Genomic DNA, 115,343 nt, shown 5'->3' with positions numbered 1-115,343 from the left:
TGGCGCGACAGGCGTGTGTAGTGGCGCACCGTTTCCTGTTCCGACAGGCCGGGCAGGCCAATGGCGTCGGTGCGGGCCAGCGTGCCGAGGCGGCTGGCGACCGTGGGAGCTTGCGCGAAATCGACGCCGGTGGTGTCGGTCGACCCGATCTCGAAGATCAGCGCTTCTTCCAGCATCAGCGCGCGATTGCCGGTGGCGGTTGCCGGGGCCATATGGGCGTCCTTGACGGGTTCGGGGGTGGTCGGGCGACCTTCCTTGAGCATGGTCATGCCAGTTCCTCCTCAAGCGCGTTGGCCAGGGCTTCGATATCCTCCGGCGTCACGGTTTCGGTGACGGCAACGACCAGGCCGTTGCCGATCTGCGGCGCCTTGGGGAACAGGCGGCCGAGCGAGACGCCCGCCAGCACGCCCCGGTCGGCAAGGGTTCGAACCACGTCTCGCGCATCCTTCGACAGGATCAGCGTGAATTCGTTGAAGAAACTGTCGTTGAGCAGCGTCACGCCCGGCACCTTGGCCAGGCGGTCGGCCGCCTGCACGGCAAGGCCATGGTTGAGCGTCGCCAATGTACGCAGCCCCTTTTCGCCCAGCAGGGTCATGTGGATGCTGAACGCCAGCGCACACAGGCCCGAATTGGTGCAGATGTTCGACGTGGCCTTCTCGCGCCGGATATGCTGTTCGCGGGTGGAGAGCGTCAGCACGAAGCCGCGCTTGCCCGCCGCATCGACCGTCTCACCGCACAGGCGGCCGGGCATCTGGCGGACATATTTCTGCTTGCACGCGAACAGGCCGAGATAGGGACCGCCAAATTGCAGGCCGACGCCGATCGACTGGCCTTCGCCCACGACGATGTCCGCGCCCATATGGCCAGGTGCCTTGATCGCTCCGAGGGCGACGGGTTCCGTCACCACCGCGACCAGCAGCGCGCCCACGGCATGGGCCGCGTCGGCGAGCGGGGTGAGGTCGGCGATGCGGCCCAAAATGTCGGGATATTGAACGACGACGCAGGAGGTGTCCCTGTCGATCGCTGCGATCAGGGCGTCGATATCGGTCGCGGCATCCAGCGTCGGGGCTTCATGCGCCAGCGCGTCGCCGGTGAACTTCGCCATGGTGCTGGCGACCGAGACATAATGGGGGTGAAGACCCGACGACAGGATCGCCTTGCCGCGCTTGGTGATGCGGCGGGCCATGACGATCGCCTCCCAGCAGGCGGTCGAGCCGTCATACATGGAGGCGTTGGCAACGTCGCAGCCCAGCAGGCGCGCCACCTGGGTCTGGAATTCGAACAGCACCTGAAGCGTGCCCTGCGCGATTTCCGGCTGATAGGGGGTGTAGGCGGTCAGGAACTCGCCACGCTGGATCAGATGATCGACGCTGGCGGGAACATGATGTTTATACGCGCCGGCGCCCAGGAAGAAGGGCGCTTCCCCCGCCGACAGATTCTGCCGCGCCAGCGCCGCCATGTGGCGTTCGACCGCCAGTTCGCTGGCATGGGTCGGCAGGCCCGCAATCTTGCCGGTCAGGCGGGCCTGCGCGGGAACGTCCACGAACAGATCGTCGATGGACGACGCGCCGATGACGGACAGCATCTCCGCCCGGTCAGTGTCGGTCAGGGGAAGGTAACGCATGTTTCAAAACTCCCCCCTCCCTTGAAAGGGAGGGATTTATTCTTGTCGCTTTAAAGCGCGGCCACGAATTTCTTGTAGGCCGCTTCGGTCATCAACCCTTCCAGCTCGCTGGCGTCGGTGATGCGCAGCTTGAAGAACCAGCCGTCCTCCTCCGCATCGCTGTTGACCAGCGCGGGTTCGTCCTCCAGCGCGCTGTTGCTTTCGACCACTTCGCCGGAGATCGGGGCATAGACATCCGACGCGGCCTTGACCGATTCCACGACGGCGGCGTCGTCGCCCTTGTCAAAGGTCGTGCCTTCGGCAGGCAGTTCGACGAACACGATGTCGCCAAGCTGTTCCTGCGCATAATCGGTGATGCCGACGGTGGCGATTTCGCCTTCGACATCGATCCATTCATGTTCGTCGGTGAAATAACGGCTCATGGATATACTCCCCGGAATGATTTGATCGACAATCATGACCCATAAAAAGGTCGGAAGGAACGCAGGCTCACGCCTTGCGGCGGTAACGATGCGGAACGAACGGCATTGGCGCAACCATTGCGGCGATTCGCTTGCCGCGCACTTCGATTTCCAGCGCCGTGCCTTGCGCGCTGTGCGGCAGGCTGACCCAGCCCATGGCGATCGGCGCGCCCACGGTCGGCGCGAAACCGCCGGAAGTCACTTCACCGACCTGCGTGGCCCCGACATGGATGGTCGCGCCTTCCCGCGCGGGCAGGCGGCCTTCGATTGTCAGGCCGACACGCTTGGCGCCGGGACCGTCGGCCAGTTCCTTCATCACGCGGGCATGGCCGATGAAGCCGCCTTCCTCGCGGCGGCGCTTCTGTATGGCAAAGCCCAGGTCCGCGCCGATGGTGCTGACGGCGGGCGAAAGGTCATGACCGTAGAGCGGCAGGCCCGCCTCCAGCCGCAGCGAGTCGCGCGCGCCAAGGCCGATGGGCTTGACCTGCGGCAGGTCGCACAGCGCATCGGCAAGCAGCGTCACGTCATCGGCGGGGATGCTGATTTCGAACCCGTCCTCCCCGGTATAGCCCGACCGGCTGATCCACAGCGATACGCCGCGCCAGGTGAAGAGGCCCGATTGCATGAAGATGAGGTCGGCGGTTCCGGGGATGAGCGCCGCCAGCGCTTCCCCCGCTTCCGGCCCTTGCAGCGCCAGCAGCGCCTGATCGGCCATGTGGTTCATCACGACTTCGTCGGGCAGATGTTCGATCATCCAGCCCATATCGTCATATTTGGTCGCGCCGTTGACGACCATGTAGATGGCAGCGCCATCGAAGGCGTCATCACCCAGGCGCGACACCATCAGGTCGTCGAGGATGCCGCCATCCTGATCGAGCAGCATCGAATAACGCTGGCGAAAGGGCTTCAGCCCCTTGATATCGCTGGGCAGCAGATATTCCAGCGCATCGTCCACACCCTCGCCCGAAAAGCTGATCTGGCCCATATGGCTGACATCGAACAGGCCTGCATGTTCGCGGGTCCAGCCATGTTCAGCCATGATGCCTTCATACTGGATCGGCATATGATAGCCGGCAAAGCCAACCATGCGCGCGCCACGGGCACGATGCCAGGCGTCGAGCGGCAGCGCCTCCAGCGGCAGGGCTTCTTCGATATGGGTGACGTCATCAGTGCCGGACATGGATCGGCCTTTCCGTGCAGGAGGTGGTAGCGACAGCGCCCGCGCCCGGAATCGGACCCGCAGCATCTGCCACCCCCTCTGTCACGGAACCTGAGAGCTTTGACCATGGGCTTTGCGGCCCGATGGCTTACCCCTTCGGTGGGACGGGCGAACCGTCCGCTTTCCAGAGTGCCTTGCGCGCGATGCGGTCCTTTGACCTGAGAGATTCCGGGGCGGTTGCTCCTTCGGTGACGGGGTGGCCTGAAAGGCTTCCCATACTCTCCCGCATCATGCCCGGCGAACGAATCCACCGGAGACGCTTTTGCATTGCGGCAAAGGACAGGGCGCGTCAATCCGCCCGCGCGAACAGCCCGTAAATTTCCGCATGGCGCTTTTCGGCGTAGCGGTCGGTCATGCCGGCGATGAAATCGGCGATGTGGCGGCTGCGGGCGGGTTCCTGGCTGACACAATCGTCGCGCCATTCGGGCGGCATCAGCGCGGGATCCTGCCTGTAGGCGCGGAACAGGTCGGTGACGATGATGCGCGCCCGGTCGGCGGCGGCGAGCTGTTCAGGGTGATGGTAGAGAGTGGCGTACATGAAGCGCTTGAGGTCGCGTTCCTGCGCCGCCAGCTCTGGCGAGAAGGCGACCAGGGTGCGGCCCAGGGCGCGGACATCCTCGACCGTCTCCACGCCCGACGCGGCGATATTGGCGCGGGTCGATTCGATCAGGTCATTGGCCATGACGCCGATCTGTTCGCGCACCAGTTCACGCAGCAGCCGGTCGGGCGCGACATCGGGATAGCGGGCGCGCACCCGGTCCCAGCAGCGGCGCACCAACGGCACGTCCAGCAACTGGTCCAGCGTCAGCAGGCCCGCGCGCAGGCCATCGTCAATGTCATGATTGTCATAGGCAATGTCGTCCGAGATCGCCGCCAGTTGCGCCTCCAGCGAGGCATGGCTGGTCAGGTCGAGCGGGAAAAGTGCATCCAGTTCACGCATCGCCCAGCCGGGGTTCGTGATCGGCCCATTATGCTTGGCCAGCCCCTCCAGCATTTCCCAACTGAGGTTGAGGCCGCGAAAGCGCGGATAGGGACTGTCCAGCAGCATCAGGGTGCGCAGCGTATGGGCGTTGTGATCGAAACCGCCATGATCTTCGAGCGCGACTTCCAGTGCATCCTCCCCGGCATGGCCGAAGGGCGGATGGCCGATGTCATGGGCAAGGCAGAGCGCTTCGGTCAGATCCTCGTTCAGCCCCAGCGTGCGCGCGGTGGTGCGGCCGATCTGCGCGACTTCCAGGCTGTGGGTCAGGCGGACGCGGAAATGATCGCCGTCGGGCGACACGAACACCTGCGTCTTGTGGCGCAGGCGGCGGAAGGCGATCGAGTGGATGATCCGGTCGCGGTCGCGCTGGAACATGTCGCGCGGCCCGCGCATTTCGCCGCCCGGCTCGGCATGGAGACGGCCACGGCTGGCGGCGGGATGGCAGGCATAGGAGGCGAGCGTCGTCATGGGACGCCCTCTTAGTCGCCCGCCAGCCGTTCGACCACCTCCCCGGCGTCGCTTTTCCATGCGAATACATCGGCCCCGGCGGCTTTCAGCTTGTCCTCCATCTCCTTCGCGCGGGCGAAGCTGGGGAAAGGACCGACCAGCAGGCGGTTGGTGCGGCTCCAGCCCGCGCTCCAGGCGGATTGCGGCGCGAGAGGGGCATATTTCTTGCGCAGCCCTTTCATGGTGAAGCCCAGGGCGGACTTGCTCTGGCCGACGCCGACCTGGAGCCAGTTGCGTGACGGGTTGGCGGCGAGGCGTTTCTTTTCCTCGGCTTCGGCTTTCGCCTTTGCGTCGGCCTCCGCCTTTGCCTTGGCGAGTGCGTCCTTCTTCGCCTTGTCAGCGGCGAGCTTCGCCGCGATTTTGGCGGCAGCCTGGCGTTCGGCGCGGCGCTGCGTCTGAAGCGCGGCGATCTCGTCCAGGTCGACGGCGGCGACGGTCGCCTGCTTTTCGGTGTCGGGCACGTCGATCGCCCGGATGATCTCGGCGAGGCTGCGGGTCGCTTCGGGATTGGGTTGCGGGGTGGTTGTCGGTGGCGGCGCCGGGGGCAATGCCTGCACCACAGGAGCGGCGACAGGCGGGGTCGACGCCTGCGCCAGGGTGATCGCGTTGATCTGCGACGCGGGCGAGGCAGCGGGCGGGGTCGGCTGGGCGGGCCGATCGATCGAATCGAAGCCCGGCGCGGGCGGCCCCTGCACCTGTGCGGACGGTGCCGCAGCCTGACGGACGGGTGGCGTCTGGGCGGGGGGTGGCGTTGTGGAGGGTGACGCAGGCAGCGACTGGACCTGTGGCGCAGGCTGGTTCGTCACCGGCTGCGTTGGCGCGGATTGGATGGCGGGCGGCGACGATGGCAGCGGCAGAGGCAGGGTCGGGGGCAGGGTCGGGGGCAAAGACTGGACCTGCGCCTGCGGCGGCGCGGGTTGACGCATGGGTTGCGGCACAGGCGCGGCGACCTGCGCCTGCGCCAGTTGCGGGGGTGGTTGCGGGGTCGGGACCGATTGCGCGGTCTGGACCGACCTTGGCTGGCGCGCCAGGCGGGCGGCTTCGGCGCGGGCCAGCCTGTCGGCCTCCCGCTGCTGGCGGCGCTGTTCGGACCGGCTGAGCGCTTTGGTGCGGGTGGTGGCGGGCGCTGCGGCCACCGTCACCGGGGGTTTGGACAGGGTGATGCCCGGCGCGGGCGGGGTCGGGACAATCGCCGCGATGGTCGTGCCGGTCTGTTGCGGGAAATGGCCGAAATGCACCGCCGCCGCCTTTTGCGCGGGGGTCAGATAGGGCATTTTCAGCATATAGGGGACGATCGCGATGGCCAGTTGCGCCGGCATCGTCTGGTCAGCGATCTTCTTCGCGTCCGCCTGCCTGTTGTTCATCGCCAGGATGAACGCCTTGTAACGCCATGCGGCCCGGTCGCTCTTGTAAAGCAGCGGGTCCAGTATCTTTTCCGCCGCCTCCACCTGCCCGGCTATGCCGAGCGAGGCGGCGTAGCGGCGCACCAGTTCATCGTCACCGGGCGTGCGCAGCAGCGCGGCCTGATAGTCGCGCTGGGCGCCCGCCTGATCGCCGGTCATGTCCCTGGCGAGCGCGCGGTCGGACAATATCGTCGCATCGGGATAGCCCAGACGCTGCGCCTGGTCGAACAGTCGTAAGGCTTCGCCGGGATTCTGCATCTGGAGCATCACGCGGGCGAGGCCGGCCTTGATCCGGCCGTTGCCGCTGGTGATCCCGTCCGCGCGGGCGAAGAAACCGGCGGCGGCGCGGGCATCGTCCAGCGCCAGTGCGGCCTCCCCCGCCCCGATCAGCGCGCTCACGTCGCGCGGATTGTCCGCAAGCCGGGCGAGATGGTTGTTGAGATCGGCCGCGCCGGACGGGCGCGCAAGCTGGGCCTGGTCGGATTGGGCCAGGACGATCGGGGTGGGCGCGATCCCTGCCAGAAGCAGGCCGCCGGGAATCCAGAAGGAAATGCGTTTCACCAGCGCGCTCTAGCCGATTTCAGGATGAATGGGGAATTGGCCCCATGAAAAAGCGCGCCGGATCGCCCCAGGGGACCGATGGCGCGCTTTTGCAGGGTCACGGCGCGGGCGCGCGCCGGACGATCACTGGTTGTTCTGGCGATTGAGGAAACGCGGAATATCCACGCCCGGCGCGCTGTCGTCGGCGCCCGGTCCCTTTTCATGGCCACGGGTCAGCCCTGCCATCCGTTCGAACAACGTGCCGCCGGTCGCGACCCGCGGCGCAGGCGCGGCCGGGGCCGGCGCGGCTGCGGCCGGGACAGGCGCTTCGGCGCTGTCGGCGCCCAGCACCAGTTCATCCTGATCCGGGTCTTCATCGGAAAAGATCGCGGCCGGCCGGGGCGGCGAAAAGGGCGCGGGCGCAGCCGTCGGCTGAACCGGAGCGGGTGCTTCGGGCACATCCAGTTCCAGCGTTGCAGGTTCGGGCGCCGGCTGTGGCGCGGCAACCGGGGCGGGTTGCGGCGCGACCGGCGCCGGCTTGGGCGCAGCAGCCTGGGGCACGGACACGGCGGGACGGCTGGCGAAGCTGAACGGCTGGGTCAACGGCGCGGCATGGTTGCCGATTTCGTTGTCGATGCCGGTGGCGACCACCGACACGCGAATCTTGCCATTGAGATTGTCGTTGAAGGCGCTGCCCCAGATGATGTTCGCGTCCGGGTCCACCAGTTCGCGGATATGGTTGGCGGCCTCGTCCACTTCCATCAGGCGCATGTCGTCGCCACCGACGATCGAGACGATGACGCCCTTCGCCCCGCGCATCGACACGCCATCGAGCAGCGGGTTGGCGATCGCCTTTTCCGCCGCCTGGAGCGCACGGCCGTCGCCTTCGGCTTCGCCGGTGCCCATCATCGCCTTGCCCATTTCGCCCATCACCGAACGCACGTCGGCAAAGTCGAGGTTGATGAGGCCCGGCATGATCATGAGGTCGGTGATCGACCGCACGCCCTGTTGCAGCACCTCGTCCGCCATCTGGAAGGCTTCCTTGAAGGTGGTGTTGGGGTTGGCGATCAGGAACAGATTCTGGTTCGGGATGACGATCAGCGTATCGACATGCTTTTGCAGTTCCTCGATCCCCGCTTCCGCCGACTTCATGCGACGATTGCCTTCGAAGGTGAAGGGCTTGGTCACGACGCCGACGGTCAGGATGCCGCGATCGCGCGCCGCCTTGGCAATGACGGGGGCCGCGCCGGTGCCGGTGCCGCCGCCCATGCCGGCGGTGATGAAGCACATATGCGCGCCTTCCAGCGCCTGCTCGACCGAAGCGATGGTTTCTTCCGCCGCCGCCTTGCCGATTTCGGGACGCGATCCCGCGCCCAGCCCTTCGGTGATCTGCGGGCCAAGCTGGATGCGCCGTTCGGCCGGCGAGCTGTTGAGCGCCTGCGCGTCGGTGTTGGCGACGATGAAGTCCACCCCCTCGACACTGGCGGCGATCATGTTGGCAATGGCATTGCCGCCCGCTCCGCCGACGCCGATGACCGCGATGCGCGGCTTCAGTTCGTCCACATGCGGCGGGCTGATTTCAATGCTCATATATTCTGCTCCCTCAGCTTCCTCGTCAGGAAGCGATACCGTCATCAATCGTTAACACCAGAAAATAGCGGATTCACCACCTAATTTCGTCTTCGTACAAATTCATTCAATAGTTGGTCTTCATCGCCCGCATCATCCGCTGCCACCAGAGCGGCGCGCCGATACGATGCACCGTCTGCGGCGCGGGCGCCATCGTGCGGAGATCAACCGGGTTGGAAGCGCCGTAAAGCGCCAGACCCGCCAATGTCGCGAAGGCGGGGCCACTATGCGCTTCGGGCATGGCGGACAAGCCCCTGGGCCGCCCGACCCGCACCGCGCGGCCCAGCGCGCCCTGCGCATAATCGGCAATCCCCTTCATTTCCGCGCCGCCGCCGGTCAGCACCACCTGCCGCCCGGTGGGCGTATTGAAGCCCATGCCGGCGAGCGCGCCATTCACTTCGGTCATGATCTGGTTCAGCCGTTCGCAGATGACCCCGACCAGGGCGGCGCGCGTGATCTTGCCCCCTTCCGCATTGGGACCGGCGACCTGCCCCGCCGTCGCGACCTCGCCATGGGGCGGCGCGATCTCGATCATCTCGCGGAAATCGCGCGGATTCTGCATCGCCGAACCGTAAAAGCATTTGATCCGTTCCGCCTGGCTGCGGCGGATGCCGAAGGCCGAAGCGATATCGTCGGTAATGTCCGACGCGCCAAAGGGGATCGAGTGAAGGCCGACCAGCATCCCCCCGGCATAAAGCGAGACATTGGTGACGCCCGCGCCCATCTCCACCAGGGCGACGCCCAGATCGCGTTCTTCCTCCGACAGGCAGGCAAGGCCCGTCGCGATCGGCGAGGCGACGATCGAGTTGACGTTGAGATAGGCGCCGCGCACGCACAGGTCGAGATTGGCGAGCGGCGCACCGTCGGCCAGCACGACATGAATGTCGACGCCCAGCAGATCGGCGTGCATGCCCAGCGGTTTCTTGACCGGCACCTTGCCATTGATGGTGAAACAGGTCGGCTGGGCATGGAGGACGACGCGGCCATCGGGGTCGATGCCCTGCTGGCCGGTGGTGAGCAGGTCGTCGATATCGGCCTGTTCGATGCGATAGCCGGCCATGTCACGTTCGACCGTGACGACATCGCTGACCAGGCTGCCGCCCGAAAAGCTGACCCACACATCCTCGATATTGGTGCCAGCGACCCGTTCGGCCTGTTCCACCGTTTCGCGCACGGCCAGTTCGGTGCGCTCCATGTCGGCGATGAAACCCCGGCGCACCCCCCGGCTTTCGCGCTGGCCGGTGCCCAGGATCGCGAGTTCGCCGGTGTCGGTGCGACCGGCGATCAGCGCCGACACTTTCCAGGAGCCAATGTCGATCGCGGTGATCAGCTTTTCGACCTTGGGCTGCGCCATGGACTTCAGCCTTCCTCGCCTTGCACCGGCGCACTGGCGCTGCCGGCCGCCGCGCCGGCCGACTTTTCTTCCACCTGCCCCTGCGGCAGGCGCAGGACGAAGCGGTCGGGATCGCGCATGTCGAACCTGACGATGCCCCGGCCCAGCAGCCGGTTCACCCCGTCCATCCGCGCGAAATTGACCAGCGCGGACGCCGAATCCTTGTCACCCTCCGGCAGGGACAGGGTTTCACCCGACTGAAAGCGCAAGTCCCAGCGGCGGTTCCCGACCCAGGTGGCGCCGGCCAGCATCGGCTTGAGAGCCGGGGCATTTTCCATCAGCCGGTTGAGGCCGGCGGTCTGGCGGTTGGCATTGGGACCGACGACCAGGGGCAGGTCGGGCATCGCGCTGGCGGACACCGACTGCAACACCACGCCGGCCACGTCGATCAGATGCAGCTTGCCGCCATGCTGCCACACCGCCACCGGATCGCGCTCGACAATGTCGACCACCAGCGTGTCGGGCAGGCGGCGGGAAATACGGGCATCCTTGACCCAGCCCAGTTGCAGCATTTCGGAACGCACCCTGGGCAGGTCGAGCGAGAGCATGGAACGATCCACCTGGCCCAGCGCGATATTATAGACAGGCAGTTCGTCCATGCGCTCGACGCCGCGCACCTCGACCTTCTCGACCTCGAAACCGGCGCGGGCGGCAAGATCGGCCACCTGTTGCCGGGCCATGCCAGGCAGCCCCATGAAGATCGCGATGGTGACGGCAACGCCGCCGACGATGGCGACGATCGCCCAACTGGCCATGCGCTGGAGCGTGGCTTCACTGACGGGCAGCCATTCGATCAGCCGGTCAAGGCTGCTCTGTCGCTTGAGGGTGCGGCCACGCCCGCGCGTCGCCCGCCCCTTCGCGCTGCTCAGTCGCGCGGTGCCGCCGCGCCTGATCCGTGCCTCAGCCATCCTGTTTACCCCCGGCGCGGTTCAGCGCTTCCTCGACAATAGTCTCCACCAGCGTGGCATAGTCAATGCCGAGCCTGGCCGCCTGTTCAGGAACCAGGCTCAAGGGGGTCATGCCCGGCTGGGTGTTGACCTCCAGCAGATACAGCCCCGCGATACCCTGTTCGTCATCCCAGCGAAAATCGGCCCGCGACGCACCCTTGCAGCCCAGCAACCGGTGCGACCGCAGCGCCAGCGCCTTGCAGGCTTTTGTGATCTCGTCCGGGATATCGGCCGGGCAGACATGTTCGGTCATGCCGTCGGTATATTTGGCGTCGAAATCGTAGAAGCCGCTCTTCGGGCGCAGTTCGGTGACGAGCAGCGCCTCGTCGCCCAGCACGGCCGTCGTCAGTTCGCGGCCACGAATATAGGGTTCGGCGAGCAATTCGGGGAAATCCTGCCACGGCCCCACGCTGTCGCGGGCGATGGGGTTGCCATAATTGCCCTCCGCCGTGACGATGGCGACCCCGACCGAACTGCCTTCATTGACGGGCTTGAGCACATAGGGGCGCGGCAGCGGATCGGCCGTGAACAGGCTTTCGCTTTGCACGATATGGCCGCCGGGCATGGGGATGCCGTGGGGGACAAGCGCCTGCTTGGTCAGTTGCTTGTCGATCGCGATGACCGATGTGGCAAGGCCGCTATGGGTGTAGGTCAGGCCCATCAGGTCCATCATGCCCTGCACCGTGCCATCCTCGCCGGGGACGCCATGGAGAGCGTTGAAGATCACGTCCGCCCTGGTTTCAGCCAGGCGCGCGGCGACATTGCGGTCCATGTCGATGCGGGTGACGGTGTGGCCGCGCGATTCCAGCGCCTTGGCCACGCCCTCCCCGCTCATAAGCGATACGGGCCGCTCCGCCGACCAGCCGCCCATCAGGACGGCGACATGCCAGGGGCCACGAGTCACTTGGCTTTTCCCACGCGCTGAATTTCCCATTCCAATTCGATTCCGCTCTTTTCCCTGACGCGGCGGCGGACTTCCTCGCCCAGCGCCTCGATGTCGGCGCTGGTGGCCTCTCCGGTGTTCAGCAGGAAATTGGTGTGCTTCTCGCTCACCTGTGCGCCGCCCAGTTGCAGCCCGCGACAGCCCGCCTCGTCCACCAAAGCCCAAGCCTTGTGACCATCCGGGTTCTTGAAGGTCGATCCGCCGGTCTTGCTGCGCAGCGGCTGGCTTTCCTCGCGCGCGGCGGCGATGCGGTCCATTTCCGCCTGGATTGCGGCCGGTTCGCCGGGATGGCCCCGAAAGGTCGCCGACACAACGACCGCGCCATCGGGCAGGGTCGAATGACGATAGGTGTAGCCAAGGTCCGCGTTGGACAGAGTCACCCGCGCGCCCGACCGCAGGACGATGTCGCATTCCACCAATATGTCGCACGTCTCGCGGCCATAGGCGCCGCCGTTCATCCGCACGAAGCCGCCGACCGTGCCGGGGATGGAGCGCAGGAACTCAAGCCCGGCAATGCCATTGTCGCGTGCCGTGGAGGAAACCAGGATGCCCGATGCGCCGCCGCCGCAGGTCAGCGTGGTGGCATCAAGCGCCGTCACCTTGGCGAAGGGCTTGCCCAGCCGCACGACCACGCCCGGCACGCCGCCGTCGCGGACGATGAGGTTGGAGCCGAGGCCCAATGCCATCACCGGCACCCCCGGATCGAGTGCGGCCAGAAAATCGGAGAGGTCGTCCGCATCCTTCGGCTCGAACAGCCATTGCGCCGCGCCGCCCGCCTTGAACCAGACGAGCGGGGCCAACGGGGCATCGGCCTTCAACGTGCCGCGCACCGGCGGAAGGGCGATGGTCGCCGTCAAGCGCGGATGCCCCACAGGTTCATCCAGCTTTTCACCGCCTTCATCCCCGCTTCATTTGCCTGCGTCGCGGCAAGGCTGGTTTCGACCTGATGCCGGGCCGCGTCCACCATGTCGCGCGCGGCCTCCACGCCCTGCATCTGGGCGTCGATCATGCGCTTCTGCATTTCCAGGCCAACGGCGAACAGTTCGAACATCAGACGGCTTCCTTGACCGTGGCGACGGCGGCGGCCAGGCCCGCCGCCCATTTGGTGATGTCCCCTGCCCCCAGGCAGATGACCATGTCGTCGGGCTGGATGTCGGCGGCGATCGCCTTCGCCAGATCGTCCGCGCCGGCGACGGTCGAGGCATGGCGATGCCCGCGCCGCTTCAATCCGGCCACCAGCGCGGCGCTGTCGACGCCCTCGATCGGCTGCTCGCCAGCGGTATAGACCGGGGCGGCATAGACGATGTCGGCATCGTTGAACGCCTGCTGGAATTCATCCATCAGGTCGCGCAGGCGGGTGAAGCGGTGCGGCTGGACCACGGCGATGACCCGGCCCCCATTAGCCGAACCAGACAGGCCTTCGCGCGCGGCGGCGAGCACCGCCTTTATCTCGACCGGGTGATGGCCATAATCGTCGATGACGGTGGCGGTGCCCCCGTCCACGGCGATTTCGCCGACCTTGGTGAAGCGGCGCTTCACGCCGCCAAACTTGGCAAAGCCGGTCTGGATCGTCGCGTCGTCGATACCCATTTGCAGCGCCACGCCGATCGCCGCCATGGCGTTCAGCACATTGTGGCGGCCGGGCATCGGCATCTCGATCCCCTCGATCCGGCGGATCGACCCGTCGCGCTCGCGAATCTGCACGTCGAAACGGTTGCCGCCGGGGATGGGCTGGACATTTTCGCCGCGAATGTCGGCCTGCGCCGAAAAGCCATAGGTGACGATCCGGCGGTCCTGCACGCGCGGCAGGATGGCCTGCACTTCGGGATGGTCGAGGCAGAGCATCGCCGCGCCGTAGAAGGGGACATTGCCCACAAATTCGACAAAGGCGTCCTTCACCCGGTCGAAGCTGCCATAATGGTCGAGATGTTCGGGATCGATATTGGTCACGACCGCGATCGTGCCGTCCAGCCGCAGGAAGCTGCCGTCGCTCTCGTCGGCCTCCACCACCATCCAGTCGCTATTGCCCAGCCGCGCGTTGGACCCATAGCTGTTGATGATGCCGCCGTTGATGACGGTCGGGTCCACCCCGCCCGCGTCCAGCAGCGCCGCGACCATCGAGGTGGTCGTCGTCTTGCCATGGGTGCCCGCCACCGCGACGGTCGATTTCAGGCGCATCAGTTCGGCCAGCATTTCGGCGCGGCGGATCACCGGGATACGGGTTTCCAGCGCCAGTTCGACCTCCGGGTTGCCGCGCTTGATCGCGGTGGAGGTGACGACCACGGCGGCGTCGCCCAGATTTTCGGCCTTGTGGCCGATCATCACCCTGATCCCCTTGGCGCGCAATCCCTCCACGACATAGCCTTCGGCCACGTCGGACCCCTGCACGCTATAGCCCAGATTATGCATCACTTCGGCGATGCCGGACATGCCGATGCCGCCGATGCCGATGAAATGGATCGTGCCGATGTCCGTGCCGACACCCTTCATGCGATAAACTCCGAAACACTGTCGTCATGCCAGCAAAGGCTGGCGTCTCTCTTTTCTTCGAGAGCGACGGAAAAAAGACAAGGGCGATCCCAGCCTTCGCTGGGATGCGTGTGGCGTGCGCACGTCAAGCCGGCACCCCCGCCAGATTGAGCGTGGTCGGCATCGGCCCGACCCGCACCGGATCGTTGACGATAGGCGCGTGGCCGATGCTTTCGAGCAGGTCGGCCATGTCGCGCGCGGCATCGGGGCGGCCGCAACTGCGCGCGCGCTTCGCCGCATTCTGGAGCGCGCCCGGCTCCATCGCCATCTTCTGCATCTGCTTGGCCAGTTCGACCGCGGTGAAGCGCGCCTGCGGGATGGTGCGCGCGCCGCCGGCCTCGGTCATTTCCTTCGCATTGGCGGTCTGATGATCGTCCATGGCGCTGGGCAACGGGATCAGGATCGCCGGGCGGCCGGCGCAGGTCAGTTCGGCCAGCGTCGACGCGCCCGCCCGCGCGATCACCAGATGCGCCCAGCCCAGCTTTTCGGGCACGTCGTTGAAATAGGTGGCGAGATCGGCGGGAATTTCCATCTCCGCATAGGTCTTGCGCACGCGCTCGATATCCTCGGCCCGGCATTGCTGCGTGACTTGCAGGCGGCGGCGCAGCGCGACGGGCAGCATCGACAGCCCTTCGGGCACGACGCTGGAGAGGATGGTCGCGCCCTGGCTGCCGCCGATCACCAGCACCCGGAACACGCTTTCGTCGGTCAGCGCGGGGAATTCCTCCTCGCGCAACTGCTTCACTTCCTCGCGCACCGGATTGCCGATCAGATGGACCTTGGCGGCATGACCGGGTTTCAGCCGCTCGACATCGGGATAGGCGGTCGCGATCGCATCGACCCGGCCCGCCAGCAGCCGGTTGACCCGGCCCAACACGGCATTCTGTTCATGGATGGCGGTCGGGATGCCATCGGCCAGCGCGCCCAGCAGCGCGGGCATGGCGGGATAGCCGCCAAAGCCGACCACGGCGGTCGGGCGAAAGGTTTCGTTGAGGCGACGGGCCATGGCGCGGCCGGCCCAGATCGCCTTCAGCGCGCCGGGCCAGCTTGCCGGATTCTTCGTCATGCGCCCCGCAGGCATGACATGGACCTGCGCCCTGTTATCCGGCGCATGATCGAAGATGCCGGGGATCTTCGCCCCGCGCTCATCGGTGACGAGCGCGACATGATGGCCGCGCGCCATCAGTTCCTCGGCCACGGCATGGGCTGGAATCATATGTCCACCCGTCCCGCCGGCGGCCAGGACGAAGTGACGGGAAATGCTCATCGACCACTCCATTTGACGACCGTGTGCCGACCCATGAAGGGGTTGCGCCGCGTGAATGCGAGCAGCAGGCCGACGCCGATACAAAGCGCGAGCATAGAGGAGCCACCGTAGCTGATAAAGGGCAGCGTCATGCCCTTGGACGGAAATATCTGCGCATTGACGCCCATGTTGATGATCGCCTGCAATCCGAACTGGGTGGTGAGGCCGGCGGCGGCCAGGATGGTGAAATTATCCTCCTCGTCCAGCAGGCGCAGCAGCACGCGCACCACGATCGCCAGATAGACACAGGCGATGGCGATGCAGGCAAGCAGGCCGAACTCCTCGCCAATGACCGAAAAGATATAGTCGGTATGCGCTTCGGGCAGGCGGAACTTGTTCTGGCCGCCGCCCGGCCCGACGCCGGTGAAGCCGCCATGGGTGATGGTGCGGAAGGCGAGGTCGGTCTGGTCCGGCCCGGTATCCATCTGTACCCCGATGCCCAGAAAGTCGTTGATCCGCTGCCGGCCATTTTCATAGAACATATAGACTGCGACCAGCCCCGCCAGCCCCGCGCCCGCCAGCATCGCGATCCAGCGCATTTCCAGCCCCGACAACAACAGCAGGCAGCCCCAGCAGGCCAGGAAGATCACCGTCTGGCCGAAATCGGGCTGTTTCATCAGGATGCCGGCGATCATCAGGGTCATGATGCCGGTCGCCTGAATGACGGGCAGGCTGGCGTCCTTGCCACGCAGCGACAGCAGCCAGGCGGTGGTCACGACATAGGCGGGTTTCAGAAACTCCGAAGGCTGGAGCCGGAAGCCGGGCAGGTCGATCCAGCGCTTGGCCCCGTTCACCACGCTGCCCAGGATCGGCACGCACAACAGCAGGACGAAGAAGAAGGCGCACAGGAAAATCGCCAGCCGCCGCGCCTGCGGCCGGGGCAGCATGGAGATGACCAGCATGATCGGCAGACCGAAGAACACCCACATCAACTGGCGATAGAAATAGATCAGCGGATTGACCGCGACCTGCGCCGTGGACCGATCGATTGCCGCGACGGGGGACGCGGCGGCAACGGCGACCAGCCCGATCGCCATCAGCGCCACGATCAGCGACAGCAGGACGCGGTCGATTTCCCAGAACCAGATGGCGAGCGCGGTGCGTTCGCGCGGCACGGTGCGGGTGCGGAACCCCTTCACCAGTTCGCCAGCCCTGAACATGCGTGTCGTCCCTTCCCTGCCCATCGCGTTGCCCCCCGGCCTTGCTGGCTATTCGCCGCCCTGTTCCAGCGCCGCGACGGCGGCGGCGAAAGCGTCGCCGCGCGCCTCGAAATCACGAAACTGGTCGAAACTGGCGCAGGCCGGCGACAACAGCACCACGTCGCCCGGCTGCGCGATGCGCGCGGCGCGGCGGACGGCGGCGCTTAGCATTTCACTGTCGTCCACCGCCATATGGGGCCGCAGCAGATCGGCGAACATATGCCCCGCTTCGCCGATGGTGTAGGCGTGCGCGACATTGGCGAAATGGGGAACGCACTCGTCCAGATTGTCGGACTTGGCGACGCCGCCCAGGATCCAGTGAATGCGGGGCTTGCCGTCGATCGCGGGCCATGCGGCGAGTGCCGGCGCGGTCGATGCGGCGTTCGTTGCCTTGCTGTCATTGACGTAAAGGACGCCGTTACGGGTGCCGACGGCCTGCATCCGGTGGGGGAGCGAGGCGTAGCTGGCGAGGGCCGCTTTTGTAGTGGCAGCATCAATGTCCAATACGGCGGCCGTCACCATCGCGACCGCCACATTCTGAGCATTGTGCGGCCCTTGGAGTGCGGGCCATGCAAGCTGCTCAGTGGCATCGACTTGGGTCGATGCTACCTCCACCACATCCTCCCCGCTTCCCTTGGCGGCACAGATCTGGTTCGATATAGACCGGCTCGGCTCATCGTCGATCGCGATCACCGCCTTATGTCCAGCCGACTGCATCGCAAACAACCGTGCTTTGGACGCGACATAGCCTTCGAACCCATCGTACCGATCGAGATGATCCGGCGTGATGTTGAGCAGCACCGCGACATCGCAGTCCAGACTATGCGTCAGGTCGATCTGGTAGCTGGACAGTTCCAGCACATAGATGCCCACGCCATGCAGGTTCGGTTCCAGCGGCGGCTGGCTGAGGATCGGCAGGCCGATATTGCCGCCCATCACCGTGGGATAACCCGCCTGTTCGATGATATGGTGGATCAGCGCGGTGGTGGTCGACTTGCCGTTGGTGCCGGTGATGCCGACGACCTTGTGCGGCGGCAGCGTCGGGCGGGCGAGCGCGAACAGTTCGATGTCGCCGATGATCGGCACGCCAGCGATTCTGGCGCGCATCGCGATCGGGTGGCGGTTCAAGGGCACGCCCGGCGACACGACGATGCCGTCGAAACCGCCAAGGTCGATCTCCATCGGATCGCCAAGCTCCGCCTTGCCCTCGACAAGGGCGCGCGCTTCTTCCCGGCTGTCCCAGGCGACGACGCGCGCGCCGCTGGTGACCAGCGTGGCGACAGTCGCGAGGCCGGACCGCGCCAGCCCCAGCACGGCATAGGTCTTGCCCTTGAAAGCCTCCGAAACGATCATCCGCTTACCTCAGCTTCAGCGTGGCGAGGCCGGCAAGCGCCAGCACGAAGGCGATGATCCAGAAACGGATCACCACGGTCGGTTCGGCCCAGCCCAGTTGCTCGAAATGATGGTGGATCGGCGCCATGCGGAACACCCGCTTGCCGGTGCGCTTGTAGAAAAAGACCTGGATGATGACCGACAGCGCCTCCACCACGAACAGGCCGCCGATGATGCCCAACACGATTTCATGATGGGCGGTGACGGCGATCACGCCGATCGTCCCGCCCAGCGCGAGGCTCCCGGTATCGCCCATGAACACGGCGGCGGGCGGCGCGTTGAACCAGAGGAAGGCAAGGCCGGAGCCTATGATCGCCCCGCACAGGATGGTGAGGTTGCCCGCGCCCGGCACATGGGGGATGCCCAGATATTGGGCGAAATCCGCGCGACCGACCAGATAGACGATCAGCAGGAAAGCCAAGCTGGCGATGATGACCGGCATGGTGGCCAGCCCGTCAAGGCCATCGGTCAAATTCACCGCATTGCCGAACGCCACGATCACGAAGGCGGCGAAGCAGAAGTAGAACGGCCCCAGTTCGATCGCCGGGCCGTTGTAAAAGGGTACGTACAGCGCGGTATTGCCATGCTGATGCACGATCATCCAGGCCGCGACACCCGCGATCAGGAATTCGAAGGCCAGGCGCATCTTGCCCGACAGCCCCTTGTGGCTGGCCTTTGTCACCTTGTCATAATCGTCCAGGAAGCCGATCGCGCCGAAGCCCAGCGTCACGAACAGGCAGGCCCAGACATAGGTGGAGGACAGGTCCATCCACAGCAGCACGGAAGCGACCATGGAGGTCAGGATCATCAGCCCGCCCATGGTCGGCGTGCCGCGCTTGGCGAGATGGCTTTGCGGGCCGTCGTCGCGGATCGGCTGTCCCTTGCCCTGGCGGACGCGCAGCCAGCCGATGAATTTCGGCCCGATGACCAGGCCAATGACCAGCGCGGTGAAGATCGCCGCGCCGGCCCGGAAGGACAGATAGCGGATCAGGTTGAAAACACCTGCGAAATCGAGGGTTTCGGCCAGCCAGTAGAGCATTATTCACTATCTCCGTCGCGGGCCGCCTGGCCAAGGGTGGCGACCAGGCGGGACAGGCCGACACCGTTGGAACCCTTGACCAGGATCGCGTCGCCCGCGCGCATTTCGGTTTGGATGAGGGGGATGGCCGCCGCCGTGTCGGGCACATGGACGTAGGGTATGAACCCATCGAGCATGGCAGCCAGCGGCGCCATTTCGGCACCCACCAGGATGGCGAAATCGACCTGACCCGCACGCAGCGGTTCGGCAAGGCCGGCATGCAGTTCCGCGCTGCGATCACCCAGTTCGCGCATGCCGCCCAGGATGGCGATGCGGCGCTCGGCCGTCTCGCGGCCCAATTGCGTGAGCGTTGCGGTCATGGACAGGGGATTGGCGTTGTAGCTTTCGTCGATCAGCAACGCCTGCCCGCCTGCGACCGGCAGGATATGCCGTTCACCCCGGCCCGGCAGGCCCGGCATTTCGGCAAGCGCCAGCCCAGCCGCCGCCAGATCGCCACCCAGCGCATCGACCGCCGCCAGCACGGCCAGCGCATTGGACACCCAATGATCCCCCGGCGCGGCGACGGTGAAACAGAGTTCAGCGTCGGGCAGCTTCGCCGTGACCAGGCTGCCGCCACCCGGCGCGGCCACGATTTCCAGCGCGTGGATGTCGGCCTCGCGGCTCATGCCGAAGGTCAGGATGCGCGCCGCATGGCGCTCCGCCTTGTTGTAGAGGGTCGCGACATGGGGGCTGTCATAGGGGATGATCGCGGTGCCGCCCGGCTCCAGCCCCTCGAAAATCTCCGCCTTGGCCTCCGCGATCTTCGCTTCGGTGCCGAAAAATTCGATATGGGCGGGCGCGATGGCGGTGACGATCGCGACATGGGGACGCACCTGCCGGGTCAGTGCCGCCAGTTCGCCGGCATGGTTCATGCCCATTTCGAACACGCCATAGGCGCTGTCCCGCGGCATCCGGGTGAGGCTGAGCGGCACCCCGACATGATTGTTGTAACTGTTGACCGACCGATGCACCTGCCCCGGTGCGGCGCGGTCGAGCGCCTGAAACAGGGCTTCCTTGGTGCCGGTCTTGCCGACCGATCCGGTGACGCCGATCAGCTTGCCACCCATGCGCTTGCGCGACGCCACTCCCAGCGCTTCGAGCGCGAGGGCGCTGTCGCGCACCAGGACATGGGGATGCGCGACGGGTTCGCTGACGATCGCCCCTGCCGCACCCTGACCGAATGCCTTGTCCACGAATTTGTGGCCGTCGGTCGTCTCGCCCTTCATCGCGACGAACAGATCGCCCGGCCCGACTTCGCGGCTGTCAAAGGCGACGCCCGAAACGGCGAACGGCGCCGACGCGGCGCCGCCTGTGGCTTCTGCGATTTGGGCGGAGGTCCAGAGGGGGGGCATCAGCACAAGCCCCCGTTCGGTGAATGCGTATGATGCATCAACCCGCGCACTCCCGCGCCACGGTCACATCATCGAACGGCAGCACCCGGTCGCCGATGATCTGGCCCTGTTCATGGCCCTTGCCCGCCAGCAGGACAATGTCATCCGCGCCCGCCTGCGCAATGGCGGCGGCGATGGCGGCGCGGCGGCCGCCGACTTCCTGCGCCCCCGGCGCACCGGCCAGCACGGCGGCCCGAATGGCGGATGGGTCTTCCGACCGGGGATTGTCGTCGGTGACGATGACATGGTCGGCCAGTTCGGCGGCGACCTTACCCATCAGGGGGCGCTTGCCCGCATCACGATCCCCGCCCGCGCCGAACAGCGCGATCAGCCGGCCGCGCGTATGGGGCCGCAATGCCTCGATCGCGGCGCGCAGGCCATCGGGCGTATGGGCATAGTCGACATAGACCGGCGCGCCGGCCCGGCTGATGACCGCACGTTCCAGCCGGCCGCGCACCGGCTGGACCCGGCCGAGCAGTTCCAGCACTTTGGCGGTATCGCCGCCCGTCGCGATGACCAGCCCGGCGGCGGTCAGGGCATTGGCGGCCTGATAGGCCCCGATCAGCGGCAGGTTCACCTTGCAGGTCTTGCCGTCCGCATCGATGTCCAGCGTCTGGCCGAGCTGGGTCGGGGTGCGCTTGACGAGGCGCAGCGCCTGCCCCTGCGCGCCCACGGTGAAAAGGCGCAGGCCGCGTGCCCGCACCCGGTCGATGACCTTCGCCGACCATGCATCATCGGCCCAGACCACCGCCGCGCCATCGGCCGACACCACTTCGTCGAACAGCCGCATCTTGGCGTCGAAATAGCGGTCCATGTCGCCATGATAGTCGAGATGATCGCGCGACAGGTTTGTGAAGGCGCCCGCCAGCACCGGCAGCCCTTCGGTGCGATACTGGTCCAGGCCATGGCTCGACGCCTCGAACGCGGCATGGGTGATGCCTTCGCGCTTCAACCCCGACATGTTGGCCAGGAAGGTGACGATGTCCGGCGTGGTGAGGCCGGTGGATACCTGATCGACCGCCGTGGTGACGCCCAGCGTGCCGATCGACGCGGATTTCTGCCCCAGCATCCGCCAGAGCTGCCGCGCGAGTTCGACCGTGCTGGTCTTGCCATTGGTGCCGGTGACGGCCACGGTCACGTCCGGGAAGGGCGCGAAATAGCGCGCGGCGAGCAGCGCGAAGAGGCGGCGGGGATTGGGATGGGCGATGTGGATCGCCCCCTCAACCCTTGCCTCCGGGCGTGCCACCACCGCGACCGCCCCGGCCTTCACCGCGTCGGGAATATATGCCTCGCCATTGACGCGCAGGCCCTGGAAGGCGCCGAATATGGTGCCCGGCGCGACCTTGCGATTGTCGATGGCAAAGCCTGTAACGGACATGTCGAGGCCGGCTTGTTCCCCGACCTCGACATCCAGTGCCTCGATTAGCGACCCGAGGCGCATCACTCTTTCTCCTTGTCGCCGTGCAGCAGCGGCATCAAATCGGATATGTCCACGTCCCGCCGTTCGTCCGGCATCACGCCCAGCATCGGCCCGGTACGCTCGATCACGCGCTTCACCACGGGCGCTGCGGTCCATGCGGCGGTGCGCAGGCCATATTGGCCCGTCGCCTCGTCCATGATCGCGACCACGACATAGCGGGGATTGTCCATCGGGAAGGCAGAAGCGAAAGTCGTCACCAGCGAAGTCTTGTTATAGCGCCCTTCCTGGGGCTTTTCGGCGGAACCCGTCTTGCCGCCCACCCGGAAACCCTTGGCGTCGGCACTTCGCCCTGTACCCGCCGACACGATCATCCGCAACAGTTGCCGCATCCGCGCGCTGGTGGCGGCGGAAAAGACGCGGCGCCCCTCCGGCACGTCGGCGGCATCCAGCTTGCGCACGGTCGCGGGCCGCCAGATGCCGCCATTGACCAAGGCGGCATAGGCCGCCGCCAGATGCAGCGGCGTGACCGCGATGCCATGGCCATAGGAGGTGGTCATGCTGGTGATGCGGCCCCAGCTCGACGGCCAGATGCCCTTGGCCCGTTCGTTGAACTCGATCGGGGCGCGCTGGTCGAAATCGACGCTGCGGAACATTTTTTGCAGCGGCGCCGCACCCATGGCGTCGGCGATGCGCGCGGTGCCGATATTGGAGCTGTGCACCAATATCTCCGGCACGTTGATCCAGCGGCCGAGCGGATGATCATCCTTGATGCGGAAGCCCGCGACAGCGAGCGGCGCCGTCGCGTCATAGCGCTTGCTCATCGACGTGACGACGCCGGCATCCATGGCCGCGGCGATCGACAGCGGCTTGAAGGCGGAACCCAGTTCGTAGCGCGCCTGCACCATATGGTTGCAGAGCGGCGATTCGGAGCACCGCTTGCCGGCGTAGTTTTGCAGCTTGTTGGGATCGAATACGGGGATGGAGGCCATGGCGATGATTTCGCCGGTGTTGGCGTCCATGATGATGCCGCCCGCGCCCTTCGCCCTGGTCTGCACCAGTTGGGCGTAGAGTTCGCTTTCCAGCGCGCCCTGGACCCGGCTGTCGATCGACAGGGCGAAGGGCTTGCCGCGCTGCGCCACGTCGGTCATCCGGTCGTTGAATGCCGCTTCCACGCCCATGCCACCCACGCCTTCGGCATTGGGGGCAAAGCCCAGCACATGCGCCGCGAGCGAGCGCTGCGGATAGAGGCGCTCCTTCTCGCGCGGGAATTCGATGCCGATCTCGCCCAGCGTATTCACCGCCGCTACCTCTTCGGGCAGCGCGCGGCGGCGCAGATAGGCCCAGCCACGCCCGGTCAGTTTCCTGTGAAAGGCGGCTTCGGATTCGTCGGGGAAAATCTCGTGCAGCTTGCGCGCCAGTTCAGCCGGATCGCCGATCAGCCTGGAAGGGCGGACAGCGACCGAATAGGCGTCCATGGTGCGGGCCAGCGGCACGCCGTTGCGATCGACAATGTCGGCGCGCGCGGGGACAAAGGCGGACAGCGCATCATCGCCCCCTGCCCCATGGGCAGAAATGCCGACCCACAGGAGCCGGCAGATCAGGATTCCGGTAATGCCCATGAACATCAGCAGCAGCAGCATCAGCCGGTTATGGGCGATGGCGGTCAGGTTCACCCGCTGCCGCCCGGCGCGGGGACCGCCGGGCTGGACGATGATCGTGGCCATCAGCGCGCCTCCTTGCGCTTTTCGCGCGCCGCCCGCGCGCTGAGGTCGCCCAGCGTATTGTCGTCCAGCAGCTTGGCGTCGAGCATCGCCATCCGTTCCGCCTTGCGCGCGATCGGATTGGGCTTGGTCATATCGGCGTCCACCTTCGCCTGGATCGCCGGGGTGCGGGGCGCGGGCCTGGGCAGCTTGTCGACATTGTCGGCGGCATGCGCCTCGCGGATCACCGCGATGTCGCTGCGGATCTGGGTGGCGGCCGGGCTTTCGGGCGCCTTTTGCGGGGCGGAGGGCAGGTCGGCCGGGGTTTCCACCATCGCCACCATCACCGGCGGCGCGACATAATCGGGGCCATTGGGCTGAATGCCGTCCAGATGGGCGAGCGCCTGCTCCCCGCCCAGATATTGCTGCGCGGTGGGGGTCGCATAGAGGAAATCATGCTGGTTCCAGCTTTCGAGCTGCCGCATCGAGGAGCGCGCGCTGAATTCGGTTTCCAGATAACGGATATCCGCCTTTGCCCGCGCAATCTGGGCACGGACCTTCATCAATTCGTTGCGCTCGGTCGCGACCTTGAGCGACACCATGTACGCGCCCAGCGCCCCCAGCGCGACCAGGATCACCCAGATCAGGCTCTGCAACCTCTTGACGGCGATCATGCGCGGTTACTCCGGGTGGAAGAGGCGGGGGCGGATGTACGAACGGCAGCGCGCAGCGTGGCGGACCGCGCGCGGGGGTTGCGCGCCAGTTCCGCCGCACCCGCGCGCACCGGCTTGGCCGGCCGGGCAAAGGTGGGGGCATCGGCGACGGCACGGGCCGGCAAATGCCTGGACCCCGCCCCTTCGCCGCCGCTGCGCTTGCGCAGATACTGTTTGACGATCCGGTCCTCCAGGCTGTGGAAGGTGACGATCGCCAGACGGCCACCCTCTTCCAGCAGCGTTTCGGCCGCATCCAGCGCGCGCTCCAGTTCCTCCAGTTCCCGGTTCACATGGATGCGGATCGCCTGGAAGGTGCGGGTCGCGGGGTCTTTCTTGTCATGCGGCTTGTGGCCCAGCGCGCGGCGGACCACGGCGGCAAGCTGGCTGGTGCGCTCCAGCGGGCGCGCTTCCACGATGGCGCGGGCGACACGGCGCGAACGCGGCTCCTCGCCATAGCGGTAGATGATGTCGGCAATCTCCTCTTCCGCGGCGCTGTTGAGGAAATCGGCGGCGCTCATGCCGTCCTGGCTCATCGTCATGTCGAGCGGGCCGTCCGACTGGAAGGAAAAGCCGCGCTCCACCCGGTCGAGCTGCATCGAGGATACGCCGATGTCGAGCGTGATGCCCGACACCTTGCCGATGCCGTGCTCTGCCAGCAATTCGACCATGCGCGAAAATTCGCCGGGGATCAGCATGATGCCATGGGCGTCGGCCACCGCCTGCCCTTCGCGGATCGCATCAGGGTCGCGATCGAAGGCGAATACGCGCGCCTGCGCCATCGCCATGGCACTGCTATAGCCGCCCGCGCCGAACGTGCCGTCGACATGCACCTCGCCAGGGGCGATGGCGAGGGCGTCGAGCACTTCAGCGAGGAGAACCGGGACATGGGGCGCGGCGGCGAGGGCGCTCACTTGCCATCCCCTGCGGCGCGGGCATCGATCCAGCGCTTGACCTTGTTGCGGATCAACGCCGGGCGATCCGGGCTGGCGACCAGCGCTTCGGGCTTCCAGAGCTGGAAATAACGGCCGACGCCATAGAAGAAGATCGCGTCGGTGATGCCGGCTTCTTCCTTGATGTCGGGGTGCAGGAAGAAACGGCCGCCATCGTCGAAATTCACGTCCTCGATCGTACCCAGCCGATTCTCGCGCTCCAGGTCGCCATTGAAGGGGCGATTCGCCTCGCGCGCCAGACGCTCCAGTTCCTCCACCTCGTCGAACAGGAACTGCTTGTGCGACAGGCCGAATCCGGTGGCGCAGCCATTGTCGAAATGGACCGACAGGCACAGGCGATTCTGCCCGCCGCTGGCCTGGTTGACCAGCTTGCGCATCTCCAGGGGCAGCACGAAACGGCCCTTGCCGTCCGCGACGCTGAATGCGTTGCCCGAATAGAGAATGACATCCGACACGCTGGAAACTGGCCCCTTTTATCCGGGACGCAGGCCGCCTTCCGCCGGAATCGCGAAAAGAGCATCCGGCGCACAGGACTGAACAAAAGCCTGACGAACCCCAATGCTGGTTTTCCTACCAAGCATAGGGATGGACTGCAATGGGAAAGCATGGGTGAGGATGGGAAAAGACGGTGAAATTCGGGACTAACCGGATTTGCCCTCCTTTACCCCGTCACCTTCCCCTTTTGTTCCGGGCCGGGAACCGCGCCTTTCCCGGCGCAGCAGGATCGCGCCCATCACCGCCCAGAATGTCCCGGCCACAAGCGCCCAGCGGATGCCGTTCTGCACGTCGTCCGCTTCCAGCATCCAGCGACGATCGCCGGGGACGGGCACACCGCCCAGCCAGCGCATGATGCAGGCGGGTGTATCGGCCACCCAATAGCGGGGATCGCGCGGATGGGCCGGATCGGCGAGCCAGAGCCGGTCGTCGATCGGATCGGCGTCGCCCAGCAGCAGCACCTTGCCCCTGCCGATCCGCCGGTACGCCGGCAGCCCGCCGCGATGAAGCTGCGCGCCGGACAAGGTGAGCAAGTCGCCATCCGGCAGGAAATGCCGGATTTCCATGGATTTTGGCGCGCCGTCAGGATGAAATCCCCAATGCGCCAGCAACGGGTCGAGCAAGCTGATCGAAGGCGAGCGGCGGCGGTCGCCCAGCGGCAGGTCTGATGGCCAGCGCAGCAACGGATCGGCCAGGACCAGCGCCGTACCGCCACGCCGCACCCATTGGTCGATCGCAACCAGTTGCACGGGCGTCAGCGCGCGGGGCTGGGCCAGCAGCAGCCTGTCCATGCCCGCCGTAGCGAGCGCGCGCGCATCGTCCATTGGCATGACTGTGAAACGGGTGCGCAGGACGGCGATGATGGGCGCGTCCCGGCGCCCGGCCCGGCCCGCCTCATCCCAGAAAAGCGGCAGGCCGGTGATGACCGCCAGACCGGGACGATCCGGGACAGGCTGGATCGGATGGGCCGGCCCGCGCCAGAGGAGAAGCGCGGCGAGGAGCAGGAGAAGAACGCCTGAAACAGACGGCGGACGAAGGCGCGCACCGCCGAACGCCGCCAGCAAAGCCAGCAACAGCAATCCGATCGCCGCCCCCGGATCGGGCGCGCGCGCCGCCGCCACGGCACAGAACAGCATCGCCATCCCGGCGCTGCCCAGCGCCACCCATGCCAGCGTCGCCCATGTCAGCGTCGTCCAGCCCCACCGCGCCAGCAACAGGCCCGCGCCCGCCAGCAGCAGGGCGGCCGGCACGCCCCAGTCCCAGGGATCGGCCTGCCCGGTCAGGAAGGCGCGCCGCAATCCGGCGAGAAAGATCGCCAGCGGCGGCAGCCAGAGCCACAGGAATCGCGCAAGGCCCGCCTTCATCGGCGGCACGCTCGCCCGTCGCCCATCCTGATCAGCGCTGCTGCGGCGCGGAGTCGCGGCTGCGGATATTGGGATCGGGCTGAAGATCGGGCACGATCGGCGCCTGCTCGGCCGAAGGCTGAACACCCAGTTCGGCCAGCGGGTCCTTCGCCGACACGGCATTCTGCGTCAGCGTCGGCACCACCGGCGGCGGCAAGGCAGCGTCGTCCATCCGCGCTTTTTCGATCACGATATTGGCCAGGCCGACGAGCAGCACGACGCCCGCCAGTCCGGTCAGGCCGATCTGGACGCGCTGCAACCCTTCCTGACGGCGGGGTGTTTCAGCCATGATTTTGCTCTTTTTCTCTTCGCCGCAACCCGTGTCGGCTGATCATGCAGTGTGCGCGAGCCAGGGGAATACCGTCAAGCCCTTAGATTCCAGCCATTGCCGGTTGTAAAGGGTGGAAAGGTAACGGAAGCCGGTGTCGCACAGGATCGTCACGACCCGCTTGCCCGGCCCCAATTGCCTGGCCAGCGCCACCGCGCCCGCGACGTTGATGCCCGACGACAGGCCCAGGCACAGTCCTTCCTCGGCCAGCAGTCGGCGAACCCAGTGCAGCCCCTCCTCGTCCGAGATGCGGAACTGCGTGTCGATCGGCGCGCCTTCCAGATTGGCGGTGATGCGCCCCTGGCCAATACCTTCGGCGACGCTGCTCCCTTCCGCCTTCAACTCGCCATGGGCGTAATAGTTAAAGAGCGCCGCGCCGTGCGGATCGCTGAGCGCGATGGTGACGGCCTCATCCTTGGCTTTCAGGCCCAGCCCGACGCCCGCGATCGTGCCGCCGGTGCCCGCCGCGCAGGTGAAGCCGTCGACCCGGCCCTCCATCTGCGTCCAGATTTCCTCGGCCGTGCCGATGATATGCGCCTTGCGGTTGGCGATATTGTCGAACTGGTTGGCCCAGATCGCCCCTTCCGTCTCCTCGGCCAGCCGGCGCGAGGTGTGGACGAAATGGCCGGGGTTGGAATAGGCCGCCGCCGGCACCGTCACCAGTTCCGCGCCCAGCGCGCGCAGCGTGTCCATCTTTTCGCGGCTCTGGGTTTCGGGCATGACGATGATCGTCTTGTACCCCTTGGCATTGGCGACCAGCGCCAGCCCGATGCCGGTATTGCCCGCCGTCCCCTCGACAATCGTGCCGCCGGGCTGGAGCAGCCCCTTTTCCTCGGCATCGTTGACGATGAACAGGGCGGCCCGGTCCTTTACCGAGGCGCCGGGATTGGCGAATTCGCATTTGGCGAAAATGTCGCAGCCCGTCTCTTCCGACGGGCCGGCGAGGCGCACGAGCGGGGTGTTGCCGATGAGCGCGAGACTATCTGGTTGAAGCAGCATGGCGCACGCATAGCGGAGGCGGCGCGGCTTTGCCAAGCAAGGGAATGCTGCGCGGGCAAAAGGGGGGATTTTAACCTTTGCGCCCTACCCCGTCCCATCCCGGCACAGGCGCGCAAGCGGGGCAGCATTGGCCGGCCTCTTGGTGTAAGGCGGCCCTGCGCGACGCTTGGGTCGCAGATTTTTTCAGGGCGCATCATGTCGGCATTGGCCTGGTTTCAGGGATGGAAAGGGCAAGTCGCGATCCTGCTGATCGCGCTGCTGGCGCTTGTCGCCCCGCGCCTGATCACCGCCGCGCCGCTGGACATGCTGGATGGCGGGCAGGCCGCCGGGCGCTTTGCCGATCCAGCCGAAGAAGTCGGGCAGAATTTCCCCGGATCGGCCTTCTTCTTTGCCGAGGGCGCGTTCGACCCGGTGCCGGGCGTCGAAACGGTCAAAAGCCAGCATGTGCTGGGGCTGGAGGCGGTCAAGGCCGCGCCCGCCGCGATTTTCCGCGGGGTCAGCCCGCTCGACAGCTATCGCGCGCTCAACTGCCTGACCAACGCCATCTATTATGAAGCCGGCAACGAACCGGAGGACGGCCAGCGCGCGGTGGCGCAGGTGGTGCTCAACCGGGTGCGCAGCCCGCTCTGGCCCAACAGCGTGTGCGGCGTCGTCTATCAGGGGTCGGAACGCGCCGACTATAAATGCCAGTTCACCTTCAGTTGCGACGGCGCCATGGCGCGGGCGCCGGCCGCCGCCGCCTGGGCACGGGCACGGCGCGTGGCCGCCGATGCGCTGGCGGGGCGGGTGTATGCGCCGGTCGGCCTCGCCACCCATTATCATACGCTGGCGGTGCGTCCGGCCTGGTCGTCCAGCCTGGCGCCGGTGGCGGTGATCGGCGCGCATATCTTTTACCGCAACCCCGGCTTCAACGGCACGGCAGCGGCGTTCCGTGACATCTATCTGGGGCGTGAGACGATTTCCGGCCCGGCGCGGACGGTGTGGCCGGCCAGGCCCGCCCAGCCGCCGGTCGAACTGATGGGTGCGCCCTATATACCGCCCGCAGCGACGCTGGCGCCGGGTGCGCCTGCGGTCGACTGGCCTGCGCCGTCGCCCCGTACACAGAATGATAGCCTGCCCGATTCCGGCATTCGCGCCGAATATCGCAACAGCGGCCGACCGCTGATCTGATCGCGCTTTTTCCCTGCCGATCTGGCGACTTTTATCCGGTTAATCGCCACTAACCAACGAAGTGGCTGTTATTCCGGCAATTTAAAAATGCAGATTTTTTCTGTCTTTCGGGAACCTTGCTGGCGCTTGGGGGGTTGTACATTTCGGATAGCAAATCTTTTGCCCCCCGCTCTTGCTATCCACAAAATATGAGCCCGGAACGTCTCCCCCCCCCGACACGTTCCGGGCTCAGACTTTTTGTGGGCTATTTTCCCTTTGAAATCATTATCTTTCCGGCACCGGAACGGAATGCGCCGGGGCGGGTTCTCCCCTCTGTCGCCGCGCTGGCGCTGTCCGGGCGGCCACGAAGTTTTTTTGAGGAGGTTTCCGATGACGAAGAAAATCCTGGCCGCGCTGCTGCTGACAGGCTCGCTGATGGTCGCTGCGTGCAATACCGTCGAAGGCGCCGGCCGCGACGTGCAGAGCGCCGGCAAGGCCGTGGAGAATGCGGCGGATTAATCGAACAGTCGCTATATGGTCCCCTAGCATGGCCCGCCTGCAAAGGCGGGCCCTTTTTCATGCGCGCGATTATCGACAGGCGCGCCATCCGGTTGCGCCGCGCTCTGCCTGGTCAAGGTGGAAGTGATCGCGATGCGCCGCATTGTAATCGGGCGACAGCACGGTCGAAAACAGGCCGCAAGCGCCATCCCGCACCATGCGCAGGAAAGCCGCATCCCGGCCCTTGCCCACCCAGTCCTCCCGCACGCTGACCTGCCGGCCATCCTTCAGGATGAAGGCCGCGATGTCGATCGCATCAGCGGTCGCATGTTCGCTGTAATTGCCCTGGCTGCGGCCATAGAGGCGGCGGCAGCTATAACTGCCCAGATGACGGATAGTGCGCACCGGCTGGCCGTAAAGCCGCAACGCCGCCGGCTGCACCACCTGCCATTCCCATAATTTGAGCGCGGCCACCACCGGGCAGGACGGCGCAACCGCATCGGGCACCAGGGCGATCGTGCCGCGTTCGGCCTGCAACCGCACCGCATCGGCATAGGCGCATTGCGCCGCGCCGCCCGGCTTCATCGCCACATAGGCAATCCCCGCCCGGTCGAGCAGCGCCTGGCATCGGGCGCTGTCGCCGGTCAGCGCGGCAAGTTTGCGGCCGGTGAACAGCCCGACCGGCTGGCCCAGGTCAAGATCGGTCCAGGGCAAATCCTGCGGCCGTTGCCGTATCCAGCCATAAGCCCATAGTGCCAGCAGCAGGACGGCGCTCCACACCAGCACCCGCCACAGCAGGATCAGACGCAGCCGGCGCATCGATCAGCCCCGGCGTATCTGCCGCAGGGGCTGTGACGTGACGGGATAGCCAAGATGATCGGGGATGCACAGATGCACTTCCCCGTCCCGCTCCTCCCGCCAGGGGCGCACCTTCTCCACCGGAAAGGCGGTGGCATGGGCGACCAGGTCGGCATGGCAGGCGCCAAGCGCCAGCCGCTCCAGATTGCGGCGGGTAGGATAGATGACATGGTCTTGCCCCGCGTCGCACCGGGCGATGATGTCCGCCGCCGTACCCCAGAAAAGGCGGACATTCTCGCTCGTGTCGACGCTCGCCACCTGCCCTGCGGGTGCACGCGCCAGATAGAAGCGGGTATCAAAGATGCGCCGCACCGGATCAGAAGGCGCGGGATGCCACCGCGCAAAGGGCGTCAGCGTGTCGAGCGCCAGACCGACGCCGTGACGCGCAAGCAGGTCGCCCAGCGGCTTGCCGTCATGCAGTCCGTCGCGCAGCCGCAGCACCAGGGCGGCCTCTGCCGGCCCTGTCAGCCCGATGCCCAGCCCCGCTTCCTCGATCGTTTCGCGAATCGCCGCGATGCGCCCCGCCGCTTCGTCCAGATCCAGCCCATGGTCGATCTGCGTCGCCAGCGCGCGGTCGGCGTCATCCACTGCGCCACCGGGAAAGACCAGTGCGCCGGCCGCGAACGCCATGGTCGATGCCCGCTCCACCATCAGCAATTCGGGCGCGGCGCCCGGACGATCGCGCACGATCACCACCGTCGCGGCCGGACGGCTCACCTGATCCATCTCTGTCATGAAAATCGCTCTAGGCGGCGATGTCCTTTGGAAACAACCCCCGAAAGGGGGGGGTGGTGGAGCCTAGGGGGATCGAACCCCTGACCTCGTCATTGCGAACGACGCGCTCTCCCAGCTGAGCTAAGGCCCCCGAAGGAGCGCTGCCTATAGGCGAGCGATTTGGCCCTTGCAACGGTCTTTTGCGGAAAAAAGCGGCGTCGGCGCTGATCTGGATCAACCCATCGGAAAAGCGGGGGATTCCGGTGCGACAGGGCGGTGTTTCAACCGGATATTACCCGCGCGTAACGCCCGGAACGATGCCCCCCTTGCGTCCATTATCGCCTCCATCGACGCCGTGCGGGTTTCGACAGGACAAGAAGGAGAAGGACGATGGGTTATCAAGGCGGACGCCGCTATGGTGAAGATCGCCATACCACCGGATGGGACCGGGGTGATCGCTATCGCGGTCAGCGCGACGAGCGGGGCTATCGCTACGGCACGCGCGGCCAGTTCGGCGGACCCGATTATCGCCGTCCCCCGGCCGATTATGACTATGACGATCGGGGCTTCTTCGACCGGGCCGGTGACGAGATCCGAAGCTGGTTCGGTGACGAAGAGGCCGAACGTCGCCGCGAATATGACGAATATTATAACCGTCCCTATGGCGATCCGCGCGACCAGTCGAGCCGGCTGGGCTATGCTGCGGCGTCGGGCAACGACTATCTGCCCGGACGCGGCTTCCGCCCCTATAGCGGCGAACGCAGCGGCTATGGGAATGAGGACCATGGCTCCCGTGTCACCGGCTACGGCCCGCAGCAGGATTATGGCGCGCATCATGACAGCAACTATCATGCCTGGCGCCAGCAGCGGATCGAGGAACTGGACCGCGATTACAACGAATATCAGCGCGAAAATCGCGACCGCTTCAACACTGAATTCGGCACCTGGCGCAATCGCCGTGGTGAACAGCGGCAGGCGATCCAGCAGGTGCGCGAACATCATGAGGTGGTCGGCAGCGACGGCGAGCATGTCGGCACCGTGGACAAGCTGCGCGGCGACCGCATCATCCTGACCAAAAGCGATCAGGATTCGGGCGGCGTGCACCATTCGATCCCGTCAAGCTGGATCAAGTCGGTCGATGCGACCAAGGTGACATTGGAAAAAACCGCCGCCCAGGCCCAGGACGCCTGGCGCGCCGAGCATGAACAGACCGCCCTGTTCGGCAATCGCGACCAGAATGGCGGTGGCTGGACCAGCGAAAATATGGCCAGCAGCAGCACAGCCGACAGTTTCAGGCGCTATCGCTAGGCCCTGACCGCCACATAGCAAAGGCCCGGCCGTCGCGCCGGGCCTTTCGCATGCCGGCCCTGCGCATGGCGACTTGCGCAGGGCCGGCAGATGATGCCAAAGCGATGCCTCCTTCCTCGCTGAGGCCTCCATGCCGACGATCATATTGCTTGTCTTTTCCAACCTTTTCATGACCATCGCCTGGTATTGGCATCTCAAGGGCGGGATGGAAAAGCCGCTGCTGCTGGTGATCATGATCAGTTGGGGCATCGCCTTCATCGAATATTGCCTGGCCGTGCCCGCCAACCGCATCGGCTTCGCCCATGGCTGGAGCGCGGGGCAGCTCAAGATCGCGCAGGAAGCGATCGCCCTCATCATCTTCGGCGGCTTCATGGTGACGGTGCTGGGCGAACCGCTCCACTGGCGCCATGCCGCCGCCTTCCTGTGCATCATGGCGGCGGTGGCGTTTCTGTTCGTAGGACGCACCTGAACGAGTGCCCCCCCTTGCGCTGGCCCGGCCTCACCGCGCCCTGGCGTATCCCATGACATTGCCCACCGATGATATCAGCGCGGAGTCTGCATGCCGGTCCAAAATCATGCCATCGTCAGCTTTCATGGCGGCAGGCGCTACTATCACGAAGCGGCCGACCAGTTACGGGCTGATTGCGATCGGCTGAACCTGCGGCATGACCTGCGGGCAATGGACGATGTGGACGGTCTGGAATGGCATCAGATCTGCCGGCGCAAGATCGGCTTCCTGCGGGACATGCTCGCCTGCCACCCCGATGGCGTGCTGTGGATCGACATCGACGCGCGCCTGCTCCGGCGCCCCGACCCGTTGCTGCATTCCGGCGCCGACTTTGGCGCGTTCCTGACCGGATCAGGGCGCTTGCAGGATCATGACCCGGCCACCGGCGATCCGCTGTTCATGGCCGGTTGCCTGTTCTTTTCCGGGTCGGACAAGGCGGCACGGCTCCTGTCCCATATCCATGATCTGGAACAGGCGTCGGATGCGCGGGCGACCGACGCCTATTTCATCGAACAGGGCTTTCGCAGCTTCGCAGAGCCGCTCGGCGTCCATATCTTCGACGCCGCGCTGGCGGTGCATGGCGACCAGCCGCCAACCGCCCGCACATGCGTCCAATTTTCCAGGAGCCGGCGCTGGCACAATCCGGTCGATGCCGCCGCGGATCGCACCGCTTTGGTGGAAAGCCGCCGGCAGGTCGCCCTGCTTCGGGATTTCGCGGCGCAGGCCAGTGACGATCGGCGGCCAGCCGATGCCATCGCCTTCCTGTCGCAGGGCCTGCGCCTGGACCCCGCCAATGTCGAAATCGGCGCGCGGCTCGGCCAGATTCACCTGAACCGGGGCGATCCGGGTCAGGCGATGCGGATCGCCAAGCAGGTCGATCCCCGGCTGGAGCAACTGGACATCGCCAAATTGTTCGTCGAGGCCAGCTTCGACCTTGACCAATATGAACGGGCGGCGCCGGTTCTGCGCCGGCTTCAGGCGAAAGGCGGCAAGAGCGCCGCTTTCGCCGCCAGCGGACTGGTGCGCGTCGCCGCCGAACAGCGCGCGCGGGATATGGGCCTGCCGGTGGCGGACCGGCCGCCGCTCTGGTGGATGGAATCCCCCTTCCCCGGCAATTTCGGCGACATCCTCAACCCCTATCTGGTCGAAAAGCTGAGCGGCATCCCGCCCGTCCGGGTCAGGCGCGGACCACGCATCATCGCCATCGGCTCGATCGTCAAATTCGCCAAGCCGGGCACCATCGTCTGGGGCAGCGGCACGCCGCGCATGACCGATCGCCTGGCGGCCGATGCCGATTATCGATCGGTGCGCGGGCCGTTGACCCGCGACCTGGTGCTGCGATCGGGCGGCAAGGTCGACCCCATCTACGGCGATCCCGCCCTGCTGATGCCGCTGATCCATCAGCCCGCCAAAGCGCCGAAAAAGCACCGGGTCGGGCTGATCCTGCACCAGATTCACCTGAACAACCCGCCCCGCATCGACGGCGTCCACATCATATCGCCCAACCGGGTCGGGCATGAGGAGATCGAAGCGTTCATCGATGAGGTCGCATCCTGCGCGCATATCGTGTCGACTTCGCTGCACGGGCTGGTGATCGCCCATGCCTATGGCATTCCGGCGCGCTGGGCGGTGATGGGCGCGGACGAACCGCAGGTGGCCGGCGACGGCACGAAATTCCACGATCATCATCTGTCGGTCGGCATCGACCCGCGACCGCCGCTCGACCTGTCGACCTGGACCGGGGGAGACATTGCGCTGGAATGTACCGACCGGATCGGGCGCTGGCCCTCGCTGGTGCAACTGCTGGATGCCGCGCCCTTCCCCATCCTGCCCGAATATCGCCAGCGCGCGGCCGACCATGATGCGGCGATGGCAGGGCTGGTGGAAAAGGTGGCGCTGTCGGAACAGGTGCAGACCCTGTTCGACGCGCTTCGATCCGCCATGGTGCAGCATGATAGAGTGGCCGTCACCCGCCTCTGCCACGATCCTGTCGTGGCGGAGATGCCGCCGGTCCATTTCTTCAAATGGATAACGGCGCTGCTGCGCCATCACCATTTCGCCATCGCCGCCGACCTGCTGCTGCGCCACGAGCAGCATCACCGCCACCATCGCATGTTCGCAGCGATCCGCGATGTTCGGCGGCTGGTCAAGGAAGTGACGCCCGACGATCCCGTCATCGATCGCATGACCCGCCTGCACGACGCGATTTTCGGCGACGCTCTGCCCGAACCGCAGCCGACCCCCTATGCTTTCGATCCCCTGCCCGATTTCCCGGAAAGCCGGTGGGGCACGGTGGTTGCGTGCCTGTCACCCCAGGCAAAGCCCGTCCATCTCGACCGTTTGCACGCCGACATGGAGATATTCAAACAGGGGATGAGGGACGCCAGCGATCAACCCGTGGTCGAATATGCGGACGTTTTCATCGACCGCTATGGTCAGGTGTGGAACGAGGCCGGATGCTTCGCGATCAACGCCAAGAAACCGATCACGACCGTCGACCGGACCGCCGTGCCCCAGATCGACCTGGCGATGCGCGGGGTGGTCGCCACATCCGGCCTGTATCACTGGATGGTCAACTTCATGCCGACGATCGCATGGATGCTGCGGGACGGGGTGGACGAACGACTGCCCATCCTGCTGAAGGCGGGCGGGCCAGACTTTGAGGTCGCGGCCCTGGAACTGGCCGGATTTGGCCGCGACCGGCTGGCCTTCCTGTCCGACACGCTGTTCGTCAAAAGGCTGATCTCCTCGCCCATCGGCATGCGGCATTTGCGCGGATGGGCCCATGTGCGCCCGGTGTTCGACCGGATGATCGCCAATGCCCAGGCGAAGCTGGACGGGCGGCCGACGCCGAAACTTGTCTATGTCAGCCGCACCGACGCCCACCGCCGCCCGCTGCGCAACGAAATCGCGTTGCAGGCGGCCCTGGCGGAGCGCGGCTTCGCCATCTGCGTGCTGTCGCAGATGCCGCTATGGGAACAGGCAGCCCTGTTTCACGGCGCGGAACTGATCGTCGGCCCGCATGGCGCGGGGCTGGCCAACATGGTGTTCGCCCGGCCCGGCACCCATGTGGTCGAACTGCTCCCGATCATCGAGGGTGCCTATCGCCTGCGCTTCAACTATCTGCGCCTGTCGATGCTGCGGGGGCTGCATCATCATGCCTGGCTGGAACCGCAAGCGGTCGACAGCGATGCATGGAGTACGGACCTGCCCCAATTCCTGCGCTTCCTGGACGATGCGATGGCGCAAGCGGGCCGGATGCCGATGCCCGCTTAGCCCTCCGGCAGCAGCAGGCTGGAATCGCCATAGCTGTAGAAGCGATAGCCCGTCGCGATCGCATGGGCATAGACCGCCTGCATCCGATCCGTCCCCATCAGCGCCGACACGAGCATGAAGAGCGTCGATTTGGGCAGGTGGAAATTGGTCATCAGCCCGTCCACCGCGCGGAAGCGGTAGCCGGGCGTGATGAAGATGCGGGTTTCGTCGGCGAAGGGGCGGATCATGCCATCCTCCCCCGCCGCGCTCTCCAGCAGGCGCAGCGATGTCGTGCCGACCGCGATCAGCCGCCCGCCCGCCCCGCGCGCGGCGTTCAGCCGATCGGCGGTCGCCGCGTCGATCCGGCCCCATTCGGCGTGCATCCGGTGGTCGTCGGTATCGTCGGCCTTGACCGGCAGAAAGGTGCCGGCCCCGACATGGAGCGTCAGCGTCTCTGTCCCGACGCCAGCATCGGCGATCGCGGCCATCAGGTCGGGCGTGAAATGCAGCGCGGCGGTGGGCGCGGCGACCGCGCCATCCTCGCGCGCGAACATGGTCTGGTAATCGCTGCGGTCGCGCTCGTCGGTCGGACGCTTGCTGGCGATATAGGGCGGCAGCGGCATCCGCCCGGCCCGCTCCAGCAGGACTTCCACCGGCTCCTCGCCCTCGAAATCCAGCGTCACACCGCCATCGGCGTCGCGCGGCCCGGCGATCGCGGTCACGCCCGCGCCGAAATCGATCCGGTCGCCATCGCGCACCCGCCTGGCGTTGCGCAGGAAGGCCTGCCATTGCCGCAGCCCCAGCCGCTTGTGCAGCGTCGCACCGACCTTCGCCTCGCCGCGCGTCCCTTCCAACTGGGCGGGAATGACCTTCGTATCGTTGAACACCAGCACGTCGCCGGCGCGCAGCAGCGACGGCAGATCGCGCACGATCCGGTCCTGCATCGCATCTGCGCCGGGCACGAACAGCAACCGCGCGCTGTCACGCGGGGACGCCGGCCGGAGCGCGATATTCTCCGGCGGCAGGTCGAAATCGAACAGATCTACGCGCATGGCCCAATCACCGGACGAACCGGACTATTTCTTCCGGGGGGCGGGCGCGGGCTTTGTTGGCGCCGTGGCGGGCGTATCGATGATCGAAGGGGCTGCGGGCGGCGGCGGGGGCAGCGCCGTCACCGGCGGCTTGCCGTCGCTCTCGATCGACGCCTGAAGGATCACGGTCGGATTGGCCGGCGGTTCGCCCTGGGCAATCGCATCGACATATTGGATGCCTTCGATCACCCGGCCAAAGACGGTATATTTCTTGTCGAGTTGCATACGCGGCAGCAGCACGATGAAGAACTGGCTGTTGGCGCTGTCCTCGCTCTGGGCGCGGGCCATCGACACGGTGCCGCGCAGATGCGGCATCGGATTGAATTCGGCCTTCAGGTCCGGCAATTGCGAACCGCCGGTGCCATCGCCCTTGGGGTCGCCGCCCTGCGCCATGAAACCGGGGATGACGCGGTGGAATTTCAGGCCGTTATAGAAACCCTGCCGCGTCAGTTCCTTGATTCGCTCGACATGGTTTGGCGCAATGTCCGGGCGCAACTGGATGCGGACGCGCCCCCCGCTCGACAGGTCCAGATCCCAGATATTCTGGGGATCGGCCGGCACGGTGGCGGATGGCAGCTTGACCGCGGTGTCGGTGCCCAGCGACTTGGCGTTTTCCTGCGCGCGCGCGGCCGCTTCCGCCTTCTTCATGTCCTGGGCATTGCCGCCGCCCCCGCCGCCCTGGGCAAAGGCCGTGGCGGACGCGGTGAAGGCGAAAGTGATCGCCGCGGTCTTGAGCGCGCTAGTGAAACGCATGAATGACGCTTTCCTTAAAATCTGTGCCCGTTGGTCGCACTGCCCTGATAGCGCGCTGATCGCGCTTGGCAACTGAACGCAGGCTGAAACGGGGGAGGCGTTGGCAAAATGACGGCAAGGCAGGTTGTAACGCCGCACCAGCCCGCAAGAGGATCAAGCCCCCTTGCGCCCGGTCGCTTCGACCCGTGCGACCACATCGTCGCGCACGGCCGGGCTGACGAATTTGTGGATCGGCCCGCCATAGAGCGCGATTTCCTTGACCAGCCGCGATGCGATCGGTTGCAGGCACACATCGGCCATCAGGAAAACGGTTTCCACCCGGCTGTTGATCTGCTGGTTCATCCCCGCCATCTGATATTCATATTCAAAGTCGGCGACGGCGCGCAGGCCACGGACGATGACGCTGGCACCCTGCGATTCGGCAAAGTCCATCAGCAGGGAATTGAAGCCGGTGACGACGATTTCCGCGTCGATGCCCGCACATTCGCGGCGCACCATCTCCAGCCGCTCCTCATCGGAGAACATGGGCGACTTGGCGATGTTGGTGGTCACGCCGATCACCAGCTTGTCGACCAGCTTCGCACCACGCCGAATGATGTCCATATGCCCCAAAGTAATGGGGTCGAAAGTGCCGGGATAGACACCGATGCGCTGTTTGGTCATGGCTTAGCGGTCCCTTTCCACGATATAGTCGGCAATCGCCCGCAGCAGGTCGGCTTCCGCGCCATAGCCATGGAGATGCGCCTTCGCCTGCGCGACCAGCATGTGCGCCCGTTCCCGCGCCGGCTCGACGCCCAGCAGCGACACGAAGGTTTCCTTGCCCGCCGCCGCATCCTTGCCCAATGCCTTGCCCGCCAGGTCCGCATCCCCCTCGACATCGAGCAGGTCGTCGGCGATCTGGAAGGCAAGGCCGATGTCGCGGGCATAGCCGTGCAGGCGCGTGCGCGCATCATGCGGCAGCCGTGCCATGATCGCCGCCGCCTCGATACAGAAAGCGATCAGCGCGCCGGTCTTGAGATGTTGCAGCCGGGTGACGGTGGCCAGGTCGAACCGCGCCTTCTCCGCCTCCAGGTCCATCATCTGCCCGCCCGCCATCCCGGCCGGGCCGCTGGCCAGTGCCAGCGCCTTGACCAGTTCGATGCGCACGAAGGGATCGGGATGCGTATCCTCGTCGGCCAATATCTCGAACGCCAGGTCATGCAGGCAGTCACCGGCCAGTATGGCGGCGGCTTCATCGAACGCCTTGTGAACCGTCGGCTTGCCCCGGCGCAGATCATCATCGTCCATCGCCGGCAGATCGTCATGGATCAGCGAATAGACATGGATGCACTCGATCGCCAGCCCGACACGCAGCGCCGCATCGCGCGATATGTTGAACAGGTCGCACGCCGCCTGCACCAGCAGCGGGCGCAGCCGCTTGCCGCCGCCGATCGCGGCATGGCGCATCGCTTCATAGAGGCGACGGCGCGGATCGTCGGGAACGGCCAGAAGGCGCTCGAACGCCGTGTCGATATCACGCGCGACGGCCGATGCCCGCATCGTCACCAGCGCTTTCGCGGTGGCAACAGCCCCTCCCCCGGTCATGACGCTCAATCCGCGCCGAAAGGCTGGGCGCCGGTCACGACGCCATTGGCATCGACCGTCAGCCTGGCGATGCGCGCTTCGGCCGCATGCAACCGCTCGGCGCAGCGCTGGCGCAAGGCCTCGCCCTGGGCATAGAGCGAGATCGACTCGTCGAGCGGCACGTCTCCGCTTTCCAGCCGGCGCACGATCTGCTCCAGCGCGCGCAACGCATCCTCGAAGGAAAGGGTCGCGGGATCGGGGGGGGAAAGTTCCTCAGCCATGCCCTTGCATTGACCGCGCCCAGGCCGCCGGTCAAGCCCGCGCCGCCATTTTGCGCCGATCACTCCGGTCCTGAACTGTGACAGGACGCCTTGCCGGCCTGGGCGTCACGAAACAGTCATGACGCCATTTCAGGGATATGGCGGGAACATCACCGTTTTGCGTTGACGCAACATGTTGCACATGCACATAAAAGGATCACCATGAAACAATATTTTCCCCTTATCGCCGTTGCCAGCCTCACCCTGTTGTCGGCCTGCAACAAGAATGACGAACCTGAAGTCGTGGGCGGCCCCGCCGATCCGATGGCCCAGCAACTCGCCAACGCCGCCCCGGTCGAACTGCCGCCGTCGGTCAAGGCGAACAAGCAGTATCGCTGCAAGGACAACAGCCTGATCTTCGTCGACTTCATGAGCGACGACAAGACCGCGCTGCTGCGCACCGAGAAGAATGGCGCGGCCACTTCGCTGAAAGCCGCCGAAGCCGGCCAGCCCTTCACCGCCGAGGGCGGTTTCGAGGTCAAGGGGTCGGGCGACGACGTCACCATCACGGTGCCGGGCAAGGGCGCGCAGGCCTGCCACGTCTGATCGAACCAGTATCGCGATATCCACAGGCCGGACCTTCACAGGTCCGGCCTTTTTCTTTGGCGATAACATCTGCTCCAAAGCCGGTGCAGTGCGCCAAACACAATCCCTCCTCCCCTGGTCGGGGAGGTGGCGCGCGCAATGCGCATGACGGAGGGGTGTCACCCTCTCGATCGCGGAACGGCCCGAAAAAAAGGCCCCCGCGCTGCGGAGGCCTTGTCCCTTGTCGTCCGGTGCGCAGGCCGATCACATATGAATGGGCTTGCCGGTCACGGCCATCGCCGCTTCCTTGATCGCCTCGCTGTGCGTGGGATGCGCGTGGCAGGTGTAGGCGATATCCTCGCTCGACGCGCCGAACTCCATCGCCTGCGCCGCCTGCGCGATCATCGTGCCCGCCGGAACGGCGATGATCCACACGCCCAGCACCTTGTCGGTTTCGGCGTCGGCGATGATCTTCACGAAGCCGTCCGGCTCATGATTGGTCTTGGCCCGGCTGTTGGCCATCATCGGGAATTTGCCGACCTTGATCGCGCCGCGTTCCTTGGCGGCTTCCTCGGTGAGGCCCACGCCCGCGATTTCCGGCTTGGTATAGACCACCGACGGGATGATCGCATGGTTCACGATGCCGGTCAGGCCCGCGATATTCTCGGCCACGGCGATGCCTTCATCCTCGGCCTTGTGCGCCAGCATCGGGCCGGGGATGACATCGCCGATCGCCCAGACGCCCGGAACCTTCGTGCCGAATTCATGATCTGTCTCGATCTGGCCGCGCGCGTTCAGCTCCAGCCCGATCTTGTCGAGGCCAAGGCCGTCGGTATTGGGACGGCGGCCGATCGACACTAGAACCACATCGGCCTCGATCTTTTCAGCCTCGCCACCAGCGGCCGGCTCGACGGTCAGGGTCACGCCCTTCTTGTGCGCTTCCGCCCCCGTCACCTTGGTGCCGAGCCGATATTCGAAGCCCTGCTTCCTGAAGATCTTGTTGGCTTCCTTGCGCACTTCGCCGTCCATGCCGGGCAGGATCTGGTCGAGATATTCGACGACCGTGACCTTCGCGCCCAGCCGCTTCCAGACGCTGCCCAGTTCAAGGCCGATAACGCCGCCGCCGACCACGACCAGATGCCCCGGCACCTTGTCCAGTTCCAGCGCGCCGGTCGAATCGACGATTTTGCCGCCTGCATTATCGACCGTGACGCCGGGCAGCGGCGTGACCGACGATCCGGTGGCGATGACGATATTCTTCGCCGTCACCGTTTCGCCCGCGATCTCGACCGTGTTGGCGCCGGTGAAGCTGGCCAGCCCTTTGAGCCAGGTCACCTTGTTCTTCTTGAACAGGAATTCGATGCCGCCGGTCAGGCCCTTGACCGCGTCGATGCGCTGGCCCTGCATGGTCGGCAGGTCCAGGCTCATCTTGTCGATCTTGACGCCCAGCTTGGCGAGCACGCCGTTGGCAGCCTCGTCATAGAGTTCGGACGCATGCAGCAGCGCCTTCGACGGGATGCAGCCCACATTGAGACAGGTGCCGCCCAGCGTTTCCCGGCTTTCGGCGCAGGCCGTCTTGAGGCCCAGTTGCGCCGCCCGGATCGCGGCGACATAGCCGCCGGGTCCGGCGCCGATCACCAGAACGTCATAATCGAACTCAGCCATCGTTCTTCTTCCTCATTGTGCTCCCACGCACGCAGGAGAACATTAGTCTCTGTGCTCCGGCGAAAGCCGGAGCCTAGGGCGTCATCAGAACAGCGTCTCGAACAAATCCAGCCAACGCGGATTTTCCCGTTCGATCAACGTGATCTTCCAGGCACGTTTCCATTTTTTCATCTGCAATTCGCGCTGTCGTGCCTCTTGCAGATCATCAAATGCTGCGAACCACACCAACATGGTGCAGCCATGTTCCTTCGTAAAGCCATCCACCAGAGCGTTGCGATGCTGATATGCCCGGCCAGCCAGATCGCTTGTGACACCCAGATAGAGGGTGCCGTTGCGTCTGCTGGCCATCAGATAGACATATCCCGCTTTCGTTGCGCATCTCCGTCCTGGGCTCCTGCTTTCGCAGGAGCACTTTTGCCTTTGGCTTACAGGTCGATCAGCAGCCGGGTCGGATCTTCGATCGCGTTCTTCACCGCGACCAGGAACGTCACCGCTTCACGACCGTCGATCAGGCGATGATCGTAGCTCAGCGCCAGATACATCATCGGGCGGATCACGATCTGTCCATCGCGCACGACCGGGCGGTCCTCGATCCGGTGCAGGCCCAGCACCGCCGACTGGGGCGGGTTGATGATCGGGGTGGACATCAGCGAACCGAACACGCCGCCGTTGGAGATGGTGAAGGTGCCGCCCTTCATGTCCTCCATCGTCAGCTTGCCTTCCTTGGCCTTCTTGCCAAAGTCGCCGATGGTCTTTTCGATACCCGCGACGCTCAGCGATTCGGCGTTGCGGATGACCGGGACGACCAGGCCCGTGGGGGCCGACACCGCGACGGAAATGTCGCAGAAGTCGTTATAGACGATCTCGTCGCCCTCGATCTGGCCGTTGACGCCCGGAATATCCTTGAGCGCCATGCACACGGCCTTGGTGAAGAAGCCCATGAAGCCCAGGCGCACGCCATGCTTCTTCTCGAACAGGTCCTTATATTTCGCCCGCGCCTCGATCACGTTGGTCATGTCGACATCGTTGAAGGTCGTCAGCAGCGCGGCATTGTTCTGCGCTTCCTTCAGGCGCTTGGCGACGGTCTGGCGCAGGCGGGTCATCTTCACCCGTTCCTGCTTGCGGCTGGGACCGGCGGCAGGCGCATCTGCGGCAGGCGCAGCGGCGGGGGTCGCGGCGGCGGCCCTGGCGGTGCCGGCGGCGACCGCGGCCATGACATCATCCTTGGTCAGGCGGCCATCCTTGCCCGTGCCCTTGATCTTGCTGGGGTCAAGGCCATGTTCCAGCACCAGGCGGCGGACCGCCGGTGACAGGGTCAGGTTGCCGCCATCATCCTCGTCCGACGCGGCGGGCGCGGAAGCGGCGGGCGCGGGCGCTGCGGCTTCCGCCTTCGCGGCAGGGGCAGCCGCAGGGGCGGCAGCGGGCGCCGCGCCAGCCGCCGCACCTTCGTTGATATAGGCCAGCAGCGCGCCGACATTCACCGTGTCGCCTTCCTTGGCGATGATGTCGCCCAGCGTGCCGGCGACCGGGGCCGGCACGTCGACCGCGACCTTGTCGGTTTCCAGGGACACGACCGGCTCGTCGGCCTTGACCGCCTCACCGGGCTTCTTGAGCCACTGGCCAACGGTTGCTTCGGTAACGGATTCGCCCAGTGTTGGGACTTTGACTTCGGTAGCCATGAGCTTGTTCAGCCTTTCTTCTGGCGACGGATTTCTTCACGCACGCTGTGACCCAGCGCATCGGCGACGAGGGCGCCCTGTTCGGCGACATGACGTTTGGCCAGGCCCGTGGCGGGCGAGGCCGACGCCTTGCGGCCGGCATAGCGGGCGCGCATGGGCGCCTTGCCGGCCTTGGCCAGCGCTTCCTCGATATAGGGTTCCACGAAGAACCAGGCGCCGTTGTTGCGCGGTTCCTCCTGACACCAGACGACATCCTCCAGCCCGGTCATGCGCGCGATGCGCGTGGCCAGGGCGTCGGTTGCGAACGGATAGATCTGTTCGATCCGAACGATCTGCACGTCCGTATCGCCAGCCGCGTCGCGCGCTTCCATCAGGTCGTAAAACACCTTGCCGGAACACAGGACCAGTCGTTTCGTTTCCTTGTCGGCCGCCCCGTTGGGATCGGACAGGATGCGCTTGAACTGGGTATCGCCCAGGAAATCCTGCGCCTTGCTGACCGCACTTTTATGCCGCAACAACGACTTGGGCGCCATGATGATCAGCGGCTTGCGGAAAGGCCGCAGCATCTGGCGACGCAATGCATGGAAATAATTGGCCGGGGTCGTGATGTTCGCGACCTGGATATTGCCTTCGGCGCAAAGCTGGAGATAGCGTTCCAGACGGGCCGAACTATGTTCCGGTCCCTGCCCTTCATAGCCGTGCGGCAGCAGGCAGACGAGGCCGTTGGACCGCAGCCATTTGGTTTCCGACGATGCGATATACTGGTCGAAGATGATTTGCGCGCCGTTGGCGAAGTCGCCGAACTGCGCTTCCCAGATCACCAGGCTCTTGGGGTCCGCCAGCGCGAACCCATATTCGAAGCCCAGCACGCCATATTCGCTCAGCGGGCTGTCCAGCACCTCGAACCGGCCGTGCGGCACGGTCGACAACGGGATATATTTGGCTTCCGTATCCTGATCGGTCCAGACCGCATGCCGCTGGCTGAACGTGCCACGCCCGGAATCCTGTCCCGACAGGCGCACGCCATAGCCTTCCGACAATAGCGAGCCGAAGGCCAGCGCCTCGCCGGTCGCCCAGTCGAAATTCTCGCCGGTCTTGAACATCTCCGCCTTGGCGTCGAGCACGCGCTTCAACGTCTTGTGGACATTATGGCCTTGCGGCACAGTGGTCAGCGTCTTGCCCAGACTGTCGAACAGCTTGGTGCTGATCGCCGATTCCACGCTCTGGCGCGTGGTTTCCGCGTCAGCCGGCTTGTGCAGGCCCGACCAGCGACCGGCGAACCAGTCGGCCTTGTTGGGCTTGTAGCTCTTGGCCGCCTCGAACTCGTCCTCCAGATGATTGACGAAGTCGCCCGTCACCTTGTTGACATAATCGTCGTCGACGACGCCTTCATTCTTCAGCCGTGCCGAATATACGTCGCTGACCGGCGGATGCTGGCGAATCTTCGCATACATTTGCGGCTGGGTGAAACCCGGTTCGTCGCCTTCATTATGGCCAAAGCGGCGATAGCACCACATGTCGATCACGATGTCGCGATGGAAGGTCTGGCGATATTCCATCGCCAGCTTGCAGGCGAAAGTCACGGCTTCGGGATCATCGCCATTGACGTGCAGGATCGGCGCCTGGACGCCCTTGGCCACGTCGGACGGATAAGGCGAGCCGCGCGAAAATTGCGGGCTGGTGGTGAAACCGATCTGGTTGTTGACGATGAAGTGGATGCAACCGCCGGTATTGTAGCCGGGCACGCCCGAAAAGCCGAGGCATTCCCACACGATGCCCTGGCCGGCGAAGGCCGCGTCGCCATGGATCAGCACCGGCAGCACCTGGTCATGCCGTTCCAGATCGTCGCGGAAGGTCTGCTGCGCGCGAACCTTGCCCAGCACGACGGGATCGACCGTTTCCAGATGCGACGGGTTGGGCACCAGCGACATGTGCACCTTGATGCCGTCGAACTCGCGATCGGTCGACGTGCCCAGATGATATTTCACGTCGCCCGACCCGCCGACATCCTCAGGATTGGCGGTGCCACCCGAAAATTCGTGGAAGATGACGCGAAAGCCCTTGGCCATCACATTGGCCAGCACGTTCAGGCGGCCGCGATGCGCCATGCCGAACACGATTTCGCGCACGCCCGACTGGCCGCCATATTTGATGACGGCTTCGAGCGCGGGAATCATCGATTCGCCACCATCCAGGCCAAAGCGCTTGGTGCCGACATATTTGCGGCCCAGGAACTTTTCATACTGCTCGCCCTGGATGACCTTGGCCAGGATCGCCTTCTTGCCTTCGGGCGTGAACTGGATTTCCTTGTCCTTGCCCTCCAGCCGGTCTTGCAGGAAACGGCGTTCCTCCACATCGGCGATGTGCATATATTCCAGGCCGACATTGCCGCAATAATTGGCGCGCAGGATCGCCACGATCTCCGCCACCGTGGCATATTGCACGCCCAGCGTTCCACCCAGATAGACCTTCTTGGCGGGATCGGTCAGGCCATGATATTCAGGTGTCAGGTCGGCCGGCAAGTCGCGCTTGGTCAGGCCCAGCGGGTCGAGATTGGCGGCCAGATGGCCACGCACGCGATAGGTGCGGATCAACATCTGCGCGCGGATGGCGTCGTCGGCGGCGGCGACCGCATCGCTGTCCGACACAGGCTTGCCCGCGCCCTTGGCGGCGGCCTTCACGGCGATCTGCATCTGCGTGGGGTCAAGCGCCCCGGTCAGATCGTCCGTATCCGTCAGCGGCCAGTTGTCACGCGCCCAGCTAGGGCCACGCTCGATCTCAAATTCCTGGTTCTCGTAACCCATCGTCCGTCCCATCCCAGCCGCGTGCAGTCGCGGATACGGGAGAATCGTGGCCGGGGTGCAGCCCGGCCACTCCATATGTAGGAGTTATCTTACCCCTTCAAGACTTCAACCAGCGTCGAACCCAGTTCGGACGGGCTGGCCGCAACCTTGATGCCGGCGGCTTCCATCGCCGCGATCTTGCTTTCCGCGTCGCCCTTGCCGCCCGACACGATCGCGCCGGCATGGCCCATGCGACGGCCCGGAGGCGCCGTGCGACCGGCGATGAAGCCGGCCATCGGCTTCTTGCGCCCCTTCTTGGCCTCATCGATCAGGAACTGGGCCGCCTGCTCTTCCGCGTCGCCGCCGATTTCACCGATCATGATGATCGATTCGGTCGCGTCGTCGGCCAGGAACAGTTCCAGCACGTCGATGAAGTTGGTGCCGTTGACCGGGTCGCCGCCGATGCCGACCGCGGTGGTCTGGCCCAGGCCAGCATTGGTCGTCTGGAACACGGCTTCATAGGTCAGCGTGCCCGAACGCGACACGACGCCGACCGAACCCTTGGAGAAGATCGAACCGGGCATGATGCCGATCTTGCATTCATTGGGGGTCAGCACGCCGGGGCAGTTCGGGCCGATCAGGCGCGACTTGCTGCCCGACAGGGCGCGCTTCACGCGCACCATGTCCAGCACCGGGATACCTTCGGTGATGCAGACGATCAGCGGGATTTCCGCATCGATCGCTTCCAGGATCGAATCAGCCGCGAATGGCGGCGGCACGTAGATGACCGAGGCGTCGGCGCCGGTCTTGCTCTTGGCTTCGGCGACCGTGTCGAACATGGGCAGGCCGATATGGGTCGTGCCGCCCTTGCCCGGCGTCACGCCGCCGACCATCTGCGTGCCGTATGCCAGCGCCTGTTCGGTGTGGAAGGTGCCGGTGGCACCGGTCATACCCTGGGTAATGACCTTGGTGTTCTTGTTCACCAGAATGGACATGCGTGTCCCTTTTCTTCTGTGGAAGTGGCACTTGGGGTCGAGAGCGCCCCGTCCCAGGCTGCGCACTTACCTGGGACGAAACGGTGCAGCTTTTTGGCTCAGGCGAGCGAGGGGTCGATGCCCTTGCACGCTTCCAGCAATTCCTTGACGGCATCGACCGACACCTGGAGGTTCGCCTTGGCTTCGTCATTCAGCGCGATCTCTACGATCTGCTCGACGCCGCCCTTGCCGATGATCACCGGCACGCCGACATAGAGATTGTCGACGCCATATTGGCCGGTCAGGTTGGCGGCGCAGGGCAGCAGGCGCTTCTTGTCGCCCAGATAGGCTTCGGCCATCGCGATCGCACTGGTGGCAGGCGCGTAGAAGGCCGATCCGGTCTTGAGCAGCGCGACGATCTCGCCGCCGCCCGAACGGGTGCGCGCGACGATGGCGTCGATGCGCTCCTGCGTCGAACGGCCCTGCTTGATGAGGTCGGGGACGGGGATACCCGCGACGGTTGAATATTCGATCACCGGGACCATCGTGTCGCCATGGCCGCCCAGCACGAAGCTGGTCACGTCCTTGGCCGACACGTTGAATTCTTCGGCCAGGAAATGGTTGAAGCGCGAGCTGTCGAGCACGCCGGCCATGCCGACGACCTTGTTGTGCGGCAGGCCCGAAAATTCGCGCAGCGCCCACACCATCGCGTCGAGCGGGTTGGTGATGCAGATGACGAAAGCGTCGGGCGCGTTGGCGGCGATGCCCTCGCCAACGGCCTTCATGACTTTCAGGTTGATGCCCAGCAGGTCGTCGCGGCTCATGCCCGGCTTGCGGGCGACACCGGCGGTGACGATGATGACATCCGCGCCCGCAATGTCGGCATAGTCATTGCTGCCGGTGATCTTGGCGTCGAAGCCTTCGACCGACGCGCATTGCGACAGGTCGAGCGCCTTGCCCTGCGGCACGCCCTCTACAACGTCGAACAGGACGATATCGCCCAGACCTTTCAGCGCCGCGAGGTGCGCCAGCGTGCCACCGATATTGCCTGCGCCGATCAGCGCGATCTTGTTACGGGCCATATGCTTGTCATCCTCCAAGTCATGACTATTGGAATTGTGGCCCGCCTACGCCCATCGGACGGGGGTTTCAACCGCCGAAGTCCCCGAAGGACAAATTATCTTTGCAATTCATTCGCAGTTGCATTAAAGAGATAGCACAGCCTGTCGCTCTGCACTTCTACCCTGGTCCAGAGCCTTCCCTGCAGTGCTATCCTGCCGGGCGCCTTTTCCTCCTCAAAGGCGCCCGGCCTGTTTTCCTGTATGAAAATTGCGCCTTCATGCATGGCGCGCGCATCAACATACGGGCGGACAGCGCCCACCGATGCGTGATGTCGACCATGATGACAGCGCAACATGCGCCTGCAACGGCAGGCGCCCGCGCCCGGTTCTTCCGTCTGGCTGGTCCCGCCTTCGCGAGAGCAGGAATCGCCTATTTGGGTCCGTGCCCCAGCGCCAGATAGTCGTCCGACTGCATTTCCATCAGCCGCGACACGGTGCGCTCGAACTCGAACGCGCCATCGCCTTGCGGATAGAGGCGTGCAGGGGCGGCGTCGGCCGACGCCAGCAGCTTGACCTTATATTCGTAGAGCGAATCGATCAGCGTCACGAAGCGCGCCGCCTCATTGCGGTTTTCCGGCCCCAGCACCGGGATGCCGACGATGATGACCGTATGATATTTGCGGGCGATCGCCAGATAGTCGGGCGCGCCCCGCGCCTCGACGCACAGCCGCTTGAAGGAAAAGACGGCAACGCCCTTCAGGCTCTTGGGCACATGCAGGATGCGGCCGCCCTGCACCGGGATATCCTCCGACGGCACATGGGCGCGGTCGGACGGCGGATAGTCGGTCAGGCGAAAGAAAGCGGTGCTGAGCGCCTGGGTCGCCGCATCGCCATTGGGACAATGCCACAGCGTCGCGTCGCCCAATCGGTCGCGCCGGTAATCGACCGGGCCATTGAGCGTCATCACGTCCAGCTTCGCCTTGATCAGGTCGATGAAGGGCAGGAAAAGCTGGCGATTGAGGCCATTCTTGTACAATTCGTCGGGCACGCGGTTGGACGTGGTGACGATCGTTACCCGCTTTTCCAGCAGGCCCGTGAACAGCCGCGACATGATCGCCGCGTCGGCCATGTTGTTCACGACCATCTCGTCGAAGCAGAGCAGCCGCGCCTCATCCGCCAGCGACTCGACCACCGGCGGGATCGGGTCGCCCGTCTCCGACTTGCGCGCCTGCGCCAGCCGGGCATGCACGTCGAGCATGAACTCGTGGAAATGGGCGCGCGTCTTGCGCTGGACATGCACCGTGTCGAAGAACAGGTCCATCAGCATCGATTTGCCGCGCCCGACTCCGCCCCACATATAGAGGCCACGCGGCGGCTCCGGCGGCTTGCGCAACAGTTTCCACAATGTCGATCCGCGTGCCGGAACCGCCTCCAGTTCCTGCTGGAGCCGGTCGAGTCGCGCCGCCGCCGCCCGCTGGTCGGGATCGGGCCGCAATTCGCCCGCGGCGACCAGCGCATCATAACGGGCAAGCACGGTCGTCATCGGGCCGCGGGCGCCTTCCGCAGGGTCGCCGTGGAGGCCGCCACCGCATCGCCATTCTGGGTCATCAGCATCCGCAGGAACATGAGCCGCCCGGTTTCGCGCAGCAACTCCACCTCCGCGACCAGATCCGGCCCGACCTTCCCCGCGCCCAGATATTGCATGGTCAGGTCGAGCGTCACGCCGTTCACCTGCGCATGATGCCCCATCATCCAGACCCCCGCAAAATAGGCATGGTCCGCAAAGGCGGCCAGAAAGCCGCCATGCAATGTGTCGAGCCGGTTGCGATGGCCAAGCCGGGTTTCCAGCGCCACCAGCGCCCTGCCCGGCGCGACGGCGCGCATATAGCCCTGCCCCATCGCCTGAAGGAAGGTGTCGGGATGCGGGTCGGACCATGCGGTCCAGCCCGCCCATTTCCCGTCTGCCAGCGGCGCGCCGCCGGCAATGCCGTCACTCGTCAATTCACAACTGCCGTTCGACCATCATCTTCTTGGTTTCGGCAATCGCCTTGGCCGGGCTGAGGCCCTTGGGGCAGACATTGGCGCAGTTCATGATCGTGTGGCAGCGATAGAGGCGGAAGGGATCTTCCAGCTCGTCCAGCCGCTCGCCGGTATATTCGTCGCGGCTGTCTGCCAGCCAGCGATAGGCCTGGAGCAGGATCGCCGGACCCAGGAACTTGTCCGAATTCCACCAGTAGGACGGGCAACTGGTCGAGCAGCAGGCGCACAGGATGCACTCATACAGGCCGTCCAGCTTCTCGCGATCAGCGGGCGACTGGAGCCGCTCCTTGCCCGACGGCGGCGGCGACACGGTTTTCAGCCAGGGCTGGATCGAATTATATTGCGCATAGAAATGCGTGAAATCAGGCACCAGATCCTTGATCACGTCCATGTGCGGCAGCGGCGTGATCTGCACGTCCTTGCCCGCGCATTCATCGATCGCGGTGGTGCAGGCCAGGCCGTTGCGGCCGTTCATGTTCATCGAGCACGACCCGCAAATGCCTTCGCGGCACGACCGGCGGAAGGTCAGCGTGGGATCATATTCATTCTTGATCTTCAGCAGCGCGTCCAGAACCATCGGGCCGCACTGGTCCAGGTCGATCTCGAACGTGTCGTAGCGCGGGTTCTGGCCGGAGTCGGGATCGTAGCGATAGACCTTGAAACTGCGCACCTTGGTCGCGCCGGCGGGTGCGGGGTGGGTCACGCCCTTGCCACTGATCTTGCTGTTCTTGGGCAACGCAAATTCGGCCATCGCTCGTCGAGCCTCTTCGAATATGTCTGTCGGGTGGTGGTCCGCATAACGAAAAATCTGCAAAGGTCCAGCGTCTAGACCATGTTTCTGCACGGCTGGCCCTGGTTGCAACCTGCTTGCCAATCATGGGAGAGCCGCTTGCTTCCTGCACCATCCACGCTACGGCGACACAATCTCCGGGGATATTTCTTGCCGATCGACATCGCCTTTCTCGCCATCGCCGAAGCGCAGCAGCTCTATCACTGGCTGCCCGCCGCGCTGGAACTGGCGCGGCGGGCCGACGTGCGGGTCAGCATATTGTCGCCCTCGGACCAGATACTGGCGCTGGTCGCCAGCTATGATCCGCAGGGGCGGCTCGCCCTCATCCGCCTGCGTCGTCCGCCGTCTCGCCCCGACTCGCTGTTCCGCCAGCCCTCCCGGCTCGCCACCCTGCTGCTCAACTATGCCACCATCGCCCGATTCCCGACTTTGGTGACGACCGAGATCAGCAGCGCCTGGCTGCGCCGCGTGCCGGGCTTTGCCGCGCGCCTCATCCTCATCAAACATGGGGCGGGCGACCGGGAGGGCGGGTACAAGAAGCGTCATGCCGATTTCGACCTGACCTTGGTGGCGGGCGAAAAGGACCGCAACCGCATGATCGAGCGCGGCCTGTGCACGCCCGCAACCGTCGCGGTCGGCGGCTATCCCAAATTCGAGCTGAAAGCATCGCGCCAGCGCTATTTCTACAATGACGACCCGGTGCTGCTCTATAACCCGCATTTCGACCCGGTGCTGTCCTCCTGGATCAACCATGGCCCGCAGATGCTCGCCGCGCTGGAGTCGCTTGTCGGCTGGAACGTCATCATCGCGCCCCATACCAAGCTGGCCCGCACCGCCGCCCCGATCGTCAGCCACGCGCCGCATGTCCGCGTCGACATGGGCAGCCGTCATTCGATCGACATGAGCTATACGATGAGCGCGGACGTGTATCTGGGCGACGTGTCGAGCCAGGTCTATGAATTCCTGCTTCACCCCCGCCCCTGCATTTTCCTGAACCTCGACCATCGCGACGGGTCGGGCGATGCCTTCGCCCACTGGCGGCTGGGGCAGGTGATCGACAGCGCCGACGCCCTGCCGCACGCGCTCGCCCGCGCGAACGACTTGCAACCCGGCTTCCTTGCCGTCCAGGAAGCGGCGATGCAGCAATCGATCGATCTTTCCCCGGTTCCCGCCTCGCAGCGGCAGGCCGACCTTATTGTGAACTTCGCCCGACGCCCCCCTAGTGCATGAGCCATTGATGAGCCAGACGATCACCACCACCCTTGGCCCGGTCCGCCTGCTGGGCGACAACCCCACCCCGATCTGGGGCATGGCCAACGCCGAACGTAACCGCCGCATGGCGGAAAGCGCGGCAAAGACCGGCAGCACGCTGGCGGCGGGGCATGAACTGCTCTTCAACCTGACCTACGCCTTCGACCCGCTGCTGCTGCGGCTGGTGCTGGAAACGCCGGGCACGCTGTTCACCTGGGGCAGCACGCCGATCGTGGGGCAGGTGCCACAGGGCGTCGATCCGCTGACCGCGCCGACCGTCATCGACCTGTCGGACGGCCGCAAACTCTACAACCGCCAGCTCCGCAAGCTGGAACAACCCATGGTGCGCGTGCTTGACCCCGCCACTCGCCGCGCGATCGAGCGACAAAGCTATTTCGGCGCCTACAAGGGCGTCACCGATATCCTGACCAAATATCTCTGGCCCGAACTGGCCCTGGTCCTGACCCGCATCGCCGCGCAGCTCCGCATGACGCCCAACATGGTGTCGGTGATCGGCGTCACCCTCTGCCTGCTCGCCACCTGGCTGTTCGCGCAGGGCATGTTCTGGACCGGCTTCCTGAGCGGCTTCATCTTCATGGTGCTGGACACGGTGGACGGCAAACTCGCCCGCTGCACCATCACATCGTCCAAATGGGGCAATGTGATCGACCATGGCGTCGATCTCGTCCACCCCCCCTTCTGGTGGTATTTCTGGGGGACGGGCCTTGCCTATTGGGGCCTGTCGCTATCCACGCGGGCCTTCACGCTGGTCATGGTCGCGGTGATCGCGGGCTATGTGCTGCAACGGCTGATCGAGGGAATGTTCCTGAAGGATTTCAGGATGGACATCCATGTCTGGCGCCCCTTCGACAGCCGGTTCCGCCTCATCACCGCGCGCCGCAACCCGAACATGGTGATCCTGTTCGTGTCGCTGCTGTTCGCCCGCCCCGACATCGGCCTGATCGCGCTGGCCTGGTGGACGGTCATCTCGCTGATCGTCCACGCCGTCCGCCTGGCGCAGGCCTATGCCGTCCGGCGCAGCGGCAAGGCCATCATCAGTTGGATGGACGAAGCGGAGGCCGCGGCATGAACGCCACCATCGCGAAATTCGGCCACCCCGCGACCCTGATCGCGGAATTCGATCATTGGGTCGTCCTGCTCCGCCCTGCCCAGCCGACCCTGGGGTCGCTCGTGCTGGCGGCCAAGAGCGACGCGACCGCCTTCGGCGACCTGCCCGCCGAGGCTCATGCGGAACTGAAAAGCGTCACCGCCACGATCGAGGCGGCGCTGCGCGGCGCGGTGGACTATGCAAAGATCAACTATCTGATGCTGATGATGGTCGATCCCCATGTCCATTTCCACGTCCTCCCCCGCTATGAGGGCGAACGGAGCGGCGGCGGCGTGACGGTGCCGGACGCCGGCTGGCCGGGCCAGCCGGACCTTGGCACAGCGGTCAAGCTGGACGGCGCGCTGGACGATGTGCGGGACTGGTTGAAGGGCTGGTTCGACGAGGCGGCTGGATAATATCGTCCCCGTCATTGGCGCCCACCGAGCCAATGGCCTGCGAAGCATCGAGCCGTGTTTCCAGGCATTCGAGCGCCTGGGTGAACCACATCATCGCCTGCTTGGACATTTCGACGATGCCGGGACGCAATCGGGGATGCCTTGCGGCGCCTGCGCCAGGCAAAGGGCCAAACGGCCGTTGCGTTGAAGATCGACGGTGTGGCGGTGAAGATGGGACGTGGTGCTGTCGCCCACATCCACGGCCAAGGTGCGCGCCGGGCCGATTTCCCCCGATTGAGGGGCGCGACGCCTTCAGGAAAAGGCGCGATATGGGATAGCGAATCCTACGCTTTTCACCAACCGGCCCGGACCTCAGGCGCGCTATCGCATCGCCCCTGTGCGGTGAGAGACAAGCCCCCGCCCCCGCAATGTGCATTCTCAGACAACAAGCTAGGGCCTGTCAGGCAATCGCTCCGGCAAACCTCCCTTATAACTGCATGACCGACGGAAGAGGTCGGGGCGCAGGTGGCCGCCTCCTCCTCCGACCGCAGAATTCACAAGGAGCTCACATGAGCACGAGCAGCCTTTGCCGGCCTGTCGAGGCCCGCAATGCAAAAAGCGATACATATCTGCTCCAGAGCGAGGCAGATCTCGCCAAGGCAGTCACGTACGCAATCGAGAAGAGCGTCGCGTCGGGTGCCAGTGGAGCGATTGCCCGCGTGAGCGAGGGGGGCGGAATCAGCGTCACCGTCGCCAAGGGCAAAGTCAAGAATGCCGTTCGCGACGGCAACCAGAGCCTTCAAATCACGGTGTTCGAAAACGGCCGCACCGGCGTGGCGTCGAGCGAGTCGCTCAACCGCGCGGCGATCGATCGGGTGGTGGAACAGGCGATCGGCATGGCCCGCCAGTTGGAGCCGGATACAGAAGCGGGCCTGGCGGATCGTGACACCCTGGCATGGACTACGCCCGACGTTCCGCTGTTCGCGCCATCGGGCCAGACCGCAGAGGCGCTGGCCTGCGCGGCCCTTGCGATTGAGGAAGCCGTGCTGGCGACGCCGACAGCCGACGCGGTCCGGGTGTCGGAAGCCGGTGCGACAAGCCAGGACATGCGCTTTGCGCTCGCGACGAGCCAGGGATTCTGCCGCACGGGCAGCAGTTCGGCCCAGCACCGCTGGTGCCAGACCATCGCGCAGCGCGGCGACGCGATGACACAGGGCCACTGGTCATCGGTCGACCGCCAGCAAGGCGGGCTGGACACTGAAGACTATATCGGCCGCCGCGCGGCCGCGCAGGCATTGGACATGCTCGGCGCCGAAGGTCTTTCCACCCGCCGCGCTCCGGTGCTGGTCGATTCGACGGTCGCGTCGAGTCTGCTGCGCAACCTGTGTGCGCAACTGACCGGCACCGCGCAGTTCCAGCGCATGACGTTCCTGCCGGATGCGATGGGCCAGGTAATCGCCGCGCCGCATGTGACGATCGTTGAGGACCCCTTCGAGCCTTTCGGCTTGGCAAGCGCGACCTTCGACGATGAGGGCGTCGCCGGCGCGCGCCGCGACATTGTTCGCGACGGGGTGGTCGCCGGACTGTTCCTCGACACGCGCATGGCCCGCAAACTCGCGCGAAAGTCGACCGGCAATGCCGGCGGCATGCGCAATCTCTCTCTCGTCAGCAACAAGAGCGGGTCTGGCGACGATCTGGACGCGATGCTGCGCAAGATGGGCACCGGCTTGTGGCTGACTCAGTTCATGGGCGGCTCCACCAACGCGGCAACGGGGGGCTATTCCCAGGCCGTGGGCGGCTTTTGGATCGAGAACGGCCAGGTCGTCAGGCCTGTCCATGGCTTCACGGTCGCCGGCAACCTCCAGGAAATGTTCAAATCCATCGCTGCGGTTGGTGCCGACGTTCACCGCGCAGGCGGGGCAAGGGTCGGTTCGATTCTCCTGCCTGACATGCAGATCGCCGGTCGATGATCACATCCCCTTCGCTGAAAGAGTTAAGCCCGATGTCCCTTACTGCCGCCGATCGTCTGGCACAGGCGCAAGAGCAGCTTCTTGCGGCCAATGACGTCGATATCGCCATGCTTCAAAACGGCCTCTCCAGCCTCTGGGCGCGGGGCGGCGATTATGGGGATCTCTATTTCGAGATGACGACGCGCGACACCTGGGCGCTGGAACGGGGCAAGGTCGCGCGCGCCGCCTTCGCAATCTCGCAAGGCATCGGCGCCAGGGCCGTGACCGGCGACAATACGGCTTTTGCCTATTCCAGCGATATCAGTGGCAAGGCCATCGATGCCGTCACCGCGGCCGCGCGCGCCATGCAGTCTCATGGTCAGGATGCCGCGGAAACCGGGCGCGGCGTCGAAATCAAGGGGGTCGAACGGGATTCGCAAGCCTATTCGACGATCGAGGCGGCTGGCGGCATGGACACGATCAAAAAGGTCGCGCTCCTGCGAAAGCTGGATGACCTGGCCCGTGCGATTGATCCGCGCATCACCGAAGTCAACGCCCAACTGGCCGTGGAGGACTCCACGATCCTGGTCAGTGCGACCGACGGCACGCTCGCTGGCGATGTTCGCCCGCAGGTCCGCATCAACATTGCGGTGATGGCGGAAGGCAATGCCAGGCGCGCTTCCGGTTCCGCCGGCGGCGGTGGCCGTTTCAGCCTGGGTGAATTGGACGAAGCGCGCCTGGAAAAGCTGGTCCGCAAAGCCACCTCGATAGCGCTGACGAATCTGGATGCCATCCCGTCACCCGCCGGCGAAATGACGGTGGTGTTGGGCAACGGCTTCCCCGGCGTTCTCCTGCATGAAGCCGTCGGCCATGGGCTGGAGGGCGACTTCCATCGCAAGCAGGAATCCGTTTTCAACGGCATGATGGGTGAACGCATCGCCGCCCCTGGCGTCACTGTCGTCGACGACGCCACCGTGCCGGGTGCACGCGGCTCATTGAATGTCGATGACGAAGGGGTCGCGGGGCAACGCACCGTGCTGATCGAGGATGGCCGTCTCGTCGGCCTGATGCAGGACAAGGTCAGTGCCCGGATCATGAACGACACGCTGACCGGGAACGGCCGTCGCCAGTCCTACGCGGACTTGCCGATGACCCGGATGACCAACACCTTTCTCGAAAGCGGGCCTTATGATCCGCAGGAGATCATCGGCTCGGTCAAGAACGGCATCTATGCCGTGGAGTTCAGCGGCGGCACCGTCGACATCACATCGGGCCAGTTCAACTTCTCGGCCGAAAAGGCATTTCTGATCGAGGATGGCAAGATCACCGCCCCCATTGAGGGCGCGACCCTCATCGGTGTTGGCAACGAAGCCCTCAGGCATATTTCGATGATCGGCAACGACCTTGAACTGGGTATCGGTTTCTGCGGCAAGAATGGCCAGACCGTGCCCGTGACCGTGGGGCAGCCCACGATCCGAATGGACCAGGTCGTGGTCGGCGGAGCGGGAGCATGACGATGCGCAAAGCCCGCATTCCTTCAGCCCCGCGCCATAGCAGGCTGCTCATCATCGGATCGGGGCCTGCCGGCTACACTGCCGCAATCTATGCCTCGCGCAGCGCCCTCAACCCGGTGTTGATCGAAGGGCCGCAACCCGGCGGCCAGTTGACAATCACCACGGACGTCGAAAACTGGCCGGGGGACGCCAGTGTCCAGGGGCCTGAACTTATGGTGCGCATGGGCGATCATGCACGCCATGTCGGCGCAGCCATCGTCTCCGACTATATCGTCGAAGTTGATCTGTCGAAGCGTCCGTTCGAGGCGACCGGCGACATGGGGGACCGCTATACCGCGGACAGCCTGATCATCGCGACGGGCGCCAACGCGCGCTGGCTCGGCCTGGAAAGCGAAACCCGCTACAGGGGGCGCGGCGTCTCGGCCTGCGCGACGTGTGATGGCTATTTCTTCCGTGACCGGGTCTGTGCCGTGGTGGGCGGGGGCAATACCGCTGTCGAAGATGCGCTTCATCTGGCCAATTTCGCCAGCCAGGTTTACCTGATCCATCGTCGCGACACGTTGCGCGCCGACAAGACCAACCAGGCCCGCCTGTTCGCCAACCCGAAGGTCAGGATTATCTGGAATGCCGAAGTCGCGGAGATAATCGGGGATGGCGACAAGGTAACAGGCGTCCTGCTCGATCATCCAGGGGCTGGTGAACGCGCCACCCTCGCCGTCGACGGCCTGTTCGTGGCGATCGGTCATGATCCCGCGACGCACCTGTTCAAGGATCAGCTCGCGATGGACGAGGAGGGGTATCTCCTGGTCACGCCGGGTTCGACTGCAACCAGCGTGCCGGGCGTATTTGCCGCCGGTGACGTGCAGGACAAGCATTTTCGTCAGGCGGTGGTGTCTGCTGGCATGGGATGCATGGCCGCACTGGAAGCAGAACATTATCTCATCGGTGAAGCCGCGCGCGCGCATGCTGCGCCGCTCGTGCCGGCGGTTGAATAAGGGAATTTCAGATGTCCAATCTCAAAATTGTTACAACCCAGGCCTTCGAAGCCGAAGTGCTCAAGTCGCCCATTCCGGTTCTGGTCGATTTTCACGCCGTCTGGTGCGGCCCTTGCAAGGCGTCGGCCCCGGCTCTGGAGGACGCCGCGCGTGAATTCGAGGGCGAAATCGCATTCGTTAAAGTCGACGTTGATGAAGAGCCTGCACTCGCCAAAGCCTATGATGTGCAGGGCGTCCCGACGTTCATCGTCATCAAGGATGGCCAGCCGGTCGAACGTTTTCAGGGGCTGGTATCGCGCGGCAAGCTCGCGGCGGTTCTGGAATCCTTTGCTGGAGCCGGTCAATGAGCGCTTATCGTGCCTTTGGCGATGAAAGCAGGCGACAGGCCCTGATTGCAGATATCCGGGCCAGGGGCCCGATCTATACCGCATGGCTCACGCGCGCATCGATTGAGGGGGACATCTCCTTCGTCTCCGAGGATTTTGGCCTGCACCCGGCGCTTGCGCGGCTGTTGCCGGCACTCGGAGCCTTCGGCGAAGCGGAAGATACATTGTCCTTCCACGAAACATTATTCGACGCCATTCCCGTAGGGGCGGACACGGGCGGTCTTGCGCGCCAGGCTCTGCTTCTTGCGTGGAGGGATCCGGTATATGGTCGCTCGAAAGTCGTTGCGCCCGGCCCGCTCCATGATGCGTGCGAAGACGTGATCGCCTTGGTGGAACAGTCGATCGACGCGCCGGTCGACAAGAAAGCCTGGCGCGCCGCGCGTGCGAAGCTTGCAAATGTGGGGCGTGACGATGCGGGCGTGGTAACGGGGGTTGATATGGTCATGTCGCTTGCCTGGAATCTCGATCAGGCTCCCGGTGCCGCTCATGACGTGATGACTGCCTGGGCATCGGGGGTCAATATCGAAGCCGATGCATCCGATGAGGATTGCTTCAGCGCTGAAGAGAACGCGACCTTCGAAACGGAAATGAACAGGATCAGCGGAGAGGCGATGGAGGCACTGTCGCAGAAGCAGTCGATCGACAACATCGACGTTGAAGATTTCCTGGCCGAAGTCGACAAAATTTGGGCGGCGAATCCTGCGCAAAACGCGCTCAGGCTGCGAGCGCAAGCCAGACGCGAGCGGTCTAACGCCAAGATGGCGGCGTGGCGCGCCGCCATTCAGCGGCGCGTTCTCGAAATCGCCAACGCCTCGCTCCCGGCGCGGATGGAATCCCAGCCGGACGCGCGCCCGGCCAGAACGCTCGACCAGCCCCGGCTCTGATGGCAGCGACCCCCGCGCAAATCGCTTCGATTTTTGCCGCCAATCCGGTTCGCGGATTGCGCGGTGGTGACGGCTGGCACGTCGAAAGCGTTTTGCGCGATATCGCAAGAATCCATCACCTTACCAGCGGCGCATTCGCCTTCTCGCTGGAAGGGGCCACGACGTTCAATGCCCCCGGCTTTTGCGCGCACATCCTCTTCGTGCGCGCAGGCGAACTCATTGTCGGTCAGGCGGGGCATAGCCGAACCTTGTCGGCTGGCGACATCTTCGTCGCCTGCGCCTGGCAGCCGATGACATTGGAGGGATCGGACAATCTGGACGCGCTGGTCATCGCCTTGCCGGCCTGGTGGGCAATGCAGCGGTTCCTGGACGGCTTCCTGATCCTGCCCGACCTCTATGTCGGCAAAGACTATTTCGCCGCCCCGATCATCGCGAACCTGGCCCGGACCCTGTTCGACCTGACGACCGGCGACGACATCATCGCATCCCAGGGACTGACCATGATCGCCGACCTCATGCGCACGGCCCTGGCCGCCTGCGTGGATGCGGAAAAGACCCTGCCGCGCTGGCAGGGCCGCATGGGCGCCATACTTGAATTCATCATTCGGAATCTCGATACCCCAGGGCTCTCGGCGCAAGATGCGGCAACCAGCCTCAAATGCTCTGTCCGCACGATCTACAAGAGTTGCGCTGCCTATGGCACGAGCTTCAACGCCTTTCTGTACGAAATCAGGCTCGTCACCGCGCAGTACCGGCTCGTGAGGAGCAATGATCGCGTCTCGGAAATCGCCTATGATGTCGGTTTTTCGAGCCTGTCGCACTTCTCTCACCTGTTCCGGGCCCGCTTTGGCGTCGCTGCCAAGACGATGCGGCAGAACCACAGAGCGCGGATTTTGCAGTGAGTATCAGGATGATCAACGCGCCCCTCCGATGCCTCAAGCACATGGTCGGCATAGCGCTCCGCCGCATGCGGGCTGTCACACACGCCCTCCGGCAAGCGCTGCCAATGGTGATCGCGCCATGATGCGCGTCGAAAACGAAAGGGCATCGTGGCTGGCGCAGCACATCGTGCCCCTTGAGCCGAGCCTTCGGGCGTGGTTGGCGCGGCGCCGGGTGGAGGGGCTTGAGGTCGACGATATCGTCCAGGAGGCCTATGCAAGGCTGGCGGCCCTGGACAGCGTCGAAGCCGTGCGCAATCCGCACGCCTATTTCCTGCAGACGGCCCATTCCGTCATCTGCACGCATTTGCGGCGCGCACAGGTCGTATCGATCAGCGCTGTGGAGGATGCGCAACTGTCGCGCTTCGAATGTCAGGAAGCATCGCCTGAACGCAGGGCTTCGGATCGTGATGAGCTGCATCGCATCGGTGAGATCGTCGCGGGTTTTCCGAAACAGGTTGCTACGGTTTTCATGCTGCGGCGTATCGAGGGATTGTCCCAGCGCGACACCGCCCGGCGCATGAACGTTTCGGAAAGCACCGTTGAAAAACACATGGCAAAAGGCATCCGCCTGTTTATGAATGCAATTGCCCGTTCCGGAATATCGTCACGTGGCGCGTCTAAGGTACGCAATGGAAATACCACTGGGTCAGATGGCGGATCGCGAAAGCAGTGCCCGGATTGACGATGCAGCCGCTCTATGGGCTGCGCGTATCGATGCACGCGCCCTCTCGCCGCAAGAGGAAATCGAATTCGACAGGTGGCTTTCTGCGGATGTGCGTCGCCAGGGCGCCTTTGCACGCGCGCTCGCGATTGCGATCCATATGGCACAGGTGCAATCGCCAAAGCCGGATTCGCGATAGGCCCTGGCGCCAGGCGATGGGTGTCGCCCATCGGCAAAAAACAACGGGACAAAAAATAACACGGCACGGATGCGGAAAACGCAAATGTCGTGCGTCTCTCTTTCGCATGCCCTCGAACCTCCTTCGCGAAAGGAGTGACGTGTGCATCCGATTTCGGGGGGGAATATTGCTCGCGCGCTTCGCGAATATGTCCGATGTCCCCTTGTCCTATGCCCAGCGGGAGTTCGCGATGTCACTTCGAGCGTTTCTTGGCGATCCTGCCCTGAAGGCTGCAACGCTCAAGCGTGTTCGGGACAGATGGGAAGCGCGGCAAATCACGCCGCTGATCTATCTGAAATGGTCGGCGGACAGTGATTTTGCCTCGCTGGCCGGGGTGATCGCCGAAACGCGCGATCCCAGGACATTCGTTGAGAGGACAGGCATACCCGTTGAGCTTGCGCTTCTGTGCGAGACCCTGATCAACGCCGGCATCTCCTTTGTGGACGACAAGGATGCACCGTTCGGCTTCGTCATGCGGGGCGATGACGCGATATGGTCGTTCGGGATCGAGTGGCTGGACGCGGTGGCCGTCGACGATGATGTCAGCGATGTCGTGCCGCGCTTCCTGCCGGCTTTCCTGGCACGGATTCTATCGGACGACTTCCCCTTGTCGGCCCATATCGCGCCAGGGGTACGGGCCGCAGCCCAGGAGATCGTGCGCCTATGGACGCGCGAGCTGCGCGGCGAGGCGATTGCCCGGCAAGAGTGGCGATCCGCGCGCGCCAGCGCACTGCGGGCCTCTGAAACGAGCAGCGATCCTGAAGGGTATCTGGTGGCCGAACTCGTGGAATCGCTGCCATGGCCCCTGGCCGGCATCGCAACCGAATTTCCGGTCATCTGCCAGAAATTCCTGCACGCCTACCTGCACTCCCTGGCGGCGCCATTGCTGCCGACGCAGGATCAGGCTGACCGGATCGATGGCCTGGCAGGGGCGCGGACGCTGAGCCATGCGCGCGGCGAGGCGCGGTTTGCCGACGCCTCCGACGCGGATATCCTCGATCATTTTCCGCAGATAAAAAGGGCGACGCTTGCGGCACGGCAGCCGGAGGCCATGGCCCGTATGGACGATGCCATACACCGCGCCCGGCCACGCATAACCCCCTTTCTGCGCGAGCAGATGGACAGGCTTCTTACCCTCATGCGACGGACGCCTGAGTAGCTTCTTTCAAGGCTGTGCGGCCCGCCCGCAAACAGCATTCCACCTCTAGCTTGAGACGGTTCGCCCAATGACCGACACCTATGTGACCGACCCATCTGCTGAAGATGCCGCAAGAAGGGAGCAGCCGCCGGAGGTTCCGCCCGGCACGGTCTGGCTCCATGTAAAATATGGCGCCGACATGATCTGGCGCTACCTCAAGGCGGACCCTCTGCTTGGGACGCTCCTGATCGCCTATCAATTCGTGCAGAGCACCGCGAACGTGACGGTGCTGCTGAAAATGCAGCTTGGTTTTGCCGGCATCGTCAGTGCACTCGCCGCGAAAAATGGTGCGGTAATCCCAGGGCTGGTGTCGCAAATCCTGCTCTACTGCGGTGCTGTGGCGATCCTCAACGTGATCGGCGTGTGGACGCGCCTGGCCCTGCGTATCAGGATGCGCAGGGTGCTTACGACACGTCTGCTTGATCGCTGGATGGGGGACAACCGGTTTTTCCATCTCGAACGGCGTACCGAAATCGACTATCCCGAACAGCGTATCCAGGAAGATATCTACACCTATGTCGAAAAGGTCACGCTGATCGGCGTGCAAGTCGTCGCGTCGGTGTTCGGCGTTTTCCTCTATACCTCGCAACTCTGGCGCCTGTCCCCGCCCCTGACATTCCCGGCGGTGGGCATGACCGAGCCGATCCCTGGCCTGCTCGTCTATGTCGCCTTCACCTTGGCGATCGTTATGACCGTGCTCGTCCACTGGGTCGGGCGGTTACTTACGCGGGCCGAAGTCGTCCGTCAGCGGCTTGAGGCGCAGTTTCGTCTGGAAATGCAGGCGATCCGCGGCAACGGGGAATCGATAGCCTTTGCGCGCGCCGGCGGGATCGAACGCCGGCGCCTGGCAAATACATTCCAACTGATCACCATCAACTGGCGCGCCTATACCCTTGCGAACATGCGGATTACCGTGGTGACGAGCCTCCCCGAAACCTTCATGTTCCTGCTGCCCTACCTGATCTGCATTCCCTTCGTCCTGAAAGGCCAGATGCAAGTCGGCGACATTCAGATCGTCATGGCGTCCTTCACGGCTGTGTACATGGGGATCAGCGCACTCGTAGCGCAATATAGCGAGTTGGCGATCTTGCGTTCGGCTGTCGCGCGCCTGCAATTGCTCGATGCTCTGCTGTCAATGCCGCTGGACAGCGGCATTCACGTCGAGGAGGTTGCTGACGCACGGGTTGGCGTCCACAAGCTGCAAGTTGCATATCCGAACGGCGAGCCCATGATTGCGCTGGACGATCTTCAGATCACGCCTGGTTCGCGGCTGCTTGTGCAGGGGCGGTCCGGCGCGGGCAAGAGCACGCTGCTGCGCAGCATCGCGGGCCTCTGGCCATACGGCCAGGGCCATGTAAAGCTGCCCAAAGACTCCAGGGTCGCGTTTCTGCCACAGCGCAACTACATGCCGGACGGCACACTTGCGAGCTTGATGTCCTACCCGGATGCGCCCGATACGCGCAGCGATGAAGAATATGCCGATCTTTTGCATGCGTTCGACCTTGGGCGACTGGTGCCACAACTGCACAGCCACATGCCGTGGAGCCGCATCCTTTCACCCGGCGAGCAGCAACGTATCGCCGCTGCCAGGGCAATTTTGGCACGCCCGGATTTTCTGTTTGTCGACGAAGCCACCAGTGCCCTCGATGCACATTTGGAAGAGCAACTCTATGAAGCGCTGGTCAAACGGTTGCCCGATGCCGCGATCATCTCGGTCGCGCATCGCCAAAGCGTTGCCGCTTATCATGATCGGCGTCTGTTCATCGAGAATGGCGTGGCCAATGTCGCTCCGCTGCGTCACGGGATTGGCTGAACGGGTTCACCGTCCGATGACACAGCTTTGATGCGTCCTTGCGCGCGCCGCGCGCGCAAGGATCGAACGGGGCAATCCAACCTCATCCCGCCCCAGGATGATAGCCATCAACAGAGTGTCACTGGCCGCTTTTCAACCCAGCCTGTTCAAGGGATATCGCAGCCCCTGGATCGATCGAGCGCAATTGTTCCACAGATTGGCACCACGCGCCTGCATCCCGTCCACGGCCATGCTGCAAGTCTTTGGCAGGCGACAGGCAGCCTGCCGATCGCCTCTTGTTGACCATGAGCGCAGCCTTGGCCCCGGAACAACTTTTTATGATGGGGGTGGTGGGGGGAAAAAAGACGATCGTGCGTCTATTTTGCGTTGGGGAAATTACAGTATTCAGGGAAGGGGCGATCCGATGAGCGTCAAGAGCAAAGTATTGAGCGTGAATCCGTGGCTGGGCGCCAGTGTTGTGGCCTTGGGGATGGCGCTTTCTGTCACGTCGGCGCAGGCGGCTCCGCCTGCCGCTCCTGATGCCGATAGCGCGTCACAGGATATGGCCGGGGGCGTTCCCGATATTCTCGTTACCGGGAACCGATCCCTGAACAATGATATCCGCCGCAACCGTGACGACATTCAGCCGTACATTGTATTTGATTCGGCCTTGCTCACCCAAAGTGGCGCACAGAATGTCGAGGACTTCCTGCAAGCGCGCCTGCCGATGATCGCATCGCAGACGACCCAATCACAAAATGGTCCGCCGACCACGCCCGCTGACCGGCTGAACTTGCGCGGCCTGGGGGCCGATGAAACGCTCGTGCTCGTAGATGGACGGCGACTGCCCAGCATTTCGACCGGCGACAACCTCGGCCAGCCAAATATCAATGGCATCTCGATCTCGCAGATCGAACGGATCGAGGTTCTGCCCTCCACGGCCAGCGGCATTTATGGCGGCGGCGCTACGGGCGGTGTGATCAACATCGTGCTGAAGCGTCAATATTCGGGGCTCGGCCTTGAAGCGCGATACAATGACGCCACCGACTTCAAGGCCGGGCAAAGCTATTTCAGCATCAATGGCGGCCTGACGTTCGACAAGGGGCGCACCCGGATCATGGGCTCGGCGTCCAGGTCGCGGGCGAACACATTATTGTCCAGCGACCGTGATTTCTTTCAACGCGGCGCTGAATTGCAGTTTCGTAACGATCCAACGAACCCCACTATTTTGCTCGGCGGCCCCAATATCTGCTCGACCGTTGATAGCTTTAACTGCGCGACGGATCCGCTCGCTCTCATCGGTGGTGCATCGTTGAATTCTGCTGTTACCAGCGTACCAGATAAATATGCCGGCAACCCGGCCGATCTCGCGGCGCGAGCGGGCAAGCTGATATTCAACCGATCGAACCTGCCGATCTGGACGGCACCTGATGTCACGACCTATAGTGCCAATATCCGGCGGGAGTTCGGGAAAAATATCGAAGTTTTTGCAGATTTTTCGCGAGATGAATCTGACGCTGTCAACAGAACGCCGATCCAATATACGCTCTACGTCCCTCAGGGTGCGGAAGCCAATCCGTTCCAGCAGGATGTACTTGCGCTTATTAACATCCCGAATAGTTTTACGCAGTCTCAAAACACGAAAAATACCCGTCTCAACGTTGGCACGATCATCCAATTGCCGCATCAATGGAGTGCGGCGCTCGAATATGATTGGCTTCAGAGCAAAGGGCGCAGCACCAGCAATGTCGTTCTGGGGCCTAAATCGGCGGCTGCCGAGGAAGCGCTTCAGGCTTCGGTTTTTCAGGGCACCCCGCTTGTCAATCCGACGTCGCTTTTCAACGTCTTTGCTGAATCCGGTTCGGACAAGACCACGCTTGAGATTGCGTCGCTTCGTCTGGGCGGCCCGGTGTTCAGGCTGCCAGGCGGCAACATGACGGCGACGGCCCTGATCGAGAAACGCTGGGAGGTGAGGGATGACACGGTCAACGCATCCTCATTCTTCGGCAGCACGACATATTTTTGGACGCCTGAGGCTGTGCGAAACGTGGAGTCGGGATATCTCGAATTGCGTGCACCGATCGTCGGGAAAGCGAACAACCTGCCGCTCATCCACCAACTGGAACTCATGGGATCCATCCGTCACGATCGCTACAAGACACGCTATTCGGGATCATCTATCCGGGTCGACAGTGAGACTGGCCCTTTCCCCGATGAGCCGGCAGCGACCAATACGCTCTCCGCAACGAATTTTACGGTAGGGTTTAAATATGCGCCGACCCAGGACATCGTGTTCCGCGCGAGCTGGGGCAATGGCTTCCTGCCGCCAAAGCTGGGCAACATTCGCTCGGAGCCGCCCGCGCTGTTGAGCAGCTTCCTGATCTCGCTGCTCAACCTGACGGATCCTGCGCGCGGCAACAGCCTGATCCCAGGCCCTCTAACCGTTCTGGGTGGTGGCAGTCCAAATCTGAAGCCTGAAAAGTCCGACAGCTTTTCTGCGGGCGTTGTACTGACGCCACGGTTCGTGCCGGGCCTGCGGATTTCGGTGGACCTGACTTCCATCCGCAAGAGCGATGAGGTGCTGAACCTGCCCGTTGACTTCTTCCTGGCCAATCAAAAGGCGTTCCCTGATCGTATCATCCGTGGCCCGAATTTGCCCGGCGACGCCCCCGGCACCCCCGGTCCGATCACGGCTGTCGATACGACGGCTGTAAACCTGGCCAGTTCCAGGCTGAGAGCGATCGATTTCCAGGTCGATTATGATATCAAGGAGACAGGCTTCGGCAGCTTGCACTTCTATGGCGTCGCGACGCATACCGATGAACTGAGCCTGAAATCCTTGCCTGGTGAGCCAGCGGTCAATCGCGCCGGCTTCTTTGAAGGGCCGCTGAAGTGGCGGGCAAATGCCGGCGTGGATTGGAAGAGCGGCTCCTGGAGTGCTGGCTGGAACACCCAGATTTATGGCAGTTACCGCGTATGTAAATCGATCGTCGGGGCTTTCACCTGTAACCAGCAGGAAACATGGCAGGGTGCGCGGAAAGTCCCGACCCAGACTTACAGCGATATCTATGTAAGTTATGAGTTCAAAGCCGGCGGAGTGCTGAACAATTCGAATATCCGGGTCGGCATTCAGAATATTTTCGACAAAAAGCCGCCGGTAGTCGCGTCTGGCATCGATCAGACGGGATATTCATCGTTCGCCGATCCCCGTCTGCAACGGTTCACCCTGGCGCTTCGCAAGCAATTTTAGGGTCATACGGCGCCCGGTTTCCTGTTCTGGTGAAATCGGGCGCTGCATCCCGTTGCATGTCTGTGGCATGATAAACACGTCTATTCCGATTGGGCCAGCATGAGCGAGATCATCACCATTGTCGATGAAGCGAATTTCGACGAGGAAGTCCGCGCCAGCACGCGCCCTGTTCTCATCGACTTCTGGGCGCCCTGGTGTGCCCCTTGTCGCGCGCTTTTACCCACGATCGAAGCACTGGCGCCCATCTATTCGGATGATCTGAAGATCGTTAAGATCGATATCGATGAAAATCCTGGGTTGAAAGCAAAGTTCAACATACAGTCCATTCCACAACTATATCTGACGAAGGCGGGGGAGCCGATTGCGCGCCTCACGTCCCGCACGCGCACGCAACTGGCGGCCGAGCTCGACGACTTCCTTCCCTGAGTTTAACGACATGACCTTTCAGGCTTTCAGCGGCAGCCAGACCGTCAAGAACCGGATGATCGCGCCTGTGCGGGCGCAATGGACCGCGCGCGCTTTGGCGCCGGATACCGACCTCAACTGGAACAGGGATGGGCAGCCCGATTCGATCAATGGCGCACTGGCCCAAACCCAGGATCGCACCGTGTTCGAACAACGCACCGGCATCCCGGCCGACCTGGCCCAACTGTGTGAACATCTCGTCGCGGCCGGTGTCAGGAAAAGCGATGCGCCGGATACGGCGGCGGGGTTTGCGCTGGAAGGCGCGGACGCGGTGCTGGCGTTCGGTATCGGGTGGCTCGATGCCATCCGGCCTGGCGCGGACCTGGGCATGATCGTGCCGCAATTCGCACGCCACTGTCTCAACCGCCTGCTTGAACCGAATTTCGCATTGGCGGGGCACATCAGTCCTGACCTGCGCGGCGCGGGACTGCAAATCCTCGCTTTCTGGGACCGCGAACTTGCCGGGCACACCATGACGCGCGGCGACTGGCGGGACGTTCAACGCCAGGCGATGGCCGCCACCGCCAAAGACACCGACCCCTGGAGCTACCGGATCGCGACTTTCATCGAGGCGCTCGCATGGCCGGTCCGCTCCGTGTCCCGCGAATTTGTCGGGCTGTTCGAGCCGTTCCTGTTCAACTGGCTCATATATTGCGAGACGGCGTTCATGACCGACGAGGAGCGGACGGATCGCGAGCATCTGCTGCTTGCCTGGAAAGCGATGGCAACCGCGCCGCGCGACGAGGGGGTCAATATCGATTTCGATCCGCTGGAATCGCTTCCGCAATCCGCGCGCGTCATTTCGGTCGATCATGTCATGCGGACGATGGACCGGATGATTGCCATCCGTGAGGCAGCGCGCCCGCGCAAGGATGAAGTCATCCTTGATCTGATGAACGGGCTGCTGACCCTGATACGCGCGGCTTAAATTAGTCCCGACAGCCTCCATTTCCAGCTCAAGGACAAGGAATCAGACGATGAATGCAGAGATTTTGGCAGTGTCCGACGCGACCTGCGATGTCGAGATAGGGCAAAGCAGCAAGCCCGTTCTGATCGACTTCTGGGCGCCCTGGTGCGGGCCGTGCATGGCGCTCCTCCCCACGATCGAGGGGCTGGCATCGGTTTACGGCGACGATCTGAAAGTGGTGAAGGTCAATGTGGATGAAAATCCCATCCTGACTGACAAGTTCGGCGTTCAGGGAATTCCGAACCTGACGCTCGTAAAGGACGGCAACGCCGTCGCCCTGCGCGAACGGAGCCGCACCCGCCTGGTCGAGGAAATTGACGGCATCCTTGGCTAGCTGCCGTCCGGTGGCAGCCTTGCTGCACGACTACAGGCGGCCGGACATGCGCCGCCGCCCAAAACATGCGTAAAAACCGGGATAGCGTCGCCATGAAAGCACAGTGCAACCGCCATTGGCTAAACGAAGCCATTCGCAAGATAGAGGCGGACTTCAACCGCTCCGCCGACACGCACCTCATCCGCCTGCCGCTGCCAAATCATCCTGGCGTCACGCTCTATCTGAAAGACGAGAGCAGCCATCCCACCGGCAGCCTGAAACACCGCCTGGCGCGCTCGCTCTTTCTCTACGCGCTATGCAATGAGTGGATCGGGCCGGATACCTGCGTGATCGAGGCATCGTCCGGTTCAACCGCGGTCAGCGAAGCCTATTTCGCCAGGCTGCTTGGGCTGCGCTTCATTGCGGTGGTGCCGGCCAGCACCGCGGCACCCAAGCTCGATGCGATCCTCTTCCACGGCGGCGAAATCCACACCGTCGCCGATCCGCGCACGGTGTACGACGTCGCACACCGGCTCGCGGCGGAAACGGGCGGCCATTATCTCGACCAGTTCACCTATGCCGAACGCGCGACCGACTGGCGGGGCAATAACAATATCGCCGAAAGCATCTTCGCACAGATGGCGCAGGAGGAGCATCCCGTGCCGACATGGATCATATGCGGGGCGGGAACTGGCGGCACCTCCGCAACGATTGGGCGCTACATTCGCTACCAGCGGCATGCGACGCGGCTGTGCGTCGCCGACCCGGAGCATTCGGTATTCCACCGCCATTATGCCGACCCCGCAGTCACCGCCCTGCCCGAAGGCTGCGCGAGCCGGATCGAGGGCATCGGGCGCCCGCGCGTGGAGCCGAGCTTCATTCCGGGCGTGATCGACCGGATGATCACGGTGAGCGATAGCGATTCGATCGGCGCGATGCGCGCCCTGTCACACGTGCTGGGACGGCATGTTGGCGGGTCCACCGGGACTAATCTCATCGGCTGCCTGACCATTGCCGATGAGATCGTCGCCGCGGGGCAAGAGGGCAGCATCGTGACCCTGCTGTGCGATGGCGGGGACCGCTACACCTGCACCTATTATGATGATGCCTGGCTCGCGGAACGCATGATCGACTGGGCGCCGGTCGCGGGTCGCATAACCGGGGCACTGGGCGGACAGGCGCGGCTTTGAAACGGGGGAAAGCCTTTTCAACCGGATCAAAGTCGGGCGAGCCGGCATGCGTCCCGCGAACAGCTTGAACAACCTGTAGCGGGATTTTGTCTCGTCATGCGCCTTTGGCGCATCCGCACCGGCCCCCACCCCCGCAACGGCCTTCCAATGTAGGATTTTGTCTGGTTTATCCTCAGGGATGAACCCGCATCCCCTGCCCCTGCCCCGCACACGGTGCCTTGCCGGCGCGCAGGGGGCGCGGCGCTGGCGCGTGGGCGTGGCGTCCCTGGCGCGTCGATGTGACCCGGCATTGGCCCGCGCGCGACGCAACAGTGACCCTGTAATGACCCCACAGAGGCTTCGCGCTGGCTTCACGGACACTATCGGCCCGAAACACCCGACGACACTGTATACTGCGGCCCGTCGCGTCGGGGCGATGCCCTTTATGGCGTTATTTTCCGTAGCGCCCTTCCGCCACCCATTTCGCCGTCAGCGCCGTCGCCGCCTCGACATCCTGGGGAAAATCGACCTCCTGCCACTCCAGCCCCTCGATCGACGCGGTGCCGACGCGATTGCCCTTGGCGATGATGTCGATGGCGCGCAGATACCAGCGCTCGACGCCTTCGGGGGTGCGCATCATCTGGTCGATCTGGTTGCGGAAGATCGCCGGGCCTTCGCCGGTGAAGGCCAGCATGCCGATCGATTCGGCATTGGTGTCGGGCGGCAGCAGCCGCTTGCCGATATGATGCAGCCGGCCGCTTTCGTCGCGGTTCACCTTCATGTCGTCATCGTCATAGTCGCCGTCCGCCTTCACGTCGACGGTCACGGTGATGGCGTCCTGCGCCCCGGCGATCAGCTTCGCGACGATCTCGTCCGATATGATGGTGTCGCCGTTCAGGATGATGAAGTCCCGGTCCATCTCCTCCCGCACGATCCAGCAGGTGCCAAGGTTGTCGGCGACCTGGAAGAAGGGGTTGAACACGCATCGGATGCGCGCGCCCGTCTCGCGATAGAGTTGCAGCGCATGATCCTCGACCCGCTCGGTGCGGAATCCGGTGACGACGACGATATCGGTCACGCCATTGGCCACCAGCGCGGCGATCTGCCAGCTTATGAGGGTGCGGCCGTTGAATGCGATCATGCATTTGGGCACGTCGCGGGTCAGCGGCAACAGGCGCGAGCCTTGGCCCGCCGACAGGATGATGGCTTTGGTAATCGTCATGGGGGCGCTGGTAACGGGCAATCTTGCCAAAAAAAAGGCGATGTTTGCACTCGTCCCGACGCTCGCCTAAAGCGCAGCGTGCTCCTGCGCAGGCAGGAGCCCAGATCGAAGCGAGGAACTGGGCTCCTGCCTGCGCAGGAGCACGCCGCGCAAATGAAGGGCCAGTCATCGGGTGATGTTCAAGCGCGGATCGGGCGTGGCGGGGGACGGTTTCGCCCGCATCCTGGCCAATACCGGCTGGCTGCTGGGCGGCAAGGGCGTGGGCGCGGTCCTGAGCCTCGCCTATCTCGCCATCGTCACGCGCACGCTGGGGGTCGCCGATTTCGGCCGTTTCGCCCTGGTGCTGAGCGCCGCCAACGTCATCAAGACTTTGGTGTCCTTCGATAGCTGGCAGATCGTCGTGCGCTATGGCCAGCCGCATCTGACGGCGGGCAATGGCGACGCCCTCAACCGCGTGCTGCGCTTCTGCATCCTGATCGACCTCGGCTCGGCGGTCGCGGGCGGGCTGATCGCGGCGGCCATCATCCTGCTGTTCGGCGACCTGCTGGGCCTGGAATCAGGGATGGGCAGGCCGGACATGGGGTGGCAGGTCTGGGCCTTCTGCATGGTGATGATGATCACCATCCGATCCAGCCCGACCGGCATATTGCGCCTGTTCGACCGCTTCGATTCGGCCGCCTTCGCCGAAACCATGATTCCCGTCGGCCGGATGATCGGCGCGGGCGTCGCACTGGCGATCATGCCCGACATCAGCGGCTTCCTGATCGCCTGGGCCTTTGCCGAACTGCTCTGCGCCATAAGCTACTGGCATCTGGCGCTGAAGGTCGGGCGCGGGCGGATCGGCCACTGGCGCGCTGGCCGGGCGCTGGATGCGCGCCGCGAAAATCCCGGCATCATCGGCTTCCTGACCGCCACCAATCTCCAGACCAGCCTGTCATCCATCGGCCAGCAGGTCGCAGTGCTCATCGTCGGCGGCTTCGTCGGGCCGGCGGGCGCGGGCCTCTACCGCCTCGCCAACCAGCTCGCCAATTCGCTGACCAAGATTTCCAGCCTGCTCTCGCGCAGCATCTTCGTCGAACTGTCCCGCACCAGCAGCCATGGCAAGGAAGCGCTGGGCGCCCTGTTCCGCCGCACCAACCGGCTGGCGCTGGTGGCGGGCGCGGTCATCATCGGCCTGATCGTCACCATCGGCCATCCGCTGCTGCGCCTGATCGCGGGCCAGGATTTCCTGCCCGCCTATCCGCTGCTGCTGATGCTGGGGGTCGCCGCCTGCATCGACCTGATCGGGGTCAGCTATCGCCCGTTGCTGATGGCGACCGACCGGGCCAGCCTGTCGCTGCGCATCACCTTCGTCTCGACCCTGCTATTGCTGGGCGCGCAGGCGGCGCTGCTGCCGCTCTACGGCACGAAGGGCGCGGCGATGGCCAATATCGCCGCGTCGCTCGCGGGCTTTGCGATGATGGGCCTGGCCAGCCGCCGCGCGATGCGGAGTGCGTGACCGCGCTGCCCCTCCATCCTCCCCTTGCAGGGGAGGATGGTCATCGACCTATTCCGCCTCTTCGACCGGCGCGCCGGGGCCGTTTTTCAGCACGGACTCGATCGCGTTCTTCGCACCCGCCTTGCTGCTATAGCCTTCGGTCCAGAAGATGGTTTCGCTATTATATTTGAACTTGGCGACGAACTCGCCTGCCTTGTTCTTCTCGATCACGAACTTGTGCGCCATCAGACAGCCTCCCCAGTCGTTTCGTCAACGAAACCGGGCCGGAGAATAGGGGCGTGGATCGAGGCTGGCAAGGACCGGCGGCAGGCGGTTTCCGCCGATGAACGACGCCGCCAGCGCGGCGGCGGCCGGTGCGGTCTGGATGCCGAATCCACCCTGCCCCGCGAACCAGAAAAAGCCCGGCGCGGCCGGATCGAAACCATAGACGGGCGCGCGATCGGGCGCGAAGCTGCGCAACCCCGCCCAGACATGCGCAACCCCGCCGATCCGCCAGTCGACCACCTCCTCGAACCGGGCGATCGCCTGCGCCACCGCCATTTCTTCGGGCGCGGCATCACAGGGCGGGGATGGTTCCTCATCATGCGGGGTCAGCCAGATACGGTCGCGCCCCTCCGGCTTGAAATAGAAGCGTCCCGTCAGATCCATGATCAGCGGCAGGTCGGGCGAGGGCAGGTCGGGCACGTTCAACTGCACCACCGTCCGCCGCAGCGGCTGGATGCCGACCGGATCGACACCGCAGGCCATGGCAACCCCGTCCGCCCAGGCGCCCGCCGCATTGACCAGCAGCCCGCAGGCGACCGGCCCGTCGCGCGTCTCGATCCGCCAGCCGTCCCCTTCGCGCCGCGCCCGCTCCAGCCGGGTGGAGAGTCGCACCACCCCGCCCTGCCGCCGGAACCGGCGCAGATAGGCATTATGCAGCGCAGCCACATCTATGTCCTGGCAGCTCGCCTCCATGACGCCCAGCGCCCAGCCCGGCCGCAGGCCCGGCACCAGCGCGGCGGGATCAACGATCTGAAGCGCCACATTGTCCGCGAAAGCATCGAGAAATGCGTCTCGCACGCCTTCGTCGCCGGCCTTGCCGATATGCAGCGTACGGCGTGGCGACAGGAAGGCCCGCTCATGGAAATCCGGGTCGGGCGCGGCCAGCATCGGCCCCGACGCGGTGGTCAACGGCTGGACGACCGGCCCGCCATATGTCTCCTCCCAGAAAGCGACCGACCGGCCGGTGGCATGATAGCCCGGCTGGTCCTCCATCTCCAGGATGAGGACGCGGCCATGGGCGGCCAGTTCAGCGCCCAGGCTCGCGCCGGCAATGCCGCCGCCGATGATGACGATGTCTGGGTGCGTCAACGACCAATCTCACCAAAAACAGTCCCGGCCAAAGCCGTCTCGTCCAGGAAGGCGTCGATCCGGGCCAGCGCATCGAGCCGGACCGGATCAAGTTCGCGCAATATTTCATGCGCGGCCTCGCGGCCATAGACATGCAGGCGCGCGCCGGCAATGCGTGCCGCAATCTTGCGAATCGCCGGTGTGGAGACAAGCTGGTCGGCGACGGTCGCCAGGATCAGCAGCGGGGTGGTGATGCGGGCGATCGCGTCACCCTGCACCAGCGCGCGCGTCGACTCCAGCGCTTGCAGCACCCAGGTCCAGCTTGGCGGCCCCAATGCGATCTCGCGGCTATGGTCACGCCACCAGAGTTCGTCGGCATAACGATCAGGGTCATGGGTCAGCCGCCGCTGCCGCATCTGACGCTGCCGTTCGGACTGCTCCTTCTGTGTCCAGGCCTGATGATCGCCCCGGCCCAGCAATATCATGAGGCGCGCCACCCCCACCGCCAGCCAGCGTGGCAACGGCGCGCTATGGACTCCCAGCATCGGCGCGATCGTGACGGCGGCGTCGGGCGGCGTCATCCCCTCCGCCAGCGCACGCAGCAACAGATGGCCGCCCATGCTGTGCGCGACGATCACGGCCGGGCCGTCACCTTCCGCCCGCCAATCGGCCGCAAGCGCGTTCAGGTCCGCGATCCAGTCAGCAAAATCGCCGATATGGCCGCACATCGGATCGGCGGTCAGCCGGCCCGATCCGCCCTGCCCGCGCCAGTCGAAGCTGGTGACAGCCCAGCCACGCGCCGCCCAATGGTCGATCACTTCGAGATATTTTTCGATCATGTCGCCGCGCCCGCCCAGCACCAGCATCCGGCCGCGCGTGCCATCCCCCAGCCGGTAGCGGCGGATCGCCCAGCCGTCGGGCGCCGTCCAATAGTCCAGCCGCCCGCCCATGGGCCAGGCGCGCCGGTCGAAAGCGGCGATGGGGAAATCAGGCGAATCCATCTGCACCCATGGTTACGCTTTGGTAAGCCATATGGTCTAGGCACAAGGACCATGACGGGGGATTTTTTCCGATTGGCGCTGATGTGCGTACTGGGCGTGTTGCTGATCGTCGCGGCGATCGGCGACCTGCGTTCGCGCATCATATCCAACCGGCTGAACCTGGCCGTGGCGCTGCTGGCGCCGCTCTGGTGGCTTGCCAACACCCTGTCCATCTGGCCCGACATGGCGATGCAACTGGCGGTAGGCGGAATATTCTTCGCCCTGTTCGCCGGGCTCTTCGCCCTGGGGTTGATGGGTGGCGGCGACGTGAAGCTGCTGGGCGCGCTGGCGCTATGGTTCCCGTGGCAGGTGACGGTGACATTGTTCGTGCTGATGTCCCTGCTGGGCGGCGCGGTGACGATCGTGACGGTCATCCATCACAGGATGCGGAAGAAACAGGGTCAACCGGAAATCCCCTACGGTATCGCCATATCCATTGCAGCGCTTTGGATACTTGGCGAACGATATCTTAACCAATTTGCGTGATGACTTGGGTGTTGGGGGCAATGCACCCATTTGAGGGAGGCGAATTTCGTCATGGATGCTAAGAAGATCGTGCTGCTGGTGGGGGCGCTTATCATAGCGGTCACTACGGCCTTGCTTGCGCGCAGCATGTTGAGTTCGTCAAGCGCGCCGCAGGTCAACGCTGCGGCCATGCCCACGGAGGCGGATCAGCCGCATGTGCTGGTCGCGACCAAGGCGTTGCCCGTAGGCACCATCCTGGACGCGGAAAGTTTCCGTTTCCAGCCCTGGCCCAAGGATCTGATCGAACAGGCCTATTATCTCAAGGGGCAGGCCGATCCCGCCAAGCTGGCCGGCAGCGTCGTCCGCAGCGCCATCACGGCAGGCCAGCCGCTGACGCAGGGCGCCATTGTAAAGCCGGGCGAACGCGGCTTCCTGGCTGCCGCGCTGGGGCCGGGGATGCGCGCCGTGACGGTGCCGGTATCGGCCCAAAGCTCTGTCGCGGGCTTCGTCTTTCCGGGCGACCGTATCGACCTGGTCCTGACGCAGAGCGTGTCGGGCGGCGGCGACGGCGATCCGCTCAAAGTATCCGAAACCATCCTGCGCAACCTGCGCGTGCTCGCCACCGACCAGCGCATGGATGCGATGGGCGCTGACGGCAAGCCGGAAGTGCGCACCTATTCCAACGTCACGATCGAAGTGACACCCAAGATCGCCGAGAAGATCGCGGTGTCGCAGACCATCGGATCGCTGTCCATGTCGCTCCGTTCGATCGCCGATAATGCGTCGGATCTGGACGCGGCAATCGCCGGCGCCGATGTCGACCTGCCCGGTAACGCCAGTCCGAACGCTGAAAAGGCGATCATCGCGAAACTGGCCGCCCGTCCGGTCGATCGCGGTTCCACCTATTCGACCGGGGCCGACGTGTCGCGCTACCAGCGCAGCTCGGTGCCCGCCAAGGCCGAATCACCTGTGCCGCCGATGGCGGCCGCCAATGGCGCGCCGGTCGGCACAGTCGCTTTCAAGGGACCAGTGATCCGCGTGGCGCGCGGCACCAATGTGACCGAAGTTCCGGTCGGGGGTAAGTAAGATGAAGAGCTTGCACAATCGCACCCCGCGCATCGCCGCTCCGGCGATCGCGCTGGGCCTGGCGGTCGCGGCCATCGCGGCCCCCGCCACCGCTGTTAACGCGGCACCATCAAGCACCCAGGACAATGCGATCCTGATGTCGGTGGGCGGCAGCCGGGTCGTCAACCTGGGTGCGAAGATGTCGGACGTGGTGATCGGCGATCCCGATGTGGTCGACGTTCATGTCCGGTCGCAGAACCAGCTTTACCTGATCGCCAAGAAGGCCGGTGAAACCACCGTCTTTGCCACCGCGCCCAACGGCAAGGTCCTGTTTTCAGGCACGGTGCGGGTCGGCAACAACCTGACCAGCATCGACGATATGCTCCATCTGGCGATGCCGGGCGCAGAGATCGCGGTCAACAAGATGAACGGCATGGTGCTGCTGACCGGCACGATCCAGGCCCCGGAGGACGCGGCCGAAGCGGAACGCCTGACCCAGGCCTTCGTCGGCAAGGACGTGACCGTGGTTAGCCGGCTGCGCATGGCAACGCCCTTGCAGGTGATGCTCCAGGTCAAGATCGCCGAAGTCAGCAAGGATATCGGCCACAAGATCGGCACCAATTTCGCATCGGTCGATCGCACCGGCGGTTCGGCCGGCTTCGTAGGTGGCGGAACGCGCAACTTCGCGACCTATACGCGCGGCGAAACGACCGCGACGGTCAACTCCAACGGCACCTCCACCGTGACCGGCACGCCCAGCTACTGGACCTTCAACAGCGCGTTCGACGGCGTATATAGCCTGGGCGGCGTGGCCAAGATATTGGGCATCGACATTGCCGGCGCACTGGACCTGGCCGAATCGAGCGGTCTGGCCACCACCCTGGCGCAGCCCAACCTGACCGCGCTGTCGGGTGAAACCGCCAGCTTCCTGGCGGGTGGCGAATATCCCTATACGGTCAGCAACGGCACGCAGGGCAACAGCATCGAGTTCAAGCAATATGGCGTGCAACTGGCCTTCACCCCGACGGTGCTGGCCGATGGTCGCATCTCGCTGCGTGTCCGCCCGACCGTGTCCAGCCTCGATTTCACGCTGAACGCCAGCGTGCCCGCGCTCAAGAGCCGCACGGCGGAAACGACGGTCGAACTGGGATCGGGCCAGGCATTCATGATCGCCGGCCTGCTGAACAACGAAACCAGCAACGGCATCAACAAGGTGCCGGGCCTGGGCGACATCCCGATCCTGGGCAGCCTGTTCAAGTCGCGGCAGTTCCAGCGTTCGGAAACCGAACTGGTGATCGTCGTCACCCCCTATCTGGCCAAGCCGATGAATGCATCCGATGTGCGTCTGCCTACCGATGGCTATCGCAACGCCACGCAGGTGCAGGGACTGCTGCTGCAACAGGAAAGCGAAGGAATCAGCGGTGCGCGCGGTCATGGACCGACCAGGGCGCCGGGATCTCCGGTGCCGGTCGGCCCGCAGGCCGCCACCGTGCGCAGCGACAACAAGCCGGGCAAGCCCGGCGCCGCCGCCCCCGGCTTCAGCTTCTGACGGAAGGACCACGACATGACCTCCCCTATGCCTCCCCGTCTCGTCATCAAGGCCATCGCCGCCCTGGCCATCGTCGCGACGCCGATGATCGCCCATGCCCGTGATCGCGCCAACCGCAGCGTCGATTCGGTGTTCCAGCCGGTCGTCAGCTACGCTGCCTATACGTTCGACGTGCAGGCCGGGTCCGGTGGCAGCCTGCCCACCTATGAAGCCGGGCGGCTCAACGACTGGTTCGCCTCGATCGGCCTTGGCTATGGCGATCAGGTCGCGATCGTCACCGACAGCGGCTATTACAGCCCGGCGCTGCGTGAAGATGTGGCCGACATCGTGGCGCGCCACGGCCTGCTGGTCGCAGAGGACAGTTCCGCCGTCGCCGGCGCCGCCCCGGCGGGCAGCGTCCGCCTGATCGTGCGCCGCGCCACCGCCAGCGTGCCTGGCTGCCCGGACTGGCGCCAGACGCAGGAAACCAACATGAATCTGGCGACCACGTCGAATTTCGGCTGCGGCGTCAACAGCAACTGGGCAGCGATGGTCGCCAATCCAGAGGATCTGGTCCGTGGTCAGGGCACCGACAGCGGCCTGCGCACGGCCACGTCCAACCGCGCCATTTCCACCTATCGTGACAAGGCGCCAACGGGCGCGGGCGATCTCAAGCAGTTGAAGGCAGGAGGCCAATAAGATGAACGCACCCTGGAAACCCGGCATGGCCGGGCAGCGCGATCCCTTCCACGCCTTCGTCTGCGACGATCACAGCTTCGACATGCTGCGCGCCGTGTGCGCCGAACTGGGTTGGGCGCCGGAGAAGGTGCACAAGGGCGGGATGCGCAATGCGGTCCAGAGCCTGTCGATCACCGCGTCGCCGCAAATCCTGTTCGTCGACATGTCCGAAAGCGGCGATCCGCTGAACGACATCAACAGCCTGGCCGAAGTGTGCGAGCCGGGCACCGTCGTCATCGCGGCGGGACAGGTTAATGACGTGCGCCTCTATCGCGATCTCGTCGCCAGCGGCATCCAGGACTATCTGCTCAAGCCCTTTGGCGCGGACCAGCTACGCGACGCACTGGCGCAGGCGCAGGCCGTGTTCATGGCGCCGCGCGACGCCGGACCGGAACGTCCCCATTGCACCATCGCGGTCATCGGCACCCGTGGCGGCGTGGGCGCATCCAGCATCGCGACCTCGCTTGCCTGGATGCTGTCGGAAAAGAAGAAGCGGCCGACCGCCCTGCTCGACCTCGATGTGCATTTCGGCACCAATGCGCTGGCGATGGACCTGGAACCGGGCCGCGGCCTGACCGACGCAATCGAAAATCCCAGCCGTATCGACGGCCTCTTCATCGAACGCGCGATGGTGCGGGCCAGCGACACGCTGGCGATCCTGTCGGCCGAAGCGCCGATCAGCCAGCCGATGATGACCGATGGCGGCGCCTTCTACCAGTTGCTGGAGGAATTCCGCCTCGCCTTCGAATGCAGCGTTATCGACCTGCCACGCAACATGCTGATCCAGCATCCGCATCTGGCGACGGACGTTAATGTGACGCTGGTGGTGACGGAACTGACGCTGGCGTCGGCCCGCGACACGATCCGCATCCTGTCCTGGCTGAAAAGCAATGCGCCGCAAAGCCGGGTTCTGGTGGTCGCCAACCGCGTCCATCCCGGATCGCCGGAAATCAGCCGCAAGGATTTCGAACAGTCGATCGAACGCAAGGTCGATGTGCTGATCCCGTTCGACCTGCGCATCGCGGCGCAGGCGGCGAAGCTGGGCAAGACGCTGGCCGAAACCGCCAAGGGCAGCAAGATAGGCGCAGCCTGCACCGCTTTGCTGAACGAAGTGCTGGGCGCCGCCGAAACGGAAGATGCCCCGGTCACGGTCAAGGCTGCTGGCAAGAAGGGCGAATCCCTGCTGGGCAAGATCGATTTCAGGTCGATGATCCCGTCGCGCCGCAAGGACAAGGTGGCGCAGGAAGATTGACGGCGCGCGCCGCCGGACTGGCGGCGCGGGGCTTCTTTTAGGAAACGGGCGACACGATGGACGGCAATTTCATCCTGATAACGGTGCTGATGGCGACCCTTGTGGGCCTCGTCGTGATCGCCTTTGCCGGTCCGTCGCCGGAAAAGGCGCGCAAGCGCCGTATCGCGCTGATCCGTGGCCGACACAGCGATTCGGCCGAAGCGCTGCTGGAAGCGCGGATGCGCAAGGCCATCTCCAATCGCTCCGCCGGCGTCGAAGCCAAGATGCTGGTGTCGTTGATTCCCAACCCGGAAAATCTGACCAAGCGCCTGCGCATGACCGGCAAGAAGTGGACGCTGAGCCAGTATATGACGGCCAGCGCCGTCCTGTTCCTGTTGATCACGGCTTTTCTGGCGCTGCGCGGCTTTCCCTTCCTCTTCGCGATGATGGTCGGCCTGGCTGCCGGTCTTGGCCTGCCGCACTGGTGGGTCAGTCGCCTGATCAAGGGACGGATCAACCGTTTCAACGCCAAATTCCCTGATGCGCTCGAACTGCTGACCCGCGGCCTGCGGTCGGGCCTGCCGATCGCCGAAACGCTGGGCATCGTGTCGAGCGAAATTCCAGGGCCAGTGGGTGAGGAATTCAAGCTCATCACCGAACGCATCAAGATCGGCCGGACGATGGAGCAGGCGTTGCAGGAAACCGCCGATCGACTGGGCACGCCTGAATTCCAGTTTTTCGTCATCACGCTGGCGATCCAGCGCGAAACCGGCGGCAACCTGGCCGAAACGCTGCAAAATCTTGCCACCGTGCTGCGCCAGCGCGCGCAAATGAAGCTCAAGATCCGCGCCATGTCATCGGAATCCAAGGCGTCCGCCTATATCATCGGCGCGCTGCCTTTTCTGGTGTTCGGCATGATCTGTTACATCAATTTCAATTATATGAGCCCCTTCTTCACCCCCGATCCGGCGGGTATTTTCGGGCTTTCGCTGATGCAGGTGATCGGCATTGGCGGCATGTGCTGGATGGCCATCGGCGCCTTCATCATGGCCCAGATGGTCAATTTCGAAATCTGACGAGGGAGCGAGAAAGACAATGGACGCCCCTACCCCCGCCGGCACCCTGTTCGGCCTGAGCGCAACCGATTTCGGCACGCTGCTGGCCGCGCTGGCGACGCTGGCCATGCTGTTCGCGCTCTACGCGGTCATGACCGTGCGCGATCCCATGGCCAAGCGCGTCAAGGCGCTGAACGAACGGCGCGAACAGTTGAAGGCGGGCATAACCGCTTCCACCGCCAAGCGCCGCGCCAGCCTGGTCCGCAAGAACCAGACGACCGACAATATGCGGTCCTTCCTGTCGAGCCTGAAGGTCTTGCAGGACGACCAGCTCAAGGACGCGCAGATCCGCCTGGCACAGGCCGGCATCCGGTCCAAGGACTGGGCCGTCGCCGTCATCTTCGGCCGGATGATCCTGCCGATCGTGATCGGCGGCCTGGCCGCGATCCTGCTCTATGGCGTGGGCATCGAACCCGAATGGGGACCGATAAAGCGCTTCTTCGCCTTCGCGGTCGCGTTGCTGCTCGCCTACAAGGCGCCCGACATCTATATCGACAACAAGGTGCAGAAGCGCGCCGCCGCGATCCGCAAGGGGCTGCCCGACGCGCTCGACCTGCTGGTGATCTGCGCCGAAGCAGGCCTGACCGTCGATGCCGCCTTCAATCGCTGCGCCCGCGAACTGGGCAAGGCCTATCCTGAACTGGGCGACGAGTTCCAGTTGACCGCAATCGAGCTGAGCTTCCTGACCGAGCGCCGCATGGCGTTTGAAAATCTGGCGACGCGCGTGAAGCTGGATGCGGTCAAAGGCGTGGTGACAACCATGATCCAGACCGAAAAATATGGCACCCCGCTCGCGTCAGCCCTGCGTGTGCTGTCCGCCGAGTTCCGCCATGAACGCATGATGCGCGCCGAGGAAAAGGCCGCGCGTCTGCCCGCGATCATGACCGTACCGCTGATTCTCTTCATCCTGCCGACCCTGTTCGTCGTCATTCTGGGTCCGGCGGCCTGTTCGATCAGCACTGCCTTCTAAAAAATCGGAGAGCGGGGCAGGCGTTGCCGTAACGTCGCCCCTGACACGCCCGCCCCGCCTGCAAAAAGGCGGTGGCGGGCGCTGTTTTCCGGCCCTATCTCCGCGTCAAAGACAAGGAGTGGATCGCATGAAATCAGTCGCAATGGCCCTCTTCACCCTGGCTGTCATCGCGTCCCCCGCGCAGGCGGCACAGCCTGTCACCGGCCGCTGGGCCACCGTGGATGGCAAGGCGATCGTCCAGATCGCGCCTTGCGGCAGGCAATTGTGCGGCCGGATCGAAAAGATCGTGAAGCCCACCCCCGGCCGGCCCCAGACCGACATCAAGAATCCCGATCCCGCATTGCGGTCAAAGCCGCTGGTGGGCCTGGCCCTGCTCACCGGCTTCGAGGATGCCGGCGACATCTGGAAAGGCACGATCTACGATCCAGAAAGCGGCAAAAGCTATGCGTCGAAGGTCAGCCGCAACGGCAATGGCACGCTGAAGGTGCAGGGTTGCATCGCCATCTTCTGCAAGACCCAGACCTGGACGCCGATGCGATAGGACATTGCCCGCGCGTCAGAGCAGGGTCAGTTGCGCGACGGGAGCGAAACTGCGGCGGTGCAGCGGGGTCGGGCCATGTTCGCGCAGCGCGGCGAGATGCCGGGCGCTGCCATAGCCCTTGTTCGTGTCCCAGCCATATTGGGGATGGTCGACCGCCGCCGCGATCATCATCCGGTCGCGCGTTTCCTTGGCGATGATGGAGGCGGCCGCGATCGACAGGCATTTGGCATCGCCCTCCACGATCGCGGTCGAAGGCCAGCGCCATGCCGGGCAGCGGTTCCCGTCCACCAGCACATGCACGCAGTCGTGGCTGAGCGCCTCGACTGCGCGGGTCATGGCCAGCATCGTCGCCCAGAGGATGTTGATCTGGTCGATCTCCTCGACACTGGCGATGCCCACGCCCCAGCAAAGCGCCCGCGCTTTGATCTCGACCTCCAGCGCGGCGCGGCGTTTTGCCGTCAGTTGCTTGGAATCGTTAAGTCCTTCGGGACAATCCTCCGCCCGCAGGATGACGGCGGCGGCGACCACCGGCCCCGCCAATGGACCACGCCCCGCCTCGTCCACGCCCGCGACCAGGCCGGGGTGATGGCGGGATTCGTAAGCGAAGTCAGGCATGATCGGCGTAGCGCGCGGCGAAGGCCGCCGCGTCCCATCCGGCCGGATCGCGCGCCGCCAGCAGATGATAGAAGGGCGTCAGGCCCAGCGCATGGCCCATCGGCCCATGCCCCTGGCCCAGCCCCGGCGCGGCGGCCAGCGCAGCAGCGACGAACGCTTCCGCCCGATCCACCGCGTCGGCCAGCGACAGGCCACCGCCCAGCCCGGTGGCGATCGCGCTGGCCAGGGTACAGCCGGTGCCATGGCTATGCCGGGTCTCGATCCGTTCGACGGAATAGTCGGCGACCATATCCTCATCGATCAGCAGATCATGGATCAGGGGGCGATCATCCGTGGCCTGCTGCGGCAGATGGCCGCCCTTGGCGACGATGACGGCCCCGGTCCGCGCCCGCAACGCCTGCGCCGCTTGTTCCAGGCCGTCCAGATCGGCAATCGCCATGCCGGTCAGCGCCTGCAATTCCGGGACATTGGGGGTGATGACCGTGGCGACCTGCATCAGCCTTTCGAACGCGGCGATGGTCGCTGCGTCCGCCAGCAGTGACCCGCTGGTCGCGACCATGACGGGGTCGAATATAATGGGGATCGCCGGCGAGAGACGATCAGCGACAGCATTCGCCGTTTCCGCGCTGCCGATCATGCCGATCTTCACCGCGTCCACGCCGATGTCGGTGATGCAGCTTTCCATCTGGGCCAGCACCATGTCGGTGGGCACCGGATGGACGGCCTGCACGCCCAGCGTGTTCTGCGCCGTGATCGCGGTGATCGCGGTCATGGCATGGCCGCTCAGCATCGTCACGGTCTTGATGTCCGCCTGGATGCCCGCGCCGCCCCCGCTGTCGGAACCGGCGATGATGAGGATGCGCGCCGTCATCCCTTGTGCTTGCGCTCCGTCGAGGCGGGATTGTTCGCCAGCGCCTTGCCCGTCCGGGTCGGGCGATCCATCAGTTCGCCGCCGCAATTGGGGCAGCGATCGTCCAGCGCTTCAGCGCAGGGCGCGCAATAGGTGCATTCGAACGAACAGATGAACGCGCCTGGCGCATCAGCGGGCAGGTCCACGCCACAGCGTTCGCAATCGGGGCGCATCTCAAGCATGGTTGTCTGTCTGTTGCCGAATATCTGGCATCACTCTGCCCTCTTTCCTTTTGATAGCTTCAATCGTTCGACGCCAGCAGAGCCACAGTCCAGCAACCGGAGCAAAACTCGCCATCAAATAAGCGACAGCCCGGACAAATCCCGAAATCTCAAAAGAGAAATAAAAGCCATATCTGTCATATATCTGTACAGAAAGAATTAATGCAGATGACAAACATGCTGGAGAAAGAATATAGAGAAAGACATTTGCAACTACTTTTGCAATACTGAGCTGATATATAATTTTTTTATACCGCCCTCTAGGCGCGATCATCTCATCATATGAAACATCACGGAATTTTTTATATGCATCGGCAACACCGCGAATACGCCTAGCTTCAGATGCAAGATGATAATGAGCAAACAACGCTATCCCAGCACCATATGTAGGTACGATAAGGATCGGCCAGCCCACGTCGGTCAGGTCGGGCTTCAAAAATGGCCCCAAAATTGCGGCCCCGACCAACAAACCCCATATGTTGAAGGAAACCCAAAAGGTCCGGTGCAGATATTCGCGCTCGCGCGCCAACATCTCGACGCGTGCCAACTCAGTGAACTCCCCACTCACGCCGCCGCCTTTTCCACCGCCGCGCAGATGCGGTCTACCACATCGCGCACCTGATCCTCCCGGTCGCCTTCGGCCATCACCCGGATCACAGGTTCAGTGCCGGACGGACGGATGACGAGGCGGCCGGAGCCGGTCAGCTCCGCCTCCGCCTGCGCGATCACGCGCTTGACATCGTCATGCTCCAACGGCTTGCCGCCGGCGAAACGGACATTTTTGAGCAGTTGCGGCACCGGATCGAACTGGTGCAGCGTCTCGCTGGCGGGCTTGCCGGAGCGGACCAGCGCGGCCAGCACCTGCAAGGCCGCGACCGTGCCGTCGCCGGTGGTGGCGTAATCGGACAGGATCATGTGGCCCGACTGTTCGCCGCCGACATTGAAACCGCCCTCGCGCATCCGTTCCAGCACATAGCGGTCGCCGACCTTCGTGCGTTCCAGGCCAATGCCCTGCGCCGACAGGAAGCGTTCGAGGCCCAGGTTGGACATGACCGTCGCGACCAGCCCGCCACCGCGCAGCGTGCCTTCGCGCGCCCAGTTGGCCGCGATCAGCGCCATGATCTGGTCGCCATCGACGATCTGGCCCTGTTCATCGACCACGATCAGCCGGTCGGCGTCCCCGTCCAGCGCGATGCCGATGTCCGCGCCCGCCGACACCACGGTTTCCTGGAGCAGCAAGGGCGCGGTCGATCCGCAACCGTCATTGATGTTGGTGCCATTGGGCGTCACCCCGACCGCGACCACCGTGGCGCCCAGTTCCCACAGCGCGGACGGCGCGACCTGATAGGCGGCGCCATTGGCGCAATCGACCACGATCTTGAGGCCATCGAGGCGCAAATCGGCCGGGAAGCTGGACTTGACCGAGTGGATATAGCGACCGCGCGCATCCTCGACCCGGCGGGCGCGCCCGATATCCTTGGACGCGGCGAGCGGAATATCCTCTCCCAGCAGCGCTTCGATCTTCAGTTCATCCTCGTCCGACAATTTATAGCCGTCCGGGCCGAACAATTTGATGCCATTGTCGAAATAGGGATTGTGGCTGGCCGAGATCATGACGCCCAGATCGGCGCGCATCGAATGGGCGAGCAGGGCCACGGCGGGGGTCGGGATCGGGCCGAACTGGACCACATCCATGCCCACGGCGGTAAAGCCGGCCACCAGCGCATTTTCGACCATATAGCCCGACAGGCGGGTATCCTTGCCGATCACGACGCGATGCCGGTGGCTGCCGCGCTGGAAATGGGTGCCGGCGGCCATGCCGACCTTCATCGCCAGTTCGGCCGTCATCGGCCATTGGTTGGTGCGGCCACGGATGCCGTCAGTGCCGAAATATTGCCTGCTCATGGCATCTCCATGCACCGATCGGCTACAGCCCCGCAACCCATTATCCGTTCGCCCTGAACCTGTCGAAGGGCGGCGCGCGCCCTGCGACAGGTTCAGGGCGAACGAAGGTTTGGATAAGAATTTGTTGATCGACTTTCCCGCTATCGCGCGGCATCGCGGGCCGATGGAAAATTTCAATGGCTTCGTCGATGGCCTGTCCGCCGCCGTCTTTTTCAAGGTGCCGCTCTTTGGCGCGCAGATCGAACTGATCGTGCTCTATCTGGCGCTGCCGATGCTGTTCTTCACGCTCTGGCTGGGCTTCCCCAACATCACCCAGATCGGGCGTGCCGTCCGCATCCTGCGGACCCAGCCGCGTGAGGGCGAGGCGAAGGGCGATGTCAGCCAGTGGGCGGCGCTCTCCACCGCCTTGTCCGGCACCATCGGCCTGGGCAATATCGCCGGCGTCGCGGTGGCACTGACTATGGGCGGGCCGGGCGCGATATTGTGGATGTTCATCATCGGCTGGTTCGCGATGACGGTGAAGATGGCGGAGGTCACGCTCGGCCTCAAATATCGCGTGTTCGACGCGGCTGGCCATGTCCATGGCGGGCCGATGTATGTGCTCAAAGCCGTGGGCGCGGCGCGGGGCTGGCCCAGGGTCGGACTGGCGCTGGGCGGGGCCTATGCCTTCTTCGCGCTGTTCGGGGCGATCCCGATGGTACAGGTGAACCAGAGCTTCGCGCAGGTCAGGCAAGTGACCGGCCTGACCAATGGCTGGGCCTATGGCGTGTTTCTGGCCGCAGCCGTCGCCCTGGTGACGCTGGGCGGCGCGGCCTGGCTGGGCGAGGTCGCCAAGCGGCTGACCCCGCTCAAGGTCGCGGTCTATCTGGCGGGCGTCGCGGCGATCCTGATCCTGCACGTGGCCGACATCCCCGCCGCGCTGGCGCTGATCTGGAACGGGGCGTGGAGCGGGCAGGCCGCGACCGGCGGCGCTGTCGGTGCCTTCGTTGCGGGCATGCGCCGCGCGGTGTTCGCCAGCGAGGCGGGCGTGGGGTCGGCGGTCATGGCGCACAGCCTGGCGCGGGCGGAGCATCCGGTGTCGGAGGGGCTGGTCGCGCTGCTGGAACCGCTGCTCGGCACGATGATCGTCTGCGCGCTGGGCGGGCTGGCGCTGGTGGTCGCGGGAACCTGGAATAGCGGGCTGGAGGGGATCGCGATCACATCGGCCGCCTTTGCCCAGGTATCGCCCTGGTTCCCCTGGCTGCTGGCGGTGGTGGTGTTCCTGTTCGCCTATTCGACGCTGGTGGCCTGGGGCTTTTATGGCTTGCAGGCATGGGGCTATCTGTTCGGCAACGGACCGCGGGCGCAATGGACCTACAAGATCCTCTACGTCGTCGCCCTGCCCCCTGCCGCCGCGATCGACCTGGGCCGCGTGGTCGGGATCGTGGACAGCAGCTTCTTCCTGATGGCCATTCCCAACGTCATCGCGCTCTATCTGTGCGCCGGGGAATTGCGACGGGACGTGCGCGCCTATCTGGCCGAGCGGCGCTGACGATCGACCCGGCCTACAGCAAAAGGCCCCGCTCCTTTCGGAACGGGGCCTTTTTCATGCACTGGCAAGCAGATCAGATCTTGTCGCCCAGCGCGCCCTTGACCGATCCGGCGACATCCTGCGCCGTGCCCTTGGCCTTCTGCGCCTTGCCTTCGGCTTCCAGACGCTCATTGTCGGTCGCCTTGCCGATGCTTTCCTTGACAGCGCCAGCCGCCTTGTTGCCTGCGGCCTTCAGCTTGTCGGTTGCTTCACCCATGTCGTGTCTCCTTGCGTTGAAGTTGAAGGTCCAACGACGCAAGGCGCAAAGGGTTGCCGCCGATACGCAGGCGAAACAAAGCGTTACAGCGGTTTTTCGTAAATCTGGTAGATTTTGTTCACGCTGCTGTTGATCGCCTCCGCAATCGCATTCATGCCCTGATTGTCGTCCAGCACCCAGCCGATCTCGCCACGGGTCGATCCATAATGGGCGACCGCTTCCAGCCGGATCGTCTCGATCATCATGAAGGCAAGCTGGCTGGCCATGCGCGAGCTTTGCAATCGCTGGACCACGCCCATCAACGGCACCCGCATCGTGCGCGCCTTGGGCTTGCGCAGCCATTTCAGCAGCTTGATGAAGCCGAAGGGGAGGAGCGAGCCGTTCAGCGCCTTGGTCGCTTCGTTCAGGTCGGGCAGGGTCATCATGAACGCGACCGGCTCGCCGTCCAGTTCGGCGATCATGATCAGATCCTCGAACACGATCGGCTTCAATTTCTTGCCGGTATGCGCGATTTCCGCGTCGGTGATCGGCACGAAACCCCAGTTGTTGCCCCAGGCGTCGTTCAGGATCGACAGGATGATCGCGGCTTCCTGATCGAATTTCCGTTTGTCGACCCGGCGGATGCGGATGCGGTCATTCTTCTGGCCCGACGCGATGATGCGCTGGATCAGCGGCGGGAAACTGTTGGTGATGTCCAGTTCATAGGTTTTGAGCTGCTTGGCCGGGGCATAGCCTGCCCCTTCGATCATCGCCTGATAGGCGGGGCTGTTATGCCCCATCATCACCGTGGGCGGATGATCATGCCCCGCGATCAGCAGGCCCGGTTCTTCCCAGATGGACAGCGAGATTGGTCCCAGCACACGGGTCATGCCACGGCCGCGCAGCCAGCCTTCGGCGGTCGCGATCAATGCGCGGCCGGTTTCCGCGTCCTCTGCCTCGAACAAGCCGAAATTGCCCGTCCCCGGCCCCATCCCCTGTTCGACCGGCTGTTCCAGCGCGAGATGATCTATATGGGCGGAAATGCGCCCGACGACCCTGCCGCCCCGGCGGGCGAGAAAATATTGCGCCTCGGCATGACCGAAAAAGGGATTCTTCCCCGGCGTCAGCAATTCCTTCACCTCCGCCTTCAATGGCGGCACCCAGTTGGGGTCATTGGCATAGATGCGCCAGGGCAGGTCGATGAATGCCTTGAGGTCGGCCTTGCCGGAAACGGGGGTAATGACCAGATCGGATTGCGCCACGATTGCCGCCTTGGAAAAATGAGTTGGGTGCAGTTCGCCCCTTGTTTGCGCAATGTCAATCAGGCGCGGGAAACCATGGGCCAGGACGGGTGAAATGTCATGGTGCTGCCATGATCTCAGCGCATTTGGAGGCTAGGACGGCCAGCATGACAGTGCATGATCCCATTCTTGCCGCCGCGCAGAAGGCGCGGGCGGCGATCCCCGACGACAGCGCGATGCTGCGCGCCGCGGCCGAACTGACGCGCGACCATTCGGTCGCCAATCCGCGCATCTACTGGCCCGACATGCTGGCGTCCGCCCTGCTGGGCTGGGGCGCGATGTTGGGGGCGATCGTCGTGGACAATGTGGCGGTGGCGGTCGCCTGCGGCGTCGTGGCGATGCTGGCGCTCTATCGCGCGGCCAGCTTCATCCACGAACTGACCCATATCCGCAAGGGTGCGCTGCCCGGCTTCCGCTTCGGCTGGAACCTGATCGTCGGCATCCCGCTGATGATCCCGTCCTTCCTGTATGAAGGCGTGCATACCCAGCATCATGCCCGCACCCGCTATGGCACGGCGGAAGACCCCGAATATCTGCCGCTGGCGCTGATGAAGCCCTGGTCGCTGCCGCTGTTCATCCTGGTCGCGGCGCTCGCGCCCGTCGGCCTCATCCTGCGCTTCGGCTTACTGACGCCGCTGTCGCTACTGATCCCGCCGCTGCGCGCGAAGGTGGTGGCGGAACTGTCCGCCCTGTCGATCAATCCCGCCTATCGCCGCCGCCCCCCGGAGGGGGATTTCGCGCGGATGTGGGCGTGGCAGGAAGCGGGCGCATCGCTGTTCGCGATGGCGCTGGTAGGCAGCCTGTTCGCCTTCGGCTGGAAACCGCTGCTCGTCTATATGGGCATCCATTCGGCCATGACCGTCATCAACCAGCTCCGCACCCTGGTCGCGCATCTGTGGGAGAATGAGGGCGAAGCGATGACCGTGACGGCGCAATATCTGGACTCGGTCAATGTGCCGCCGCCCGGCACGCTGCCTGCGCTGTGGGCACCAGTCGGGCTGCGCTACCATGCGCTGCATCATCTGCTCCCCAGCGTCCCCTATCATGCGCTGGGCCAGGCCCATGCCAGCCTGATGGCGACGCTGGATGCGGGCTCGCCCTATCACAAGGGCAATTACGCCGGGATGCTGCCGCTGGTCGGCAAGATCGCCCGCAGCACGATGACGGCGCGCTGAACGGCGGGACACGTCGCTTTCGTCGGCAAGGATCGGTGCGAACGTCGGGCGCGTCTGGCGGATGGTGAACGCTCTGCCCGCTATGCCCGGCGCGGGAAGCGAATGGTCGTCTAAGGCATCTGGTCAGACGGCCATCCGACCCGGACGAGAAGGCCGTCAGGGCCGGCGATGCCAACCTCATACAGCCCCCATTCGCGGTGACGAAGGATGCCGCCTGGGCGGATGACCAAATCGTCCACCCGCGCGGCGACGGTCGCGACCTCTGGTGTTCGAATGAAAATGCCGAACGGATTATGGTCTTCTGGGACCCGCCATTCTCCTTGCCCCGCTTGGGTCAGATGCACCTCGCAACCCAATCCCTGCATGATGAGATAGTCATCGCTGCCGCCGACCTGCTCGAAACCGAGACGCTCCCAGAATGGAATCGCGGCCGCCAGGTCATTGCTTGGAACAATGGCGAACGCTCCGACATCAGACACATCCGTCACGTCTCGATCCTCCAGTCAGAAACCCAGGATGCGATGAGCCTGCCATCTCCGCAACCACGCACCATCAGCCCCGCGAAAATTTTTCCGTTGCGGGTTGAAACCCGTTCCGGGCGGCCCATATCGGCGCTGTCCCGGTCTCCTTTCCCCTCCCCCCTATGAGGATCGGGACGCCCCCTGCTGAAGGCCCTGTGCGACACCCCTTGGTCGCCGGGGCCTTCTTTGTTCCGCTCGCTATTCCTCGGTGCGGAACAGCACGGTTTCGCCCACCAGCAGGAACAGGAAGAAGGGCGCCCAGGCGGCCAGCACCGGCGGATAGGCGCCCAGGCTCCCCATCGCGAGCGAGAAATTGTCCGCCACGAAATAGGCGAAGCCCAGCGCCATGCCCAGCACCGCCCGGATGAACAACTGGCCCGACCGCGCCAGGCCGAAGGCCGCGACCGACCCCAGGATCGGCATCAGCAGCGCGGAGAGCGGCCCGGACAGCTTGTGCCACAAATTGCCTTCCAGCTCTGCGGTCGGCCGGCCGGCATCGTGGAGGTCGGAAATGGCGGCCTGCAATTCGCGGAAAGTCAGGGCGTCGGGATCGACCTTCGCCAGGGTGAACTGGTCGGGGCGAATATCCCGGCCGAAACGCACCGTGCCGACATTGCGCATCGTCCCGCGCGCGACATCGAACTGGCGCGCATTTTCCAGCACCCAGCTTTGGGTCGCGGCGTCATAATGGCCCTTTGGCGCCTGGACGATGGTGGTCAGACTGTTGTTGACGCGGTTGTAGATTTCGATCTGGCGCAACTGGACATCCTTGCCCCGCCCGGCGACGATCGCGACATGGACCAGATTATTGCCGTCGCGCACCCAGGGGTTGGATTTCACGCCACTGTCGCGCGGCACCGGGCCATAATCCACCGCTTCCCAGGCGCTCAACGCCGCCGTCGAACGCGCGACGATCCGCTCGTTAAAGACGAAGCTGATCACGGACACGCCCAGCGCCGCGGCGATCAGCGGCGCCAATATCTGGTGCGCGGACAGGCCACCCGCCTTCATCGCGATGATCTCGCTATTCTGGTTCAGGCTCGCCAGCATGACCAGCGTGCCCAGCAACACCGAGAAAGGCAGGAAGCGCGCGATGATCTGCGGCGCGCGCAGCCCGACATAATGCCATAGCTGCGCGTCGCCATTGCCCGGATAGGCCAGCACGTCGCCCGAATTGCCGAGCAGGTCGAGCGTCTGGAGCACGACGACCAGCAGCATCAGCACGGCAAAGGTCCGGGTCAGGAACAGCCGCGCCATATACCAGCTCATCTGGCGCGAAGGGAAGAAATTCCACATGGGTCAGGCCGCTCCTTCCGCCGGCACGGGCGTTCGCCGCCGGCCAAAGCGCAGCAACCGGACGATCTGCTTGCCCAGCTTTGCAAAGGCATATTCGAGCGCGCCGATGGGCTGTCCGCCGGGGCGATGCGCGATCACATGATACATCCACAGCACCAGCGCGGAGGCGAACAGGAACGGCACCCACAGCGCGATGATCGGATCGACCTTGCCCAGCGCGCCGACGCTTTCGCCATATTGATTGACCTTGTGATAGGTGACGATGAACACGATCGAGAGAAAAACGCCCAGCGCCGAAGTCGATCGCTTGGGCGGGATCGCAAAGGCCAGCGCGGCCAGCGGCAGCAGCAGCATGAACACGACCTCTGCCATGCGGAAATGGAAATTGGCCCGGATTTCGGCCTTCAGCTTGTCGGGCGTCGCGGGATTGCGGCCGATCACCATCAATTCGGGTATCGTCTTTTCCCGGTCGACATCGCGACCACGGAAATTCTCTATCCTGGGCAGGTCGATCGGCAGGTCATGGCTGGAGAAGGAGAGGATGCGCGGCGTCTTATATTTGGGCGCATCGTTCACCAGCACGCCGTCACGCAGGCGGAAGATGATGGTGTCGGGATCGTCGGTGGCCAGGAATGTGCCCTGCGCCGCCGTGACCGCGACTGATTGGCCATTCCGGCTCACCGCGCGCACGAAAATCCCCTGGAGATTGCGGCCTTCGTCCAGGCTGCGCTCGATCCGCATCGTCATGCGCTTGCCCAGCGTGGTGAACTCGCCGACCTTGATCGATGCGCCCAGCGCGCCAGAGCGCAGTTCGAACCGCAACGCTTCATAGGCGTGGCGCGACAGCGGCTGAACAAAGCCCACGATACCGAAATTAAGCAAGGCCAGCGCGATCGCATAGATATAGGGCACACGCAGCAGACGGCCGTAGGAGAGGCCCACCGCCCGCATCACGTCCAGTTCGGACGACAGCGCCAGCTTGCGGAAGGCCAGCAATATGCCCAGCATCAACCCGATCGGGATGCCGAGCGAGAGATATTCGGGCAGCATGTTGGCCAGCATCCGCCACACGACGCTGACCGGGCCTCCTTCCGCCGCGACGAAATCGAACAGGCTGAGCATCTTGTCCAGCACCAGCAACATCGCGGCGATGACGAGCGTGCCCAGCATCGGCAGAGCGATCAGGCGGGCGATATAGCGGTCGGTGGCGGTCAGCATTCTCTAAGTCGTCGTCCCATCACCATGATTTGGCCGCAAACCCATCCCATATCCTGAGCAAGGTAATTGCGGGGCGAACAGGGGCTCGCCAACCGGGTCATGCCGGTGGCTATAGCTTCCAGGAGTCTGATGGTCATGGTAAAAGTTGCACTGGGTCTGATGTCGGCGACAGCGTTGATCGCTGCGACGCCGGCGCTGGCCCATGGCCAGGAAATTGCGAACGATCTCGAACGGTGCGGGGCCAGCACGCGCGGGCCGGCGGTGCTGGTCGACGTGCGCGGCTTTGCCGCCGCCAGCGGCAAGGTGCGCGTCCAGTCCTATCCCGCCACGAAGGCCGCCTGGCTGACGAAAGGCGAATGGATCAACCGGATCGACACCGCAGTGCGTCCCACCAATGGCGCCATGCGCTTCTGCGTGCCGGTGCCGCAACCGGGCAAATATGGCATCGCCGTGCGGCACGACCGCGATGGCAATGGCAAGACCGACATTGCGCGCGATGGCGGCGGATTTTCCAACAATCCTGCGATCAGCATCTTCAACCTGGGCAAGCCCGGTGTTGAAAAAGCGGCTTTCTACGCGGGGCCCGGCGTGACGAAAATCACGATCAACCTCAAATATATGTGATCCAAAGCCATGGTCTGCGTCGCGCTTCTGTCCAATCCGAAATCCACGGGCAACCGGCAGACCCTTCCCCGCGTGCGCAGCTATTGCGCCAGCAACCCCGACATCTTCCATTATGAAGTGGAACATGTCGATCAGATCGGCCGGGCGTTCCAGACGATCGCCCGCGTCGATCCCACCGTCATCGTCATCAATGGCGGCGACGGCACGGTGCAGGCGTCGCTGACCGAACTGTATCAGGGCGAACATTTCAAGGGCCGGGTGCCGCCGATCGCGGTGCTGCCCAATGGCAAGACCAACCTGATCGCGCTCGATCTTGGCATCCATGGCGACCCGATCAAGGCGCTGGAGCGGATCGTCGCCATCGCCAAGGCGGGCGTGGACGATCATGTCGTCGCGCGCGAACTGATCGCCCTGTCCGACGGCGCGGTCGGCAGCCGCCCGGTGCTGGGCATGTTCCTGGGTGGCGCGGGCCTGGCTGATTACATGCTCTATTGCCGCAACCAGATTTATCCGCTGGGCCTGTCCAATGGCCTGAGCCATGTCATTACAGCGATCGCAGTGGTGTTTTCGCTGCTGTTCGGCATCCGTGCCCGCTTCCTGCCGCCATCGAGCCGGCCGGTCAGCATATCGCTGATTCGCGAGGGCCAGTTGGTCGGGCGCTTTGCCGTTCTGATCGTCACCACGCTGGAGCGGCTGCTGCTGGGCGTGGACCCTGGCGACAGCCGGCGCGGCAACATGAAACTGATGGCGGTCGACCAGAATTTGCCCGCCCTCCTCCGGCTGATCTGGGCCAGCCTGTTCAAGCGCGTGGGAAAGTCGAAGATGCAGGGCATCCACCTGGAACAGGGCGATGTCATCCGTATCGAGGGCGACCGCAGCAGCGTCATCCTGGACGGCGAACTGTTCGAAGCGTCGGAAGGCAAGCCGATCGTGCTGCGCTCCACCGAGCCGGTGCCGTTCCTGCGGCTGGCGGCCTGATTATCCTGTCGGCGTGCTCCGGCCCGCCGGCTCCGCCTCGCTGTGCACCGATTCGCGACAGGCCTCCGCATGAACGGGCGTCATCCGTCGCGCCGTGCGCCAGTCGCCCCTGGCATAGACCATCGCTGCCAGCAGCAGGGCAACCAGCGATCCCGCCGGAAAACTCAGCCACAGCGCATCGGCCCCCAATGCCGGATAACCCAGATGGTAAAAGCCGAGCCGCACACCAAATAAAGTGAAGGTCAGGATGACCAGCGGCGCGACGACGACCCCGTTGGCGCGCATCACGCCGAACAGGATCATGGTGCAGCCGAACAGCAGGAAGCTCCAGCTTGCCAGCATCTGCATGCGCCATGCCGCATCGATCGCCCCCTGGTTGCTGCCCAGGAACAGCGACAGCAAGGGCGCATGGAACAGCAGGATGATGGCGATCATCGCGCTCGTGACCGTAAGCAGATAGACCATGCCATAGACGGTGATGCGGCTGATCCGGTCCCACCGGCCCGCGCCGACATTCTGCGCCGCCATGGCGCTGACCGCCGCGCCCATCGCCATCGCCGGCATCTGGAGATAGGTCCAGATCTGCTGCGCCGCGCCATAGGCCGCCGTCACCAGCAGCCCTTCGCGATTGACCAGGCCGATCATCACCAGGCCTGAAGCGGACATGACGATCATCTGCAACCCCATCGGCAACCCCTTGCCCAGCAGCACGCGCATCTGGTCGGCGGCCGGCCACAGATAGCGCAGTTCCGCGCCGCGCAGCCGCAACGGCAAATCCTTGGCATGGATGTAGGCGATGACACCGATCAGGCTGACGATCCCGGCCGCCGCCGTCGCCGCCGCCGATCCGGCGATGCCGAAGGCGGGGATCGGCCCCAGCCCCAGGATCAGCACCGGATTGAGGATCAGGTCGACCGCGACGCTGACGATCATGAAAATCAGCGGGGTGCGCGCGTCGCCCGCCCCGCGCAGGCCCATCATGATCATGACGACCAGCAGGGTGGCAGGCATGGCGACGAAGATGACGCGCAGATAGATGAGCGCCATGGCGAACGCCTCCACCGGGGTCGCCAGCAAGCGCAGCAGCGCGGGCGCGCCGATCCATCCGCCGATCGCCACCCCCAGCCCCAATATCGAGCAGAAACCGATCGCCGATCCAAAGGCGCGCCGTGCCGCGTCGATATCGCGCGCACCGACCGACTGGGCGACGACCACGGTGGAGGCCATGCCGAAGCCGAACACGACCGAGAACATGAGGAACATGATGATATTGGCGTTGGCCGTCGCGGCCAGCGCCTGCGCACCCAGGAAGCGGCCGACCCAGATGGCGTTGATCGACCCGTTGAGCGACTGGAGGATGTTGGACGCCAGCGTGGGAATGGCGAACAGCAGCAGGGTGGAGCCGATCGGTCCCTGCGTCAGGTCTTTTGCGCCTGCACTGCTTGCTGCCACTCGCCTGCCTCTCCCCTCATGTCGGTGTCCCCGCGCAGGCGGGAACACACAGCCCTTATAGGTTTAGCCCAGCCGGTCCAGCGCGGCCTTCAACCGTTCCGCTTCGGCGGCCTTTTCGGCATGGTCCTCCCGCGCCTTGGCCACCGCTTCGGGCTTGGCCTTTTCGACGAAACTGGGGTTGGACAGGCGACCGCCAAGGCCATCGCGCTCCTTCTCCGCCGCGGACAGCGCCTTGGCGAGACGGGTCTTTTCCGCCGCAATGTCGATCACGCCTTCCAGCGGCAGGATGAAGGTCGCCTCGTCCACCACGATCTGCGCCGCGCCGCCCGCCGGGGGATCGCCAAAGGTCAGGCTTTCGACCCGGCCAAGCCGTGCCAGCGCCACGCCCTGCCGGTCCAGACGCTGGTGCGTTTCTGCGGCGGCATCGCGCACGATCACCGGCAGCTTCGCGCCCGGCGGCACGTTGAGTTCGGTCCGCGCCGTCCGCATCGCGCTCACCAGCCGGATCAGCCAGTCGATCTCCGCCTGCGCTTCTGTATCGACCGCCGCCAGCGCCTGCGGCCATTGCGCGACGATCAATTCGTTGGAACGCTCGCCGGTCAGGTGCCATAACTCTTCGGTTATGAACGGCATGAAGGGATGCAGCATGACGAGGATCTGGTCGAACGCCCAGCCCGCGACGGCGCGCGTCTCATCGTCCATCGCGCCTTTGGTGAGTTCGATATACCAGTCGCAAAACTGGTCCCAGACGAAATGATAGATGGCGTTGGCGGCCGCGTCGAAACGCAGGTCGGCCAGCGCCGTGTCGATCGCCTGCACGGTCGCCACCGTTTCGGCGATGATCCAGCGGTTGACCGGAAGCTGCGCGGCGGGGGCGGCAATGTCGGTCGAGGCGGTGACGCCGTTCGACTGGAGGAAGCGCGCGGCGTTCCACAGCTTGGTCGCGAAGTTGCGATAGCCCTCGACCCGCTTCTCGTCCATCTTCACGTCGCGGCCCTGGCTCTCCATGGCGCTCATGAAGAAGCGCAGCGCATCGGCGCCGAACTTGTCTATCAGGCCGAGCGGATCGACCACATTGCCCTTGGACTTGGACATTTTCTGCCCGTCGGCGGCGCGGACAAGGCCGTGGAGATAGAGTTTGCGCCACGGAACGTCGCCCATGAACTCCATGCCCTGCATCGCCATCCGCGCGTCCCAGAAGAACAGGATGTCGAAGCCGGAAATCAGCAGGTCGTTGGGATAGTGGCGCGACAGCTTCTCGCCCTGCTCCGGCCAGCCCAGCGTGCCGAACGGCCAGAGGGCGGAAGAGAACCAGGTGTCGAGAACGTCAGTATCTCGATAAATATGTATCTTGCTGGTATCTTCTGCACCCTTTGCCGACGATTGCGGACTGTCATAAAAAACCAGATCATTCGGATCGACATTGTAAAATGTCGCCGCTGCCTGACGCGCATCAACTTCATTTTCCTCGATGAAGTCTTTCCAACCATTAGGGTCTTTACTGCCGTAAACTCGTGCGTTTCCTCTCAAACCAGGTCCGTACCAAGCCGGAATCCGATGCCCCCACCAAAGCTGGCGCGACACGCACCAGGGCTGGATATTCTCCATCCAGTTGAAGAAGGTCTTTTCCCAGCTCTTGGGCACGATTTCGATGCGGCCGTCGCGCACGGCCTGCATCGGCGCGACGGCCAGCTTCTCGGCATCGACATACCATTGATCGGTGAGCCAGGGTTCGATCACCACGCCGGAGCGATCCCCGAACGGCGTCTGGATCGTGCGCGGCTCAAAATCGGCCTCGACCGCCTCACCCTCCTTGGTCTTGCTGACGTGCGGCACGAGGAAGCCGTCCGCCTTCATCGCCTCGACCACCGCCTTGCGTGCGTCGAAACGGTCCAGCCCAAGGAACGCCTCCGGGACCAGCCCGTCTGCCGTCTGCACCACCTTCGCATCCGCATCGAACATATTGAGCATCTGGCCCGCCGCGATCCCCGCACGCTTGCCGACTTCGAAGTCGTTGAAATCATGCCCCGGCGTGATCTTGACCGCGCCCGATCCCAGTTCCGGGTCGGCATAGTCATCGCCGACGATCCGCAAGCGCCGCCCGGTGATCGGTTGCAAAATCTCCTTGCCGATCACACTCTGATAGCGCGGATCGTCGGGATGCACCGCGACCGCCATGTCGGCCAGCATCGTTTCCGGCCGCGTCGTTGCGACCACGATATGGTCGCTGCCATCCGCCAATGTCACGCCATCCGCCAGCGGATAGCGGAAGCGCCAGAAGCCGCCCTTCGTCTCGACCGTCTCGACCTCCAGATCCGAAATGGCGGAGCGGAAATGCGGGTCCCAGTTCACCAGCCTTTTGTCGCGATAGAGCAGCCCGCGTTTGTGCAGGTCCACGAACACCTTGACCACGGCCTTGGAAAAGCCCTCGTCCATGGTGAAGCGCTCATTGGCCCAGTCCATCGAGCAGCCCAGCCGCCGCAACTGGCCGGTGATGGTCCCGCCGCTCTCGGCCTTCCAGTCCCACACTTTTGCGATGAACTCATCACGCGTGAAGTCGGTGCGCTTCTGCTGCTTGGCATTGAGCTGCCGCTCGACCACCATCTGGGTCGCGATGCCCGCATGGTCGGTGCCGACCACCCACAGCGCATCCTTGCCGCGCAGCCGCTCGTAGCGGATCATGATGTCCTGCAACGTATTGTCGAGCGCATGGCCGATATGGAGCGAACCCGTCACGTTGGGCGGCGGATTGACGATCGTGAAGGGCGTCGCGTCCGGCCGTTCGGGGCGGAACAGGCCATTGCTCTCCCAATGGGCATACCAGCGGGATTCGATTGTCGCGGGGTCGAAGGTTTTGGGCAATTCGGTCATGGAAGCGCCCTTAATCGGCCTTACCGCTCCATTCCAGCGAAACTATCACCCAATCCAGCGCCAGATGCCTGCATCCCATCCGGCCAGCGGCATATGCGCCCATGTAGCGACCAGCCAGACGACCAGGCCGCCGGCCAGCGCATGTATCCCGAACCGGCCGAACCGCGCGCGACCGGCGGCGATCGCGGCGAACGGCCAGTAACTGGTCCGCGCCTCCCATTGCCGCCACATCTCCGGCTGTAGCGCTTCCTTCTTGCGATCCTGCAAGGCTGCGCCGACCAGCGCCAGGATCAGGATCGCCAGCGCGACAATGATATTCTTGGCCACCGGATAGACCAGGATATGGCTGACGCTCCAAAGCGCGAAGGACCACATCATCGGATGGCGGGTGATGGCGAACACGCCCTTCGCTTCGGCTGGCGCGCCCATCTGCCCTTCGGGGTCCGGCATGGCCGGATTGCCGACGAACGACCCCATCAGCAGGATCGCCGCCAGCAGCATGATCGCACTCGCCAGCGCCCATAACCCATCGCCCACGCTCCAGACCATATTCGTTACGGATTCGTAACGATATGCCATGACCAGCCAGCCCAGGGTCGCAAAGGCAACCAGCGAATAGAGGCCCAGAAACGCCTTCTCCCCCACCCGCGCGACAATCGGGCCGCGCAGCGGGTGGGACAGAAGGAAATGAGTGCCCACAAAGGCCACCGCCGCGATCAGCACCGTCGACATGTCGTTCTCCCAAACCGCCCGGCGGCACCATCGCCACCCTGATTCAGCTGTTCACTTCGCTGTCCACTTATCCAGCCAGCCCAGCGCCTCGCCATACCATTGCAGCGAGTTTTTCGGCTTCAGCACCCAATGATTCTCGTCCGGGAACACCAGCAGTTTCGACGGCACGCCCCGCCGCTGGAGCGCGGTGAACGCGGCCAGCCCCTGCGTGTAGGGAATGCGGAAGTCCTTTTCGCCCGTCACCACCAGCATCGGTGTTTTCCATGCCGTCACATGGTTGACCGGGTTCCATTTCTCGAACTCTTGCGGAGCCTCATGATAGGGGCCGCCATGCTCCCATTCGTCGAACCACAGTTCCTCTGTTTCATAGGCCATGGCGCGCGCGTCGAACACGCCGTCATGCTGGACCAGGCATTTGAACGCATCGGGCCACTGCCCCGCGATCCAGTTCATCATATAGCCGCCATAGCTGGCCCCCAGCGCGCAGGCATTGCCGGCATCGACCGCAGCGTCCTTGGCCGCGGCGGCGGCAAGCCCCAGTTTCAGGTCTTCCAGCGGCTTGCCGCCCCAATCCTTGTTGATGGCGTCGGTAAAAGCCTGGCCATAGCCGGTGCTCCCGTGGAAATCGACGATCACCGCCGCATAGCCATGGGCGGCGAACGCCTTGGGATTCCAGCGGTAAGACCATGAATCGCTGAAACTGCCCTGCGGCCCGCCATGGACCAGAAAGGCGACCGGCAGTTTGTTCACCGTGCCGCTGGCGGACGGGTTGAGCGGCTTGACGATCTGCCCCCAGACGGTGTCGCCATTGGCACCCTTGAAGCTGAACCGTTCCACCGACACATCATCCACGCCTGCCAGTTTCGCCGCGTTTACCTGGGTAAGCCGGATCGGCTGGCCCTTGGCGGGCATCTTCCAGAAATCGGCGGGCGACTGGATGGAGTCCAGCGCATAGACGAAGCCGCCCCTGGGCAGCGGCACGACGCTGGCCGCATGGCCCTTCCCTGTCAGCCGTGTCACCCTGCCCGATGCCACATCGACCCGGAACACCGGATTGTCGAGCACGTCATTGGCGGTGACCAGCAGCCCCTTGCCGTTCGCCTCCCAGGCGATCGACGCCACGGACCGATCCCAGCCCTCGGTCAACGCCCTCGTCGCGCCGGTCGCGATGTTGCGCAGCATCAGCACCTGGCGGTCGGCTTCATAGCCTGGCCGCTTCATCGCGACATAGGCGAGCCATTGACCATCGGGCGACACGGTGGGCAGCGTATCGGTCGCGTCATTGGCATCAGTCAGGTTGACCGGCGCGGCGCTGCCATCCGCTGGCACGGCAAAAATGTCGAGATTGGTCGACAGCGGCTCGATCCGTCCGGCCTCGCGCAGCGCGAAGAACAGCGTCCTGCCATCCTTGCTCCACGCAATCTCCTCCGTGCCGCCAAAGGGTTTGGAGGGACTGTCGCCGACCAGCGCGCCCATCACCGACACGGCCGGGCCGCCCGCGACCGGCATGACGAAAATCTGCGATCGCTGGCCATCCGCCCAACTGTCCCAATGGCGCACGAATAACTGATCATATACGCGCCCTGACCCGGCATCCTTGGGCGCAGCGGGTTTCACATCGTCGATCATCCTGGCACCGACCGGGCGATCGGCCCAGAGCGCGACCTGGCTACCATCGGGACTGAGCAGGAAACCGGCAATGCCGCCCGGCGCCTTGCTGACCTGCACCGGATCGCCGCCGTCCAGCGCCACGCGCCATAACTGGTCGTCGCCGCTGGCGTCCGACTGAAAGTAGAGCGCGGAACCATCGGGCGAAAAGGCAGGGGCGCTTTCATTCTTGTCGGGCCGGGACGCGATCAGGCGCGGCGCCTGCCCCGCCTTGCCGATGTCGAGCAGATAGAGGTCCATCCGCCCCTTGTTCGTCGCCAGGTCGGTGCTGCGCAATTGATAGGCCAGCCATTGGCCGTCCGGCGATACCACCGGCGCGGAGACACGGTCCAGCGCCACCATATCGGCGGGGGTGAAGGGGCGGGCAAGCGCGGGTGCCGTGGCCAGAGCCATCGCACCGACTGCGCCAAACAGGAACATCTTCATGAAAATCACCCTTGGATCGGACAGCGACGTGCGCGGCAAGCAGCCACGGCGTCGTCAGGATGCAAGGGGTCTAGGCCGCCACGGGAGCGGCCGCAAGAGCGGCCTCAGCGGCCGGTGATGCGCGCGATTTCCTTGGCTACCATCTCCTCGACCAGCGCAGGCAAACGCTGGTCCAGCCAGTCCTTGAGCATAGGCTTAAGCATCGATCGGACCAGTCCGTCGAGCGTATTGTCGCCGCCATCCTTGGGCGTCACCAGCATGGAGGACAGCGCCGAAAGCGAATGGCGCGCGGCGACTTCGCTTTCGACCGACAGGATCGATTCGTCGGCGATCGTCCGGGCAGCAGGCGCGGTTTTGGGCGCAGCTTTGGGGGCGGGCACGGCTTCTTCCTCCGCAATCTCGTCGGTCAGTTCCAACACTTCGTCGATCGGCGTTTCAGCCATGGGGACCGGATCGAGCGGCGGCAGCGCGGTGGCCTTTGCCTCCCCGCGCAACCGGCGTGGAGCCGCCTGCACCGCTTCCTCGCCTTCTTCGGCGATGATCCGCTTGATGGACGAGAGTATCTCTTCCATCGAGGGTTCCTTGGTCATGTCACCCATGGATAGTCCCCGTCCAACCCGCATTGCACACCCTTAGCCTTTAAGATTACCCGACCGGGTTAACAAGCGGTTAAGGCTGCTGCGCGGATGCCGCATCGACATTGGCGTTTTGCGCCGGCGTGTCAACGGTGCGTGTCGCTACCGGCTGCGCCGCGGAATCGAAGTCCCAGTCGAACCATTTGCCCTTCACCCGGTCATAATTGACCACGGGATCATACAGCGCGCCACTGGCCAGCCCCAGATCGTCCGCCTCGGCATGGCCCATCGCCGCCAGCAGAGTGAATCCGGCGACATAGGCATTGCGCCGCGCCGACACCAGCTCGACCCGTGCGATCAGCGATTCCTGCTCGGCATTCAGAATGTCCAGGATAGTGCGACTGCCGACCGAATTTTCCGCACGCACGCCCTCCAGCGACAGGCTGGCAGCATCGACGGCCTTCTGGCTCGATTCGATCGTCTGGAGCGACGCCTGCCAACTGGCATAAGCCGCGCGGGTCTGGGCGATCACGCCGCGCTCGGCCTCGATCTCCTGCTCGATCGCCTGCGATTCGAGCGCCTGGTTCTGCCGCACCTGCGCCGCCGGACGGCCACCCTGATAGAGCGGAATCGAGATCTGAACGCCCGCCGCCGCCTGCTTGTTGATCTGCGGCCCTTCGACGATGTTGCCGTTGGCATCCTGCGCACTGCTGTTGAGCGAGTGGAGATAGTTGGTGTAGCCCGCCTGGGTGAAGGCCGATACGGTAGGCATCACCGCGCCCTTCGCGGCCTTCACATCATAGCGCCGCGCCTCGCGCAGCTTCTTCGCCGCCGCAATGTCAGGATTGTCGTTGAGCGCCACGCGCACGGCTGCATCGGGGTCGGCAGGCAGGCCGGGCAGTTGCGGCGGCGGCTCCAGATTGTCCGGCGCCTCGCCCACCAGCGCGATATAATTTTCGCGACTGGTGATCAGGTTCGCCTGCGCCCTCTGCAGATCGGACTGCGCCAGCGCCAGCCGCGACTGCGACTGGGCGACATCGGTGCGTGTCAGGTCGCCCACCTCGAAACGGTCGTTCGTCGCCTGGAGATTGACCTCCAGCACCTTCACATTGGCACGGTTGAGCGCCACGATCGCACTGTCGCGGATCACGTCCATATAGGCGGCGACGGTCTGGGAAAAAACGCTGGCCTCGGTGCCGCGCAGCGACGCCCGCCCGGCTTCGACCCGGATATTGGCCGCCTTGATCCCGTTGCGCACCGCGCCGCCATTATAGACCGGCACGTTCAGCGTCGCCTGCGCATTGATCGTGCGCTGGGGCGAGGTGAAGCTGATCGTCGGCTTGAGAATGCTTTCGGTGTAGCTGCCGGTCACGTCCAGTCCAGGCCGGCCACCGGCCTTCTGGATCGGCACGCCCTCGTCGGTCGCACGCTGGCCGGCACGCGCGCCGGTCAGTGTCGGGTTGGATGCATAGGCTTTCGCCAGCGCCCCTTGCAACGTTTCGGCCTGCGCGGATGCCCCGGTCAGGGCGGAGGTCAGCAACAGCAAAGCGGCTGCGGCACGATGCCGTTCATGAATGCGCTTGCCTGTCATCGTCCCCCGCATGCCCCTGTCAGAAAGTAAATGCCTTGGGCGCGCCGAAACCGGGCAGCACCACCATTTCCATGTCGCTGAGGCTGCTCAGCCCCAGCAGGCCACCAACCACCCGGCCGCTGCTGAGCCGCGTCACGCCGCGATCGATGATCCCGGTTACGACGCGCGCATCCTCACCAAGCTGCTGAACGAGCGCGGCTGGCACTTCCTCCACCGCGCCATCGATGAACAGAAGATCATAGGGCGCCCCTGCCGGTGCCCCGGCGTTCAGCGGGCCGCGCGTGACGGTCGTGCCCGGAACGGCAATATCAGGGCCGCCCTCTTCCTCGACCGCCGTTACCTGCGCGCCCAGCGCGACCAGCAGGGCAGCGGCATAGCCGGTCGCCGCACCGATCAGCAGCACCTTGTCGCCCGGCTCGACCTGCGCTTCTTTGAGCAAACGGCCCGTCACCAGCGGCGGGTTGAGCGCGCGGCCGGCGCTCAGCGGGATGGGACGATCGACATAGGCCATGGCGCGTCGCTCGACAGGCACGAAATTCTCGCGCGGCACCTTGGCCATCACCGCGATGACACGCTGGTCGTCCACGTCGCTGGTGCGCAACTGGCTTTCGACCATGGCGGCCCGCATCGAAGAGAAATTCTGCTCGGTCACGATAGTTCCTCGCTGGTCCGGTGGGCTTGGCACAACTGTATTGGCAATGCAATACAGTAAAGGGATCATCGGACCTCTAAATCAGCGCACGCCCCGCGCCAAGCGGCTTTGCGCGGACACACCCAAGATTCTTGCGTCCGACCATCGATAGCCTGCTTGACTTTAGACCCAAAGCCGCACATTTGCGGCGTCCCACACCGAGGCCCGATGGCGGAGTGGTGACGCAGAGGACTGCAAATCCTTGCACGCCGGTTCGATTCCGGCTCGGGCCTCCATAGTCTGAATTTTATCAGGCATTTTCAGACTTTCCTTGTCATTGCCGCCTAACCCTGGAACCGGGTTGGACATTTCCCACGCGACCAGTCGCGACACAGCGGCATCTGCAAGCTTCGCCTGATTGGCCATTTCCGTGTAGCGCGCCATCTCGTCATCCTTCGAATGACCGCTCATCGACTTCATCGTCTTGTTGGGCATTTCCATATCGGCCATCGGGCGCAAGGTCGCCCTCCACATCATATCGCATGCCTGCCTGGCCCGATCACCGTCAGGGCAGGCCAGATCGCCTCTGCAAGGCCAGCCGGGGCAAAATTGACGGATGAGGGATTAAGTCCCCCCCCCCAAATGCGCTGTCAGGCTTAGAGTCGAGTCCCAGATTGTGATGATTGCCTGCTTCAGCGTCGACATGAGCCGATACGACCTGACCGACTTCGAGTGGCGCGTGATCGAGCCATTGCCGCCCAACATCCCGGCGCAATCCAATCGGAACTGGCCGGGAACCTCCTCTCCATGGTCCAGCTTGCATCAATGCGCCTGTGGCTCCGCGCTTATGAGACTACGGCCTAATCAAAAGCGGAAAGTAATCCCGCCATTCACATGGTGCTGGCCATTGCGACCAGAAAACTCGACATCACCATTGATGAACAGTGAAACGCTGGTCGAGATCGCCATGTCCACGCCTCCGCCGGCATGGGGCAGCGTCTTTTTCCGTTCCGCGCCGGCGACGGCATAGGCCGTGTCGGTGCCGAGCAAGGTGCCCGTCGCGCTGATCGCGTCGCTATCCAGCGTGTAACGGAAACCGATCGCAGTCCAGGGTCGCAGGCTTTCCTCGCCCGGCGCTTCAAGCTTTAAGTCGGCGCTAAGAAAAGTAGCACCATATTTCTGCTTGCTGATGTCGAGCGCGAAGGCTCCACCGCCGGTTTCGCGCAATGCGTCGCGACTGATGCTGACATGGGTAAGGCCAAGTTGCGGCCCCAGTCGCCAGCCACTTTGAATCTCGAAGCCATAGCGGATCCAACCGTCGATCGTCATGCCGTGCATGTCATAATGGCTGCGTGCAGTGCCGCCGGCCGCCGGATTACGTACGGTGTCGATCTCGGATCGGTCGAAGAGGATCGTCGCGCCGGCCGAGAGGCCGCCACTTGCGTAATGCACCCGGCCGCCGAAAAACATGCCGTCGGCATCGTTGCGCGCTCCGATGCTGCCCAGACGCTGCTTGCCCTCGCTTCTCCCAACGAACAGGGCAGCACCCACCGTGCTGTTGCCATAGCCCACGCCGCCCAGATAGCCGCTGCTGTCCACGTCGGCCTGACCCACGCCGCGGCGGTCCGCATCAAATACGCGCCAGTTGCCATAGGCCTGGCCGAATGCGAACAGCCCGCCTTCATCGCGAAGCCCCCCCATCCGGACGGAGCGCAATGCGCCGCTTATGGCCAGGCCATTCTCGATTCCGATCTGCGCTGCCGAAGCATAGGCTTCCGGGCTGAGCGTCGAGAGTATAGCGGGGCTGGCATAGCCGTCTGCATCCACCATGCCCGGAAACGCGGTGACGATGGCAGGGGTCGCTTTACCGCCCAGCAGAAGCGTGTTGAGATAGTCCTTGGTCTGTTCCACCTGGGCTGTCGCACCGTTCTTCAACTGGAACAGGCCGGTCAACCGAATCGCTTTGGCTCCGAAAGTCAAAACACCCTCGATGGCGTCACCACGCATGACATTGGTTCCAAAGCTGCCGTTTATGCCGTCACTCGCGCTGACGATCGTATAGACACCCGGCGTCAATGGCCGGTTGCCGGTCAGCGTCAGCGTGGCGCCCTCCGCGATCGTGAGCGACCCGTTGATCACCAGCGCATCGCTGGCCGTCGGCGTGAATTGGAACAGGGCGTTCGATCCGGCATGCAATGTCACATTGCCATTGACGGTCATCGTGCCAAGCGACGCGCCGGGCGCCAGCGTGCCGCCGACGTTGATCGCACCGTTAACGGTGCCTGCCGACCCGAAGACGGCGCCCTGTGAGACATCGATCGTGCCGGAAATCACCGAATTGGCCAGACTGGTCATATGACTGTCCTGCCCGAACCGGATGCCGCCCGTGATCACGCCGGCATTCACTACCTGGTTCTGACCATTGGCCAGATCCAGCCCGCCGACGATCGTGCCGTTGTTCACCAGAAGGTTGCTCCCTCCGGCAAAGGTCACGGCTACCGGCCCGGCGGTCTGCAATGTCTGTCCTGCACCGAGTTCCAGGGCCGTGTCACGCAGGAACAGCGTATCATCCAAGAAGGGTCCGTCAGTCGTGACCGTGCCCGATCCGCTGACGATCTTGCTTTCGAAATTGACGAAACGCGCAATCAGCGCGTTGCCGAGCAAGCCGCCGCCCGTGATGTCGATGACGACCTTGTCGGTTCCCTCGCCCCCGTCGACGATACCGGTCAGTGTCCCGCCGATGGCGTGCGTCATGCTATCATTGCCGCTTCCCAGAAAGATGCCGCCATCGATCGTGCCGGCGTTGATCAGCTTGTCGTCCATCTCGCCCAGATCGATCGACCCGATGATGACGCCGGTTGACCGGTTGACGACGGTGTCTGCCGAATGGAAGGTCTGCACCGCGCCCGCAAGGAAGCGACCTGACAGGTCCAGTGCGTTATCGCCCAAGGCCACCTCGGTATCGGCCCCGATCATCCCGCCGGCAAGGCCACGGATCGTGCCCGCATTGTCCAGAGATACCCGGTCTGCCAGCACGCCCACCGCGAGCGACCCGGTTGTGGCATAGGTTTCGGGCACGATTCGCGGCGCATCGTCCGGTTCCCAATAGCGCCAGGCATAGGAGGTCGCTCCGTTAGCCGAGATGGTCGCGCCGGCGGCATTGACAATCGTCACATCACTCGCGCCGTCGCCGGGCGCCATGATGCCGACCGCCGTTACGCCCGTCAGCAGCGCAGGATTGGCATCATTGATCGCTGCCGAATAGCCGGCACCGCTGTCCGCGCTGATGATACCCCTATTGGTCAGGCTGATGACGCTGTCGGGCGGAACGCGCCCGCTCTCTTCCGCTGCCCAGCCATACGCATCGAGTGTAAGGGCGGAGGTCATTATCCCTTTCCCGACGATCGCTCCTTCATTCATGATACGGATCGCACGATCAGCGGCGGATTGCGCCGTGATCGCCAATGCCGTCCCCACATGCGAGACCGTGTTCCGAGTGATCGTGCCGCTGTTCGCAATGTCCATGGCGATGGCGGCGCTGTCCAGCGTCGCACCGTACATAGAGCCGCTGTTGACAAAGCTGAAGCTGTCTTGACTTGTCTGGGCGGGGTAGCCCTGCTGGTCGTAACCATCGATCTGGCCGGGCTGAGAGACCCTCACATACCCGTTGATGGAGCCGCTGTTCGCGACCGTCACCCGCAAAGCCGACACTGTTGCAGACAAAGTGCCATTCATCGTGCCGCTGTTCGCGATCGATGCGTCGTCGGCATTGGCGCTGCCGGGATATTCAAGATTATAGCGCGGGCCGACCGTCAGAAGAGCCGCCCCGAAATAGGGATTGGCCGCATCGATACGCCCCGAATTGACGAAGCTGAAGCTGCGGGTGTCGGCGGTCACGCGCACACCGCCGACGATCTGGCCGCTATTGTCGAACCTGTTATAAGCCGACGTGCCGATTTCTGCCAGCCGATCGATGGCGACGGCATACCAGTCCATCCCGCCAAACGCATCCTGAGGCGCATCGACATTTGCGATCGTCCCGCTGTTACGGAAGCTGAAGCCCGCCGCATCGTTCGCCAGGATTTTGACGACCGGCTGATAGAGATCATAACCGTTTATCACGCCCTGATTGTCCAGCGCATGCGCATAGCCGGCAACGCCACGCGCCAGCGTGGCGAGGTTGACGAACGTCAGCGTCGATCCCGCGCCGAGGCTGTTGGTGGGGTCGGCTGCGCTGCCCAGGGTCACGGAGGTCAGACCCGTGGCGCCCGTCTCGTTCATGGCGATAGCGTTCACGATGGTGCCGTCGCCGGCCAGGAACAAGGGCGTAGTCTGCGCCCTTTCGCCGGACAGGGTCACAACCGTATCGGCGCCATAAGCGGCGAAGCCAAGCCCTTCGAACCCTGCGGGCGGCGTTGCCCCTGCATCCAGCGTCACGGTCGCAGTCTCGTCATAGGCGCGGACGAACATGTCATTGCCCGTGAGCGTGTCGATGCTGCCCGTGATTCCGGTGATGCCGTTCAGCGCGATGACGATGTCGTCATTCTTCGTCAGCGTAAGATTGCCGTTCAGCGTGCCGCCGCGGCTTATGAAGATGCTTTGACCATAATCGTTACGGAAGCCGTAGGGATCGTAGCGCATCACCACGTCGCCCTCGATTGTCCCTTCGTTGGCGAGGATACTGCCGCTGCTGAGGAGAACCGCGCTGGCGTCAGGTCCGCCTGCAATCAGCGCGCCCGACTGGTTCCAGAGCTTAGATGCATCGTAATATTCGTTGCCGCGCACGGCTTCCGCAGCACTGCTACGCAATATGCCGCTGTTGGTGACAAAGCTCCCTGCCCTGAGGGATATGGCATTGCCTTCGGTATCGATCCGTCCTGAGTTGACGACGGTGCCCGCGCCAGTGATCCCGGCCGACCAGGCGCCGCCACGGACCTGCTCGATCACGCCCGCATTCCGGATGATTGCCCCTGCGCCAAAGCCAAAGTCGCCCCGAATGCCCGTCGCCCCGCTAAGCAGGATCGTGCCATGGTTCACGACCGCACCGCTTCCCGCAGCGATCGCGGTGACGCTGGGGAAATTATAGAATGTGCTCTCGCCAACCTGGACGTCGACCGTGCCATGATTGGTGAAGCTGTTGCCATCGCCCACGATGATCGCGGTGCCATAAGAGGCGCCGCTGCCGGGGCCTTCCCTGACCGTGATGGTTCCGTTGTTGGTCATCGCGATGGCGTTGGCCGGCGCCTGGTCTTCACCGTTGATCCTGATCGCCTGATCGGTCAGGTCGATCAATATGGCGTCCGTGTCGCCCGTAAAATCCCCGGCCAGCACGACCTTGCCTGATCCGGCGAAACCCAGATCAATGCTGCTCGGTCCGGTCAGAGTCAGCGTCGCATCGTTCGCAAGCTGATAGGACAGATTCGAAAAAATGCCCTTGAGGGCGGGCGTCGTCATCGTGTCGGCGTCGATGAGGTAGCGGAGGGTCGCGACGCCGCTGCCGCTGACACGGCCCGTCAGGCCGGCAAACTCGCCGGGGCCGCTATTGACGAGAGAAGTGGCGAATATGTCGTAGCCGGACCCAAGATGGATGTCGCCGTTTACGATGCCGCCAGAAAGCGCCGCGAAGACGTTGCCGGACCCATATGAATAGGGCCGTCCGCCCAGGGTCACGTCGCCGTTGATGATGCCGGCATTGATGACATAGACCTGCTGGACATCCGCATTGGCGGAAGGCGAGGCTATCCCTGCGGTGCCGCCCGTGATGACACCACCAGCCCGATTGAAAAGCGTTCCATGCCAGCCGATTTCCACACCGTTGCCAGCGGACGAGATCGTGCCGTCGTTGACGAGCGTACCCTGGACCACGCGCGCGCCTGCGGTCGCGCCTTCGATCACACCGCTGTTTGACGACATGCCGTAGAAAATGTCGGCGCCGATGCCCTGGCTGGATCGGATCGCGCCGCTGTTGACGACTCCACTCCATGCCCTGACGGCGGTGGCGTCGGCCGTGATCGTTCCGCTATTGATGATGCGGGCGGACGATCCGGCCACGCCGCCGCCACCGATAGCCGTTATCGTCCCGCTATTGTCGAACAGGGACGCATCCCGGAAACTGGCGGCATAGGTGTCTGGATCGGTCAGATGGGCGAGGATGGTCCCCGACTGCGACACCACGAAGCCGCTGCTGTTATTGTTTCCCTCGATCAGTGCAGGGCCCTGCGTGTCGAGAGAACCGGCGAGAACGAACCGATTGTCGGTTCTGTATGAACTGAAATCGGCGCTCGCTAATGTCACGGCGGTGGTGGACGCGAAGCTTCGCGAAAAGGTCAGGGTCGCACCGCCGCCGACCCACAGGCTGAGTGCTTCGAACGTGTCCGGCAAGGCGATCGCATGATCCAGCACCCGGTCTTCCCGGAAGTTGAAGATCAGGGTGTCGTTGCCGTCGCCGGCATCAACCCGGCCAGTCACCGTCCCGAACGGCTGGTCGACATTGTCAACGTCGCCAAAGAAGCTATCGTTGTCGCTGCCCAACAGGATATCGCCGTCTATCGTACCGCCGATATTCATGATGAACGACCCGATATTGCCGCTGCGGACATTGCCCAGGATCGTACCTTGGTTGATCAGGATCAGCGCCCCTTCGGACGTGATCGCATCACCGCCGCCGGAAATCGTTCCCCTGTTGTTTACGCGGACAGACTGGGTAGCGCTGATGGCTGTCTGATGAGCGACGATTCTGCCATTCTCTCCATTCGAGATCGCAATGTTGGCGCCACTGATCGCAAGGCCCGATCCCTCCGCAAGAATATCGCCGCTATTGTCGACGGCGTCGATCTGGCCAAGGCGAAGCGTATCGGCCGATCCGTTCGAACGCATCGTACCGCTGTTGGTGATCGAGGTTGAACCGTTATAGGGCGCTGGTCCCGGCCCTTTTGAAAAGGCGCTCAACACGCCGCCGTCGATCAGACCTTCATTGGTGAGTGTTCCCACCCTGCCCTGAATGGCACCGATCGTGCCGGTCGATCGGTTGAGGATCGATTGGAAAAATGCCTGGCCATCGTCGCTGCCGTGCAAGGCAAGGCTCCCGGCGCTGCTGCCGATGACGCCGCCATTGTCTATCAGGACCGCCGTTCTCCTGAAACTAGGATAGGGGTAAATGCTGGAGGGCGTGACGAGATCTATCCCCGCCGGACCCGAAATGCGGCCGGTCGCGGAAACGGTGATGATCGCATTGAGCCAGCCGATATCGCCATAGGAGGCCACCGCAATAGCGCTTGACGTTCCGCCGTTGACGCTGCCGTCGATCTGGATCGTGACCGGCTCGATCCAGTCATAGGGTGCGTCCGGCAGGGCGATGAGGATGCTACTGGCGGCAGCGGCGGAAAGGGTCGCATCCTGTTCGACCAGAACGTCCGAACCTGCTTCACGGATGACGAGTGGAGCCGTCTCCACGCCCGAACAGAGTGTTCGCTCGCTGGCACGGGGGGGATTGGGTGCGCAGGCCGCCTGCACCACACCGGGCGCCGTCAGCGTCAGGACAAGAGCCGACGATACGAACAGCGAAGTACGGTGAACGCGACTACCACGCGCCTTGATAACAAATGTCATAAATTCCCCATGCCGCCCACTGGCAGCGGACACCGCTAGTTGAAAACCAGGCGGAGGAATAGACATATTCATTCCGTTATCATTGTATTTCTGACAAAAACTGCCGCACTTCTTCCGCAGCGTCGTCACAGCAAAGGCGCTTCTGCGGGATGCCACCCTTCGCTGTTCGAATAGTTTAGGACGGCTGCAATCCGCTGGCGCACCTTCACCGCCGTTACGGGCATCGTGGTCCAGATCGGTCCCAAGGCATCGCGCATGGCGGAAGCGTCAATTTGATCGACGGACTTCGCGCCAATATGGGGACAGGCATGTTCGGTCAGTGCATTGATGAAGCGCGATGCGTGCGCATGTACCTATGTTCCGGCCATGCTCCTCGTGCAAGTTTCGGCGGCATCCTGAAAGGTCCGGCTTACCCGCCGGTCCTTCTCTCTCGGCGACAGGATCACGTCCAGCCTTTGCGAGACGGCGAAGAATGGTTACAAGTTGGCGCGGGCCTCCATTGCTGCCTCCATGCATATATATATGCCCATGAAATGGTCGATTCTGGCCATTTCATGATATGCTTGTCAGTCCGATCTGGACGGCTTCCCCCACCTCCGAAAATCCTGCCAGCGCCCCGGCACGCCGTCATTGATCACTTGTCCCGATCACCACCGCCCCGATGCGCTGATGATTTTACATTGATCTATCTTGTCATTGCGCACGCAACGGGCCGACATCCCCCTGCCCCACCGTACCGCTGGCCATTTCGAGCATCCGGTCGAGGCTCTTCTTGGCTGCCACCCGCAACGTCTCGTCCATTTCGATGCGGGGCTGCAAATCACGCAGCGACAAATACAGCTTCTCCATCGTGTTGAGCGCCATATAGGGGCAGATGTTGCAGTTGCAGTTGCCGTCCGCACCCGGCGCGCCGATGAAGCGCTTGTGCGGCACCGCCTTCTCCATCTGGTGGA

General features: G+C 64.2%; 102 protein-coding genes, 2 tRNA genes, 2 pseudogenes and 1 riboswitch (2 of these 107 cut by a window edge). Of the genes and pseudogenes, 39 read left to right on the top strand and 67 right to left on the bottom strand.

Annotation, left to right across the window (positions count from 1 at the left end; all coding sequences use genetic code 11):
• From gcvPB to Q4610_RS06375, 26 genes are all read right to left on the bottom strand, one after another.
• A protein-coding gene (gene gcvPB / locus Q4610_RS06500; protein WP_304535179.1) for an aminomethyl-transferring glycine dehydrogenase subunit GcvPB crosses the window boundary here: on the bottom strand, positions 1-269 show its start. It extends 1,306 nt beyond the left edge of the window; the window shows 269 of its 1,575 coding nt (coding positions 1-269); the start codon lies at positions 267-269; the stop codon falls past the left edge of the window.
• Positions 266-1,624, bottom strand: a complete 1,359-nt coding sequence (gene gcvPA / locus Q4610_RS06495) for an aminomethyl-transferring glycine dehydrogenase subunit GcvPA (protein WP_304535178.1) — start codon at positions 1,622-1,624, stop codon at positions 266-268. The genes gcvPB and gcvPA overlap by 4 nt, the downstream gene beginning before the upstream one ends.
• A gap of 50 nt (positions 1,625-1,674) precedes the next feature.
• Entirely contained in the window at positions 1,675-2,046 is a 372-nt protein-coding gene (gene gcvH, locus Q4610_RS06490; protein WP_304535177.1) for a glycine cleavage system protein GcvH, read from the bottom strand.
• Between the two features lie 67 nt (positions 2,047-2,113).
• Positions 2,114-3,265, bottom strand: coding sequence for a glycine cleavage system aminomethyltransferase GcvT (gcvT, locus tag Q4610_RS06485; RefSeq protein WP_304535176.1), 1,152 nt, complete (start codon positions 3,263-3,265; stop codon positions 2,114-2,116).
• A gap of 175 nt (positions 3,266-3,440) precedes the next feature.
• Positions 3,441-3,540, bottom strand: a riboswitch (glycine riboswitch).
• Positions 3,541-3,593: 53 nt separating this feature from the next.
• Positions 3,594-4,754, bottom strand: coding sequence for a deoxyguanosinetriphosphate triphosphohydrolase (locus tag Q4610_RS06480; protein ID WP_304535175.1), 1,161 nt, complete (start codon positions 4,752-4,754; stop codon positions 3,594-3,596).
• An 11-nt stretch (positions 4,755-4,765) separates the two neighbouring features.
• A complete protein-coding gene (locus Q4610_RS06475) occupies positions 4,766-6,757 on the bottom strand; it encodes an SPOR domain-containing protein (protein ID WP_304535174.1) in 1,992 nt (663 codons plus the stop codon).
• Positions 6,758-6,880: 123 nt separating this feature from the next.
• Positions 6,881-8,326, bottom strand: coding sequence for a cell division protein FtsZ (ftsZ, locus tag Q4610_RS06470; RefSeq protein WP_304535173.1), 1,446 nt, complete (start codon positions 8,324-8,326; stop codon positions 6,881-6,883).
• 106 nt (positions 8,327-8,432) lie between these two features.
• Complete coding sequence (gene ftsA / locus Q4610_RS06465) at positions 8,433-9,719, bottom strand: cell division protein FtsA (RefSeq protein ID WP_304535172.1); 1,287 nt, start codon at positions 9,717-9,719, stop codon at positions 8,433-8,435.
• A 5-nt stretch (positions 9,720-9,724) separates the two neighbouring features.
• Positions 9,725-10,666, bottom strand: coding sequence for a cell division protein FtsQ/DivIB (locus Q4610_RS06460; protein WP_304535171.1), 942 nt, complete (start codon positions 10,664-10,666; stop codon positions 9,725-9,727).
• Complete coding sequence (locus tag Q4610_RS06455; protein ID WP_304535170.1) at positions 10,659-11,609, bottom strand: D-alanine--D-alanine ligase; 951 nt, start codon at positions 11,607-11,609, stop codon at positions 10,659-10,661. The genes Q4610_RS06460 and Q4610_RS06455 overlap by 8 nt, the downstream gene beginning before the upstream one ends.
• Positions 11,606-12,520 (bottom strand): UDP-N-acetylmuramate dehydrogenase, encoded by a 915-nt coding sequence (gene murB, locus Q4610_RS06450; RefSeq protein ID WP_425262532.1) that lies wholly within the window; start codon positions 12,518-12,520, stop codon positions 11,606-11,608. The genes Q4610_RS06455 and murB overlap by 4 nt, the downstream gene beginning before the upstream one ends.
• Positions 12,502-12,699 carry a hypothetical protein gene (locus Q4610_RS06445; protein WP_304535168.1) on the bottom strand — a complete coding sequence of 66 codons (198 nt, stop codon included), beginning with the start codon at positions 12,697-12,699 and terminating at the stop codon, positions 12,502-12,504. The genes murB and Q4610_RS06445 overlap by 19 nt, the downstream gene beginning before the upstream one ends.
• The gene (gene murC, locus Q4610_RS06440) at positions 12,699-14,138 is read right to left on the bottom strand and encodes a UDP-N-acetylmuramate--L-alanine ligase (RefSeq protein WP_304535167.1); all 1,440 of its coding nucleotides are present in this window, start codon (positions 14,136-14,138) and stop codon (positions 12,699-12,701) included. Before murC ends, Q4610_RS06445 begins: the two co-directional genes overlap by 1 nt.
• Positions 14,139-14,262: 124 nt before the next feature.
• On the bottom strand, positions 14,263-15,444 hold the full coding sequence (gene murG / locus Q4610_RS06435; protein WP_304535166.1) for an undecaprenyldiphospho-muramoylpentapeptide beta-N-acetylglucosaminyltransferase: 1,182 nt from the start codon (positions 15,442-15,444) through the stop codon (positions 14,263-14,265).
• Entirely contained in the window at positions 15,441-16,643 is a 1,203-nt protein-coding gene (locus Q4610_RS06430) for an FtsW/RodA/SpoVE family cell cycle protein (RefSeq protein ID WP_304535165.1), read from the bottom strand. Before Q4610_RS06430 ends, murG begins: the two co-directional genes overlap by 4 nt.
• Before the next feature lie 48 nt (positions 16,644-16,691).
• Positions 16,692-18,035, bottom strand: coding sequence for a UDP-N-acetylmuramoyl-L-alanine--D-glutamate ligase (gene murD, locus Q4610_RS06425; protein ID WP_304535164.1), 1,344 nt, complete (start codon positions 18,033-18,035; stop codon positions 16,692-16,694).
• A gap of 4 nt (positions 18,036-18,039) precedes the next feature.
• Positions 18,040-19,113 carry a phospho-N-acetylmuramoyl-pentapeptide-transferase gene (mraY, locus tag Q4610_RS06420; protein ID WP_304535163.1) on the bottom strand — a complete coding sequence of 358 codons (1,074 nt, stop codon included), beginning with the start codon at positions 19,111-19,113 and terminating at the stop codon, positions 18,040-18,042.
• Positions 19,113-20,504 carry a UDP-N-acetylmuramoyl-tripeptide--D-alanyl-D-alanine ligase gene (locus Q4610_RS06415; RefSeq protein ID WP_304535162.1) on the bottom strand — a complete coding sequence of 464 codons (1,392 nt, stop codon included), beginning with the start codon at positions 20,502-20,504 and terminating at the stop codon, positions 19,113-19,115. Before Q4610_RS06415 ends, mraY begins: the two co-directional genes overlap by 1 nt.
• A 37-nt stretch (positions 20,505-20,541) precedes the next feature.
• Positions 20,542-21,984 (bottom strand): UDP-N-acetylmuramoyl-L-alanyl-D-glutamate--2,6-diaminopimelate ligase, encoded by a 1,443-nt coding sequence (locus Q4610_RS06410; RefSeq protein WP_304535560.1) that lies wholly within the window; start codon positions 21,982-21,984, stop codon positions 20,542-20,544.
• Positions 21,984-23,687 (bottom strand): peptidoglycan D,D-transpeptidase FtsI family protein, encoded by a 1,704-nt coding sequence (locus tag Q4610_RS06405; RefSeq protein WP_304535161.1) that lies wholly within the window; start codon positions 23,685-23,687, stop codon positions 21,984-21,986. The genes Q4610_RS06410 and Q4610_RS06405 overlap by 1 nt, the downstream gene beginning before the upstream one ends.
• A complete protein-coding gene (locus tag Q4610_RS06400; RefSeq protein WP_304535160.1) occupies positions 23,687-24,337 on the bottom strand; it encodes a colicin transporter in 651 nt (216 codons plus the stop codon). The genes Q4610_RS06405 and Q4610_RS06400 overlap by 1 nt, the downstream gene beginning before the upstream one ends.
• Positions 24,334-25,287 carry a 16S rRNA (cytosine(1402)-N(4))-methyltransferase RsmH gene (gene rsmH / locus Q4610_RS06395; RefSeq protein WP_304535159.1) on the bottom strand — a complete coding sequence of 318 codons (954 nt, stop codon included), beginning with the start codon at positions 25,285-25,287 and terminating at the stop codon, positions 24,334-24,336. Before rsmH ends, Q4610_RS06400 begins: the two co-directional genes overlap by 4 nt.
• Positions 25,284-25,781, bottom strand: a complete 498-nt coding sequence (locus Q4610_RS06390) for a division/cell wall cluster transcriptional repressor MraZ (RefSeq protein ID WP_304535158.1) — start codon at positions 25,779-25,781, stop codon at positions 25,284-25,286. The genes rsmH and Q4610_RS06390 overlap by 4 nt, the downstream gene beginning before the upstream one ends.
• Positions 25,782-25,967: 186 nt before the next feature.
• Complete coding sequence (locus Q4610_RS06385) at positions 25,968-27,185, bottom strand: Gldg family protein (RefSeq protein ID WP_304535157.1); 1,218 nt, start codon at positions 27,183-27,185, stop codon at positions 25,968-25,970.
• A gap of 31 nt (positions 27,186-27,216) precedes the next feature.
• The gene (locus tag Q4610_RS06380) at positions 27,217-27,513 is read right to left on the bottom strand and encodes a hypothetical protein (RefSeq protein ID WP_304535156.1); all 297 of its coding nucleotides are present in this window, start codon (positions 27,511-27,513) and stop codon (positions 27,217-27,219) included.
• A 42-nt stretch (positions 27,514-27,555) separates the two neighbouring features.
• Positions 27,556-28,551 (bottom strand): cysteine synthase A, encoded by a 996-nt coding sequence (locus tag Q4610_RS06375; RefSeq protein ID WP_304535155.1) that lies wholly within the window; start codon positions 28,549-28,551, stop codon positions 27,556-27,558.
• Positions 28,552-28,746: 195 nt separating this feature from the next.
• Here Q4610_RS06375 and Q4610_RS06370 point away from each other — a divergent pair, with 195 nt between their 5' ends.
• On the top strand, positions 28,747-29,721 hold the full coding sequence (locus tag Q4610_RS06370) for a cell wall hydrolase (protein ID WP_304535154.1): 975 nt from the start codon (positions 28,747-28,749) through the stop codon (positions 29,719-29,721).
• A gap of 369 nt (positions 29,722-30,090) precedes the next feature.
• Complete coding sequence (locus Q4610_RS06365; protein WP_066518334.1) at positions 30,091-30,219, top strand: entericidin A/B family lipoprotein; 129 nt, start codon at positions 30,091-30,093, stop codon at positions 30,217-30,219.
• A gap of 69 nt (positions 30,220-30,288) precedes the next feature.
• On the opposite strand, the gene Q4610_RS06360 is transcribed toward Q4610_RS06365, so the two are convergent.
• From Q4610_RS06360 to Q4610_RS06350, 3 genes are all read right to left on the bottom strand, one after another.
• Positions 30,289-31,017: an extensin-like domain-containing protein gene (locus Q4610_RS06360; RefSeq protein WP_304535153.1), complete on the bottom strand. Its 729-nt coding sequence runs from the start codon at positions 31,015-31,017 to the stop codon at positions 30,289-30,291.
• Positions 31,018-31,020: 3 nt separating this feature from the next.
• Complete coding sequence (locus Q4610_RS06355; protein ID WP_304535152.1) at positions 31,021-31,791, bottom strand: NUDIX hydrolase; 771 nt, start codon at positions 31,789-31,791, stop codon at positions 31,021-31,023.
• Between the two features lie 54 nt (positions 31,792-31,845).
• Positions 31,846-31,921, bottom strand: a tRNA-Ala gene (locus Q4610_RS06350).
• Between the two features lie 239 nt (positions 31,922-32,160).
• Between Q4610_RS06350 and Q4610_RS06345 the strand changes: the two genes are divergently transcribed.
• From Q4610_RS06345 to Q4610_RS06335, 3 genes are all read left to right on the top strand, one after another.
• Entirely contained in the window at positions 32,161-33,078 is a 918-nt protein-coding gene (locus Q4610_RS06345) for a DUF2171 domain-containing protein (RefSeq protein WP_304535151.1), read from the top strand.
• A gap of 130 nt (positions 33,079-33,208) precedes the next feature.
• The gene (locus tag Q4610_RS06340; protein WP_304535150.1) at positions 33,209-33,547 is read left to right on the top strand and encodes a DMT family protein; all 339 of its coding nucleotides are present in this window, start codon (positions 33,209-33,211) and stop codon (positions 33,545-33,547) included.
• Between the two features lie 90 nt (positions 33,548-33,637).
• On the top strand, positions 33,638-36,862 hold the full coding sequence (locus Q4610_RS06335; RefSeq protein WP_304535149.1) for a glycosyltransferase 61 family protein: 3,225 nt from the start codon (positions 33,638-33,640) through the stop codon (positions 36,860-36,862).
• Here the strand turns inward: Q4610_RS06335 and queA are convergent.
• From queA to Q4610_RS06310, 5 genes are all read right to left on the bottom strand, one after another.
• On the bottom strand, positions 36,859-37,893 hold the full coding sequence (gene queA / locus Q4610_RS06330) for a tRNA preQ1(34) S-adenosylmethionine ribosyltransferase-isomerase QueA (protein WP_304535148.1): 1,035 nt from the start codon (positions 37,891-37,893) through the stop codon (positions 36,859-36,861). The genes Q4610_RS06335 and queA overlap by 4 nt on opposite strands.
• Before the next feature lie 24 nt (positions 37,894-37,917).
• Positions 37,918-38,685, bottom strand: a complete 768-nt coding sequence (locus Q4610_RS06325) for a peptidylprolyl isomerase (RefSeq protein WP_304535147.1) — start codon at positions 38,683-38,685, stop codon at positions 37,918-37,920.
• A 153-nt stretch (positions 38,686-38,838) separates the two neighbouring features.
• Positions 38,839-39,348, bottom strand: a complete 510-nt coding sequence (gene coaD, locus Q4610_RS06320; RefSeq protein ID WP_304535146.1) for a pantetheine-phosphate adenylyltransferase — start codon at positions 39,346-39,348, stop codon at positions 38,839-38,841.
• A gap of 3 nt (positions 39,349-39,351) precedes the next feature.
• A complete protein-coding gene (locus Q4610_RS06315; RefSeq protein WP_304535145.1) occupies positions 39,352-40,269 on the bottom strand; it encodes a polyprenyl synthetase family protein in 918 nt (305 codons plus the stop codon).
• Between the two features lie 5 nt (positions 40,270-40,274).
• Positions 40,275-40,529 (bottom strand): exodeoxyribonuclease VII small subunit, encoded by a 255-nt coding sequence (locus Q4610_RS06310; RefSeq protein WP_304535144.1) that lies wholly within the window; start codon positions 40,527-40,529, stop codon positions 40,275-40,277.
• A gap of 201 nt (positions 40,530-40,730) precedes the next feature.
• Between Q4610_RS06310 and Q4610_RS06305 the strand changes: the two genes are divergently transcribed.
• Positions 40,731-41,114 carry a hypothetical protein gene (locus Q4610_RS06305; protein ID WP_304535143.1) on the top strand — a complete coding sequence of 128 codons (384 nt, stop codon included), beginning with the start codon at positions 40,731-40,733 and terminating at the stop codon, positions 41,112-41,114.
• A 243-nt stretch (positions 41,115-41,357) separates the two neighbouring features.
• Here the strand turns inward: Q4610_RS06305 and lpdA are convergent, their stop codons facing one another.
• The 9 genes from lpdA to Q4610_RS06260 all read right to left on the bottom strand — a co-directional run bounded on the left by lpdA (position 41,358) and on the right by Q4610_RS06260 (position 52,046).
• On the bottom strand, positions 41,358-42,758 hold the full coding sequence (lpdA, locus tag Q4610_RS06300) for a dihydrolipoyl dehydrogenase (RefSeq protein WP_304535142.1): 1,401 nt from the start codon (positions 42,756-42,758) through the stop codon (positions 41,358-41,360).
• 84 nt (positions 42,759-42,842) lie between these two features.
• Entirely contained in the window at positions 42,843-43,109 is a 267-nt protein-coding gene (locus Q4610_RS06295) for a GIY-YIG nuclease family protein (RefSeq protein ID WP_304535559.1), read from the bottom strand.
• 74 nt (positions 43,110-43,183) lie between these two features.
• On the bottom strand, positions 43,184-44,437 hold the full coding sequence (odhB, locus tag Q4610_RS06290) for a 2-oxoglutarate dehydrogenase complex dihydrolipoyllysine-residue succinyltransferase (protein ID WP_304535141.1): 1,254 nt from the start codon (positions 44,435-44,437) through the stop codon (positions 43,184-43,186).
• A gap of 8 nt (positions 44,438-44,445) precedes the next feature.
• The gene (locus Q4610_RS06285) at positions 44,446-47,241 is read right to left on the bottom strand and encodes a 2-oxoglutarate dehydrogenase E1 component (RefSeq protein WP_304535140.1); all 2,796 of its coding nucleotides are present in this window, start codon (positions 47,239-47,241) and stop codon (positions 44,446-44,448) included.
• Between the two features lie 89 nt (positions 47,242-47,330).
• A complete protein-coding gene (gene sucD / locus Q4610_RS06280; RefSeq protein ID WP_066857545.1) occupies positions 47,331-48,215 on the bottom strand; it encodes a succinate--CoA ligase subunit alpha in 885 nt (294 codons plus the stop codon).
• A gap of 98 nt (positions 48,216-48,313) precedes the next feature.
• On the bottom strand, positions 48,314-49,276 hold the full coding sequence (gene mdh, locus Q4610_RS06275) for a malate dehydrogenase (protein WP_304535139.1): 963 nt from the start codon (positions 49,274-49,276) through the stop codon (positions 48,314-48,316).
• A 409-nt stretch (positions 49,277-49,685) separates the two neighbouring features.
• Positions 49,686-50,798: a cell division protein ZapE gene (zapE, locus tag Q4610_RS06270; protein ID WP_304535138.1), complete on the bottom strand. Its 1,113-nt coding sequence runs from the start codon at positions 50,796-50,798 to the stop codon at positions 49,686-49,688.
• Complete coding sequence (locus Q4610_RS06265; RefSeq protein WP_304535137.1) at positions 50,795-51,256, bottom strand: PaaI family thioesterase; 462 nt, start codon at positions 51,254-51,256, stop codon at positions 50,795-50,797. Before Q4610_RS06265 ends, zapE begins: the two co-directional genes overlap by 4 nt.
• Before the next feature lies 1 nt (position 51,257).
• Entirely contained in the window at positions 51,258-52,046 is a 789-nt protein-coding gene (locus Q4610_RS06260) for a succinate dehydrogenase iron-sulfur subunit (protein WP_304535136.1), read from the bottom strand.
• 189 nt (positions 52,047-52,235) lie between these two features.
• Between Q4610_RS06260 and Q4610_RS06255 the strand changes: the two genes are divergently transcribed.
• The 18 genes from Q4610_RS06255 to Q4610_RS06175 all read left to right on the top strand — a co-directional run bounded on the left by Q4610_RS06255 (position 52,236) and on the right by Q4610_RS06175 (position 71,582).
• Positions 52,236-53,315, top strand: a complete 1,080-nt coding sequence (locus Q4610_RS06255; RefSeq protein ID WP_304535135.1) for a glycosyl transferase — start codon at positions 52,236-52,238, stop codon at positions 53,313-53,315.
• A 7-nt stretch (positions 53,316-53,322) separates the two neighbouring features.
• Entirely contained in the window at positions 53,323-54,426 is a 1,104-nt protein-coding gene (locus Q4610_RS06250) for a CDP-alcohol phosphatidyltransferase family protein (protein WP_304535134.1), read from the top strand.
• Complete coding sequence (locus Q4610_RS06245; protein WP_304535133.1) at positions 54,423-54,860, top strand: HIT family protein; 438 nt, start codon at positions 54,423-54,425, stop codon at positions 54,858-54,860. The genes Q4610_RS06250 and Q4610_RS06245 overlap by 4 nt, the downstream gene beginning before the upstream one ends.
• A 548-nt stretch (positions 54,861-55,408) precedes the next feature.
• Positions 55,409-56,809 (top strand): TldD/PmbA family protein, encoded by a 1,401-nt coding sequence (locus tag Q4610_RS06240; RefSeq protein WP_304535132.1) that lies wholly within the window; start codon positions 55,409-55,411, stop codon positions 56,807-56,809.
• A gap of 32 nt (positions 56,810-56,841) precedes the next feature.
• On the top strand, positions 56,842-58,302 hold the full coding sequence (tldD, locus tag Q4610_RS06235) for a metalloprotease TldD (RefSeq protein WP_304535131.1): 1,461 nt from the start codon (positions 56,842-56,844) through the stop codon (positions 58,300-58,302).
• Positions 58,299-59,297, top strand: a complete 999-nt coding sequence (gene trxB / locus Q4610_RS06230) for a thioredoxin-disulfide reductase (RefSeq protein WP_304535130.1) — start codon at positions 58,299-58,301, stop codon at positions 59,295-59,297. Before tldD ends, trxB begins: the two co-directional genes overlap by 4 nt.
• An 11-nt stretch (positions 59,298-59,308) precedes the next feature.
• Positions 59,309-59,644 carry a thioredoxin gene (trxA, locus tag Q4610_RS06225; protein WP_304535129.1) on the top strand — a complete coding sequence of 112 codons (336 nt, stop codon included), beginning with the start codon at positions 59,309-59,311 and terminating at the stop codon, positions 59,642-59,644.
• Positions 59,641-60,567 (top strand): hypothetical protein, encoded by a 927-nt coding sequence (locus Q4610_RS06220; RefSeq protein WP_304535128.1) that lies wholly within the window; start codon positions 59,641-59,643, stop codon positions 60,565-60,567. Before trxA ends, Q4610_RS06220 begins: the two co-directional genes overlap by 4 nt.
• Entirely contained in the window at positions 60,567-61,469 is a 903-nt protein-coding gene (locus Q4610_RS06215; RefSeq protein ID WP_304535127.1) for a helix-turn-helix transcriptional regulator, read from the top strand. The genes Q4610_RS06220 and Q4610_RS06215 overlap by 1 nt, the downstream gene beginning before the upstream one ends.
• 118 nt (positions 61,470-61,587) lie before the next feature.
• Positions 61,588-62,190, top strand: coding sequence for a sigma-70 family RNA polymerase sigma factor (locus Q4610_RS06210; protein ID WP_304535126.1), 603 nt, complete (start codon positions 61,588-61,590; stop codon positions 62,188-62,190).
• On the top strand, positions 62,087-62,368 hold the full coding sequence (locus Q4610_RS21775) for a DUF4880 domain-containing protein (protein ID WP_425262531.1): 282 nt from the start codon (positions 62,087-62,089) through the stop codon (positions 62,366-62,368). The genes Q4610_RS06210 and Q4610_RS21775 overlap by 104 nt, the downstream gene beginning before the upstream one ends.
• Before the next feature lie 166 nt (positions 62,369-62,534).
• The gene (locus tag Q4610_RS06205; protein ID WP_304535125.1) at positions 62,535-63,566 is read left to right on the top strand and encodes a hypothetical protein; all 1,032 of its coding nucleotides are present in this window, start codon (positions 62,535-62,537) and stop codon (positions 63,564-63,566) included.
• A 67-nt stretch (positions 63,567-63,633) separates the two neighbouring features.
• Positions 63,634-65,418: an ABC transporter ATP-binding protein/permease gene (locus Q4610_RS06200; RefSeq protein WP_304535124.1), complete on the top strand. Its 1,785-nt coding sequence runs from the start codon at positions 63,634-63,636 to the stop codon at positions 65,416-65,418.
• Positions 65,419-65,821: 403 nt separating this feature from the next.
• On the top strand, positions 65,822-68,647 hold the full coding sequence (locus tag Q4610_RS06195; protein ID WP_304535123.1) for a TonB-dependent receptor domain-containing protein: 2,826 nt from the start codon (positions 65,822-65,824) through the stop codon (positions 68,645-68,647).
• A 99-nt stretch (positions 68,648-68,746) separates the two neighbouring features.
• Positions 68,747-69,073, top strand: a complete 327-nt coding sequence (locus Q4610_RS06190) for a thioredoxin family protein (protein WP_304535122.1) — start codon at positions 68,747-68,749, stop codon at positions 69,071-69,073.
• Positions 69,074-69,083: 10 nt separating this feature from the next.
• The gene (locus tag Q4610_RS06185; protein ID WP_304535121.1) at positions 69,084-70,040 is read left to right on the top strand and encodes a hypothetical protein; all 957 of its coding nucleotides are present in this window, start codon (positions 69,084-69,086) and stop codon (positions 70,038-70,040) included.
• A 49-nt stretch (positions 70,041-70,089) separates the two neighbouring features.
• A complete protein-coding gene (locus tag Q4610_RS06180) occupies positions 70,090-70,413 on the top strand; it encodes a thioredoxin family protein (RefSeq protein WP_304535120.1) in 324 nt (107 codons plus the stop codon).
• A 92-nt stretch (positions 70,414-70,505) separates the two neighbouring features.
• Positions 70,506-71,582, top strand: a complete 1,077-nt coding sequence (locus tag Q4610_RS06175) for a PLP-dependent cysteine synthase family protein (RefSeq protein ID WP_304535119.1) — start codon at positions 70,506-70,508, stop codon at positions 71,580-71,582.
• A gap of 430 nt (positions 71,583-72,012) precedes the next feature.
• Here Q4610_RS06175 and Q4610_RS06170 read toward each other — a convergent pair whose 3' ends face one another.
• Complete coding sequence (locus Q4610_RS06170; protein ID WP_304535118.1) at positions 72,013-72,783, bottom strand: phosphocholine cytidylyltransferase family protein; 771 nt, start codon at positions 72,781-72,783, stop codon at positions 72,013-72,015.
• 175 nt (positions 72,784-72,958) lie between these two features.
• Here Q4610_RS06170 and Q4610_RS06165 point away from each other — a divergent pair, with 175 nt between their 5' ends.
• The gene (locus Q4610_RS06165; protein WP_304535558.1) at positions 72,959-74,281 is read left to right on the top strand and encodes a lipopolysaccharide biosynthesis protein; all 1,323 of its coding nucleotides are present in this window, start codon (positions 72,959-72,961) and stop codon (positions 74,279-74,281) included.
• A 48-nt stretch (positions 74,282-74,329) separates the two neighbouring features.
• Here the strand turns inward: Q4610_RS06165 and Q4610_RS06160 are convergent, their stop codons facing one another.
• The 3 genes from Q4610_RS06160 to Q4610_RS06150 are packed head-to-tail and all read right to left on the bottom strand — an operon-like array spanning position 74,330 to position 76,614.
• The gene (locus Q4610_RS06160) at positions 74,330-74,506 is read right to left on the bottom strand and encodes a YegP family protein (protein ID WP_017182070.1); all 177 of its coding nucleotides are present in this window, start codon (positions 74,504-74,506) and stop codon (positions 74,330-74,332) included.
• A gap of 24 nt (positions 74,507-74,530) precedes the next feature.
• Positions 74,531-75,634 carry an NAD(P)/FAD-dependent oxidoreductase gene (locus Q4610_RS06155; protein WP_304535117.1) on the bottom strand — a complete coding sequence of 368 codons (1,104 nt, stop codon included), beginning with the start codon at positions 75,632-75,634 and terminating at the stop codon, positions 74,531-74,533.
• Entirely contained in the window at positions 75,631-76,614 is a 984-nt protein-coding gene (locus Q4610_RS06150) for an alpha/beta hydrolase (protein ID WP_304535116.1), read from the bottom strand. Before Q4610_RS06150 ends, Q4610_RS06155 begins: the two co-directional genes overlap by 4 nt.
• A 51-nt stretch (positions 76,615-76,665) precedes the next feature.
• Here Q4610_RS06150 and Q4610_RS06145 point away from each other — a divergent pair, with 51 nt between their 5' ends.
• The 8 genes from Q4610_RS06145 to Q4610_RS06110 all read left to right on the top strand — a co-directional run bounded on the left by Q4610_RS06145 (position 76,666) and on the right by Q4610_RS06110 (position 84,306).
• Positions 76,666-77,139, top strand: coding sequence for an A24 family peptidase (locus Q4610_RS06145; RefSeq protein ID WP_304535115.1), 474 nt, complete (start codon positions 76,666-76,668; stop codon positions 77,137-77,139).
• A 51-nt stretch (positions 77,140-77,190) separates the two neighbouring features.
• Positions 77,191-78,204, top strand: a complete 1,014-nt coding sequence (gene cpaB / locus Q4610_RS06140) for a Flp pilus assembly protein CpaB (RefSeq protein WP_304535114.1) — start codon at positions 77,191-77,193, stop codon at positions 78,202-78,204.
• A 1-nt stretch (position 78,205) separates the two neighbouring features.
• The gene (locus Q4610_RS06135; RefSeq protein WP_304535113.1) at positions 78,206-79,732 is read left to right on the top strand and encodes a type II and III secretion system protein family protein; all 1,527 of its coding nucleotides are present in this window, start codon (positions 78,206-78,208) and stop codon (positions 79,730-79,732) included.
• A gap of 15 nt (positions 79,733-79,747) precedes the next feature.
• Positions 79,748-80,410 (top strand): CpaD family pilus assembly protein, encoded by a 663-nt coding sequence (locus Q4610_RS06130; RefSeq protein WP_304535112.1) that lies wholly within the window; start codon positions 79,748-79,750, stop codon positions 80,408-80,410.
• A gap of 1 nt (position 80,411) precedes the next feature.
• The gene (locus Q4610_RS06125) at positions 80,412-81,701 is read left to right on the top strand and encodes a nucleotide-binding protein (RefSeq protein ID WP_304535111.1); all 1,290 of its coding nucleotides are present in this window, start codon (positions 80,412-80,414) and stop codon (positions 81,699-81,701) included.
• 56 nt (positions 81,702-81,757) lie between these two features.
• A complete protein-coding gene (locus Q4610_RS06120; RefSeq protein ID WP_304535110.1) occupies positions 81,758-82,756 on the top strand; it encodes a type II secretion system F family protein in 999 nt (332 codons plus the stop codon).
• A 19-nt stretch (positions 82,757-82,775) separates the two neighbouring features.
• Positions 82,776-83,765 (top strand): type II secretion system F family protein, encoded by a 990-nt coding sequence (locus Q4610_RS06115; protein WP_304535109.1) that lies wholly within the window; start codon positions 82,776-82,778, stop codon positions 83,763-83,765.
• A 127-nt stretch (positions 83,766-83,892) separates the two neighbouring features.
• On the top strand, positions 83,893-84,306 hold the full coding sequence (locus tag Q4610_RS06110) for a DUF2147 domain-containing protein (protein ID WP_304535108.1): 414 nt from the start codon (positions 83,893-83,895) through the stop codon (positions 84,304-84,306).
• A gap of 15 nt (positions 84,307-84,321) precedes the next feature.
• On the opposite strand, the gene Q4610_RS06105 is transcribed toward Q4610_RS06110, so the two are convergent.
• The 5 genes from Q4610_RS06105 to glmM are packed head-to-tail and all read right to left on the bottom strand — an operon-like array spanning position 84,322 to position 87,957.
• On the bottom strand, positions 84,322-84,921 hold the full coding sequence (locus Q4610_RS06105) for a ribonuclease HII (protein ID WP_304535107.1): 600 nt from the start codon (positions 84,919-84,921) through the stop codon (positions 84,322-84,324).
• Positions 84,914-85,792 carry a bifunctional hydroxymethylpyrimidine kinase/phosphomethylpyrimidine kinase gene (gene thiD / locus Q4610_RS06100; RefSeq protein WP_304535106.1) on the bottom strand — a complete coding sequence of 293 codons (879 nt, stop codon included), beginning with the start codon at positions 85,790-85,792 and terminating at the stop codon, positions 84,914-84,916. The genes Q4610_RS06105 and thiD overlap by 8 nt, the downstream gene beginning before the upstream one ends.
• Positions 85,789-86,013, bottom strand: coding sequence for a DUF1272 domain-containing protein (locus tag Q4610_RS06095; RefSeq protein WP_304535105.1), 225 nt, complete (start codon positions 86,011-86,013; stop codon positions 85,789-85,791). The genes thiD and Q4610_RS06095 overlap by 4 nt, the downstream gene beginning before the upstream one ends.
• Positions 86,006-86,620 carry a hypothetical protein gene (locus tag Q4610_RS06090; protein WP_304535104.1) on the bottom strand — a complete coding sequence of 205 codons (615 nt, stop codon included), beginning with the start codon at positions 86,618-86,620 and terminating at the stop codon, positions 86,006-86,008. Before Q4610_RS06090 ends, Q4610_RS06095 begins: the two co-directional genes overlap by 8 nt.
• Positions 86,617-87,957, bottom strand: a complete 1,341-nt coding sequence (gene glmM / locus Q4610_RS06085; RefSeq protein WP_304535103.1) for a phosphoglucosamine mutase — start codon at positions 87,955-87,957, stop codon at positions 86,617-86,619. The genes Q4610_RS06090 and glmM overlap by 4 nt, the downstream gene beginning before the upstream one ends.
• 163 nt (positions 87,958-88,120) lie before the next feature.
• Here glmM and Q4610_RS06080 point away from each other — a divergent pair, with 163 nt between their 5' ends.
• Positions 88,121-89,488, top strand: a complete 1,368-nt coding sequence (locus Q4610_RS06080) for an alanine/glycine:cation symporter family protein (protein WP_304535557.1) — start codon at positions 88,121-88,123, stop codon at positions 89,486-89,488.
• Between the two features lie 73 nt (positions 89,489-89,561).
• On the opposite strand, the gene Q4610_RS06075 is transcribed toward Q4610_RS06080, so the two are convergent.
• On the bottom strand, positions 89,562-89,744 hold the full coding sequence (locus tag Q4610_RS06075) for a CsbD family protein (protein WP_304535102.1): 183 nt from the start codon (positions 89,742-89,744) through the stop codon (positions 89,562-89,564).
• An 83-nt stretch (positions 89,745-89,827) separates the two neighbouring features.
• Positions 89,828-90,985: a GNAT family N-acetyltransferase gene (locus Q4610_RS06070; RefSeq protein WP_304535101.1), complete on the bottom strand. Its 1,158-nt coding sequence runs from the start codon at positions 90,983-90,985 to the stop codon at positions 89,828-89,830.
• Between the two features lie 146 nt (positions 90,986-91,131).
• Here Q4610_RS06070 and Q4610_RS06065 point away from each other — a divergent pair, with 146 nt between their 5' ends.
• Positions 91,132-92,199 (top strand): fatty acid desaturase family protein, encoded by a 1,068-nt coding sequence (locus tag Q4610_RS06065; RefSeq protein ID WP_304535100.1) that lies wholly within the window; start codon positions 91,132-91,134, stop codon positions 92,197-92,199.
• A 110-nt stretch (positions 92,200-92,309) separates the two neighbouring features.
• Here Q4610_RS06065 and Q4610_RS06060 read toward each other — a convergent pair whose 3' ends face one another.
• The 3 genes from Q4610_RS06060 to lptF form a co-directional block, all read right to left on the bottom strand.
• On the bottom strand, positions 92,310-92,687 hold the full coding sequence (locus Q4610_RS06060; protein WP_304535099.1) for a VOC family protein: 378 nt from the start codon (positions 92,685-92,687) through the stop codon (positions 92,310-92,312).
• Between the two features lie 231 nt (positions 92,688-92,918).
• Positions 92,919-94,016: an LPS export ABC transporter permease LptG gene (lptG, locus tag Q4610_RS06055; protein WP_304535098.1), complete on the bottom strand. Its 1,098-nt coding sequence runs from the start codon at positions 94,014-94,016 to the stop codon at positions 92,919-92,921.
• Positions 94,017-94,019: 3 nt separating this feature from the next.
• Positions 94,020-95,234, bottom strand: coding sequence for an LPS export ABC transporter permease LptF (lptF, locus tag Q4610_RS06050; protein ID WP_304535097.1), 1,215 nt, complete (start codon positions 95,232-95,234; stop codon positions 94,020-94,022).
• Positions 95,235-95,363: 129 nt separating this feature from the next.
• On the opposite strand from lptF, the gene Q4610_RS06045 reads away from it, so the two are divergent.
• Both Q4610_RS06045 and Q4610_RS06040 read left to right on the top strand, forming a co-directional pair.
• The gene (locus Q4610_RS06045) at positions 95,364-95,858 is read left to right on the top strand and encodes a DUF2141 domain-containing protein (protein ID WP_304535096.1); all 495 of its coding nucleotides are present in this window, start codon (positions 95,364-95,366) and stop codon (positions 95,856-95,858) included.
• A 9-nt stretch (positions 95,859-95,867) separates the two neighbouring features.
• Positions 95,868-96,836 carry a diacylglycerol/lipid kinase family protein gene (locus Q4610_RS06040; RefSeq protein ID WP_304535095.1) on the top strand — a complete coding sequence of 323 codons (969 nt, stop codon included), beginning with the start codon at positions 95,868-95,870 and terminating at the stop codon, positions 96,834-96,836.
• Here the strand turns inward: Q4610_RS06040 and Q4610_RS06035 are convergent, their stop codons facing one another.
• The 7 genes from Q4610_RS06035 to Q4610_RS06005 form a co-directional block, all read right to left on the bottom strand.
• The gene (locus Q4610_RS06035; protein WP_304535094.1) at positions 96,837-98,288 is read right to left on the bottom strand and encodes an MATE family efflux transporter; all 1,452 of its coding nucleotides are present in this window, start codon (positions 98,286-98,288) and stop codon (positions 96,837-96,839) included.
• A 63-nt stretch (positions 98,289-98,351) separates the two neighbouring features.
• The gene (locus tag Q4610_RS06030) at positions 98,352-101,159 is read right to left on the bottom strand and encodes a valine--tRNA ligase (RefSeq protein WP_304535093.1); all 2,808 of its coding nucleotides are present in this window, start codon (positions 101,157-101,159) and stop codon (positions 98,352-98,354) included.
• 45 nt (positions 101,160-101,204) lie between these two features.
• The gene (locus Q4610_RS06025) at positions 101,205-101,891 is read right to left on the bottom strand and encodes an NnrU family protein (protein ID WP_304535092.1); all 687 of its coding nucleotides are present in this window, start codon (positions 101,889-101,891) and stop codon (positions 101,205-101,207) included.
• Positions 101,892-101,942: 51 nt separating this feature from the next.
• Positions 101,943-103,985 carry a S9 family peptidase gene (locus Q4610_RS06020; RefSeq protein ID WP_304535091.1) on the bottom strand — a complete coding sequence of 681 codons (2,043 nt, stop codon included), beginning with the start codon at positions 103,983-103,985 and terminating at the stop codon, positions 101,943-101,945.
• A 104-nt stretch (positions 103,986-104,089) separates the two neighbouring features.
• On the bottom strand, positions 104,090-104,584 hold the full coding sequence (locus tag Q4610_RS06015) for a DUF2497 domain-containing protein (protein WP_304535090.1): 495 nt from the start codon (positions 104,582-104,584) through the stop codon (positions 104,090-104,092).
• A 70-nt stretch (positions 104,585-104,654) separates the two neighbouring features.
• A complete protein-coding gene (locus Q4610_RS06010; protein ID WP_304535089.1) occupies positions 104,655-106,151 on the bottom strand; it encodes a TolC family outer membrane protein in 1,497 nt (498 codons plus the stop codon).
• A 19-nt stretch (positions 106,152-106,170) separates the two neighbouring features.
• Positions 106,171-106,803 carry a protein-L-isoaspartate O-methyltransferase family protein gene (locus Q4610_RS06005; RefSeq protein WP_304535088.1) on the bottom strand — a complete coding sequence of 211 codons (633 nt, stop codon included), beginning with the start codon at positions 106,801-106,803 and terminating at the stop codon, positions 106,171-106,173.
• Between the two features lie 201 nt (positions 106,804-107,004).
• Between Q4610_RS06005 and Q4610_RS06000 the strand changes: the two genes are divergently transcribed.
• Both Q4610_RS06000 and Q4610_RS05995 read left to right on the top strand, forming a co-directional pair.
• Positions 107,005-107,078, top strand: a tRNA-Cys gene (locus Q4610_RS06000).
• 487 nt (positions 107,079-107,565) lie between these two features.
• Positions 107,566-107,646: pseudogene (locus Q4610_RS05995) on the top strand (IS5/IS1182 family transposase); the annotation flags it as partial.
• Here the strand turns inward: Q4610_RS05995 and Q4610_RS05990 are convergent.
• The 3 genes and pseudogenes from Q4610_RS05990 to nadA all read right to left on the bottom strand — a co-directional run.
• Positions 107,647-114,390, bottom strand: a complete 6,744-nt coding sequence (locus Q4610_RS05990; RefSeq protein ID WP_304535087.1) for a hypothetical protein — start codon at positions 114,388-114,390, stop codon at positions 107,647-107,649.
• 125 nt (positions 114,391-114,515) lie between these two features.
• Positions 114,516-114,725: pseudogene (locus Q4610_RS21770) on the bottom strand (phage integrase central domain-containing protein); the annotation flags it as partial.
• A gap of 358 nt (positions 114,726-115,083) precedes the next feature.
• Positions 115,084-115,343 carry the 3' portion of a quinolinate synthase NadA gene (nadA, locus tag Q4610_RS05980; protein WP_304535085.1) on the bottom strand. The gene runs 736 nt beyond the window's last position, so the window shows 260 of its 996 coding nt (coding positions 737-996); its start codon lies beyond the right edge, outside the window — the gene reads right to left on this strand; its stop codon occupies positions 115,084-115,086.

The sequence above is a fragment of the Sphingobium cyanobacteriorum genome, assembly GCF_030580935.1.
GTDB classification, from domain to species: domain Bacteria; phylum Pseudomonadota; class Alphaproteobacteria; order Sphingomonadales; family Sphingomonadaceae; genus Sphingobium; species Sphingobium cyanobacteriorum.
This window is presented reverse-complemented; position numbering and strand designations above follow the sequence as displayed.

Coding starts and splice junctions, on each gene's coding strand:
- gcvPA (WP_304535178.1), bottom strand. CDS start 1,624: ATGCGTTACCTTCCCCTGACCGACACTGACCGGGCGGAGATGCTGTCC.
- gcvH (WP_304535177.1), bottom strand. CDS start 2,046: ATGAGCCGTTATTTCACCGACGAACATGAATGGATCGATGTCGAAGGC.
- gcvT (WP_304535176.1), bottom strand. CDS start 3,265: ATGTCCGGCACTGATGACGTCACCCATATCGAAGAAGCCCTGCCGCTG.
- Q4610_RS06480 (WP_304535175.1), bottom strand. CDS start 4,754: ATGACGACGCTCGCCTCCTATGCCTGCCATCCCGCCGCCAGCCGTGGC.
- ftsZ (WP_304535173.1), bottom strand. CDS start 8,326: ATGAGCATTGAAATCAGCCCGCCGCATGTGGACGAACTGAAGCCGCGC.
- ftsA (WP_304535172.1), bottom strand. CDS start 9,719: ATGGCGCAGCCCAAGGTCGAAAAGCTGATCACCGCGATCGACATTGGC.
- Q4610_RS06460 (WP_304535171.1), bottom strand. CDS start 10,666: ATGGCTGAGGCACGGATCAGGCGCGGCGGCACCGCGCGACTGAGCAGC.
- Q4610_RS06445 (WP_304535168.1), bottom strand. CDS start 12,699: ATGTTCGAACTGTTCGCCGTTGGCCTGGAAATGCAGAAGCGCATGATC.
- murC (WP_304535167.1), bottom strand. CDS start 14,138: ATGAAGGGTGTCGGCACGGACATCGGCACGATCCATTTCATCGGCATC.
- murG (WP_304535166.1), bottom strand. CDS start 15,444: ATGAGCATTTCCCGTCACTTCGTCCTGGCCGCCGGCGGGACGGGTGGA.
- Q4610_RS06430 (WP_304535165.1), bottom strand. CDS start 16,643: ATGTTCAGGGCTGGCGAACTGGTGAAGGGGTTCCGCACCCGCACCGTG.
- murD (WP_304535164.1), bottom strand. CDS start 18,035: ATGATCGTTTCGGAGGCTTTCAAGGGCAAGACCTATGCCGTGCTGGGG.
- mraY (WP_304535163.1), bottom strand. CDS start 19,113: ATGCTCTACTGGCTGGCCGAAACCCTCGATTTCGCAGGTGTTTTCAAC.
- Q4610_RS06415 (WP_304535162.1), bottom strand. CDS start 20,504: ATGCCCCCCCTCTGGACCTCCGCCCAAATCGCAGAAGCCACAGGCGGC.
- Q4610_RS06410 (WP_304535560.1), bottom strand. CDS start 21,984: ATGCGCCTCGGGTCGCTAATCGAGGCACTGGATGTCGAGGTCGGGGAA.
- Q4610_RS06405 (WP_304535161.1), bottom strand. CDS start 23,687: ATGGCCACGATCATCGTCCAGCCCGGCGGTCCCCGCGCCGGGCGGCAG.
- Q4610_RS06400 (WP_304535160.1), bottom strand. CDS start 24,337: ATGATCGCCGTCAAGAGGTTGCAGAGCCTGATCTGGGTGATCCTGGTC.
- Q4610_RS06385 (WP_304535157.1), bottom strand. CDS start 27,185: ATGAAGGCGGGCCTTGCGCGATTCCTGTGGCTCTGGCTGCCGCCGCTG.
- Q4610_RS06380 (WP_304535156.1), bottom strand. CDS start 27,513: ATGGCTGAAACACCCCGCCGTCAGGAAGGGTTGCAGCGCGTCCAGATC.
- Q4610_RS06375 (WP_304535155.1), bottom strand. CDS start 28,551: ATGCTGCTTCAACCAGATAGTCTCGCGCTCATCGGCAACACCCCGCTC.
- Q4610_RS06370 (WP_304535154.1), top strand. CDS start 28,747: ATGTCGGCATTGGCCTGGTTTCAGGGATGGAAAGGGCAAGTCGCGATC.
- Q4610_RS06365 (WP_066518334.1), top strand. CDS start 30,091: ATGACGAAGAAAATCCTGGCCGCGCTGCTGCTGACAGGCTCGCTGATG.
- Q4610_RS06360 (WP_304535153.1), bottom strand. CDS start 31,017: ATGCGCCGGCTGCGTCTGATCCTGCTGTGGCGGGTGCTGGTGTGGAGC.
- Q4610_RS06355 (WP_304535152.1), bottom strand. CDS start 31,791: ATGACAGAGATGGATCAGGTGAGCCGTCCGGCCGCGACGGTGGTGATC.
- Q4610_RS06345 (WP_304535151.1), top strand. CDS start 32,161: ATGGGTTATCAAGGCGGACGCCGCTATGGTGAAGATCGCCATACCACC.
- Q4610_RS06340 (WP_304535150.1), top strand. CDS start 33,209: ATGCCGACGATCATATTGCTTGTCTTTTCCAACCTTTTCATGACCATC.
- Q4610_RS06335 (WP_304535149.1), top strand. CDS start 33,638: ATGCCGGTCCAAAATCATGCCATCGTCAGCTTTCATGGCGGCAGGCGC.
- queA (WP_304535148.1), bottom strand. CDS start 37,893: ATGCGCGTAGATCTGTTCGATTTCGACCTGCCGCCGGAGAATATCGCG.
- Q4610_RS06325 (WP_304535147.1), bottom strand. CDS start 38,685: ATGCGTTTCACTAGCGCGCTCAAGACCGCGGCGATCACTTTCGCCTTC.
- coaD (WP_304535146.1), bottom strand. CDS start 39,348: ATGACCAAACAGCGCATCGGTGTCTATCCCGGCACTTTCGACCCCATT.
- Q4610_RS06315 (WP_304535145.1), bottom strand. CDS start 40,269: ATGACCGGGGGAGGGGCTGTTGCCACCGCGAAAGCGCTGGTGACGATG.
- Q4610_RS06310 (WP_304535144.1), bottom strand. CDS start 40,529: ATGGCTGAGGAACTTTCCCCCCCCGATCCCGCGACCCTTTCCTTCGAG.
- Q4610_RS06305 (WP_304535143.1), top strand. CDS start 40,731: ATGAAACAATATTTTCCCCTTATCGCCGTTGCCAGCCTCACCCTGTTG.
- lpdA (WP_304535142.1), bottom strand. CDS start 42,758: ATGGCTGAGTTCGATTATGACGTTCTGGTGATCGGCGCCGGACCCGGC.
- odhB (WP_304535141.1), bottom strand. CDS start 44,437: ATGGCTACCGAAGTCAAAGTCCCAACACTGGGCGAATCCGTTACCGAA.
- Q4610_RS06285 (WP_304535140.1), bottom strand. CDS start 47,241: ATGGGTTACGAGAACCAGGAATTTGAGATCGAGCGTGGCCCTAGCTGG.
- sucD (WP_066857545.1), bottom strand. CDS start 48,215: ATGTCCATTCTGGTGAACAAGAACACCAAGGTCATTACCCAGGGTATG.
- mdh (WP_304535139.1), bottom strand. CDS start 49,276: ATGGCCCGTAACAAGATCGCGCTGATCGGCGCAGGCAATATCGGTGGC.
- zapE (WP_304535138.1), bottom strand. CDS start 50,798: ATGACGACCGTGCTTGCCCGTTATGATGCGCTGGTCGCCGCGGGCGAA.
- Q4610_RS06260 (WP_304535136.1), bottom strand. CDS start 52,046: ATGGCCGAATTTGCGTTGCCCAAGAACAGCAAGATCAGTGGCAAGGGC.
- Q4610_RS06250 (WP_304535134.1), top strand. CDS start 53,323: ATGAGCCAGACGATCACCACCACCCTTGGCCCGGTCCGCCTGCTGGGC.
- Q4610_RS06245 (WP_304535133.1), top strand. CDS start 54,423: ATGAACGCCACCATCGCGAAATTCGGCCACCCCGCGACCCTGATCGCG.
- Q4610_RS06240 (WP_304535132.1), top strand. CDS start 55,409: ATGAGCACGAGCAGCCTTTGCCGGCCTGTCGAGGCCCGCAATGCAAAA.
- tldD (WP_304535131.1), top strand. CDS start 56,842: ATGTCCCTTACTGCCGCCGATCGTCTGGCACAGGCGCAAGAGCAGCTT.
- trxB (WP_304535130.1), top strand. CDS start 58,299: ATGACGATGCGCAAAGCCCGCATTCCTTCAGCCCCGCGCCATAGCAGG.
- trxA (WP_304535129.1), top strand. CDS start 59,309: ATGTCCAATCTCAAAATTGTTACAACCCAGGCCTTCGAAGCCGAAGTG.
- Q4610_RS06220 (WP_304535128.1), top strand. CDS start 59,641: ATGAGCGCTTATCGTGCCTTTGGCGATGAAAGCAGGCGACAGGCCCTG.
- Q4610_RS06215 (WP_304535127.1), top strand. CDS start 60,567: ATGGCAGCGACCCCCGCGCAAATCGCTTCGATTTTTGCCGCCAATCCG.
- Q4610_RS06210 (WP_304535126.1), top strand. CDS start 61,588: ATGATGCGCGTCGAAAACGAAAGGGCATCGTGGCTGGCGCAGCACATC.
- Q4610_RS21775 (WP_425262531.1), top strand. CDS start 62,087: ATGCAATTGCCCGTTCCGGAATATCGTCACGTGGCGCGTCTAAGGTAC.
- Q4610_RS06200 (WP_304535124.1), top strand. CDS start 63,634: ATGACCGACACCTATGTGACCGACCCATCTGCTGAAGATGCCGCAAGA.
- Q4610_RS06195 (WP_304535123.1), top strand. CDS start 65,822: ATGAGCGTCAAGAGCAAAGTATTGAGCGTGAATCCGTGGCTGGGCGCC.
- Q4610_RS06190 (WP_304535122.1), top strand. CDS start 68,747: ATGAGCGAGATCATCACCATTGTCGATGAAGCGAATTTCGACGAGGAA.
- Q4610_RS06185 (WP_304535121.1), top strand. CDS start 69,084: ATGACCTTTCAGGCTTTCAGCGGCAGCCAGACCGTCAAGAACCGGATG.
- Q4610_RS06180 (WP_304535120.1), top strand. CDS start 70,090: ATGAATGCAGAGATTTTGGCAGTGTCCGACGCGACCTGCGATGTCGAG.
- Q4610_RS06175 (WP_304535119.1), top strand. CDS start 70,506: ATGAAAGCACAGTGCAACCGCCATTGGCTAAACGAAGCCATTCGCAAG.
- Q4610_RS06170 (WP_304535118.1), bottom strand. CDS start 72,783: ATGACGATTACCAAAGCCATCATCCTGTCGGCGGGCCAAGGCTCGCGC.
- Q4610_RS06165 (WP_304535558.1), top strand. CDS start 72,959: ATGTTCAAGCGCGGATCGGGCGTGGCGGGGGACGGTTTCGCCCGCATC.
- Q4610_RS06160 (WP_017182070.1), bottom strand. CDS start 74,506: ATGGCGCACAAGTTCGTGATCGAGAAGAACAAGGCAGGCGAGTTCGTC.
- Q4610_RS06150 (WP_304535116.1), bottom strand. CDS start 76,614: ATGGATTCGCCTGATTTCCCCATCGCCGCTTTCGACCGGCGCGCCTGG.
- Q4610_RS06145 (WP_304535115.1), top strand. CDS start 76,666: ATGACGGGGGATTTTTTCCGATTGGCGCTGATGTGCGTACTGGGCGTG.
- cpaB (WP_304535114.1), top strand. CDS start 77,191: ATGGATGCTAAGAAGATCGTGCTGCTGGTGGGGGCGCTTATCATAGCG.
- Q4610_RS06135 (WP_304535113.1), top strand. CDS start 78,206: ATGAAGAGCTTGCACAATCGCACCCCGCGCATCGCCGCTCCGGCGATC.
- Q4610_RS06130 (WP_304535112.1), top strand. CDS start 79,748: ATGACCTCCCCTATGCCTCCCCGTCTCGTCATCAAGGCCATCGCCGCC.
- Q4610_RS06125 (WP_304535111.1), top strand. CDS start 80,412: ATGAACGCACCCTGGAAACCCGGCATGGCCGGGCAGCGCGATCCCTTC.
- Q4610_RS06120 (WP_304535110.1), top strand. CDS start 81,758: ATGGACGGCAATTTCATCCTGATAACGGTGCTGATGGCGACCCTTGTG.
- Q4610_RS06115 (WP_304535109.1), top strand. CDS start 82,776: ATGGACGCCCCTACCCCCGCCGGCACCCTGTTCGGCCTGAGCGCAACC.
- Q4610_RS06110 (WP_304535108.1), top strand. CDS start 83,893: ATGAAATCAGTCGCAATGGCCCTCTTCACCCTGGCTGTCATCGCGTCC.
- Q4610_RS06105 (WP_304535107.1), bottom strand. CDS start 84,921: ATGCCTGACTTCGCTTACGAATCCCGCCATCACCCCGGCCTGGTCGCG.
- thiD (WP_304535106.1), bottom strand. CDS start 85,792: ATGACGGCGCGCATCCTCATCATCGCCGGTTCCGACAGCGGGGGCGGC.
- Q4610_RS06095 (WP_304535105.1), bottom strand. CDS start 86,013: ATGCTTGAGATGCGCCCCGATTGCGAACGCTGTGGCGTGGACCTGCCC.
- glmM (WP_304535103.1), bottom strand. CDS start 87,957: ATGAGCAGGCAATATTTCGGCACTGACGGCATCCGTGGCCGCACCAAC.
- Q4610_RS06080 (WP_304535557.1), top strand. CDS start 88,121: ATGGAAAATTTCAATGGCTTCGTCGATGGCCTGTCCGCCGCCGTCTTT.
- Q4610_RS06075 (WP_304535102.1), bottom strand. CDS start 89,744: ATGGGTGAAGCAACCGACAAGCTGAAGGCCGCAGGCAACAAGGCGGCT.
- Q4610_RS06065 (WP_304535100.1), top strand. CDS start 91,132: ATGACAGTGCATGATCCCATTCTTGCCGCCGCGCAGAAGGCGCGGGCG.
- lptG (WP_304535098.1), bottom strand. CDS start 94,016: ATGTGGAATTTCTTCCCTTCGCGCCAGATGAGCTGGTATATGGCGCGG.
- lptF (WP_304535097.1), bottom strand. CDS start 95,234: ATGCTGACCGCCACCGACCGCTATATCGCCCGCCTGATCGCTCTGCCG.
- Q4610_RS06045 (WP_304535096.1), top strand. CDS start 95,364: ATGGTCATGGTAAAAGTTGCACTGGGTCTGATGTCGGCGACAGCGTTG.
- Q4610_RS06040 (WP_304535095.1), top strand. CDS start 95,868: ATGGTCTGCGTCGCGCTTCTGTCCAATCCGAAATCCACGGGCAACCGG.
- Q4610_RS06030 (WP_304535093.1), bottom strand. CDS start 101,159: ATGACCGAATTGCCCAAAACCTTCGACCCCGCGACAATCGAATCCCGC.
- Q4610_RS06025 (WP_304535092.1), bottom strand. CDS start 101,891: ATGTCGACGGTGCTGATCGCGGCGGTGGCCTTTGTGGGCACTCATTTC.
- Q4610_RS06020 (WP_304535091.1), bottom strand. CDS start 103,985: ATGAAGATGTTCCTGTTTGGCGCAGTCGGTGCGATGGCTCTGGCCACG.
- Q4610_RS06015 (WP_304535090.1), bottom strand. CDS start 104,584: ATGGGTGACATGACCAAGGAACCCTCGATGGAAGAGATACTCTCGTCC.
- Q4610_RS06010 (WP_304535089.1), bottom strand. CDS start 106,151: ATGACAGGCAAGCGCATTCATGAACGGCATCGTGCCGCAGCCGCTTTG.
- Q4610_RS05990 (WP_304535087.1), bottom strand. CDS start 114,390: ATGACATTTGTTATCAAGGCGCGTGGTAGTCGCGTTCACCGTACTTCG.